Origin of the sequence: Bosea sp. BIWAKO-01 (assembly GCF_001748145.1) — a bacterium.
Classification (GTDB): domain Bacteria; phylum Pseudomonadota; class Alphaproteobacteria; order Rhizobiales; family Beijerinckiaceae; genus Allobosea.
Genome location: NZ_BCQA01000001.1, coordinates 1007572 through 1120835, shown reverse-complemented (window position 1 = coordinate 1120835; position 113264 = coordinate 1007572). Strand labels below are relative to the sequence as shown.

Annotated in this window: 99 protein-coding genes and 1 tRNA gene (2 of these 100 only partly in view); 58 read left to right on the top strand and 42 right to left on the bottom strand. The window is 65.4% G+C overall.

The window, feature by feature from the left end; all coding sequences use genetic code 11:
* A protein-coding gene (gene metW, locus BIWAKO_RS05130; protein ID WP_176733266.1) for a methionine biosynthesis protein MetW crosses the window boundary here: on the bottom strand, window positions 1-31 show its beginning. It extends 593 nt beyond the left edge of the window; the window shows 31 of its 624 coding nt (coding positions 1-31); the start codon lies at window positions 29-31; its stop codon lies off the left edge, out of view.
* A gap of 4 nt (window positions 32-35) precedes the next feature.
* Entirely contained in the window at window positions 36-1205 is a 1170-nt protein-coding gene (gene metX, locus BIWAKO_RS05125; protein ID WP_069877620.1) for a homoserine O-acetyltransferase MetX, read from the bottom strand.
* Window positions 1206-1384: 179 nt separating this feature from the next.
* Between metX and BIWAKO_RS05120 the strand changes: the two genes are divergently transcribed.
* From BIWAKO_RS05120 to BIWAKO_RS05105, 4 genes are all read left to right on the top strand, one after another.
* Window positions 1385-2218: a chorismate mutase gene (locus tag BIWAKO_RS05120; protein ID WP_069877619.1), complete on the top strand. Its 834-nt coding sequence runs from the start codon at window positions 1385-1387 to the stop codon at window positions 2216-2218.
* A gap of 35 nt (window positions 2219-2253) precedes the next feature.
* A complete protein-coding gene (locus BIWAKO_RS05115) occupies window positions 2254-3360 on the top strand; it encodes a pyridoxal phosphate-dependent aminotransferase (protein ID WP_069877618.1) in 1107 nt (368 codons plus the stop codon).
* Window positions 3360-4307, top strand: a complete 948-nt coding sequence (locus BIWAKO_RS05110) for a prephenate/arogenate dehydrogenase family protein (protein WP_069877617.1) — start codon at window positions 3360-3362, stop codon at window positions 4305-4307. The genes BIWAKO_RS05115 and BIWAKO_RS05110 overlap by 1 nt, the downstream gene beginning before the upstream one ends.
* Before the next feature lie 69 nt (window positions 4308-4376).
* A tRNA-Thr gene (locus tag BIWAKO_RS05105) sits at window positions 4377-4452 on the top strand.
* Between the two features lie 487 nt (window positions 4453-4939).
* Here BIWAKO_RS05105 and BIWAKO_RS36325 read toward each other — a convergent pair.
* Window positions 4940-5362, bottom strand: coding sequence for a hypothetical protein (locus BIWAKO_RS36325; RefSeq protein WP_074471510.1), 423 nt, complete (start codon window positions 5360-5362; stop codon window positions 4940-4942).
* 332 nt (window positions 5363-5694) lie between these two features.
* Here BIWAKO_RS36325 and BIWAKO_RS05100 point away from each other — a divergent pair, with 332 nt between their 5' ends.
* Window positions 5695-5979, top strand: coding sequence for a hypothetical protein (locus BIWAKO_RS05100; protein ID WP_069877616.1), 285 nt, complete (start codon window positions 5695-5697; stop codon window positions 5977-5979).
* Between the two features lie 102 nt (window positions 5980-6081).
* Here the strand turns inward: BIWAKO_RS05100 and BIWAKO_RS35245 are convergent, their stop codons facing one another.
* The gene (locus BIWAKO_RS35245) at window positions 6082-6294 is read right to left on the bottom strand and encodes a hypothetical protein (RefSeq protein ID WP_141739990.1); all 213 of its coding nucleotides are present in this window, start codon (window positions 6292-6294) and stop codon (window positions 6082-6084) included.
* Between the two features lie 299 nt (window positions 6295-6593).
* On the opposite strand from BIWAKO_RS35245, the gene BIWAKO_RS05090 reads away from it, so the two are divergent.
* Window positions 6594-6791, top strand: a complete 198-nt coding sequence (locus BIWAKO_RS05090; RefSeq protein ID WP_141739989.1) for a hypothetical protein — start codon at window positions 6594-6596, stop codon at window positions 6789-6791.
* A 296-nt stretch (window positions 6792-7087) separates the two neighbouring features.
* A complete protein-coding gene (locus tag BIWAKO_RS05085; protein ID WP_141739988.1) occupies window positions 7088-7501 on the top strand; it encodes a hypothetical protein in 414 nt (137 codons plus the stop codon).
* Window positions 7502-7577: 76 nt separating this feature from the next.
* Here BIWAKO_RS05085 and BIWAKO_RS05080 read toward each other — a convergent pair whose 3' ends face one another.
* The gene (locus tag BIWAKO_RS05080; protein ID WP_069882184.1) at window positions 7578-8828 is read right to left on the bottom strand and encodes an MgtC/SapB family protein; all 1251 of its coding nucleotides are present in this window, start codon (window positions 8826-8828) and stop codon (window positions 7578-7580) included.
* A 193-nt stretch (window positions 8829-9021) separates the two neighbouring features.
* Between BIWAKO_RS05080 and BIWAKO_RS35875 the strand changes: the two genes are divergently transcribed.
* The gene (locus tag BIWAKO_RS35875) at window positions 9022-9180 is read left to right on the top strand and encodes a hypothetical protein (protein ID WP_176733265.1); all 159 of its coding nucleotides are present in this window, start codon (window positions 9022-9024) and stop codon (window positions 9178-9180) included.
* Between the two features lie 195 nt (window positions 9181-9375).
* Complete coding sequence (locus BIWAKO_RS05070) at window positions 9376-10614, top strand: MFS transporter (protein WP_069877611.1); 1239 nt, start codon at window positions 9376-9378, stop codon at window positions 10612-10614.
* Between the two features lie 182 nt (window positions 10615-10796).
* On the opposite strand, the gene fabI is transcribed toward BIWAKO_RS05070, so the two are convergent.
* The 7 genes from fabI to BIWAKO_RS05035 all read right to left on the bottom strand — a co-directional run bounded on the left by fabI (window position 10797) and on the right by BIWAKO_RS05035 (window position 21112).
* The gene (fabI, locus tag BIWAKO_RS05065) at window positions 10797-11573 is read right to left on the bottom strand and encodes an enoyl-ACP reductase FabI (protein ID WP_069877610.1); all 777 of its coding nucleotides are present in this window, start codon (window positions 11571-11573) and stop codon (window positions 10797-10799) included.
* A gap of 4 nt (window positions 11574-11577) precedes the next feature.
* A complete protein-coding gene (locus BIWAKO_RS05060) occupies window positions 11578-12762 on the bottom strand; it encodes an ABC transporter permease (protein WP_069877609.1) in 1185 nt (394 codons plus the stop codon).
* A 1-nt stretch (window position 12763) separates the two neighbouring features.
* Window positions 12764-15502, bottom strand: a complete 2739-nt coding sequence (rbbA, locus tag BIWAKO_RS05055; protein ID WP_069877608.1) for a ribosome-associated ATPase/putative transporter RbbA — start codon at window positions 15500-15502, stop codon at window positions 12764-12766.
* Window positions 15502-16548, bottom strand: a complete 1047-nt coding sequence (locus BIWAKO_RS05050) for an HlyD family secretion protein (RefSeq protein ID WP_244523362.1) — start codon at window positions 16546-16548, stop codon at window positions 15502-15504. The genes rbbA and BIWAKO_RS05050 overlap by 1 nt, the downstream gene beginning before the upstream one ends.
* A gap of 62 nt (window positions 16549-16610) precedes the next feature.
* The gene (locus BIWAKO_RS05045) at window positions 16611-17825 is read right to left on the bottom strand and encodes an acetate/propionate family kinase (RefSeq protein ID WP_069877606.1); all 1215 of its coding nucleotides are present in this window, start codon (window positions 17823-17825) and stop codon (window positions 16611-16613) included.
* A 3-nt stretch (window positions 17826-17828) separates the two neighbouring features.
* Complete coding sequence (locus BIWAKO_RS05040) at window positions 17829-18803, bottom strand: phosphate acetyltransferase (RefSeq protein ID WP_069877605.1); 975 nt, start codon at window positions 18801-18803, stop codon at window positions 17829-17831.
* An 8-nt stretch (window positions 18804-18811) separates the two neighbouring features.
* Window positions 18812-21112, bottom strand: coding sequence for a DUF3141 domain-containing protein (locus tag BIWAKO_RS05035; protein WP_069877604.1), 2301 nt, complete (start codon window positions 21110-21112; stop codon window positions 18812-18814).
* Window positions 21113-21374: 262 nt separating this feature from the next.
* On the opposite strand from BIWAKO_RS05035, the gene BIWAKO_RS05030 reads away from it, so the two are divergent.
* Window positions 21375-21947 (top strand): hypothetical protein, encoded by a 573-nt coding sequence (locus tag BIWAKO_RS05030; protein ID WP_069877603.1) that lies wholly within the window; start codon window positions 21375-21377, stop codon window positions 21945-21947.
* A gap of 112 nt (window positions 21948-22059) precedes the next feature.
* On the opposite strand, the gene BIWAKO_RS05025 is transcribed toward BIWAKO_RS05030, so the two are convergent.
* Both BIWAKO_RS05025 and BIWAKO_RS05020 read right to left on the bottom strand, forming a co-directional pair.
* A complete protein-coding gene (locus BIWAKO_RS05025; RefSeq protein WP_069877602.1) occupies window positions 22060-24051 on the bottom strand; it encodes an acetyl/propionyl/methylcrotonyl-CoA carboxylase subunit alpha in 1992 nt (663 codons plus the stop codon).
* Window positions 24052-24058: 7 nt separating this feature from the next.
* Window positions 24059-25642, bottom strand: coding sequence for an acyl-CoA carboxylase subunit beta (locus BIWAKO_RS05020; protein WP_069877601.1), 1584 nt, complete (start codon window positions 25640-25642; stop codon window positions 24059-24061).
* 105 nt (window positions 25643-25747) lie between these two features.
* Here BIWAKO_RS05020 and BIWAKO_RS05015 point away from each other — a divergent pair, with 105 nt between their 5' ends.
* The 4 genes from BIWAKO_RS05015 to BIWAKO_RS05000 all read left to right on the top strand — a co-directional run bounded on the left by BIWAKO_RS05015 (window position 25748) and on the right by BIWAKO_RS05000 (window position 31094).
* A complete protein-coding gene (locus BIWAKO_RS05015; protein ID WP_084652151.1) occupies window positions 25748-26935 on the top strand; it encodes an acyl-CoA dehydrogenase family protein in 1188 nt (395 codons plus the stop codon).
* Window positions 26932-27555 (top strand): TetR/AcrR family transcriptional regulator, encoded by a 624-nt coding sequence (locus tag BIWAKO_RS05010; RefSeq protein WP_084651163.1) that lies wholly within the window; start codon window positions 26932-26934, stop codon window positions 27553-27555. The genes BIWAKO_RS05015 and BIWAKO_RS05010 overlap by 4 nt, the downstream gene beginning before the upstream one ends.
* A 145-nt stretch (window positions 27556-27700) precedes the next feature.
* Window positions 27701-29959, top strand: coding sequence for a putative bifunctional diguanylate cyclase/phosphodiesterase (locus BIWAKO_RS05005; protein WP_176733264.1), 2259 nt, complete (start codon window positions 27701-27703; stop codon window positions 29957-29959).
* A 91-nt stretch (window positions 29960-30050) separates the two neighbouring features.
* Complete coding sequence (locus BIWAKO_RS05000; protein ID WP_069877599.1) at window positions 30051-31094, top strand: histone deacetylase family protein; 1044 nt, start codon at window positions 30051-30053, stop codon at window positions 31092-31094.
* A gap of 106 nt (window positions 31095-31200) precedes the next feature.
* Here BIWAKO_RS05000 and BIWAKO_RS04995 read toward each other — a convergent pair whose 3' ends face one another.
* Window positions 31201-32757 carry an acetolactate synthase large subunit gene (locus tag BIWAKO_RS04995; protein ID WP_069877598.1) on the bottom strand — a complete coding sequence of 519 codons (1557 nt, stop codon included), beginning with the start codon at window positions 32755-32757 and terminating at the stop codon, window positions 31201-31203.
* Window positions 32758-32995: 238 nt separating this feature from the next.
* On the opposite strand from BIWAKO_RS04995, the gene BIWAKO_RS04990 reads away from it, so the two are divergent.
* From BIWAKO_RS04990 to BIWAKO_RS04975, 4 genes are read left to right on the top strand one after another with little or no spacing between them, the layout of a single operon-like run.
* Window positions 32996-33964: an ABC transporter substrate-binding protein gene (locus BIWAKO_RS04990; protein ID WP_141739987.1), complete on the top strand. Its 969-nt coding sequence runs from the start codon at window positions 32996-32998 to the stop codon at window positions 33962-33964.
* Window positions 33961-34467, top strand: coding sequence for a mismatch-specific DNA-glycosylase (locus BIWAKO_RS04985; RefSeq protein ID WP_069877597.1), 507 nt, complete (start codon window positions 33961-33963; stop codon window positions 34465-34467). Before BIWAKO_RS04990 ends, BIWAKO_RS04985 begins: the two co-directional genes overlap by 4 nt.
* A 2-nt stretch (window positions 34468-34469) precedes the next feature.
* Window positions 34470-35243: an ABC transporter permease gene (locus BIWAKO_RS04980; RefSeq protein WP_069877596.1), complete on the top strand. Its 774-nt coding sequence runs from the start codon at window positions 34470-34472 to the stop codon at window positions 35241-35243.
* Complete coding sequence (locus BIWAKO_RS04975; protein ID WP_069877595.1) at window positions 35240-36019, top strand: ABC transporter ATP-binding protein; 780 nt, start codon at window positions 35240-35242, stop codon at window positions 36017-36019. Before BIWAKO_RS04980 ends, BIWAKO_RS04975 begins: the two co-directional genes overlap by 4 nt.
* 49 nt (window positions 36020-36068) lie before the next feature.
* Here the strand turns inward: BIWAKO_RS04975 and BIWAKO_RS04970 are convergent, their stop codons facing one another.
* Window positions 36069-38447, bottom strand: a complete 2379-nt coding sequence (locus tag BIWAKO_RS04970) for a multicopper oxidase family protein (RefSeq protein WP_069877594.1) — start codon at window positions 38445-38447, stop codon at window positions 36069-36071.
* 351 nt (window positions 38448-38798) lie between these two features.
* On the opposite strand from BIWAKO_RS04970, the gene BIWAKO_RS04965 reads away from it, so the two are divergent.
* The 5 genes from BIWAKO_RS04965 to BIWAKO_RS04945 all read left to right on the top strand — a co-directional run bounded on the left by BIWAKO_RS04965 (window position 38799) and on the right by BIWAKO_RS04945 (window position 43961).
* Window positions 38799-39554, top strand: a complete 756-nt coding sequence (locus BIWAKO_RS04965; RefSeq protein WP_069877593.1) for a FadR/GntR family transcriptional regulator — start codon at window positions 38799-38801, stop codon at window positions 39552-39554.
* A 39-nt stretch (window positions 39555-39593) separates the two neighbouring features.
* Window positions 39594-40568: a sialic acid TRAP transporter substrate-binding protein SiaP gene (locus BIWAKO_RS04960; RefSeq protein ID WP_069877592.1), complete on the top strand. Its 975-nt coding sequence runs from the start codon at window positions 39594-39596 to the stop codon at window positions 40566-40568.
* 69 nt (window positions 40569-40637) lie between these two features.
* Window positions 40638-41222, top strand: coding sequence for a TRAP transporter small permease (locus BIWAKO_RS04955; RefSeq protein WP_069877591.1), 585 nt, complete (start codon window positions 40638-40640; stop codon window positions 41220-41222).
* A 3-nt stretch (window positions 41223-41225) separates the two neighbouring features.
* Window positions 41226-42632, top strand: a complete 1407-nt coding sequence (locus tag BIWAKO_RS04950) for a TRAP transporter large permease (RefSeq protein ID WP_069877590.1) — start codon at window positions 41226-41228, stop codon at window positions 42630-42632.
* Window positions 42633-42794: 162 nt separating this feature from the next.
* Complete coding sequence (locus BIWAKO_RS04945) at window positions 42795-43961, top strand: SAM-dependent methyltransferase (protein ID WP_084652149.1); 1167 nt, start codon at window positions 42795-42797, stop codon at window positions 43959-43961.
* Between the two features lie 19 nt (window positions 43962-43980).
* On the opposite strand, the gene BIWAKO_RS04940 is transcribed toward BIWAKO_RS04945, so the two are convergent.
* The 5 genes from BIWAKO_RS04940 to hutI all read right to left on the bottom strand — a co-directional run bounded on the left by BIWAKO_RS04940 (window position 43981) and on the right by hutI (window position 49865).
* Window positions 43981-44568, bottom strand: coding sequence for a HutD/Ves family protein (locus BIWAKO_RS04940; RefSeq protein ID WP_069877588.1), 588 nt, complete (start codon window positions 44566-44568; stop codon window positions 43981-43983).
* A 2-nt stretch (window positions 44569-44570) separates the two neighbouring features.
* Window positions 44571-46238 carry a urocanate hydratase gene (gene hutU, locus BIWAKO_RS04935; RefSeq protein ID WP_069877587.1) on the bottom strand — a complete coding sequence of 556 codons (1668 nt, stop codon included), beginning with the start codon at window positions 46236-46238 and terminating at the stop codon, window positions 44571-44573.
* A gap of 62 nt (window positions 46239-46300) precedes the next feature.
* On the bottom strand, window positions 46301-47110 hold the full coding sequence (gene hutG, locus BIWAKO_RS04930) for an N-formylglutamate deformylase (protein WP_069877586.1): 810 nt from the start codon (window positions 47108-47110) through the stop codon (window positions 46301-46303).
* Window positions 47110-48645 carry a histidine ammonia-lyase gene (gene hutH / locus BIWAKO_RS04925; protein ID WP_069877585.1) on the bottom strand — a complete coding sequence of 512 codons (1536 nt, stop codon included), beginning with the start codon at window positions 48643-48645 and terminating at the stop codon, window positions 47110-47112. Before hutH ends, hutG begins: the two co-directional genes overlap by 1 nt.
* Window positions 48642-49865: an imidazolonepropionase gene (gene hutI, locus BIWAKO_RS04920; protein ID WP_069877584.1), complete on the bottom strand. Its 1224-nt coding sequence runs from the start codon at window positions 49863-49865 to the stop codon at window positions 48642-48644. The genes hutH and hutI overlap by 4 nt, the downstream gene beginning before the upstream one ends.
* A gap of 100 nt (window positions 49866-49965) precedes the next feature.
* Between hutI and BIWAKO_RS04915 the strand changes: the two genes are divergently transcribed.
* Together BIWAKO_RS04915 and BIWAKO_RS04910 are read left to right on the top strand one after the other, a co-directional pair.
* Entirely contained in the window at window positions 49966-51333 is a 1368-nt protein-coding gene (locus BIWAKO_RS04915) for a formimidoylglutamate deiminase (RefSeq protein ID WP_244523361.1), read from the top strand.
* 17 nt (window positions 51334-51350) lie between these two features.
* Window positions 51351-52100, top strand: a complete 750-nt coding sequence (locus tag BIWAKO_RS04910) for a UTRA domain-containing protein (RefSeq protein WP_084651162.1) — start codon at window positions 51351-51353, stop codon at window positions 52098-52100.
* 59 nt (window positions 52101-52159) lie between these two features.
* Here BIWAKO_RS04910 and BIWAKO_RS04905 read toward each other — a convergent pair whose 3' ends face one another.
* Window positions 52160-52423, bottom strand: coding sequence for a glycine zipper domain-containing protein (locus BIWAKO_RS04905; RefSeq protein WP_069877583.1), 264 nt, complete (start codon window positions 52421-52423; stop codon window positions 52160-52162).
* Between the two features lie 312 nt (window positions 52424-52735).
* Here BIWAKO_RS04905 and BIWAKO_RS04900 point away from each other — a divergent pair, with 312 nt between their 5' ends.
* From BIWAKO_RS04900 to BIWAKO_RS04885, 4 genes are all read left to right on the top strand, one after another.
* Entirely contained in the window at window positions 52736-53107 is a 372-nt protein-coding gene (locus tag BIWAKO_RS04900) for a PRC-barrel domain-containing protein (RefSeq protein WP_069877582.1), read from the top strand.
* A gap of 233 nt (window positions 53108-53340) precedes the next feature.
* The gene (locus tag BIWAKO_RS04895; protein WP_069877581.1) at window positions 53341-54234 is read left to right on the top strand and encodes a transglutaminase-like domain-containing protein; all 894 of its coding nucleotides are present in this window, start codon (window positions 53341-53343) and stop codon (window positions 54232-54234) included.
* A gap of 50 nt (window positions 54235-54284) precedes the next feature.
* The gene (locus tag BIWAKO_RS04890) at window positions 54285-55196 is read left to right on the top strand and encodes a diacylglycerol/lipid kinase family protein (protein WP_069877580.1); all 912 of its coding nucleotides are present in this window, start codon (window positions 54285-54287) and stop codon (window positions 55194-55196) included.
* A 41-nt stretch (window positions 55197-55237) separates the two neighbouring features.
* Window positions 55238-55915, top strand: coding sequence for a phosphatase PAP2 family protein (locus BIWAKO_RS04885; RefSeq protein WP_069877579.1), 678 nt, complete (start codon window positions 55238-55240; stop codon window positions 55913-55915).
* A 9-nt stretch (window positions 55916-55924) separates the two neighbouring features.
* Here the strand turns inward: BIWAKO_RS04885 and BIWAKO_RS04880 are convergent, their stop codons facing one another.
* Window positions 55925-56413, bottom strand: a complete 489-nt coding sequence (locus tag BIWAKO_RS04880; protein WP_069877578.1) for a pyridoxamine 5'-phosphate oxidase family protein — start codon at window positions 56411-56413, stop codon at window positions 55925-55927.
* A 212-nt stretch (window positions 56414-56625) separates the two neighbouring features.
* Between BIWAKO_RS04880 and BIWAKO_RS35870 the strand changes: the two genes are divergently transcribed.
* Window positions 56626-56778 carry a hypothetical protein gene (locus tag BIWAKO_RS35870; protein WP_176733262.1) on the top strand — a complete coding sequence of 51 codons (153 nt, stop codon included), beginning with the start codon at window positions 56626-56628 and terminating at the stop codon, window positions 56776-56778.
* 191 nt (window positions 56779-56969) lie between these two features.
* On the top strand, window positions 56970-58415 hold the full coding sequence (locus BIWAKO_RS04870; protein ID WP_069877576.1) for an aldehyde dehydrogenase family protein: 1446 nt from the start codon (window positions 56970-56972) through the stop codon (window positions 58413-58415).
* A gap of 56 nt (window positions 58416-58471) precedes the next feature.
* On the opposite strand, the gene BIWAKO_RS04865 is transcribed toward BIWAKO_RS04870, so the two are convergent.
* Window positions 58472-59485 carry a zinc-binding alcohol dehydrogenase family protein gene (locus tag BIWAKO_RS04865; protein WP_069877575.1) on the bottom strand — a complete coding sequence of 338 codons (1014 nt, stop codon included), beginning with the start codon at window positions 59483-59485 and terminating at the stop codon, window positions 58472-58474.
* Window positions 59486-59583: 98 nt separating this feature from the next.
* Here BIWAKO_RS04865 and BIWAKO_RS04860 point away from each other — a divergent pair, with 98 nt between their 5' ends.
* On the top strand, window positions 59584-59943 hold the full coding sequence (locus BIWAKO_RS04860; protein ID WP_069877574.1) for a winged helix-turn-helix transcriptional regulator: 360 nt from the start codon (window positions 59584-59586) through the stop codon (window positions 59941-59943).
* 3 nt (window positions 59944-59946) lie between these two features.
* Here the strand turns inward: BIWAKO_RS04860 and pobA are convergent, their stop codons facing one another.
* From pobA to BIWAKO_RS04835, 5 genes are all read right to left on the bottom strand, one after another.
* Window positions 59947-61119, bottom strand: a complete 1173-nt coding sequence (gene pobA, locus BIWAKO_RS04855) for a 4-hydroxybenzoate 3-monooxygenase (protein WP_069882178.1) — start codon at window positions 61117-61119, stop codon at window positions 59947-59949.
* Between the two features lie 62 nt (window positions 61120-61181).
* Window positions 61182-61883 (bottom strand): HAD family hydrolase, encoded by a 702-nt coding sequence (locus BIWAKO_RS04850; RefSeq protein WP_069877573.1) that lies wholly within the window; start codon window positions 61881-61883, stop codon window positions 61182-61184.
* 2 nt (window positions 61884-61885) lie between these two features.
* Window positions 61886-62770: a transglutaminase family protein gene (locus tag BIWAKO_RS04845; RefSeq protein ID WP_069877572.1), complete on the bottom strand. Its 885-nt coding sequence runs from the start codon at window positions 62768-62770 to the stop codon at window positions 61886-61888.
* Window positions 62767-65226, bottom strand: a complete 2460-nt coding sequence (locus BIWAKO_RS04840) for a circularly permuted type 2 ATP-grasp protein (RefSeq protein WP_244523360.1) — start codon at window positions 65224-65226, stop codon at window positions 62767-62769. Before BIWAKO_RS04840 ends, BIWAKO_RS04845 begins: the two co-directional genes overlap by 4 nt.
* A gap of 68 nt (window positions 65227-65294) precedes the next feature.
* Window positions 65295-68672, bottom strand: a complete 3378-nt coding sequence (locus BIWAKO_RS04835) for a transglutaminase family protein (protein WP_069882177.1) — start codon at window positions 68670-68672, stop codon at window positions 65295-65297.
* Window positions 68673-68923: 251 nt separating this feature from the next.
* On the opposite strand from BIWAKO_RS04835, the gene BIWAKO_RS04830 reads away from it, so the two are divergent.
* From BIWAKO_RS04830 to eda, 8 genes are all read left to right on the top strand, one after another.
* Window positions 68924-70513, top strand: a complete 1590-nt coding sequence (locus tag BIWAKO_RS04830; RefSeq protein ID WP_069877570.1) for an ABC transporter substrate-binding protein — start codon at window positions 68924-68926, stop codon at window positions 70511-70513.
* A 155-nt stretch (window positions 70514-70668) separates the two neighbouring features.
* Complete coding sequence (locus BIWAKO_RS04825) at window positions 70669-71715, top strand: ABC transporter permease (protein WP_069877569.1); 1047 nt, start codon at window positions 70669-70671, stop codon at window positions 71713-71715.
* A 10-nt stretch (window positions 71716-71725) separates the two neighbouring features.
* Window positions 71726-72631: a nickel transporter permease gene (nikC, locus tag BIWAKO_RS04820; protein ID WP_069882176.1), complete on the top strand. Its 906-nt coding sequence runs from the start codon at window positions 71726-71728 to the stop codon at window positions 72629-72631.
* A gap of 1 nt (window position 72632) precedes the next feature.
* On the top strand, window positions 72633-73508 hold the full coding sequence (locus BIWAKO_RS04815) for an ABC transporter ATP-binding protein (protein WP_201788606.1): 876 nt from the start codon (window positions 72633-72635) through the stop codon (window positions 73506-73508).
* On the top strand, window positions 73505-74263 hold the full coding sequence (locus tag BIWAKO_RS04810; RefSeq protein WP_069882174.1) for an ABC transporter ATP-binding protein: 759 nt from the start codon (window positions 73505-73507) through the stop codon (window positions 74261-74263). Before BIWAKO_RS04815 ends, BIWAKO_RS04810 begins: the two co-directional genes overlap by 4 nt.
* A gap of 114 nt (window positions 74264-74377) precedes the next feature.
* A complete protein-coding gene (zwf, locus tag BIWAKO_RS04805) occupies window positions 74378-75886 on the top strand; it encodes a glucose-6-phosphate dehydrogenase (protein WP_069877568.1) in 1509 nt (502 codons plus the stop codon).
* Window positions 75883-76572 carry a 6-phosphogluconolactonase gene (gene pgl / locus BIWAKO_RS04800; RefSeq protein WP_069877567.1) on the top strand — a complete coding sequence of 230 codons (690 nt, stop codon included), beginning with the start codon at window positions 75883-75885 and terminating at the stop codon, window positions 76570-76572. Before zwf ends, pgl begins: the two co-directional genes overlap by 4 nt.
* Window positions 76573-76602: 30 nt before the next feature.
* Window positions 76603-77247 (top strand): bifunctional 4-hydroxy-2-oxoglutarate aldolase/2-dehydro-3-deoxy-phosphogluconate aldolase, encoded by a 645-nt coding sequence (gene eda / locus BIWAKO_RS04795; protein ID WP_069877566.1) that lies wholly within the window; start codon window positions 76603-76605, stop codon window positions 77245-77247.
* A gap of 58 nt (window positions 77248-77305) precedes the next feature.
* Here the strand turns inward: eda and BIWAKO_RS04790 are convergent, their stop codons facing one another.
* Together BIWAKO_RS04790 and BIWAKO_RS04785 are read right to left on the bottom strand one after the other, a co-directional pair.
* Window positions 77306-78412 (bottom strand): NAD(P)/FAD-dependent oxidoreductase, encoded by a 1107-nt coding sequence (locus tag BIWAKO_RS04790; protein WP_069877565.1) that lies wholly within the window; start codon window positions 78410-78412, stop codon window positions 77306-77308.
* 13 nt (window positions 78413-78425) lie between these two features.
* Window positions 78426-79601, bottom strand: a complete 1176-nt coding sequence (locus BIWAKO_RS04785) for a M20 aminoacylase family protein (protein WP_069882173.1) — start codon at window positions 79599-79601, stop codon at window positions 78426-78428.
* A gap of 255 nt (window positions 79602-79856) precedes the next feature.
* Between BIWAKO_RS04785 and BIWAKO_RS04780 the strand changes: the two genes are divergently transcribed.
* The 3 genes from BIWAKO_RS04780 to BIWAKO_RS04770 all read left to right on the top strand — a co-directional run bounded on the left by BIWAKO_RS04780 (window position 79857) and on the right by BIWAKO_RS04770 (window position 82717).
* Entirely contained in the window at window positions 79857-80651 is a 795-nt protein-coding gene (locus tag BIWAKO_RS04780) for a bestrophin-like domain (protein WP_069877564.1), read from the top strand.
* A 367-nt stretch (window positions 80652-81018) separates the two neighbouring features.
* On the top strand, window positions 81019-81717 hold the full coding sequence (locus BIWAKO_RS04775; RefSeq protein ID WP_069882172.1) for an acid phosphatase: 699 nt from the start codon (window positions 81019-81021) through the stop codon (window positions 81715-81717).
* A 262-nt stretch (window positions 81718-81979) separates the two neighbouring features.
* Window positions 81980-82717 (top strand): DUF2161 domain-containing phosphodiesterase, encoded by a 738-nt coding sequence (locus BIWAKO_RS04770; protein ID WP_084651159.1) that lies wholly within the window; start codon window positions 81980-81982, stop codon window positions 82715-82717.
* Between the two features lie 51 nt (window positions 82718-82768).
* Here BIWAKO_RS04770 and BIWAKO_RS04765 read toward each other — a convergent pair whose 3' ends face one another.
* Window positions 82769-83257, bottom strand: coding sequence for a GAF domain-containing protein (locus BIWAKO_RS04765; RefSeq protein WP_069877563.1), 489 nt, complete (start codon window positions 83255-83257; stop codon window positions 82769-82771).
* Between the two features lie 157 nt (window positions 83258-83414).
* Here BIWAKO_RS04765 and BIWAKO_RS04760 point away from each other — a divergent pair, with 157 nt between their 5' ends.
* Complete coding sequence (locus BIWAKO_RS04760; protein ID WP_371331821.1) at window positions 83415-84374, top strand: phosphoribosylaminoimidazolesuccinocarboxamide synthase; 960 nt, start codon at window positions 83415-83417, stop codon at window positions 84372-84374.
* Between the two features lie 2 nt (window positions 84375-84376).
* Here BIWAKO_RS04760 and BIWAKO_RS04755 read toward each other — a convergent pair whose 3' ends face one another.
* The 3 genes from BIWAKO_RS04755 to BIWAKO_RS04745 form a co-directional block, all read right to left on the bottom strand.
* Window positions 84377-85756 (bottom strand): FAD-containing oxidoreductase, encoded by a 1380-nt coding sequence (locus BIWAKO_RS04755; RefSeq protein ID WP_069877562.1) that lies wholly within the window; start codon window positions 85754-85756, stop codon window positions 84377-84379.
* Window positions 85753-86214, bottom strand: coding sequence for a DUF4126 domain-containing protein (locus BIWAKO_RS04750; RefSeq protein WP_069877561.1), 462 nt, complete (start codon window positions 86212-86214; stop codon window positions 85753-85755). The genes BIWAKO_RS04755 and BIWAKO_RS04750 overlap by 4 nt, the downstream gene beginning before the upstream one ends.
* Before the next feature lie 132 nt (window positions 86215-86346).
* The gene (locus BIWAKO_RS04745) at window positions 86347-87315 is read right to left on the bottom strand and encodes a threonine ammonia-lyase (RefSeq protein WP_069877560.1); all 969 of its coding nucleotides are present in this window, start codon (window positions 87313-87315) and stop codon (window positions 86347-86349) included.
* Window positions 87316-87482: 167 nt separating this feature from the next.
* Here BIWAKO_RS04745 and argE point away from each other — a divergent pair, with 167 nt between their 5' ends.
* From argE to BIWAKO_RS04715, 6 genes are all read left to right on the top strand, one after another.
* Window positions 87483-88634, top strand: coding sequence for an acetylornithine deacetylase (gene argE, locus BIWAKO_RS04740; RefSeq protein ID WP_244523359.1), 1152 nt, complete (start codon window positions 87483-87485; stop codon window positions 88632-88634).
* A 236-nt stretch (window positions 88635-88870) separates the two neighbouring features.
* Window positions 88871-90460, top strand: coding sequence for an ABC transporter substrate-binding protein (locus tag BIWAKO_RS04735; RefSeq protein WP_069877558.1), 1590 nt, complete (start codon window positions 88871-88873; stop codon window positions 90458-90460).
* Between the two features lie 195 nt (window positions 90461-90655).
* Window positions 90656-91636 carry an ABC transporter permease gene (locus BIWAKO_RS04730; protein ID WP_069882170.1) on the top strand — a complete coding sequence of 327 codons (981 nt, stop codon included), beginning with the start codon at window positions 90656-90658 and terminating at the stop codon, window positions 91634-91636.
* 20 nt (window positions 91637-91656) lie between these two features.
* Window positions 91657-92610, top strand: coding sequence for an ABC transporter permease (locus BIWAKO_RS04725; RefSeq protein WP_069877557.1), 954 nt, complete (start codon window positions 91657-91659; stop codon window positions 92608-92610).
* A gap of 4 nt (window positions 92611-92614) precedes the next feature.
* A complete protein-coding gene (locus BIWAKO_RS04720) occupies window positions 92615-93601 on the top strand; it encodes an ABC transporter ATP-binding protein (protein ID WP_069877556.1) in 987 nt (328 codons plus the stop codon).
* Window positions 93598-94608 (top strand): ABC transporter ATP-binding protein, encoded by a 1011-nt coding sequence (locus tag BIWAKO_RS04715; protein ID WP_069877555.1) that lies wholly within the window; start codon window positions 93598-93600, stop codon window positions 94606-94608. Before BIWAKO_RS04720 ends, BIWAKO_RS04715 begins: the two co-directional genes overlap by 4 nt.
* Before the next feature lie 22 nt (window positions 94609-94630).
* Here the strand turns inward: BIWAKO_RS04715 and BIWAKO_RS04710 are convergent, their stop codons facing one another.
* Window positions 94631-95875: a hypothetical protein gene (locus BIWAKO_RS04710; protein ID WP_069877554.1), complete on the bottom strand. Its 1245-nt coding sequence runs from the start codon at window positions 95873-95875 to the stop codon at window positions 94631-94633.
* Between the two features lie 198 nt (window positions 95876-96073).
* On the opposite strand from BIWAKO_RS04710, the gene BIWAKO_RS04705 reads away from it, so the two are divergent.
* Window positions 96074-96589, top strand: coding sequence for a DUF2478 domain-containing protein (locus BIWAKO_RS04705; protein WP_069877553.1), 516 nt, complete (start codon window positions 96074-96076; stop codon window positions 96587-96589).
* A 52-nt stretch (window positions 96590-96641) separates the two neighbouring features.
* The gene (gene mobA, locus BIWAKO_RS04700; RefSeq protein WP_069877552.1) at window positions 96642-97268 is read left to right on the top strand and encodes a molybdenum cofactor guanylyltransferase MobA; all 627 of its coding nucleotides are present in this window, start codon (window positions 96642-96644) and stop codon (window positions 97266-97268) included.
* A gap of 189 nt (window positions 97269-97457) precedes the next feature.
* On the opposite strand, the gene BIWAKO_RS04695 is transcribed toward mobA, so the two are convergent.
* The 3 genes from BIWAKO_RS04695 to BIWAKO_RS04680 form a co-directional block, all read right to left on the bottom strand.
* Complete coding sequence (locus BIWAKO_RS04695) at window positions 97458-97859, bottom strand: hypothetical protein (protein ID WP_069877551.1); 402 nt, start codon at window positions 97857-97859, stop codon at window positions 97458-97460.
* Window positions 97860-98338: 479 nt separating this feature from the next.
* On the bottom strand, window positions 98339-99472 hold the full coding sequence (locus BIWAKO_RS04685; protein WP_069877549.1) for an Mrp/NBP35 family ATP-binding protein: 1134 nt from the start codon (window positions 99470-99472) through the stop codon (window positions 98339-98341).
* A gap of 26 nt (window positions 99473-99498) precedes the next feature.
* On the bottom strand, window positions 99499-99729 hold the full coding sequence (locus tag BIWAKO_RS04680; RefSeq protein ID WP_069877548.1) for a sulfurtransferase TusA family protein: 231 nt from the start codon (window positions 99727-99729) through the stop codon (window positions 99499-99501).
* Window positions 99730-99969: 240 nt separating this feature from the next.
* Between BIWAKO_RS04680 and mobB the strand changes: the two genes are divergently transcribed.
* Window positions 99970-100500: a molybdopterin-guanine dinucleotide biosynthesis protein B gene (gene mobB, locus BIWAKO_RS04675; protein WP_069877547.1), complete on the top strand. Its 531-nt coding sequence runs from the start codon at window positions 99970-99972 to the stop codon at window positions 100498-100500.
* A gap of 7 nt (window positions 100501-100507) precedes the next feature.
* Window positions 100508-101764: a molybdopterin molybdotransferase MoeA gene (locus BIWAKO_RS04670; RefSeq protein ID WP_069877546.1), complete on the top strand. Its 1257-nt coding sequence runs from the start codon at window positions 100508-100510 to the stop codon at window positions 101762-101764.
* An 8-nt stretch (window positions 101765-101772) separates the two neighbouring features.
* Here BIWAKO_RS04670 and BIWAKO_RS04665 read toward each other — a convergent pair whose 3' ends face one another.
* The 3 genes from BIWAKO_RS04665 to BIWAKO_RS04655 form a co-directional block, all read right to left on the bottom strand.
* Window positions 101773-102546, bottom strand: coding sequence for a TIGR02186 family protein (locus BIWAKO_RS04665; RefSeq protein ID WP_069877545.1), 774 nt, complete (start codon window positions 102544-102546; stop codon window positions 101773-101775).
* On the bottom strand, window positions 102543-103472 hold the full coding sequence (locus BIWAKO_RS04660; RefSeq protein WP_069882169.1) for a sulfite exporter TauE/SafE family protein: 930 nt from the start codon (window positions 103470-103472) through the stop codon (window positions 102543-102545). Before BIWAKO_RS04660 ends, BIWAKO_RS04665 begins: the two co-directional genes overlap by 4 nt.
* A 195-nt stretch (window positions 103473-103667) precedes the next feature.
* Window positions 103668-107207: an SEL1-like repeat protein gene (locus BIWAKO_RS04655; RefSeq protein WP_069877544.1), complete on the bottom strand. Its 3540-nt coding sequence runs from the start codon at window positions 107205-107207 to the stop codon at window positions 103668-103670.
* Between the two features lie 362 nt (window positions 107208-107569).
* Between BIWAKO_RS04655 and BIWAKO_RS04650 the strand changes: the two genes are divergently transcribed.
* The 4 genes from BIWAKO_RS04650 to BIWAKO_RS04635 form a co-directional block, all read left to right on the top strand.
* Complete coding sequence (locus BIWAKO_RS04650; RefSeq protein WP_244523358.1) at window positions 107570-108037, top strand: MerR family transcriptional regulator; 468 nt, start codon at window positions 107570-107572, stop codon at window positions 108035-108037.
* Between the two features lie 231 nt (window positions 108038-108268).
* The gene (locus BIWAKO_RS04645; protein WP_069882168.1) at window positions 108269-110065 is read left to right on the top strand and encodes an acyl-CoA dehydrogenase C-terminal domain-containing protein; all 1797 of its coding nucleotides are present in this window, start codon (window positions 108269-108271) and stop codon (window positions 110063-110065) included.
* Window positions 110066-110205: 140 nt separating this feature from the next.
* Window positions 110206-111414, top strand: a complete 1209-nt coding sequence (locus BIWAKO_RS04640; RefSeq protein ID WP_069877542.1) for an acetyl-CoA C-acetyltransferase — start codon at window positions 110206-110208, stop codon at window positions 111412-111414.
* A 23-nt stretch (window positions 111415-111437) separates the two neighbouring features.
* Window positions 111438-113264: the 5' portion of a 3-hydroxyacyl-CoA dehydrogenase NAD-binding domain-containing protein gene (locus tag BIWAKO_RS04635; protein ID WP_069877541.1), read on the top strand. Its footprint extends 378 nt past the window's final position; only the first 1827 of its 2205 coding nucleotides appear in the window; its start codon is at window positions 111438-111440; its stop codon lies beyond the right edge, outside the window.

Sequence of the window (113264 nt, the reverse complement as noted above, 5' to 3'; positions counted from 1 at the left end):
TACGATTGGTATAGGTCTCGCTCAGCGCCATGGCCTCACAACCCTCTTGCCCGAGCTGCCGCATTGATGAAGCCGCGCGTGGTCGCGAACAGGTTCGGCTCCTCCAGCAGGAAGGCGTCATGGCCCTTGTCGCTTTCGAGTTCGACGAAGGAGACCGAGGCGCCGGCAGCATTGAGCGCATGAACGACGGCGCGCGAATCCGCGGTCGGGAACAACCAGTCCGAGGTGAAGGAGGCGACGCAGAAGCGCGTCTTCGTGCCCGTGAAAGCCTTGGCGAGCACGCCGTCATGATCGGCGGCGATGTCGAAATAATCCATCGCGCGCGTCACATAGAGATAGGAATTGGCGTCGAAGCGTTCGACGAAGCTCAGGCCCTGGTGCCGCAGGTAGCTTTCGACCTGGAAATCGGCATCGAAGGAGAAGGTCGGCGCCTCGCGATCCTGCAGTTTGCGACCGAATTTCCGGTGCAGAGCAGGTTCCGACAGATAGGTGATATGCGCACCCATGCGCGCCACCGAGAGGCCTTTGGACGGGCGCGTGCCTTCTTCGAGATAGCGCCCGCCGCGCCAGTCCGGATCGGCCATCACCGCCTGGCGGCCGACTTCGTGGAAGGCGATGTTCTGGGCCGAGTGCTTGGCGGAGGTCGCCAGCGGCAGCGCCGAGAAGACGCGCCCGGGATAGCTCGCCGCCCATTCCAGCACCTGCATGCCGCCCATCGAGCCGCCGGCGACGCAGAACAGCGACTCGATGCCGAGTGCATCGACCAGATGCGCCTGGGCCCTGACCATGTCGCGGATCGTTACCATAGGGAATCCGAGGCCCCAGGGCTTTCCGGTCTCCGGATTGGTCGAGGCCGGGCCCGTCGTGCCGGTGCAGCCGCCGACGACATTGGCGCAGATCACGAAGAAGCGGTCGGTATCGATCGGTTTGCCGGGGCCGATCATCGCCGTCCACCAGCCGCCCTTGCCGGTGATCGGGTTGCGGCTGGCGACATGCTGGTCACCTGTCAGGGCATGACAGACGAGGACGGCATTCGACTTGGCCGCATTGAGTTCGCCATAGGTCTGGTAGGCAATTTGCCAGCTGTCGAGCACCACACCGCAATCCATCACCAGCGGCGTGGCTGCATCGAACCGGACGACCGGGCTCGAGGGATCGTTCGCTTCCTTCAGCGGGTCTGCAAGGCTCAGGATTTCGTCGCGCATCGTCGTCCGCTTTGACAGGCTGATTTGTCTTGCCGGTCGGCTCGTTCGAAAGATCGAACTTACCGATGGCGTGCCGCAGGCGCGCTGTCAACGCGGCCTCGCGCGAAGCTGGCTTTGCTAAGCGCGGGCTTGAGGTCTAAGAGACGCGCGTCCGTCGCCTCACGCGCCAAGATCACGCCATGACCGAAATTGCTCCGACCACCCTTGCCGATCTGCGCGGTGAGATCGACCGCATCGACAGTGAGATGCATGCGCTCTTGATGGAGCGCTCGCAGATCATTGAGACGCTGATCGCCGTGAAGAAGACGCAGGTGTCGGGTTCGGCGTTCCGGCCCGGCCGCGAGGCCGACATGATGAAGCGGCTGGCGCTGCGTCATAAGGGCCTGCTGCCGCTCGACACCGTCGAGGGCATCTGGCGCATCATCATCGCGACCTTCACCTATGTTCAGGCGAATTACGCCGTCCATGCCGATGTCTCGGGCGGCGATGCGGCGATGCGCGATTCCGCGCGGTTCCATTTCGGCTTCACCGTGCCCTTCATCACTCATGAGCATGCGCGCGCGGTGATCGCCGCCGTTGCCGAGTCGGCTGGCGATCTCGGCATCTTCCGGATGGATCTCGGTGCCAGCGCCGGCGTCTGGTGGCGCGATCTCATCGGTCCTGAGCGGCCGAAGATCATCGCCCGCCTGCCCTTCATCGAGCGACCTGACCATCCCGCAGGCACGCCGGTCTACTGCATCGCCAAGCCGCTCGCGGATGCGGCCGTGCGCGAGATCGTGCTCTATGCCGCCAGGGTTGAGCGCTGGTCGGAGGCGTTGCGTGCCGGCCTCGCCCAGCATCTCGCCGAGGTCTCGGCCAGCGCCGCCGACGGTTCGCATCTTTCGCTGCTGGTCGCTGCTTCGGGAGAAGTCGAGCAGAGCGCGATCCGTGCCGCGCTTGAGCCAGCCGGCCTGAGCGAGTTCGCCGAAATCGGCAGCCACGCCGCCCGTTTTGCCGTCAAGCCAGCCCGCTGATTTCCATCTCATTCCCCTGACAAGGTCCACAAGCCATGGCCACGCCTGCTTCCCGCCCTGTTCCGCGTCCCGGCGTCCTCGATATCGAGGCCTATGTGCCTGGCAAGTCCACTGCTCCGGCGGGGGTGAAGCTGCATAAGCTCTCCTCGAATGAGACCCCGCTTGGCCCGAGCCCGAAGGCGATTGCCGCCTTTGACAGCCTCAAGGGCAAGCTCGAGCTCTATCCGGACGGCTCCGCCACCAAGCTGCGCGAGGCGATCGCGGCGCGCTATGGTCTCGATCCCGCGCGTCTGGTGTGCGGTTCGGGCTCCGACGAATTGCTGCAGCTCGTCACCAAGACCTATCTCGGCGACGACGACGAGGGCATCTTCACCGAGCACGGATTCCTCGTCTACCGCATCGCCATCCTGGCGGCCGGCGGCAAGCCCGTGGTCGTGCCCGAGGCCAATCTCACCGCCGATGTCGACGCGATCCTGAAGGCGGTGACGCCGAAGACGAAGATCGTCTTCCTCGCCAATCCCAACAACCCGACCGGCACCTATCTGCCCTTCGAGGAGGTCAAGCGCCTGCATGCCGGCCTGCCCTCCGATGTGCTGCTGGTGCTCGATGCCGCCTATGCCGAATATGTCCGCCGCAACGATTATGCGTCAGGGCTCGAACTGGTGGCGACCAACGAGAATGTCGTGATGGCGCGCACCTTCTCGAAGATCTACGGCCTCGCCAATCTGCGGCTCGGCTGGCTCTACGGGCCCGCCCATGTCATCGATGCGCTCAACCGCGTCCGCGGCCCGTTCAACGTCAACGGCGCGGCGATCGAGGCCGGCACCGCTGCGATTGCCGACGAGGCCCATGTCGCGGCCGCGCTCCAGCACAACGAGACCTGGCTCGCCTGGACGACGGCCGAGGTGGAAAAGCTCGGCCTGAGCGTCACGCCGTCGGTGGGCAATTTCATCCTGATCCATTTCCCAAAAGCCTCCGGCAAGACGGCGAAGGAGGCTGACGCCTTCCTGAGCCAGCGTGGGCTGATCCTGCGCAGCGTCGCCGCCTATGGCCTGCCGGACGCGCTGCGCATGACGATCGGCTCCGAGGAGGCCAACCGTCTCGTCGTCGCGGCGCTCGGCGACTTCCTGGCCGGCAAGTGATGACGGCGCCGACCGAGAGTTTCGCCCCGCGGCGCGAGGAGCCGATCTTCGGCCGCCTCGCGATCATCGGCATCGGGCTGATCGGCTCCTCGATCGCCCATGCGGCCAAGGATCTCAATCTCGCCGGGCGCATTGTCCTGAGCGACCGGGACGAGGGCGTGCGCGCCCGCGCCCGCGAGCTCGATCTCGGCCATGAGGTGGCGGAGACCGTGCAGGCTGCCGTGTCGGGCGCCGATCTGGTCATTCTGTGCGTGCCCGTCGGCGCCTGCGGCGCGGTCGCAGGCGAGATCGCTTCGGCCCTGAAGCCGGGCGCGATCGTCTCCGACGTCGGCTCGGTCAAGAACGCGGTTGTCGAGGCTGTCGCGCCGCATCTGCCAGTGGGCGTGCATTTCGTCCCGGCCCACCCGGTCGCGGGCACCGAGAATTCCGGCCCGGACGCCGGCTTTGCCAGCCTCTTCCTGAACCGCTGGTGCATCCTCACTCCGCCGGACGGCAGCGATGACGGCGCGGTTTCGCGCACTCGCCATTTCTGGGAGGGCACGGGCGCTCTCGTCGAGGAGATGAGCGCGCAGCATCATGATCTCGTGCTCGCCGTCACCAGCCATCTGCCACACCTCATCGCCTACAACATCGTCGGCACGGCAGAGGATCTCGAGGCGGTGACCCAGTCCGAGGTGATCAAGTTCTCGGCCGGCGGTTTTCGCGATTTCACCCGCATTGCGGCCTCCGACCCGACGATGTGGCGCGACGTCTTCCTGCACAACAAGGAAGCGGTTCTGGAGATGCTGGGGCGCTTCAGCGAGGATCTTTCGGTCCTGACCCGCGCCATTCGCTTCGGCGATGGCGAGACCCTGCACAAGCATTTCACCCGCACTCGTGCCATCCGCCGTGGCATCGTCGCGCTCGGCCAGGAAAAGCCGGAAACGGAAAAGCTGCGCAAAACGTGAGAAGACGGGGCATGTTCTGCTCCGTCCGTCTTGCCAAGATTGGGCCGGGCTGTTAGAGCCCCTCCCGTCGCCGCAATAGCTCAGCTGGTAGAGCACCTCATTCGTAATGAGGGGGTCGGGGGTTCGAATCCCTCTTGCGGCACCATCCAACCTGTTGAGGTTGTTGATTTTCCTCGCTAATTTCGAGCTGAAGCCGCCCCTTGGTACAAAAGGGCGTGGGTGGATGCCCCCGGTTTTGCAAGAGGATTCTTCTGACAGATCTTGCAGCCAGGCACTTCTGTCGGTCGTGTGTCAGGCGTTTGATCCTGGCCATCCGCCACGTGGCCGGTATGCAGTTCGAGGGATGGGGGCCACATCGGCGCGCGACACCCTGCGGTTGACTAAAACCGCCCCGCCTCGAGCCGTCGCGCAGACCTGGAAGTTACGCTTGGCGAGATCGATCGCCAAAACATGGACGTCGGACGTCGGCTCCTCCTTCGAACGCGCCTTGATGGCGCTCGCTGGCACCTTACGGTGCCGGCCGGAGGGCGCATCCACCCCAACAGTTCACGGTGCAGGTATCCGGCGCGCGAGGCCAAGAGCCCAGGGCTCCTAGGCTCGAACCAATTCTCTGCGGCCAATAAGTCAAGTAGTCACTTCTGGGGCACAACGGTTAGCGGTCGGCCATACGGATTCCCTGCCCCGTAGGGGTTGTTGATGCTGTCAGATGAGTACCGGCTGCCGTATCGTCCGTAAGGATTGCTCGTGCTGTCTGGATCATATGGATTCGCGCTGAGGCGACCTCGATAGTTACCGTTGTCGTCGTAGAGCTTCGGCGCGTTTGTTGCGTAAGGGTTCTTTGCTGACTCGTTGCTGTAGGGCGAGCCATAGCGGCCATAGGGGTTGTTCACGCTGTCCGGATCGTATGGGTTGCCGGCTCCGTACGGATTGTTGAGGCACCGGGAATCATAGGGGCAAGTTTGGGCGGTGGCTGTACCACTGATGCCAATGACGGCAACTGCCGCTAACAATGCCTGATTCATCGTGATCACCTGCCGCCGAGTCTCTTCCGTCATCCCGGCGCCAAGATAGCATTCGCGCCCATTTTTGCCAGACGTTAGGTAAGCGCCGTGAGGGGCGCCCTTCATGAGTTCCTGCGGGGGGCTGCATCTTCTTCTTTGGCTCCTCCATCGCCATAATGCGGAGCCAACTGAGGATGAGTGTCTAGCAATGCCCAGGCCGCCGACATCCAGTTGCTACATGCAGCCAATGATGCAGGAAGCGGTGCTTTTGCTGCTGACGCTTGCGTCCGCCGGCATGGGCGCGTCCTTCGGAGAAAATGGCCGCCTCGTCTAGATTTTCGTTGCAGAGGTGGCAGGTGGTCGCCGCACCTGCAGGAGTAGATTTCATGTCCTATGTCGACGAACTCGAGCCGCTCATTAAGCTGGAGCAGGAATTGCGGCAGACGATCGCGTTGAAGCTCGCGGAAGAGCGAGGCGAGCCACCCGCCGATGTCCCGACCGAGGAGCAAGTGCACGCCGCCGATGAGGCGATCGCGGCCTGGGTCGAGCAGGTCGATTTCGAGCAGGACATGCGGGCCTTCCGGCCCCAGACCCCACTGCAAAAGCTGCTCGCCGAGTATCTCGGGATATGCGAGCGCATTTTCGACATCCGCGACAGGCGGTTGTCCTGATCAGGATAAGCTCAATCCGAGCCAAGGCCGAGATGCTCCCGCTCGGGCCGTGAGGGCCCGAGCGGCCCGGCCATCGATCGGCCGCTCCCGTGCCTTGCAGATCTAGCTGCCAGCCGTCTCCTTGGCCGTCGCTCTGTCGAGAATCTCGACCACCTCTTCCAGGCTCTCCTTCACGCCGAGCATGAAGTCCTTGCGGAAGCCGATGATGGTATCCGGCGGGGTACCCTTGAACGTGTAGACCACGCTGACCTGCGCGGGATTGACGTAGACGGGCTTTCCGTCCGAGGGCGAAGTGAACTTGCAGAGTTTAGACATCATCTCTTCCGTCACTGGCGATTCGATGGGGAGAGCTATACGGCAAGGCGGCCTCTCAGCGAAAACGCCGAATAGTGCCGCCCGCTGCAGGTTGCGCGCCGCAAGCCATGCCCAATCAGCGGTGTCATAATCCGGCATGAGAGCCACGGCCGGGGACGGTGCAGCGTCATGTCAGCCTGCCGTCGTGAAGCCAGCCGCCTCATTTGGGAAACCCTGCGTCACCTTAAGTGACGTTTGTCACATATTCGGCCGCCCAGGGCGCGTAGCCTTTTACGCACTGACGAATGTCGGAGCGCGCCATGAGCCCCACCTATGACGAGAAGCTTGAACAGTTCCGGCACAGGGAGGTCGAGCGCGCGCGTAAGGCGGGCTTCTCAGCCTATATCCTGAACGAAGACGGCACGGTGATCCGCGTCTCCCCCGATGGCAGGCTCGATCTGATCGTCGTGCAGCTCGGCAGCCAGCAGGGAAAGGCTCGGGGAGCCCAACCGCGCTAGATTGCGGCCCGGCCAGGGTACGCAATGTTGCTTTCCCTGGTTCAATCCCCGATCTCTGACCTTGCTGTGTCTCGCGCGAGCCGCTTGATGACGTCATGCCGCGTCAGTCCGCTTGCCCACCGTAGCCACAGATCGCCTGTAGCCTCGGTCAATGACGAGCGGCGGTCGCCGGCGGCGGCCGCACTCGCGACTCGACTCGGGGCTGCAACAGGTGTGATCTCGGCTGGAGCGCGAGGGCTGTGGAGAAACAGTCCCTCCAGGCCGCGCAAATGCTGGTTGTTCCGGGAGGCCTCACCATGACGCGCAGGTTCACCGCAGCTTTGTCCTTCATGCTCTCCCTTGTTCTGGCAGCGCCGGCCGGGGCGCAGATCGGCACGCCAGGGAATGCGCCGCTCACACCCGGTGGCCCCAGGCAAGGTCTTGGGCCGCCCTCACTCAGCGACAGTGTGCCGGATATCCGATTGCATTCGAGCGGCGGCGGGATCCCGGGCGCGGGCCCCCCGATCGGCTATGGCGGCACACAGCCGCGGGGCAACGCCGGCACCGGGGCCGGATATGGTCTCGTCGATCGCCGCGCGGCCAGGGCAACAGGCCGGCACTGCCAGACATCGAGCCGGATCTGCGTGCTGAAGAGCGCGGCGTATGTCAGGTCCGGATGCTCATGCCGGTTGTCCAATGGCAAGCGTGCGCGGGGCCATGTCGTGCCGTGAGGCTGCCGAAGGGAGGCCGTTGAACCCGGCGGGAGCCCGAACGAACTGCGCGCCGCGCCCCGCTGGAAGGCGCGACCTATCGTAATGCCGCCAGGAGCCCTGCCGCGACGGCGGGGCCGCTTACGCAGCCGACTCGCAGGCCAAGGGCCATGCCGCCCGTCGACGCGGCGAGCCCGGCCTTGATCAACGTGTTGACGCCTGTCGCGAGCAGGATCGCACGGCCCGCGAGCGTCGGGTCGATGACGCCGAACGCCATGCGCGACATCGAGATCACGACGGCATCGACATCCGCAATGCCGGATAGAGCGGCCGTGGCAAGCACGCCCGCATCGCCGAAATGCTGCTGCAGCAGGCGTGCGGCGAGCATCACCACCGCGATGAACGCCGCCATCTTCAGAGCGGAGCCAAGTTCCAGCGGATTCGAGATCTTCAGCTCGGGGCGCTCGGAGGAGCCTCCAGTGTTGATCAGCATGAGGCCGGCGCCTGCCGCAAGGACACCGCCGGCGCAGGCGAGCGGCAGTGCAAGGAGCGGTATCAGGACCGGGTTCAGCACCATGGCGACCACGGCGACGCGCAGGACCATCACCACGCCAGCGACCAGGATGCCGGCACTGAGCAGGCGGCCGGAATCCGAGTGCTGGCGCGCGAGCCCGGCCAGGGTGAGCGTCGTCGCGGTCGAGGAGGCGAGGCCGCCGGCGATTGCTGCCATGATTACGCCGAGCCGGTCCCCGAAGACCCGGACCGCCACATAGCCGCCGAAGGACACGGCCGCGATCAGGATGGCGAGCAGCCAGATCGAATAGGGGTTGATCGATCCCCATGGGTCGATCGGCCGGTTCGGCAGGATCGGCAGCAGCAGGAAGGACATGGCGAGCAAGGTCAGGACCGAGCGGATTTCCTGCCAGCTCAGCGAGGCGACCCACCGGTGCAGCTGTTCGCGCAAGGCCAGCAGCACGGTCATCGCGACTGCGCCTGCAATCGCGGCATTGAGGTCGCCGACCACCGCGAGCGTGCCCAGCATGAAGGTCAGCATCCCGGCGATGACCGAGGTCGCACTGACATTCTGCTCGGCGCGGGCCTCCAGCCAGTGGAAGGCGCCGAAGGCCGCACTGTATCCGAGAAAGACCAGGCCGATCGCGATGCCGCCGAGCTGCTGGCCTATGGCCCCGGTCACGCCGCCGAGCAGCCCGGACAACGCGAAGGTGCGCAGGCCCGCGGCACGCTGATGGTCATCCTCGTCGCGCGAGCGCCAGCCACGTTCGAGACCGACCAGGAGCCCGATGGCGAGGGAAACGGCGAGGCGGCTCAGGAGGGCGTGTTCATCCATATCGGTCTGCGGCTTGGCTCGGGCGTGGCGATCGTTCGCTGAGCATATCGGAAGCGGCCGGTTCGGATAGCGCCCGGGGCGCATTCCGGGCGGAACCGGCGGTTGTCATCTGCAGGTCATGCAGGCGGTCTTTAGACCGGCCCATGTCGTCATCGCGGGCGGCCTGGCCCGTCTTATGCTTGGTGAGTTGGTCATGAAACGGCTGGTCATTATCTACTCGGAAGAGGATTACGCTTGCGCCTGCGAGCGCCTGGAGGAGTTGCGCACCAGGCCGGATTGCCGGGCGAAGGAAGAGGAACTCGACGCGATCCATGACGCCATGCTCGCCTGGGAGTTGAGGCAGGACGACTGATACCGGGCGACAGTCCTGCTGCTCGCCTGTCGTGAACCGGCAGGCGCCCGAGTTCGTGTTGCGACGCACTCAGCCCACATTCTCACGCTAGCCACCCCTGACCGCCCGAAGAATCTTCGGGGCGGATGTCGCGATCCTGCGGGGCGCGACACTCTGGCCGGCATCTCTCGGCCGCTAGCGAAAGGGCTCTGGCCGATGCTCGTGCAGATCGGAACTCTCATCGCCGCGACGAGCCTCGTTCAGCTCGCGAACGGCTTCTTCAACACCTTCCTGTCGCTGCGGCTGACGCTCGAGGATTTCGGCTCCACGCTGAACGGCATCGTGCTCAGCGCCTATTTCATCGGCTTCACCATCGGGGCGGTCGGGTCCGGGCAGGTGATCCAGCGCATCGGCCATATCCGCGCCTATGCCGCATTCGCGGGCATGGTGGTGGTCGCGACTGGCGTGATGCCGCTTCTTGTCTCGCCATGGGCCTGGATCGCCTGCCGCGCTGCCATCGGCATGGGCTGCGTCGGCCTGTTCATCACGACGGAAAGCTGGCTGAACGCCAAGGCGCAGACGGATCAGCGCGGCCGGGTGTTCTCGATCTACATGGTCGGCACGTTCCTGGCGCTGGCTCTCGGCCAGTTGCTGATCGGCAAACTCGCCATTCACTCCATGACGCCCTTCAACATCATCGCAGTGCTCTTTGCGCTTGCCTTGGTGATGGTCAGCACGACGCGCGCCGAGGCGCCGGGGATCGCACCGGAGGCGACGCTGCGCTATGGCGAGTTGACCCGGCAGGCGCCGGTGGCCGTCGTCGGCTGCGTCATCAGTGGCATGATCAGCAGTGCCTTTTACGCGCTCGTCCCGGCCTGGATGCTGAGCAATGGCGTGCCTCAGCAGACGATCGCGCTGTTCATGCTGGTCGCGGTGCTGGGCGGCCTCGCGCTTCAGGTTCCGGTCGGGCGCCTGTCGGATCGCGGCGATCGGCGGCTGGTTCTGGCCGGCCTTGCGCTCGGCTTCGCGGCGGCGGCCCTGCTGCTCGTCATGCTGCCCCCGAAGCTTACAGCGGTGCTGCCTGTCGCGGCGGTGCTCGGCGGCTTCATGTCGACGCTCTACCCGGTCTGCGTCGCCCATGCGCTCGATCGCATGCCCGCCGACCGCGTCGTTGCCGTCAGTGGCAGGCTGATCCTCGTCAGCGGCTTCGGCTCGGCGCTGGGGCCGATGCTCGGGGCCGCCGTCATGTCGCGCTTCGATATCGGCGGGTTGCTCTATTTCATGGCGGCCGCGACCATCCTGCTCGCCGCGGTCTCCGGCCTGCGCGTGCTGGTCAAGGCACCGCCTGTCCGGGTCGAGCGTCCCTTCGAGATCATCGACCCATTGACGGCCCCGATCTCGCAGGAGCCGGAAGCGACGGATCCGGACGGAACGCCGCGCGCCGTCCCCGCCTGAGGCGAACGGCAGGCCGCGCCAGGCATCGGCCCGAAAAGTGGATTGCGGTTTTCGGGAAAGCCGATGCAAACACAAAGAAACATCGGCCCGAAAAGCGGATTGCGGTTTTCGGAAAAGCCGATGCAAACACAAAGAATCATCGGCCCGAAAAGCGGATTGCGGCTTTCGGGAAAGCCGATGACCTAACCCATGATGTGATAGCCGGCATCGACATAGATCGTATTGCCGGTCATGCCGGTGGCGGCATCGCTGATCAGGAAAGCGGCAACCTGCCCGACCTCGTCGATGGTGACGACGCGCCCTTGTGGCGCCCGCGCCGCAGCCTGGGACAGAAGCTCGTCGAAGCCGGCGATGCCGCCGGCGGCGCGCGTCTTCAGCGGGCCGGGCGAAAGCGCATGCAAGCGGATGCCCTTCTGGCCGAGTTCATGGGCGAGATAGCGCGTGGTGCTCTCGAGTGCGGCCTTCACCGGTCCCATGATGTTGTAATTGTCGAGCACCTTCTCGGCGCCGTAATAGCTCATGGTCAGGATCGTGCCGCCCGAGTTCATCAGCGGCTCGGCGTTGCGGGCCATCTCGATCAGCGAATAGCAGGAGACGCGCATCGCCTGCTCGAAGCCGTCCCGCGTCACATCGACAACCCGGCCATGCAGGTCGTCGCGCGGCGCAAACGCGATCGAGTGGATGACGAAGTCGAGCTTGCCCCAGCGCCTGGTGATGTCCTCGAACACGGCGTCGAGCTGCCCGGGCATCTCGACATCGAGCGGCATGATGATCGGGCTGCCGAGTTCCTCCGCGAGCGGGCGCACCCATTTCTCGGCCTTGGCGTTCAGATAGGTTATGGCCAGTTCCGCGCCGAGCCGGTGCAGGACCCGACCGCAGCCGAAGGCGATGCTGTCCTCGTTGGCGATGCCGACGATCAGGCCCTTCTTGCCGCGGACGATGTCGTCGATCGTGCCCATCTGACTAGTCTCCGAAGATCACGCGGCGGAAACGGCTGAGCGCATAGGTGAAATACACGCTGCCGATGACGACGAGCGCGACGAGCTGCAGCCAGACCACGGAGAGGCCCGCGCCGCGATAGAGCACGGCCTGCGAGAACGCCACGAAATGCGGCGTCGGACTGATGATCTGCATCACATATTGCAGCCAGACGGGCATGCTCTCCATCGGCGTGCTCGAACCCGACAGGAGCTGCATGATCACCAGGATCGGAATGGCGAGCAGCCCGAACTGGCCCATCGAGGTCGCGAGCGTGCCGAGCATGATGCCGAGCGCTGCGACCGTGAAGGCGTAGAGCGCCGCACCCGCCAGGAAGAGCGTCAGCGAGCCGGCGATCGGCACCTGCAGCCACCATTGCACGACAACCGCGAGCGACAGCCCGGCCGCGACCAGGATGACCAGGCCGTTGGCGATGATCTTCGCCAGCATGATCTCGGCGGGCACGACCGGCATCACCAGCAGATGTTCGACCGTGCCCTGTTCGCGCTCGCGGATCAGCGCTGCGCCGGTCAGGATCACCGTCAACAGCGTGACATTGTTGATCACCTGCATCACCGAGGTGAACCAGGCCGAGTTCAAGTTCGGATTGAACTTGGAGCGGATGACGACATTGATGGGAGCGCTGGTCACGGTTTCCCGGCCGGCCAGGAAATTCGTCACCTCCTGCGCGATGATCGACTGGATATAGACCGAGCCGTTTCCGGCCTGGGTCATCGCGGTGGCATCGACATTGAGCTGCACGGATGCCCGCCGGCCGGAGAGAAGATCGGCTTGGAAGGAGGGCGGGATCTCCAGCACGAAGACCAGCCGGCCGTGATCCATCTCCTCGTCGATCTCGCGTGCGCTGATCGTCACTGCGCTCTTGAACAGCGGCGGGTTCAGCGCGTTCTGGATCTGACGCGAGAGGTCCGAGCGGTCCTCGTCGACGATGCCCACGGTCAGGTTCTTCGCTTCGGTCGAGGCGCCGGTCGCGACCGTGTAGACGGCGATGCTGAAGGCATAGACCACGAGGATCAGCATGACCGGGTCAGCCCGGATGCTGCGCAGTTCCTTGATGACGAGCTGGTAGATATTGGCCAGATGCAGCCGAAGGCCCGTTGGCCCTTGCTGCGCTGGTTCCGTCGTGGCGCTGGTTCTCTCCGGCGACATCTCAGAGCTCCTGTTTGCGCAGGAGAAGCTGCGAGACGACGAGGAAGAGGACTGCGAAGCCAGCGAGCATGACGAGGTTGAACGACAGGTCGTCGAAACCCAGCCCCTTTGTGAAGGCGCCGACGCTGACCGGCTGATACCAGGCCGTCGGGAAGCCGAGCCCGATCATCCGCGCCCCGCCGGAGAGCGAGGCGACCGGAACGAGCAGGCCCGAGAAATTCACCGCCGGTATGATCGACAGGATCGCCGTGGCGAAGACGGCGGAGACCTGCGTCCGGGTGAAAGTCGAAATCAGCTGGCCGAAGCCCGTCGTCGCGATCACATAGAGCAGGGTGCCCAGGACCAGCATCGCGATCGAACCCTTGATCGGCACGCCGAAAAGCAGGATCGCAAGCAGCACCAGCAGCACGAAGCTGATCATCGCGATCGCGATATAGGGCAGCTGCTTGCCGAACAGGAATTCGAACTTGGTGATCGGCGTCGACTGGAAATTGGCGATCGAGCCGGTTTCCTTCTCCCTCACCACCGCAATGGCCGACATGATGGCCGGGATCAGGATCAGCATCAGCATGATCACGCTCGGCACCATCGCATTGACGCTCTTGAAGGCCTGATTGTAGCGGAATCGGGTCTCGACATTGACGAGACTGGCCGCGCTCGTGCCGGCGTTGTTCTGGGCGAGCCACTCCTTGGCGTATTGCGCGGCGAGCCCGGTGACGTAGCCCTTGGTCGTCTCGGCGCGGAACGGCATGGCGCCATCGAGCCAGACCGCGACCTCCGGCTTCCTGCCCGATTGCAGGTCGCGCCCGAAGCCTGGCGGAATCTCGATGGCAAGCTGCAACTCGCCGCTTCGCAGTCGCTGGTCGAGTTCGCCGGCCGTCCTGATCGGTGCGCGCTCGTCGAAATAGCGCGAGCCGGAAAAGGCCTCGATCAACTGGCGGCTTTCGGGGGTATTGTCCTGGTCGAGCGCCGAGAAGCGCAGGTTTTCGACATCGAAGGAGATGCCGAAGCCGAACGCGATCATCAGGACGAGCGGGCCGAGGAAGGCGAAGGCGAGCCGGATCGGATCGCGCAGCAGTTCCATCGTCTCGCGCCGCGAATACGCCCAGAGTCGCTTCGGGTCGAAGCGGCGCGGCGGCCGGATGGGTTCCGGCGGCGGGAGTGCGGCGTTCGGATCAGGCGCCTCCGGTTTCGCTTCGCGGTCGATCCCTGCGGCTTCGGCGAGATAGTCGACGAAGGTGTCCTCCAGTGAGGAACTGCCGCGTTCCCTGACCAGTTCCTCCGGCGTGCCGACTGCGAGCACCTTGCCGGCATGCATCAGGGAGATGCGGTCGCAGCGCTCGGCCTCGTTCATGAAATGGGTCGAGAGGAAAATCGTCACGCCGTCATCGCGCGAGAGATCGATCAGCGTGCGCCAGAAGGCGTCGCGCGCAATCGGGTCGACGCCGGAGGTCGGCTCATCGAGAATGAGCATGGCTGGCCGATGGAGTACGGCGACCGCAAGCTGCAGGCGCTGCTTGATGCCGAGGGGCAGGCTGTCGGGCCGCGAGTCCACCACATCCCCGAGGTCGAAGCGCTCGAGCAGCTCCGCGATGCGACCTTCGATCTCATCGTTCGGCAGGTGATAGAGCTTTGCGTGGAGTTCGAGGTTCTGCCGGACCGTGAGCTCGGTATAGAGCGAGAAGGCTTGCGACATGTAGCCGACATTCCGGCGCGTCTCCATGTCGTTGGAGCCCATCGGCTTGCCGAACAGCTTGGCCCAGCCTTCGGTCGCCGGCAGCAGGCCGGTGAGCATCTTCATCGTCGTCGATTTGCCGCAGCCGTTCGAGCCGAGAAAGCCGAAGATTTCGCCGCGCTCGATCCGGAAACTGACATGGTCGACGGCCGTGAAATCGCCGAAGCGACGGGTCAGCCCTTCGGCCTCGATTGCCGGCACGGCGCTGTCGCTGGCCGGACGCGGGCGCACGATCACCTCCCGGTGCTGCGCCCGCTTCGCCTCCGGGAGCAGCGCGATGAAGGCGGCTTCGAGCGATGTCTGGCTAGTCTTCGCCAGGATTTCGGAGATCGGACCCGACGCGATCACCTTGCCGTCATCCATGGCGGCAAGCCAGTCGAAGCGTTCGGCCTCGTCCATATAGGCGGTGGCGACGATCACGCTCATTTGCGGCCGGCGGCTGCGGATCGTGTTGATCAGGTCCCAGAACTGGCCCCGCGACAGCGGATCGACGCCGGTTGTCGGCTCGTCGAGGATGAGGAGGTCCGGGTCATGGATCAGGGCGCAGCACAGGCTGAGCTTCTGCTTCATGCCGCCCGACAGCTTGCCCGCCGGGCGGTCTTCGAACGGATCGAGGCCCGTGGCCTTGAGCAATTCGTCGATCCGCCGCCTGCGCTCGGCTTCGCCCTGGCCGAAGAGCCGGCCATGGAAGTCGATATTCTCGAAGACGCTCAGCGTCGGGTAGAGATTGCGGCCGAGGCCCTGCGGCATATAGGCGATGCGGGCGCCCTGCCTCTCACGATGGGCCTTGTCGGCCATGTCGCCACCGAAGACCGTGACATGTCCGGTCTGGATTTCCCTGACGCCGGCAATCAGGGCGAGCAACGCGGATTTGCCGACGCCGTCGGGACCGATCACCCCCACCATGCGCCGGGAGGGGAACTCGATCGAGACATCGTCGAGCGCAACCGTTTTGCCATAACGGTGCGAGACATGCTCGACCTTGGCAATGACGCCGTCGTTCATCAGGGGAGCTTCACGGTCAGATCTTCGGGCCACTGGATCGACGGGCTGGTCCGGACGAAGCCCATGCCGCGCACTCCGGTCTTGGCCTGGCGGTGATATTTCTTCAGGACGCGCGGATCGATCTGCAGCTTGACGCGGAACATCAGTTTCTCCCGCTCAGCGGCCGTCTCGACGCTCTTCGGCGTGAACTGGGCGTCCGCCGCGACGAAGCCGACATTGGCCGGGATGACATATTGGGGCAGCGGATCGACGGTGATCCGGGCTTCGTCGCCAAGGGCGAGCAGCCCGGCCTGTGCGGCCGGGAGATAGATCGTCATGTAGACATCGCTGAGATCGAGCAGCGTCAGGATGCGCGCGCCTGCGCCGACGACCTCGCCCGCGCGTGCGAGCTGGTACTGAACCCGTCCGCTGCGGGGCGCGACGAGCGTCATGTCGACGAGAACGGCCTCGATCCGGTCGACCTCGGCTTCGGCGCTCTTGATCGCGAACTGCGCCTGGTCGCGCTGGGCCTCGGCCGCAACGAGCGCGGCCTTGGCGGTATCCGCCTTGGCGACGCGCTGGTCGAAAGTCTGCCGGGTCAGATAGCCCTTGTCGACGAGCTGCTGTCCGCGCTCGAGCTCGGCCTGGCTGAGCGTGATCTCGCTTTTGCGCTGGACGATCAGCGCATTGGCTTCCGCAAGCCCATGCTTGGCCTTGAGAACCTGTGATTGGGCGCCGCGAAGCTGGGCTTCATATTCCGGTGACGAAATGCGCGCGACCACCTGCCCGGCAGTGACGTCGTCGCCCTCGTTGACGAGCACCTGCGACAGGCGGCCCGCATATTTTGCGGAGATATCGATCTGCGTCGCCTCGATCCGGCCGTTCGATTTGGCGATCCCGCTGGGCAGCGAGCCGCTTCGCAAACGCTGCAGGAACGCCTGGATCTTCGACTGGGCCTGGGCCGGCGCCGTGATAGAGACGTCGCGCGAGACCGGGGCGAGCACGCTGCCGAAGGTCAGGAGCGCCACCGCCAGGGCTGTCGCTGCGGGTAGACGGACCACTATCATCATCATTCTCCGAGCTCGGCGGTTGCGCTTGCGGCGAGAACCGGCTGCTGCCTGATCCTGCGTTATGACCGGGCGGGCTCTCGCCCAGCCACTCCGGAGGTTCGGAGCAGCCGCAGCGTGTGCCGCGCGATCATGCGTTCTTCGTCTGTCGCGACGACGAAAATTGGCGTCCGGCTGCGTTCGGCATCGATACGCACGTCGTTGCGCCGGTTGGCCTCGGCCTTGAGCGACTGTCCTGCCCAGTGCAGGCGATCCACCACGTTCTGTCTGACCTGCCAGGCGTTCTCGCCGACGCCGGCCGTGAAGACGATGCCGTCGATGCCACCGAGCGTGACGGACAGGCTGGCGATGGCTTGCGCGACACGCAGGCTAAAGAAGTCGATCGCCATTGCCGCCTCAGGCCTCTCGCTGTCGAGCAACTCGCGCACATCGTTGCTGATGCCGGACAGGCCGAGCAGGCCACTTTCCTGATAGAGCATATGGCCGACTGCGGCCGGGCTCATGCCCTTCTGCTCGATCAGATGCAGGACGACACCGGGATCGAGCGAGCCCGAGCGCGTTCCCATTGGCAGTCCGTCGAGCGCGGTGAAGCCCATCGTCGTCTCGATGCTGCGGCCGCCCTGCAAGGCGCAGACGGAAGACCCGGAGCCGAGATGGGCGATGATCACCCGCTTGTCCGCAATTTCCGGTGCGATGCCGTATAGTGCCTGAGAAACATATTCATAGGACAGGCCATGGAAGCCGTAGCGCCGGACGCCCTCGTCATAGAGCGCACGCGGCAGGGCGAAGCGGTCTGAGAGTTCGGGATGGCCGCGATGGAAGGCCGTGTCGAAGCAGGCGACCTGCGGCAGGTCGGGCCGGCGTTGGCGCAGCACGCGGATCGGGTCGAGATTGCTGAGCTGGTGCAGTGGTGCGAGCGGGATGAAGGTTTCGAGCGTCTTCATGACCGCGTCGTCGACCAGCACCGGCGCCGAATAGACCGGGCCGCCGTGGACGACGCGATGGCCGATGCCGATGATCACCATGTCCCGGATCTCGCCGGTGACCCAGTCGGCAACGACCTGCTGCGCTTGCGCCGAGTTCGCAACCTCCGCGACAGTGAAGCTGCGCTCGATCAGCAGCGTGCCGTCATGGCCTTTTGCCTTGAGCCGTGGACGGGTTCCGATTCCGTCCACGGCGCCGCCGATCATCAACTCGATATCATCGCCGGCGACGCGATAGAGCTTGAACTTGATGCTCGAGCTGCCGGCATTGACGACGAACAGGACCTCGTTCACCGGCTAGGCTCCGATTGGCTTGGCCTGCAGCAACGCATGGGCATAGAGCCCGGCAACGGCGCAGGAGGCGAGGCGGGTCCGGACATTGTCGGCGCGGCTGGTCAGGATGATCGGCACGCGCGCGCCGAGCACGATCCCGGCGGCATCGGCCCCGGACAGGAAGGTCAGGTTCTTCGCCAGCATGTTGCCGGCTTCGAGGTCGGGCACCACCAGGATCTGCGCGCGGCCTGCGACCGGCGAGACGATGCCCTTGATGCTGGCTGCCTCCGGGCTGATCGCATTGTCCAGCGCCAGCGGACCATCGAGCAGGCCTCCGGTGATCTGGCCGCGATCGGCCATCTTGCAGAGCGCTGCCGCCTCGATCGTACTCGGGATCTTGGTGGTCACGGTCTCCACCGCCGAGAGGATGGCGACCCTCGGCGCCCCCAGGCCGAGCCCGACATGCAGATCGATGGCGTTCTGGATGATGTCGCGCTTGGCGTCGAGATCGGGAAAGATGTTCACGGCCGCGTCGGTGATGAAGAGCGGCTCGGCATAGGACGGCACATCCATGATGAAGACATGGCTGACCCGCCGGCCCGTACGCAGGCCGGTCTCCTTGTTCGTGACCTCGGCCAGCAATTCGTCGCTGTGCAGGCTGCCCTTCATCAGCAAGGCCGCCTTGCCTGAATGCACGAGTTCGACCGCCTTGGCGGCGGACGCATGGCTATGGGGCGTATCGACGATCTCGAAACCCGCGATGTCGAGCCCATTCTCCTTTGCGGTCGCGATGATCCGCGCGGTCGGACCGACCAGGATGGGTTTGATCAGGCCCAGCGCCGAGGCGTCGAGGGCGCCTTTCAGGGAAGACTCGTCACAGGGATGGGCGACGGCCGTCGCGACCGGCGGAAGCGCCCGCGCCGTGGCGATCAGGCGCTCGTATTTGCCGCGCGCATCGCCTGACTTGGGGTCTGAGGCGGATTGGGAAGGCTGAACCATTCTGCGCCTCACTTCCTCGGTGATGATCTGCGGCGGGGCGCTGCCTTCGACGGGGTGTCGAGGACTGCTCGCTCTTGCACGGCCGTCTGGCTTGGCAGGCGGTGCAGATTGCTCGCGGTCTCGTGCAGCTCACGTGCCGGCGACGGGGCGGGAAACATCCTGCCGATCCGCTCGAAACGGGCAAGCGCTTCGCCTTCGAGAGGCCCTGCAGCGGTCAGAATGTCGTGAAATTCCTCGAGCGAAATATGGGGGGGCTCGGTTTGCAACACTGTGGCGATCGCTGCGACCGCCGCTTCGCCGTCGAAGCGCAGCATGAAGAACTGTTCGCGGACGTTGAGCTTGAACTGCTGGAGCGTCATGCCGTCGAGCTTTTGATGCTTGCCGTGCAGGCGACGCAGGACGGCAAAGATCCGTTCGTCGATGCCGCCGCGCGCCGCCAGGACGTACATCACCGCCCGCAGGATCGCGATCTTGGCGCTGACGCGGCCGACGCGTTGAGCCAGGTCGGAACGGCCTGCTTCGAGCGCTGCGACGCCGCGCTCGCGATCGGCCGGTTGAGGGCGCGCCGTCTCGTCGGTGACGCCGAGCCCCGCTTGCAAGCCAGGCGCGCCGTAGATCTGTTTGAAGACGAGTTCGGTCGTGGAATCCCGGATGTCGCGGAACAGGTCGAGCGAGGCGACGATGTTCTGCGAGATGATCTCCTGCCAGGCCAGGAATGGATTGTCCGGGGCCGCGGGCCGGCGGTGTTCCCGTACGAGTTCCGCCCAGCCGCTGACGCCGCGCATGAACGGGTTGTTGTGCGAAAAGATCTCGAACTGTGAGCGGAGCGGGTTGAGCCGGCGTTCCAGCTCTGCAGCGGGCGCCGTGGCAGCAGCCTGCACGAATGGGCGCAACCAGGTCTTGTAGAAACTCGCATTGATCTCGGAGACCTTGGCGACTGTCGCGAACCGGCGGTCATCCTCCGCCGTGTTCAGCCCCAGGGCGCGAATGTCATCGAGGCTGCGCGCCTCGAAGCGCAGGATATTGTTGCCGGTCACCAGATCCGCGTAGTCCTGGCCGGGCTCGCGCGGTGTGATAACCGCTTGCCAGAGCCCCGGCGGCAGGATGTCGATCAGATCCATGTTCTCGGTGAGCTCGGTATGCTCCTTCTTCGCCACGGAACTTGAAACGAAGACGCCGAGATGTCCGGCCTGCGGGTGGATGGAGTAGACGATCGTCTGCTCGGCTGCGATCAGCGCGAGGTCGCTTCCATAAAGATCTGTGATCCAGCCGAGCGCCTGCTGCGGCGGCGTGATGTTGTCGCCCCAGGAACAGAACACGACGATCGGCGAGGTGACTTCGCGCAGGTCGATCCGCTTGCCGGAAGAGAGCGTCACGTCCCCCTTGGTCAGCTTGTTGCCGACGAAGAGCTGTTCGACGATGAACTCGATCTCCTCGCGGTTGAGCAGCACGTGTCCGCCCCACCATTTCTCGAAGGAGAGAAAGCGGTCGGCCTCGGTATCGACCTTCGACCAGACATCGTAGAGCTTGCTCCACCACGTGTTGGCCGGGTTCAGGTTCTCGAAATTCTGAACGAGATAAGCGCCGTCGAAGATACCGGCGCCAAGGTCGCCGGTCAGCGAGGTAAGCCAGGAGCCACCGAGCATGCCGCCGGAATAGCGCATCGGGTTGAGGCCGTCCTTGCCGTTCCAATAAGCCAGCGGCGCGCCTGCGGCCATGATCGGCCCCATCAGCTCGGGCCGGGCGGCGGCGAGCCCGAGCACGGCCCAGCCGGCCTGGCAGTTGCCGATGACGCAAGGCTTGCCGGAATAGCCGGGATGACGCCTGGTGACGGCCTCGATGAAGGCGGCCTCGGCGCAGCCGACATCCTCGATCGTCTGGCCTCTCACCGGATCGGGCAGGAAGCCGATGAAATAGCAGGGATGTCCGGCAGCGAGCGCTGCGCCGATCTCGCTGTCGGGTTTCATGCCGCCAATGCCCGGCCCATGGCCGGCACGCGGATCGACGACGATGAAGGGGCGCGAGGACTCGTCCGTGACGACGCCTTCGGGCGCAATGATCCGGACCAGGCCGTAATTGACCGGGCGGGGCAGGCTACGGCCGCTCATGACGATCTCGAAGTCAAATCCGAGGACATTGGGAGCCGCCATCGCCAGATGGTCGAGGTAATTGTCGCCCCGCCGGCGCAACACATCGAGCATCAGCACGTTGCGCTGGGCGGCGTCGACCAGATACGCGGCGAGATCGGAGCCGGAATGGGCCGTCGCAGCCGCAGCGCCGGGCGACGTCGCGGAATATGCGCTCACCATATCGTTGTCCTCATATGGCCGGGGGCCGATACGTCAGAAACTTCACGATGATCTTTTGCACTGCAATATCACCAGACTGAGACGCCCGCGCAACCTATGCAAGAGGTGCTTGTCATATGCGGTATTCGCCGGTGCGGGGAATTGACTTCAATCAAGCCGGCTCGTCGGCAGGATATTCAGGGCAGGATGCGATAACTTCGGCCGGTATTCGACATGCGGTTCGGCGGAGGTGTTGGGGCGATCATGGGAATGGCGGTGACTGATGGCTGACAATGCAGTTCGGGGCTTGCACAACGCGAGCACGATCGAACTGAGCCTGATCGATGGCGCGCAGTTGTTCAACACGCTCGATCCGTTTCCCTTCCGCCAGCGCGACCTGTCGGCGGATGCCGAGCAGTACATCGTCGAATGGGCCGAGGAGCTACCGAAGGATCGCGCCATTGAAATCGTCATCGACATCGCAGCGGACGGCGGGGCTGCGCCCGATCTAGGCGCGGCCATCGGCAATTGGTTCGACGGACGCGCGCGATCTGAGACAAAGGCGATGCGGCAGCTGTTCCGGGACGGTCGCTTGGCCTTCCTGATCGGCCTCATCGTCCTGAGCGCCTGTCTCTTCATCGGCTGGTGGCTGTCGGAGCGTATCGAAGGGCCGTTCGCGCGCGTGCTTCAGGAGAGCTTCGTGATCATCGGCTGGGTCGTGATCTGGAGGCCGGCCGAGATGTTCCTCTACGACTGGTTGCCCATGCTTCGCCGGCGGACGCTTTATCGGCGCCTTGCCGCGGCGCGGGTCACGGTGAGGAAGACGCCCGCACCGACGAAGGCGGCGGGCACCTAGACCATCGCACTGCATCTCCCGTCCGATTCGAAGACCTGACTTTCTGTGTTTGCATCGGCCTTCCCGAGGGCTGCAATCCACTGTTCGGGCCGATACGCGAGGCGGCTTGCGCTCAGACCGGTTCGATAGCGACCAGAATGTCGCCGGCTGCCACCGTCGATCCGGCCCGCGGTCCGATCCGTTGAACCGTTCCGCCGGCGGGGCTCTTCAACTCCATGAAGAGCTTCATCGATTCCAGCACGGCCACGATCTGCCCGGCCTCGACGGTGTCGCCGGCGCCGACATGCAACGCCGCAAGTGTTCCTGGCATCGGTGCCCGCACGGTGTTGCCGGAATCGCCGCCCGCATCGCGGCGCGCTGCCGCTGCCTCGATCGCAAGCGCGATTTCGATCCGGCCTTCGAAGCCGCCGAGGCGCAGGAGCAGACCCTGGGTGTCGCAGACGGCGTATGCCATCTGGCTCGCCCCGCTCATGGCTACCACCCACTCGGCGTCCGAGCCACCGCGGCGGAGCGCGATATCATGTTGGCCACCTGCTGACGCGACACGCAGGAAGCCATCATGGGTTTCGATGGCGAGCCGCGCCGCGCCTGCACCGGCTCCGATGGCCAGATGCGTCGTCGCTGGCCTTCCGGCAGGCGCGAGCAGGCGAAAGCCCTTGAGCGCACGCCATGGCGTGCCGTCCGGCTCGGCCCCGCGCGCCGTGAGCCAGAGGGCTGCGGCCACGGCATTGAGCAGGTCTTGCGGTACGGCTTGCGGCTTCCAGCCTCCCGGAAAATTCTCGCTCAGGAACAGGGTCGTGGCCTCGCCCTTCGTGAAGCTCGGTGTCCTCAGGGCATCCGCCAGGAACGCGCGGGTGGTCGCCGGCCCGAGCACCACCATCCCATCCAGCCCTCTGGCGAGCCGCTGGGCCGCGCTCGTGCGATCGGGCGCATGGGCGATGACCTTGGCGAGCAGGGAATCGTAATGCGGCGTAACCTCGCTGCCGGCTGCAATGCCGCTGTCGACGCGCGCCGCCAGCGGTTCCCGCCACAGCCTGATCACGCCCGTATCGGGCCGGAAGCCCTGGTCCGCGCGCTCGGCCGTCAGCCTGGCTTCGATGGCGTGGCCTGAGCAGCGGATCTCACCCTGGGCCAGCGGCAGGGGCTCGCCTGCTGCGATGCGGATCTGCCATTCCACCAGATCGAGCCCGGTGATCGCTTCGGTGACCGGGTGCTCGACCTGCAGGCGCGTGTTCATCTCAAGGAAGAACACCTCCTGCGTCACGGCATCGACGAGGAATTCGACGGTCCCGAGATTGTCGTAGGAAATCGCGCGCGACAATCTCAAGGCGTAGTAATGCAGGGCTGCGCGTGTCTCATCCCGCAGGTTCGGGGCTGGCGCTTCCTCGATCAGTTTCTGGTTGGAGCGCTGCACCGAGCAATCTCGCTCGAAGAGATGGACGATGGCGCCGTGCCTGTCGCCGGCGACCTGGACCTCGACATGGCGCGGGCGCGTCACGAATTTCTCGATCAGCAGGCGCCCGTCTCCGAATGCGGCCTGTGCCTCGCTGCCCGCTGCGGAGATGGCCGCATCGAGATCCTCCTCCCGTTCGACCTTGCGGATGCCTTTGCCGCCGCCACCGGCAGAGGCCTTGACCATGACGGGCAGGCCGATGCGCAATGCTTCCCGCTTCAGCACGTCGCGGGACTGGTCGGCCCCGTCATATCCGGGCACGCCCGGCACGCCGGCCTCGCGCGCGATCTGCTTGGAGCGGATCTTGTCGCCCATGGCGTCGATGGCGGCGGCCGAAGGGCCGATGAAGGTGACGCCTGCCTTTTCGCAGGCTGCGATCAGGTCGAGCCGTTCCGAGAGAAAGCCATAGCCGGGATGGATCGCCTGGGCGCCCGTCGCCAGCGCAGCCTCGATGATCCGCTCGGCTCTCAGATAGCTGTCGCGGGCGGGGGCCGGGCCGATGGCGATGGCCTCGTCTGCGAGGCGCACATGCAGCGCGTCGCGGTCCGCGTCCGAATGGACCGCAATGGCGCGGATGCCGAGACGGCGGCAGGTCTTGATGATGCGGCAGGCGATCTCGCCGCGATTGGCGATCAGGATGCTCTCGAACATGGCGCGGTCACATCCGGTAGACGGGGCGAGGGGAGGTGTCGCGCGCTTCGCCAGCGGCAAGCGAGAGGCACAGGCCGAGCACGTCGCGCGTCTGGGCCGGCTCGATGATCCCGTCATCCCAGAGCCGTGCAGTCGCATAATACGGGTCGCTCTGCTCCTCGAACTGGGCCCGTGTCTTGCGATCGAGTTCAGCGATCGCTGCCTCGTCGGCAGCGCCCTTCAGGCTCTGGCGGCGCAGTTCCGTGACGACGGTGGCTGCAACCTCGGGGCTCATCGTGGCGATGCGGGCATTCGGCCAGGAGAACAGGAAACGTGGCCGGAAGCCGCGCCCACACATGCCGTAATTACCGGCGCCATAGGAGCCGCCGATCAGCACGGTGTATTTGGGAACGCGCGCATTCGAGACGGCATAGACCAGCTTGGCCGAATGCTTGGCGATGCCCTCGCGTTCGGCTGCGGTGCCGACCATGAAGCCGGTGATGTTCTGCAGGAAGATCAGGGGGATCTGTCGCTGGTCGCAGAGCTCGATGAAATGGGCGCCCTTCAGCGCCGATTCTGAGAAGAGCACGCCATTATTGGCGATGATGCCGACGGGGTGGCCGTGGATGCGGGCGAAGCCGGTGACGAGTGTTGCGCCATAGTCGGGCTTGAAGGCGTTGAAGCTGCTGTCATCGACAATGCGGGCGATCACCTCACGCACATCATAGGGTCTGCGCAGGTCGGTCGGGACGATCTGCTCGAGCTCGGCCGCATCGAACTTCGGCGGCACGGGCGGGTAGGGTGCTGCGCCGAGCTTGCCGATCTCGCCGAGCGAGCCGACGATCTCGCGGAGCTTGGCGAGGCCCTCCATTTCCGTTGCGACCAGATGGTCGCTGACCCCAGAGACCTGGGTGTGCATCTCGGCCCCGCCCAGGGTCTCGCCATCGACGATCTCGTGGATGGCCGCCTTCACGATCGGTGGGCCGCCGAGATGGATACGCCCGGTACCCCTGACCATGATCACTTCGTCGGACAGCGCCGGAATATAAGCGCCGCCAGCGGTGCAGCCGCCGAAGACGAGCGAAATCTGGGAAATGCCGGCCGCCGACATCCGGCATTGGTTGTAGAAGGAGCCGCCGAAATGGTCGCGGTCCGGGAAGACCCGGTCCTGTTCCGGCAGGAAGGCTCCGCCGCAATCGACCAGGTAGAGGCAGGGCAGGCGATGCTCCTCGGCGATTTCCTGCGCCCTGAGATGCTTGCGCACGGTCTCGGCGAAGAACGAGCCGCCCTTCACCGTCGCGTCATTGGCGATCAGCATGCAGGCGCGGCCGGAGACGGTGCCGATGCCGGTAACGATGCCGGCGCCGGGCACCTCGTTGCCGTAGAGCCCCCAGGCCGCCAGCGGCGAGAGTTCGAGGAAGGGTGACTGGGCGTCGAGCAGCAGGTCGATGCGCTCGCGCACCATGATTTTGCCGCGCGTTTCGTGCCGCTCGCGCATTCGGGGACCGCCGCCATTGGCGACGAGGGCATGGCGCTCGCGCAGGGTGGCGAGCATCTCGGTGAGAGGCGGGGGCACGTTTGCGCGCGCTTCGCTCGTGGAGCCTGCAGACATGGTTCCTCCCGCCTCGGCGCTCGCCCTTGATCTCGTCGATCAAGTCACCTACCGTCCGTTAGGTAGGCGAATATGCGCCAAGAGGTCAAGCAGCGGGAGAGTGCAATGACGGCGGTGGACAGACCGGGGCCCGCGGCCGACGAAGAGCTGCGCCGCTCGCCCTATTTCACCGAGGAGCACGAGGCGCTGCGCGATCAACTGCGCCGCTTTGTCGATACCGAGATCAAGCCGCATGCGCTGGCCTGGGAGGAGGCTGGTTTCGTGCCGCGGGAGGTGCTGCGCCGCATGGGCGAACTCGGCTTCTTCGGCATCCGCTACCCCGCCGAATTCGGCGGCTCGGAAATGGATACGCTGGCGACCGTGATCCTTGCCGAGGAGCTCGGCCGCTCCACTTTCTCCGGCGTCGCCATCACCGCACTCGTCCATACCGACATGGCTTCTGTCCATGTATTCAATGCGGGCAGCAAGGCGCAGCACGCCCGCTACATGCCGGACATCATTGCCGGCAAGACGATCTGCGCGGTGGCGGTGACAGAGCCTGACGCGGGTTCGGATGTGAAGGGTATCCGCACCACGGCGCGGCGCGAGGGCGAAACCTACGTCCTGAACGGCGCCAAGATGTTCATCACCAACGGCGTCCATGCGGATCTCTACTGCGTCGCCGCCAAGACCGATCTCTCGGCCAGGCCCTCGCAATCGGTCTCGATCTTCCTGGTCGAGAAGGGAACGCCCGGTTTCCGGGTCTCGCGCGCGCTCGACAAGCACGGCTGGCGCTCTTCCGATACCGCCGAACTCGTCTTCGAGGAGTGCCGCATCCCGGCCGCGAACCTGCTCGGCCAGGAGGGGCGAGGCTTCTACGCGATCATGCGCAACTTCCAGAATGAGCGCACGGTCATCGGCGCGATGGCGATGGGCGAGGCACAGGCCGCGCTCGATCTCACGCTGGATTATGTCCGCACTCGAAAGGCCTTCGGGGCTCCGCTCTGGGAAAAGCAGGCCATCCGCCAGAAGCTCGCCATGCTCTCCGCCAAGGTCGAGGCGGGGCGCCAGCTCGTCTATCATGCCGCCTGGCTCGACGCCCGGGGCGCTGAGGCCACGCGCGAGGTCTCGATGGTCAAGGCGTATTGCGGCGAACTGGTCAACGAGGTGATGTATGCCTGCCTGCAGTTCCATGGCGGCATGGGGTTCATGCGCGAAAGCGCCATTGAACGCCTGACGCGGGATGCGCGGGTCCAGTCGATTGGCGGCGGGGCCACCGAGGTCATGCTGGAAGAGGTGGCGAAACGGTTGTGAGCATTCAGACGACCAAGGCGGAGCGCGGTGCCGTAGAAGGGGGAGCGCGCCGGCTGATCCTCGACACGGCTGCGCGCCTGCTGCGCCAGGGCGGATATCACCAGACCACCCTGCGCGAGATCGCCGAGGCGGTCGGTATCCGCAAGGCCAGCCTCTATTATCACTTCGCGTCGAAGGAGGAGATCGTCGAGGCCGTCGTCAATGACGGGGTTCGCTTCGTTCAGGAGGCGGTGGTTGCCGCTTTGCAGGAAACCGAGGGGGCCGAGCCGCGTGCCCGGTTGGAATGCGCGATTCGCGCGCATCTGACGGCGCTGCATGGCCATGGCGATTACACCTCGGCGAGCATCAAGGCCTTTGCCTTCGGCGCGATGTCGGTGCCGGACAGCGTGCGCAGGGTTCGCCGCGCCTATGAGGACGTCTGGCGCTTCCTGATCGCGGAGCTTCAGGGCGCCGATGTGATCGCCGCAGAGCGTTCGCCGGAGGCGCTGCGCCTCTTCCTGCTCGGCGCCCTCAATGGCTCCACAGACTGGTACCGCCCCGGGCGCTTCGACATCCCAGAACTGGCACGCGAATTTGCTGCCTTGATTGCGCCGCGGGGCGGCCTGGTCGGGCCGGGTTGACCGTTGCACTGCAGCAATTTCCGGCCGCTTTAACGCGGTTTTGACCTTCGTCGCGTAACCCCCCGGTATGCAACGCGACAGTTTGTTCCGATTTGGCGGAGAATTCCGCGATTTTGGCCGTGAGGAGACCTTCCAGGCGGCCCGGTTGCCGGAGACCCTCCGGCAGTGCCGGCTGATCTTCCTGATTTCGGCGCTGCTCAACACCTTCTTCCTCGTCAGCGACTGGCGCTTCTTCGGGACGCCACATTTCCTGGTCGCCGTGTCCGCACGCTTCGCCGTCGTGGCGGTGTCGATTCTCTGTGCGCTCCTGATCCGCAGGGCGACCCGCTTCAAGCAGGCCGAAGCGGTGACCGCCCTGTGGGAGGTCGGTTGCGCCGTGGCGGTTGCCTTCCTGGTCAGCTCTCGCAGCGATCTGGCGCTGTTCGTCGTGCTGTTGCTGCCCTCCATCTTCTATCTGGTGGCGCCGATATCCTTCCGCTGGACGTTCATCCTCGGTTTCTGCACCAGCGTGCTCATGCTGGTTGGCTATCTCGGGGTGGGCCCGTATCCGAGCACCTTCGTCGGGTTGGTGCTCGTGTTGGCGATGTTGAACTTCGCGTTGGGCCTGGTCGTGATCCACGCCAACCGCCTGAGGCGGCTGGAATGGACTGCGACCCAATCCGAGCGTGCTGCAAAGGAGGAGCTCGACGAGAGCCGCGCGATGATCGAGCGCCTCTTCATGGCCGTGCCGATCCCGCTTGTCGTCACGTCGGTGGCGGATGGGCGCTTCGTCCGGGCCAATGATGCGGCGCTGCGCTTCTTCGGCAAGGGGACCGGAGGCGATCTGCGCGAGGTGGCCGTGCCGGATGTCTTCGTCGATGCGAAAAGCCGGCGCAGCTTGACCCGGCAATTGCTTCGCGGCGAGCATGTCGGCGAGTTCGAGGTTGCGATCCGCGACGGATCCGGCACGAGCCGTGACGCGTTGATCACCGCGACCTCCTTGTCGATGGGCCAGTCCTCGACGATCGTCGCCGGCATTGTCGACATCACCGAGCGCAAGGCCGCCGAAGCGCGTGTCCGTTGGCAAGCGACGCATGACGCGCTGACGGGCCTGCCGAACCGGTTGCTCTTCCATGAGCGTCTGCAGGAGGCTCTTGCCGATCTCGGCGATGGCGCGACCGTGAGCCTGTTCCTGGTCGATCTCGACGATTTCAAGTCGGTCAACGACACGCTTGGGCACGATGCCGGAGATGCCTTGCTGAACGAGGCAGCCGCGCGCCTCCTGCGCCACACTGCCCCCGGAGATCTCGTCGCGCGCCTGGGCGGTGACGAATTCGTGGTGCTCTCGACCGAGACGATGGACGTGCCCGAGGCTCAGGCCAAGGCGGAGCGGCTGCTGACGGCGCTGCGTGCCCCGCTCAGCCATCTCGGGCACGCCATTTCCTCGCGCGCCAGCCTCGGCATCGCGCTGGCGCCACAGCATGATCGCGTGCCGATCGAGCTGATGAAGGATGCCGATCTCGCGCTCTATCGCGCCAAGGCCCTGGGCCGGAACATGGCCGTCGTCTATGACAGTGGCATGCGCGAGGCGATGAACGCGCGCGTCGCCATTTGCCGTGAGTTGGCCGAGGCGCTGACGCAGGACCGCATCCTGCCCTTCTATCAACCGCAGATTTCACTGGTCACTGGTGCCATCGATGGCCTTGAAGCGCTGGCACGGTGGCGCCATCCCGAACGCGGGATCGTGCCGGCTGCCGCGTTCGTCCATGGGTTGGACGATCCGGAAACGGCTTCTGCGATCGGCGATGTCATCCTGCGCAAGGCGATTGCCGACCTGAGCAACTGGCTCGCAACGGGGATTGCGGTCCCGCGCGTCTGGGTCAATCTCGCGCCGGCGGTGTTCCGCGATCCGCAGTTTTCGCAGAAGCTGCTTGCCCAGCTGGCGGCGGCGGGCGTGCCGACATCCTGCTTCGGCGTCGAGGTCACCGAGACCGTGCTCCTCGCCCGCACCGCCGGCGATGCGGAACGCGCGCTGAAGACGCTTCGCGAGAACGGTGTCTGCGTTGCGCTGGACGATTTCGGCACCGGCTATGCGTCGCTCACCCATCTCAGGCGCTTCCCCGTCGATGTGATCAAGATCGACCGCGGATTTGTCCGCCATCTCGATGAGGGCGGGGAGGATGCTGCGATCGTGCGCGCGATCATCAACCTCGCGGCCGACCTGAAGCTGGATCTCATCGCGGAGGGGGTCGAGACACGACAGCAGGAGGCCTTCCTGCGCCAGTGCGGCTGCAACTTCGCGCAAGGCTATCGCTACTCCCGCCCGGTTCCGGCGAACAGGGTGCCATGGCTGAGCCAGCAGTCTGGCCTGCAGCCGGTTGAACCCGCCATGGATGCAGACCGGGGCGGCGTGGCTGCGGCCTGACCACGCGCCCGGCGCTTGCTAAGCATGTCGTTGCAAGCTCGCGCACCATCGAGGGGATGGTGCAGATCAACAATCCGAGGACCGTTTCCGCATGCGCGCCTTCTATCACCCGGACCAGTCGCTCCACGATCCGCAGCAATACATGCGCTTCGGCCGCGTTGTCGCGCCGAAGGACCTGCCGGAACGCACGGAGCAATTGCTGGGCGCGCTCGCCCGCCATGGCATCACGCCAGAGCGCCCCGGCGCTCACGGCGTCGACCCGATCCTGGCCGTGCACAGCGAGGAATTCGTCCGCTTCCTCGAGACGCTGTGGGAGCGCTGGGTCCAACTGCCCGAGCGTGGTCCCGAGGCATGGCCCAACACCTTCCCCTATTGGAGCGGCAGGGTCGATGAGGACATGCGTCCGCCTTGTCGGCCGACGGGCCTGATGGGCCAGCTCGGCTGGTTCCTCGGCGATCTGTCCGTGCCGGTCGGCGAGCACTGCTGGACCTCGACATTGCGCTCGGCCGAGACCGCTGTCTCAGGTGCCGACGCCGTCCTGGCCGGCGAGCGCGCGGTCTATGCGCTTTGCCGCCCGTCCGGCCACCATGCCCGCGCGGACCGCGCCACCGGCTTCTGCTACATCAACAATACGGCGGTTGCGGCCCAGCGCCTGCGCTCCAAGTTCGGCAAGGTCGCGATCCTTGATGTCGATGCGCATCATGGCGACGGCACGCAGCAGATCTTCTACCGCCGCTCGGACGTGCTGACGATCTCGGTCCATGCAGATCCGGTGAACTACTATCCCTTCTTCACCGGCTATGCGGACGAGCGCGGAAACGGTGCGGGCGAGGGCTTCAATATCAACCTGCCGCTCGCCCATGGCGCGGGGGGCGCCGAGATGGAGGCCACCGTCGATCGTGCCGGCGAGGCCATCCGGGACTTCGGCGCCGAGGCACTGGTCATTGCGCTCGGCTATGACGCGCACAAGGACGACCCGATCGGCGTGCTCAAGCTCGAGGCTTCAGATTTCGGCACGATCGGCCGGCAGGTGAAGGCCATGGGATTGCCGACCCTGGTGGTGCAGGAAGGCGGCTATGCGATCGAGGCGATCGGCGGCTGCCTCGACAGCTTCCTGACCGGCTTTGGCGCCTGAAAACGGCGCCCGCGTGTTTGTCCGGCCCAGGGCCGGGCAGCTGGCCTTGAAGTCACTATCGGTCAACAAGGACGCGGAGGCCGGGCAAGCCCGGCCTCCGCGAAGTTCAGATCACCGCTTCGATCAGGAACGGCCCCTTCCGGGACAACGCGCCCTGGAACAGCTTGGTGAACTCCTCGGCGGTGGTCGCACGGCCTGCTTCGACGCCCATGCCGCGCGCCATCGAGACCCAGTCGAGCGCCGGCTCGTCGAGGTTGAGCATCAGCTTGGCGTTGCGGCCGAAATCATTGACGCCAACGGCGCGCATCTCGCCATGCAGGATCTGATAGGTCCGGTTGGCGAAGACCACCGTGACAACGTCGAGATTCTCGCGCGCCTGCGTCCACAGGCCCTGAACCGTATACATGCCGGAGCCATCGGCCTGCATGCCGATGACCTTGCGGTCCGGGCAGGCCACCGCTGCGCCGATCGCGAGCGGAATGCCCTCGCCGATCGCGCCGCCGGTGAGCTGGATATAATCGTGCTGCGGGGCGTTGTGGCACTGCTGGTAGAAGACGCGGCCCGATGAGACCGACTCGTCGCAGATGATGCTGTTCTCGGGCAGGAGCGTCGCCACGATCGTGCAGACCTTGTCGGCGTCGAGTGCGCCGGTCGGCAGGGCGGTGGCCTCTTTGCGAGGCTCCGCGACATAGACTGGTTGGCTCTGGCGCGCGCCGAGCTCATCGGCCAGCGCCTCGATCGCGAGCGGCAGGTCGTCGCCGATCTCGGCGAGCGTCACCACCGCGCAGCTGTCCTGGATCAGGCGGCCGGGCTTGCCGGGATAGGCAAAGAAGCCGACCGGCACCTTGGCGCCGACCAGAATCAGCAAGTCGATATCCTTGAGCGCTTCGAGCGCGATATCGACCGGGTAGGGCACCTTCGGCAGGGCGACACGGCCTACGCCGCGCTCGATGCGGCCATTCGACATCTGGCCGAAGACGCGCGCGCCGGTGACGGCGCAGATCCGCGCCGCCATCGCCATCGGGCCTTCGCGCAAGGCCATGTTGGTCATCATCAGGGCAGCGCGCTTGCCGTGCTTGCGCAGGGCGGCCGCGGCCTCCTTCACAGCCGTCATATCGACCGGTTTCAGCTTCGGCACGGCGACCGGGGCAAGCTTGGCCGGCTCGACGCTGCCCCAGGCGCAATCGGCCGGAAGGATCACGGTGGTCACGCCCGGCAGCGACATCGCGGCGGCATAGGATTCGCCGATCGCCGGGCCGACATCCTCGGGCGTCGTGATGCGACGGACGAAATGCGACATCGGCTGGGCCAGGCTTTCGATATCGCTGGTCAGCGGCGCGTCATGGACGAGGTGATAGGTCGCGTGATCACCGACCACGTTGATCATCGGCGTCCAGGCCCGCCTTGCATTGTGCATGTTGGCAAGGGCGTTCGCCATGCCGGGGCCGCAATGCAGCAGCGTCGCGGCCGGCTTGTCGGCCATGCGCGCATAGCCGTCGGCCGCGCCTGTCACCACGCCCTCGAACAGGCCAAGCACGCAGCGCATCTCCGGCTTGCGGTCGAGCGCCGCGACGAAGTGCATTTCGGAGGTGCCGGGATTGGCAAAGCAGACATCAACGTCATTGACGAGGAGGGTGTCGCAAAGGCGGTCGGCGCCGTTCATTCTGGAAGACCTCTTGGGAAATGCGCGGCGCGCAGGGCCGTGCGAAGGGAACGGAACCCTCGCCCGGTGTCAAACAAGAGAAATTTATCAGCTTCGTTCAGGAAACTGATCGCCGCCTTGACGGATTTGCATATGCATTTAACCTGCTTTGGAACGAAGGTTGCATCCCGCGTCGGATGAGGCGATGGGCTAGGGCCTCACCGGCGCGAAAGACATCAACCAGGGGAAGGGTTTCGTCATGACAGGTTTGAAGCGTATCGGAGCTGCGGCCGGACTTGGCTTCGCGGCGCTGCTGGCTGCCTCGGGCGCGCAGGCGCAGACCAAGGTTTCGATCGGCATTTCCGGCTGGACCGGTTTCGCGCCGCTGGTACTGGCCAAGGAAGCCGGCATCTTCGCCAAGAACGGCCTCGACGTGACGATCAAGAAGATCCCGCAGAAGGACCGTCACCTCGCCATCGCCTCGGGCGATATCCAGTGCGCCGCCACGACCGTCGAGACCTGGATCGTCTGGGACGCCGCCGGGATCAAGACCAAGCAGCTCTTCCAGCTCGACAAGAGCTATGGTGCAGACGGCATGGCGGTGCGCAGCGCGACCGGTTCGATCAAGGATCTGAAGGGCAAGACGGTAGCGGCCTCCGCGCCCGGCACGTCGCCCTATTTCGCGCTTGCCTGGTTCCTCAAGGAAAACGGCATGTCGGTGAAGGACGTGACCGTCGTCAACATGGAGCCCGGCCCGGCAGCCCAGGCCTTCATCGCGGGCCAGAATGACGCGGCCATGACCTATGAGCCCTATCTCTCGGCAGTGCGCGACAAGCCGGATGCCGGCAAGATCATCGCGACCACGCTCGATTATCCGATGGTGATGGACACCTTTGGCTGCACGCCGGCCTTCATCGCGGGCAACGAGGCTGCCGTGAAGGGGCTGACCAAGAGCTATTTCGAGGCGCTCGAACTGATCAAGGCCGATCAGGCCAAGGCCTATGGCATCATGGGAGCCGACGTGAAGCAGTCCGGCGAGCAGTTCGGCAAATCCGCGGGTTACCTGCGCTGGTCGGATGCCGAGGGCAACAAGAAGTTCTTCTCCGGCGAGTGGCAGGCCTTCACCACCAAGGCGGCCGATCTGCTGCTCGAGATCGGCCTGATCAAGTCGAAGCCCGATATCACCACGCTGGTCGATACACGCTTCGTCTCGGGCGGTGCGATGTGACGATCCTGCCGGACGTGCTTGCGCCACGTCTGGGAATCGTCTTTTGCGGCACTCAGGCCGGGCGCGCCTCAGCCTTGCGGCGCGCCTATTATGCCGGACCGGGAAACAAGTTCTGGTGGGTGCTTCACGCCATCGGCCTTCTTCCCCGGCAATTCAGGCCTGAGGATTTTCCTCATTTGCTCGACCATGGGTTTGGTCTCACCGACGTCGCGAAAGCGACCTCCGGACCGGATGCCGCGCTCGTTCGTGCTCATTTCGATGTTGAAGGGTTCTTGATGAAGATGCGTGCGACGGCTCCGGCCTTCATCGCCTTCAACGGCAAGCGGGCGGCCGAGGCCGTGCTGGGTCAATCCAGTGCCGCCATCGGCTATGGCCGCCAGCCGGTCGATGTCGCGGGTTGCGCAACTTTCGTGCTGCCATCGACCTCCGGCGCGGCCTCGGGCTTCTGGTCGGTCGAGCCCTGGCAGGAACTGGCCACGGCCTGGCGTTCGCGGGCGATTTGACGATGAAGCCGCTTCAGCCCGTTTCCGTCCCGTCCCGCGTCGCGCTGGGGCTCGGCTTCTTCGTACTCTTCGTTGCGCTCTGGTCGGTCGCAACCTTCGGCGGCTATGTCCAGCGCCTCTTCCTGGCCGATCCGCTGACCATGGTCGGGGAGGGCTACAAGCTGCTCGTCGAATACGGCTTCGCGTTCGATATCGGCATGACGATCTGGCGTGTCCTCGGCGGCTTCATCCTCGCGGTCATCGTCGCGCTGCCGCTCGGCATCTTGATGGGCGCCTACAAGCCGATCGAGGCCTTCTTCGAGCCCTTCGTCTCCTTCGCGCGCTACCTGCCGGCCTCGGCCTTCATCCCGTTGCTGATCCTCTGGGCCGGCATCGGCGAGACGCAGAAGCTGCTCGTCATCTTCATCGGCTCGGTCTTCCAGATCATCCTGATGATCGCCGTCGCGGTGGGCTCGATCCGGCGCGATCTCGTCGATGCAGCCTACACGCTGGGCGCCAGCGACCGTTCCGTGGTGATGCGCGTGCTGCTGCCCAATGCTGCGCCCGAGATCGCCGAGATCCTGCGCATGGTGCTGGGCTGGGCCTGGACCTATGTCATCGTCGCCGAGCTGATCGGCTCCTCCTCCGGCATCGGCCACATGATCACCGACAGCCAGGCGCTGCTGAACACCGGGCAGATCATCTTCGGTATCATCGTCATTGGCCTGATCGGGCTGATCTCGGATTTCCTGTTCAAGGCGGTCAATCAGCGCCTCTTCCCCTGGGCCGCGAAATGAGCAAGCTCATCATCGACAACGTCGGAAAAGCCTTCCCTGCGCGTCATGGCGGGCAGGCGACGCGGGCCTTGATGCCGACCTCGCTCAGCGTCTCCGACAACGACTTCATCACTATTCTCGGTCCCTCCGGCTGCGGCAAGTCGACCTTGTTGCGCATGATCGGCGGGCTGGAGACGCCGACGGAAGGGCGTATCCTGCTCGATGGCGAGACGGTGACAGGGCCCGGTGCGGATCGCGGTTTCGTCTTTCAGAGCTATACCCTCTTTCCCTGGCTGACCGTGGCGCAGAACATCGCCTTCGGCCTGCGCGAGAAGGGCGTGCCGGAGGCCGAGCGGCTGCGGATCGCCGCCGACTGGGCTGGACGCATCGGTCTCAAGGGCTTCGAGAGCCACTTCCCCAAGCAGCTGTCGGGCGGCATGCAGCAGCGCACCGCGATCGCGCGTGCCCTCGCCAATGATCCAAAGATCCTGTTGCTGGACGAGCCCTTCGGCGCGCTCGACAACCAGACACGCGCCCTGATGCAGGAAATGCTGCTCGGCATCTGGGAGCGCGAGCAGAAGACCGTGCTCTTCGTCACCCATGACGTCGAGGAGGCGATCTTCATGGCCTCGCGCGTCGTGGTGATCAGCGCCCGGCCGGGACGCGTCAAGGCGGACATCCCGGTCGACCTCCCGCATCCGCGGCCCTACACGATCAAGACGAGCCCGGAATTCGTCGCGCTCAAGGAGCGGCTGGTCGAGGAGATCCGGGCAGAGGTGATGGCGAGCGCGGCTTAACCCGCGCTGCGACTGTGCAAGCCCGCGTGGTGGCTCGCACTGGCAGGGGTCAGGATCGAGCGACTTTGGGCGTCCGTGGATCCCCTTCAGGCAGGATTTCGGGCTGCTTGAAGGTAACGCCGTTCGGCGTCGGTATCGGCGTCTGTGTCACCACATATTGCGGCTGGCCCTTGAAACCGGGATCTCCGGGGGGAGGTGTCAGGAGTTGGAGCCGCAGCAGCATCGCTGAGTCCTCATGGGTCGTATTGTGGCAATGGGTCACATAGGCCCCGCCGAACTCGCCGAAGCGCACCTGGAACTTCACCTTGCCCGAGGGCCGCAGGCGCCAGACGTCCTTGCGCACCAGCCGTTCCGTCGCAGGAATGGCAGCGCCGCCGCGGTCGATGGTGACGCCCTCCTCGAAATGGAGGTGGATCGGATGATCCCAGCCGCCACCGCCATTGACGAGGGTCCAGTGTTCGACTTCGCCGGGCTTCGGGATCAGGAGGGAGATGCGGTTGGCGTTGAGCGAGTGCGCCGCCTGGCCGTTGACCTTGATGGTCCAGGGAAAGGAATCGGCATTGCCGCAATCGGGAATGCACTGCCCGGGGTCCCCACCCCCTGATCTGCCGAATTCCAGGGTCCGCTCGCGCACCGGCGCCACGATCGGGATCTGGCTGGTCAGGGTCTTGGCTCCGGACCGCCATTCGGGGTCGGTGAAATTGACGCTGCGATCCTTGTCGAGCGGATTGTTGGAATTGTAGATCTTGCCGGGATTGTCGGTGCTTTGCAGCGAATTCACGACCCGGAACTCAAGGAAGGGACCGACGCAAGGGTCATCATTGCCGCCCTTGAGCGCCCTATCGATCGAGACAGCGCCGTCTGGCCTGCGCCCGTCGGTCTGCTGCAACAGGTTCACCAGATAGATGCTGTCGCCCGGGGCGAAGGCAGAAAAATCGACGACGATGTCGTAGCGCTCCGCAACGCCTTGCTCGTCCAGCTCGGTCAGGGCGATCGGACTGACAACCAGGTTCCCGTCATTGGCAATGAAGTAGATCGGAACTTTGGTGGCTTGCGCGAAGCGAGCGCTCTTGTTGACACCGAGGGCAAGTTTGACGAACCGCGCGACGGAGACATTCAGGAGGCGGAAACGGTAGCGTCGCGGCAGCACCTCGAAAAACGGGTAGTAGGTGCCGTTGACCAGCAGGATATCGCCCAGGAAGCCATCGGTATCGAAGATGTCGAACCGAAGTTGCCCGTTCGCGTCGAAGGCCGGGTTCGTGATCGCGAGGTTGATGTCGAAATCGACATTGCCCCATGTGAGCTGCGAACCGCTCGGCAGGCGCAGGTTGATGCCGTCATCGAGGTCTTCTCTGCCGCGATCTGGTCCACTGTACACGTTGAAGACAGCAAACATGCCCTTGTACACGTTGTCCGCGGTGAAGAAGAAGCGGTGATCGTGGAACCAGAGGCTGCCCTGGATTTCCCGGAAGTCCCCCGGGACCTGGACGAGCCCGTCACCGTCATTGGGACCGGAACTCTTTCGCGCAAAATCGCGGTCGCCCGTCGGCCAGACGCTCGGCAAATCGCGCCGCGCCATGGCCATGGCCCAGTGGTAGTCGTAGAACGTCCCCGGAAAATGGAAGGCATTGCAGGCACCGTCGCTCTCGGCGCCGTTATGAGCGTTGTGGAGATGGACCGAACTCTCGTTCCGCCCGAAGCCGCCATTGGTTGCCCTGTCTACTGGCAGATCATTGTAGATCCGCGTCAGGATCGGCTCGCCATAGCGCGCCTTGATCAGAACGGGTCTCCCTATCCCAGTACGCAGGCCGGAAACACTCCCTGACTGCCCGGGTTGCCGTGGACCGAAGGACCACACCGAGTTCGCGTTCTGGTCCGGCAGCCCCTGGCCAAATGAGACGCCCGGACGCGCTTGTCCGAGTGACAGGAGATAACCCTGCTTCGGATAGAGTTCTTCCCAGCGCTGATGCGCGAAGAACTCCCCAGGCGGGCGTCCTTCGAGCGGCCCGACGCCGGTCACCGGGTTGCGAAAGGCCGTGCCTCCGGAGTTAGTGAAGTCGGTGTGATACGAGAAGTTCCTGGCGGCCAGTTCCGTGCCGCCTCCACCCGTCTGCCAGGCCGCATCGCTATTCGGCAGGCGCAGCAGGGGGATCGGCCTCTGAAGCTCGGCCCGCGGCATCGGCGTCTGGAACTTGATCGCGCCGAAAGTCGGGCTGCGCGGCAGGCTGTCGGCATAGGCGCTCCCGACGAAGCGGCTAAGCCCGTTCTTCGCGATCAGAAGCCCGCCGGTAGCGAAATATCCCCAGCGCAGCAGATCGCGTTTGGTGATCTGGCCCAAGGCGAGAGCCTTGTTGATCTCGAGCCGGCTCTTCAGAGCGCGCTCTGCGTCCTTCAACCGGAAGCCAGTGGTCGTGCGTGGAAGATACATGCCTGCCTCCCCGCAATCGAAAGGCCGAACGGATAGACTCCCCCTGCATGATTATACCGATGAGGTCGGACACCGTGGAGAGACGAAGGTCGGACAAATTGGCAAACTAAAGTCTGCGACCTTGGTCGCGCCCAGCCATCTCGGCTGGATTGGGCCAGGACCTCCTTCGAGGCCGCTTTGCCAGTGCGAGCGTGACGCTGGGGGCATGACACCGCCCAGCGGGGAGATTTGCCTGCAACTGCATATTGACAGGCCCGACAGTATGGTGGTTCGTTCCCCATAATTGGCCTGACCACATGGCCAAATTGACCTCGGTGCTGCCGAGGCAGGGGATGGACCGGGGAGTGACACGTGCCGCTCGAAGCCGTCGAGTCGCCGCGCCTTTATCGCCAGATCGCCGATCAGCTGCGTCATCTCATTGACCGGCAGGAGTTCCCCGTTGGCGCACGCCTGCCACCTGAGCGGGAACTCGCGGAAAAGCTCGGCGTCTCTCGTCCTTCAGTGCGCGAGGCGCTGATCGCGCTCGAGGTCGAGGGGCGGGTGCGTATCCGCATGGGCTCCGGCGTCTACGTGATCGATCCGCCCCGTCCGGTTCCCAGCGCCATCCTTGTCTCCGATGATGCGCCCGAGGGGCCTTTCGAGGTCCTGAAGGCCCGCGAGCTGGTGGAGAGCGCGATCTGCGCCGAGGCGGGAGGGCAGGCAACGGGCGAGGATCTCGCCCGCCTCGATGAAATCCTGCGCGGAATGGAGGCTCCCGGATTGCCGAGCGACGAACTCGTCGCGCTCGATCGCGCCTTCCATGTCGCTATCGCGGGAATCCTGGGGAACTCCGTTCTGGCCCGCCTTGTTGGTACGTTGTTCGACCAGCGCATCAATCCGTATTTCCAGCAACTCGCGAGCTATTTCGAGAACGAAACGTCCTGGCGCGCCGCCGTCTCCGAGCATCGGGTCATCCGTGATGCGCTGGCCGCTGGATCGGGAGAGGCGGCGAGCACGGCGATGCGCCGGCACCTGCGCTGCTCGCAGGAGCGGTTCTCGCAGAGTTTCGGCGAAGGGGGTTCAAGCGGGCAGGAGAGCGTCAACTCCTGCCTGGCCAGCAAGAACTGACGCCAAGCAACGATCTTCGAGTCCATGGGAGGACACCTGATGAAGAGCTATTTGACACTGGCTGCAGCCTTTGCCGCCGGCCTCGTTCTTGCCGGGGCGCCGGCCCAGGCCCAGACCAAGCTGAAATGGGCGCATGTCTACGAGACGTCCGAGCCGTTCCACACCGAGTCGGTCTGGGCTGCGGACGAGATCAAGAAGCGCAGCAACGGAAAATACGAGATCACGGTCTACCCGGCCTCGCAGCTCGGCAAGGAAACCGACATCAACCAGGGCCTGACGCTGGGCACCGTCGATATGATCATCTCGGGCTCGAGCTTCGCCGCCCGTGCCTTTGCGCCGATCGGCGTGACCTATTACCCCTTCATCTTCCGCGGCCCGGACCACCTCCTCGCCTATGTGAAGAGCGACGTCTTCAAGGAGATGGCGAAGGGCTACCAGGAGAAGAGCGGGCACCAGATCCTGGCCGTCACCTATTACGGCACGCGCCACACCACCTCGAACAAGCCGATCAAGACCTGCGCAGACATGAAGGGGCTGAAGATTCGCGTGCCGGACGTGCCGGCCTACCTCGCCATGCCGCGCGCCTGCGGCGCCAACACGACACCGATCGCCTTCGCCGAGGTCTATCTCGCGCTCCAGAACGGTACGGTCGAGGCACAGGAGAATCCGCTCAACACGATCGAAGCGAAGAAGTTCTACGAGGTGCAGAAGCATATCGTCCTGACCGGACATATCGTCGACCACCTCAACACGGTCGTTTCCAAGCAGCTCTGGGACAAGCTCTCGCCGGAAGACCGCAAGATCTTCACCGACGTCGCGCAGGAGGCTGCCGAGCGTGCGACCAAGAAGATCCAGTCCGACGAGGTCAAGCTCGTGCAGGTCTTCAAGGACAAGGGCCTGTCGGTCACCGAGATCGACAAGGCCGACTTCCTCGCCGCCGTACAGAAGAATGTCAGCTTCGAGCAGTTCGGCTACCGCAAGGCCGACTGGGAGCGCATCCAGGCGATCAAGTGATCTGATCCGTCGCATCGGGCCGGTCTTTGACCGGCCCTTTTTTGTCCTCACGCCGAGCCGAGGCCGTTGATGTCGAGCGAGACCCCGCAGGAGATCCACATCCCCGTCACCAGCGAGGAGATCGCGCATGTCTTCGACGAGGCGCCGCCGCCTGCCGATCTGAGCGGCTATGGCGTCGAGGACTGGGTGACGCTCGCCGCCTTCTGGCTGATGGTCGGTTGCGTCGTGCTGCAGTTCTTCACGCGCTATGTCCTGAACGATTCCTACGCCTGGACCGAAGAGATCGCGATCTACGCGCTGATTGTCGTCGTCTTCCTCGGCGCCTCGATGTGCGTGCGGGCCTCGCGCCATATCCAGGTCGATTTCATCTACCGCTACCTGTCGCCCGGCATGGGGCGGATCCTGTCGACGGGCGTCGATCTCTTGCGGATCGCCTTCTTCGGCTATGCTACCTGGCTCATGTACAAATATGCGTCGCTCATCCCTGATGAGATGATGACGACGATCCAGTTTCCGAAGTCGATCGTCTTCAATGCCGTCGTCATTGCCTTCGCGCTGATGACGCTGCGCTCGATCCAGGTCGCCTGGCAGAATGCACGACGTGGCTATTCCGTACTGGAACGGCCTTCGGCGTTCGACGGCTCGGAGGCCTGAGGCATGCTCATCCTGCTCGGAACCTTCCTCGGCCTGATGATTCTCGGCGTGCCGGTGGCCATCTCCATGGCCGTCGCCTCGCTCGCCTTCATCATCATTTCCGGCACCGTGCCCGACGTCATCATGGCGCAGCGGATGATTGCCGGCGTCGAGAGCTTCCCGCTGCTGGCGGTGCCGTTTTTCATCCTTGCAGGCAATCTGATGAACATTGCCGGCGTCACCGGCCGCATCTATGCCTTCGCGGTCGCGCTTGTCGGCTGGATGCGCGGCGGCCTCGCCCAGGTCAACATCATCGGCTCGGTGATCTTCTCGGGCATGTCGGGCACGGCGATCGCGGATGCCGCCGGCATCGGCACGATCGAGATCAAGGCCATGAAGGACCATGGCTATCCGATGGATGTTGCCGTCGGCGTGACGGCAGCCTCGGCGACGCTCGGGCCGATCATTCCGCCTTCACTGCCCTTCGTCATCTACGGCATGATGTCGAACACCTCGATCGGGGCACTCTTCCTTGGCGGTGTCATTCCCGGCGTGGTGATGACGCTGTTCATGATGGGCACGGTCGCGGTTTTCGCCCGCATGCGCGGCTGGGGGTCCGACGCCAAATTCTCGCTGCGCCAGATCGGCTCGGCCGGGATCGAGGTTCTGGTCGTGCTTGGCTTCCCGGTCCTGGCCTATCTGCTCGTCTGGGCAGGCCTGTCGGAGAATGTCGCGATCGGGCTCGCGCTCGTCGCCCTGCTGGCGCTCGACTACTACTTCGACTTCTCGGCGGTGATGGCACTGATGACGCCGGTCATCCTGATCGGCGGCATGACGCTGGGCTGGTTCACGCCGACGGAGGCCGCTGCTGCAGCGGTGATCTGGTCGCTCTTCCTCGGCCTTGTCCGCTATCGCTCCATGACGCTGCGCGCGCTGACCAAGGCGACCTTCGACACGATCGAGACGACCGCGTCCGTCCTCTTCATCGTCACGGCCGCCTCGATCTTCGCCTGGCTGCTGACGGTCTCGAACACGGCGCAGATCCTGTCGGACCTGATCCTTGGTCTGACCCAGAACAAATGGGTCTTCCTGATCCTGGTGAACCTGCTGCTGCTCTTCATCGGCTGTTTCCTCGACACCATCGCGGCGATCACCATCGTGGTGCCGATCCTGCTGCCGATCGCCCTCAAGCTCGGCGTCGACCCGATCCATTTCGGGTTGATCATGACGCTGAACCTGATGATCGGCTTGCTGCATCCGCCGCTCGGCATGGTGCTCTTTGTGCTCTCGCGGGTGGCGAAACTCTCTGTCGAGCAGACCACCATGGCGATCCTGCCCTGGCTGGTCCCGCTCTTCCTGGCGCTCTTTGCCATCACCTTCATTCCCGAGTTGACGCTGTGGCTGCCGCGAACGATGGGGATGTTGCGGTAGTCGGTGGCGGCAGAGCCAAGCCTCCGCCGCCATGCACTAAGGTCAGGCCCCCATTGCACTTCCAGGTTGAGGGTGTTGCACTGCAGGGGCTCCGTTGCCATTTTTTTGGTGAAGGGGAGTTCGCTGACGGGAGTGACGTCCTTGCGCGCGCTCATTGAATCGATGTTGTCCCGGCTGGTGGGAAAATCCCGGCTCGATATTGTGTTCGCCGATGGATCTCAACGCTCTGTCGGCGCCGGAAATCATCCGGGGCTGACGATGCGGATTCTCGACCGGCCGACCGAGTTGAAGCTGGCGCTCAATCCCGAGCTTGCCCTTGGCGAGGCGGTGATGGACGGGCGTGTCGTCGTCGAGCGTGGCAGCCTCTACGACCTTCTCGACATGCTGATCGCCGGGGCATCGCGGCAGGAACTGACCGCCTGGACGCGGCCGCTGACGCGTTTCCGCACCGCGATCAGGCGCATCACCCAGAACAACAATCCGGCCTGGGCGAGACGCAACGTCGCCCATCACTACGACTTGAGGACCGAGTTCTTTCGGCTCTTCCTCGACGACGACCTGCAGTATTCCTGCGCCTTCTTCCCGAGCCCCGATATCTCGCTCGCGGACGCGCAGGCGGCCAAGAAGCATCGCATCATCTCCAAGCTGGCGATCGCGCCGGGCCAGCGTGTCCTCGATATCGGCTCAGGCTGGGGCGGTCTGGGCCTGAGCATCGCACGCGAGACCGGTGCCTCGGTGAAGGGCATCACCCTCTCACGGGAGCAGCTCGCGGTCGCGCAGGAGCGTGCAGCTGCCGAGGGACTACCGGTCGATTTCCAGTTCCAGGATTACCGCACGCTCAGGGAACCTTTCGACCGCATCGTCTCGGTCGGCATGTTCGAGCATGTCGGCGTGGGCTTTTACCGCACCTATTTCCGCAAGGTTGCGCAACTGCTCACAGCGAACGGCGCCGCACTCATCCATACGATCGGCCGCACCACACCGCCGGGCTCGACGAATCCCTTCATCGCCAAATACATCTTCCCCGGGGGGTATATTCCGGCCTTGTCGGAGATCACGGCCGCAGTCGAGCGCGAGGGCCTGATCATCACCGATGTCGAGGTGCTTCGCCTTCACTATGCCGAGACCCTGAAGGCCTGGCGCGAGCGCTTCCTCGCCCGGCGCAAGGAGGCGGTGGCCATGTATGACGAGCGCTTCGCACGGATGTGGGAGTTCTATCTCGCCGCATCCGAAGCGAGTTTCCGCCATGACGATCTCGTCGTCTTCCAGCTCCAGCTCGCCAAGCGGCTCGACACCTTGCCGATGACGCGCGGCTATATGGAGACTTGAACGGAGCGTCGGCCGCGTTTCAGCTTTGCGGAGCGGCCGACAGCGCGATTGCAAAGATCTCGGCGCCCTCGTGAGGATTTGTCAGGACGACGCCTTCGACCGATTCGAGCAGGGCACTGTCGCCGGTGGCGAGCATCTCCCGGTGATCTTGCGACGCAATCATCCAGCCATCTGTGCAGGCAACGAGCACCAGGAGCGTTCCGGCCATCTCGAGCCGGATCGGGCCGGTGCCGCTGAAGCGCGTCACCTTGTGCAGCCAGCGACCGCGCCGGGTCATCACATTGAGGTCGTCGATCGGCCCGTCCACCAGTTGCCCTTCGACGGGCCTGTCGGCCGCGAACGGATAGGGCTCGGTGGACCGCTCGAGGCGCTTGCTCTCGCCATCGCCGAAGGCGAGGACGATGCCTTCGCCCGTCAGCACCGACAAGGTCCTGTCGATGCCGGAGAAGACGGAGAAGGGGCCGTCCGCCCCGACATGGGCCTTGGAGATCCGCCAGTCGAAGCCGTCCAGCGAGGCGCCGGGCGGATGCGCTGCGATCTCCGTCGTGGTGCCGCCGCCGTTCTTCCACGGCATGGTGCGGCACGCGCTGGCGCGGATGATGCGCATGATCAGCCGAGGATGCCCGGCAGCTTCAGGCCCTTCGCCTTGGCGCAGTCGATCGCGATTTCATAGCCGGCATCGGCATGACGCATCACGCCGGTCGCCGGGTCGTTCCACAGCACGCGCTCCAGCCGCTTTGCCGCCTCCGGGGTGCCGTCGGCGACGATGACGACGCCCGAATGCTGCGAATAGCCCATACCGACGCCGCCGCCATGGTGAAGCGAGACCCAGGTCGCACCGCCGGCGGTGTTGAGCAGCGCGTTAAGCAGCGGCCAGTCGGAGACGGCGTCCGAACCGTCCTTCATCGCTTCCGTCTCGCGATTCGGCGAAGCGACCGAGCCGGAATCGAGATGGTCGCGGCCGATCACCACCGGCGCCTTGAGCTCGCCCTTGGCCACCATCTCGTTGAAGGCCAGGCCGAGCCGGTGCCGGTCGCCGAGGCCGACCCAGCAGATCCGTGCCGGCAGGCCCTGGAACTTGATGCGTTCGCGCGCCATGTCGAGCCAGTTATGCAGGTGGTGATCGTCCGGCATCAGCTCCTTCACGCGCTGGTCCGTCCGATAGATGTCCTCCGGATCGCCGGAGAGCGCAGCCCAGCGGAACGGGCCCACGCCGCGGCAGAACAGCGGGCGGATATAGGCCGGGACGAAGCCGGGGAAATCGAAGGCGTTGTCGACGCCCATATCCTTCGCCATCTGGCGGATATTATTGCCGTAATCGAGCGTCGGCACGCCCATTTGCTGGAAATCCAGCATGGCGCGGACATGCACGGCCATCGACTTCTTGGCGGCCTCGATCGTACCGGCAGGATCGCGCTCCTTGCGCTCTTCCCACTGCTCGAGTGTCCAGCCTGCCGGCAGATAGCCGTTCAGCGGGTCATGGGCCGAGGTCTGGTCGGTGACGACATCCGGACGGATGCCGCGCCTGACCATGTCGGGGAAGATTTCCGCTGCATTGCCGAGCACGCCGACTGAGACGGCCTTGCCGGCCGCATGGGCGCGATTGATGATCTCCAGCGCCTCGTCGACGCTGTCGGCCTTCTCGTCGAGATAGCCGGTGCGCAGCCTGAACTCGATGCTGGAGGGCTTGCACTCGATGGCGATCATCGAGGCCCCGGCCATCGTCGCGGCGAGCGGCTGGGCTCCGCCCATGCCGCCGAGACCGCCGGTCAGGATCCACTTGCCCTTGAGGCTGCCGCCATAATGCTGGCGGCCGACCTCGACGAAGGTCTCGTAAGTGCCCTGAACGATGCCCTGCGTGCCGATATAGATCCAGGACCCCGCGGTCATCTGGCCGTACATCATCAGCCCGGCCTTATCGAGCTCGTGGAAATGCTCCCAGTTCGCGTAGGCCGGCACGAGGTTCGAATTGGCGATCAGCACGCGCGGCGCATCCGCATGGGTGCGGAACACGCCGACGGGCTTGCCGGACTGCACCAGCAGCGTTTCGTCGGTCTCGAGCGAGCGCAGCGCGCCGACGATCCGGTCGAAATCTTCCCAGGTCCGGGCAGCGCGGCCGATGCCGCCATAGACCACGAGCTCGCCGGGCTTCTCGGCGACGTCGGGGTCGAGATTATTCATCAGCATGCGCAGCGGCGCTTCGGTCAGCCAGCTCTTGGCGGAGAGCTCGCTGCCCCTGGGGCTGCGGATGACGCGGCTATTGTCGATGCGGGTCATGAATGGCTCCGTTCAAACCGTGATCGGGAAATGCGGAATGCGTTGTTTCCGTCCGATCAGGGTCAGGGTTTCAGCTTTCTGGCCGCATCGAGCGCGGCTTCGATGATGGCGGAGAGGGCGGTTTGCAGTCGGGCGGCCTTGGGCGTGTCGAAGTGCCAGGGCGGCGTCTCCTCGGTGAGATAGCCGCTCAGCGAGATTTCCATCTGGATCGCGTGCACATCCCGCGCCGGCTGGCCGTAGTGGCGGGTGATCCAGCCGCCCTTGAAGCGGCCATTGCTGACATGGCTGAAGCCCGAGCCGGCAAGTGCTGCATCGGCCGCGTGCTGGACCGAAGATGCGCAGCTCGCGCCGGAATTGGTGCCGAGATTGAGCATCGGCAGCGTGCCCGGGAACAGGCGTGGAATGACCGACTTGATGGAGTGGCAGTCCCAGAGCAGGCAGAAACCATGCACGGCCTTGGCTCGTTCGATCTCGGCTGCGAGTGCGTCGTGATAGGGCTGGAAATAGGCGGCGCGACGGCGCGCGATCTCGGCCCCGTCGGGCGCCTTTGCCCAGATCGGCTCGCCGTCGAAGGTCGTGGTCGGCACCAGCTCCGTCGTCGCCTGTCCGGGGTAGAGCGATACGCCGGACGGATCGCGGTTGAGGTCGATGACATAGCGCGACAGCCCGGCCTCGACGATCGTCGGTGCGAAGCGCTCGGCGAACGCATAGAGCTGGCGCATATGCCAGTCGGTGTCGGGCACGGAACGACCCGTCTCGTTCAGCGCCGCCTTCACCTCCTCCGGCAAGCCAGTGCCGGGATGCGGCATCGACAGGACCAGCGGACCGGCGCCTTGCGTGACGCTGACGATCTCGGAAGGGTTCACGTTCATCACGCCGAGAACTCCGCGAAGCTGTCGAGCCCGGCGGCATCGCTGATCGCGCCGCTGAGCACCAGCTCGGTCGCCGCCGCCAGGTCGGGGGCAAGGTAGCGGTCCGCATCGAGGGGCGCGATACGCTCCCGGACCAGGGCCAGCACCGGCTCCAGCCGCGGGCTCGTCTTCATCGGGCGATGATGCTCGATCGCTTCCGCCGCGGCCATCAGCTCGACGCCGATGATGCTGGCTGCGTTGCGGGCCATGTCGAGCAGGCGATAGGCGCCATGCGTCGCCATCGAGACATGGTCTTCCTGGTTGGCCGAGGTCGGGATCGTGTCGACCGAGGCGGGATAGGCCTTCTGCTTGTTCTCCGATGCCAGCGCAGCTGCCGTGACCTGCGCAATCATGAAGCCGGAGTTCAGCCCGGCATCGCGGGCCAGGAACGGAGGCAGGCCGCTCATCACGGGGTCGACCAGCAGTGCCATGCGCCGCTCCGACAGGTTGCCGATCTCGCACAGCCCCATGGCGAGGATGTCGGCGGCGAAGGCGACGGGCTCGGCGTGGAAGTTGCCGCCCGAGACGATTTCGCCCGGCCCCAGCACCAGTGGGTTATCGGTGACCGCGTTGGCCTCGATCGCAAGCGTCGCGGCGGCATTGGCGAGGAGGTCCCGCACGGCCCCCATCACCTGCGGCTGGCAGCGCAGCGAGTAAGGATCCTGGACCTTGGAATCGCCGAAGCGATGGCTGTCGCGGATTTCACTCTTCGCGATCAGCGCGAGCAATGTTTGCGCGACCCGGATCTGGCCGGGCTGGCCGCGCAGCGCCTGGATGCGCGGGTCGAACGGCGTGTCGGAGCCCTTCAGCGCATCCACGGAGAGTGCGCCAGTGACCAGCGCGGCATCGAACACGCGGGCGATGTCGCTGAGCGCCGTCAGCGCGATCGCGGTCGAGACCTGCGTCCCGTTGATCAGCGCTAGACCTTCCTTGGCCCCAAGTTCGAGCGGCTTCTGGCCGATCCGGGCCAAGGCATCCCCTGCGGGAAGGGTCTCGCCCTTCAACCTGATCTCGCCGACGCCCATCAGCGCCGCGGTGAGATGGGCAAGCGGCGCAAGATCGCCGGAAGCGCCGACCGAACCCTTGGCGGGAACGACCGGGAGCGCGTCGGCTGCGAGCGCGCCGACCAGAGACTCGACCACGACGGGGCGTACACCGGAGGCCCCGCGCGCCAGGCTCGCGGCCTTCATGGCGAGGATCAGGCGCACGATCCGGTCCGGCAGGGCAGGCCCGGTGCCGACGGCGTGGGAGAGGATCAGGTTGCGCTGCAGGGTGGCCAGGTCGGCATCGGCGATGCGCACGCTCGCAAGCTTGCCGAAGCCGGTATTGACGCCATAGGTCACGGTTCCGGCGGCGACGATGTCGTCGACGATCGCTTGCGCAGCGGCGATCGATGCGGCGCTTGCGCCATCCAGCTTGGCTGCGGCGCCGTCAATCACGGCGCGCCATTGTTTGAGGGCGGCGTCGCCCGGCCTCAGGGAGAATGTCGTGGTCATTGGCCGTTCCAGATGCGGGAGTGAAGCGGGTTGAAACCGATGCGGTAGGCGAGTTCAGCAGGGCGCTCGATCTCCCAGATGGCGAGATCGCAGCGCTTGCCGGCCTCGAGCGTGCCGATCTTGTCCTGCAGGCCGAGCGCCTTGGCGGCATGGCGCGTCAGCCCGGCCAGCGCCTCTTCGGGTGTCAGCCGGAAGAGCGTGCAGGCCATGTTGAGGACCAGCAGCGGCGAGGTCAGCGGCGAGGAGCCGGGATTGGCATCCGTCGCGAGCGCGATCGCAACGCCATGCTTGCGCAGCAGCTCGATCGGCGGCTTCTGCGTCTCGCGCAGGAAGTAGAAGGCGCCCGGCAGGATGACGGCGACCGTCCCAGACCGGGCCATGGCGATCACGCCCGCTTCGTCGAGATATTCGAGATGGTCGGCCGACAATGCGCCATGCCCGGCCGCGAGCGCGGCGCCGCCCAGGTTGGAGAGCTGTTCGGCATGGATCTTGACCGGCAGCCCCTTGGCCCTGGCTGCGGCAAAGACCCGCGCCGTCTCGCTCGGTGAGAAGGCAATGCCCTCGCAGAACACGTCGACGGCATCGGCAAGATCCTGCGCGGCCACCGCATCGAGCATTGGCCCGGTGATCTGGTCGACATAGTCGCCGGAGCGGCCAGTGAACTCCGGCGGAACGGCATGGGCGGCAAGGAAGGTGGTGCGGACGGTGACAGGCCGTTCGCGACCAAGCTGCCGTGCGACCGCAAGCTGCTTCAGCTCGGTCTGCTGTTCGAGCCCGTAGCCCGACTTGATTTCGACGGTCGTGATGCCTTCAGCGATCAAGGCGCCCAGGCGCCGGTCGGCGCTGGCGAAGAGCTCGGCCTCGCTGGCAGCGCGCGTCGCCTTGACGGTGGAGAGGATGCCGCCGCCGGCGCGTGCGATTTCCTCATAGCTCGCGCCCTGCAGCCTGAGCTCGAACTCATGTGCCCGGTCTCCGCCATAGACGAGATGGGTATGGCAATCGATCAGGCCCGGCGTGATCCAACGTCCGCCGCAGTCGAGCGTTTCACGCGCATTCAGGGTTGGTGCCTCGCTGCGCGGGCCGGCAAAGATGATGCGGCCGTCGCGGGCCGCAACGACCCCGTCCTCGACTGCGCCATAGGGCTGGCCGGCGTCGGGCGCCATGGTTGCGAGGCGGGCATTCACCCAGATCCTGTCGCAGTGGGAAGGTTCCGCGGCCATCCGCATCCTCTCGACTTCGTTTGCGATCTGACTATGCTAGACAATTGCATATGCAATTAGCAAGTGTCATTTGCATATGCAAATCGAGTGAGGAGCCAGCGTGACACCAACCCCGACCCTGCATCTCGCCCAGGCACTCCTACCGGAGGGCTTCGCCGACAACGTGACGCTCACGATCGCGGAGGGGGCAATCGCCTCCGTGAGCGTGGGTAAAGCTGCACCGGCCGGTGCCCTGCGCCTGGCCGGGCTGACGCTCCCGGGCATGCCGAACCTCCATAGCCATCTGTTCCAGCGCGGCATGGCGGGCCTGTCTGAGCGGCGCGGCGCCACGGCGGATTCGTTCTGGACCTGGCGCGAGGTGATGTACCGATTTCTCGATCGGCTTGACCCCGACGACGTCCAGGCAATCGCGGCGCAGGCGATGGTCGAAATGCTGGAGGGCGGCTTCACCGCGCTCGCCGAGTTCCACTATCTGCACCATGACAAGGACGGCCAAGCGCATGCCGATATCGCGGCGATGGCGCAGGCGGTTGCGGCCGCAACCGAGGAAACCGGCATCGGCCTGACCCTGCTGCCGGTGTTCTATCGTTTCGGTAATTTCGGCGGCGCGGCGCCGAGCCATGGCCAGCGCCGTTTCATCAATGGTCGCGACAGTTTTGCACGGCTCATGGAGGCGAGCGCCGTGGCGATCAGCGCTCTGCCGGATTCGCGGCTCGGCGTCGCGCCGCATTCGCTGCGCGCTGTCTCGCCTGAGGATCTGGAGTGGCTGCTTGGCCTGAGGCCTGATGGACCGATCCACATCCATGTCGCCGAACAGATGCGCGAGATCGAGGACAGCCTGACGATCACCGGCCGTCGCCCGGTCGAATTCCTGACGGACAACGTCGCGCTGGACCGGCGCTGGTGCCTGATCCACGCAACCCATCTGACCGATGCGGAGCGCGACGCCATCGCGCGCAGCGGCGCTGTCGCGGGACTGTGCCCGATCACCGAGTCGAGCCTGGGCGACGGTATCTTCGAGGGCGTGCGCTACGCGGCCGCTGGCGGGGCCTTCGGGGTTGGCAGCGATTCCAACATCCAGATCGATGCCGGCGCCGAGCTGCGCCAACTCGAATACTCCCAGCGCCTGCGCGATCGCGGGCGCGCCTTGCTGGCAGATGCTCAGGCGTCCACCGGACATGCACTCTGGGCAAAGGCCTGTGCCGGCGGCGCGCAAGCCTGCGGCCGTGCCATTGGAAGCCTTGCGGTGGGACAGCGCGCCGATCTCGTCTCGCTCGATCTCGATCATCCCGCCCTGGTCGGGAAGCGCGGCGAGGCGGCGCTCGACAGCGCGATTTTCGCAGCCAACGCCCTCCCGTTGCGCGATGTCCTGGTTGGCGGCCGGCAGGTTGTCAGCGAAGGTCGCCATGTCGCACGCGCCGCTGTCGCGAGCCGATTCGCCGCGACGATGCGTCGGCTGCTTGCCTGAGTCCTTGAAGGATCGTCATGTCGGATAACGGGATCGAGGCTGTAAAGCTGGATGGCACGGGCCCGGTCTATGACCAGATCCGCCGTGCCATCCGGGATCTCGTGCTGAATGGGGCCTGGCCTCCGGGAACGGCGGTGCCGCCGGAGCACGCCTTGATGGAGCGGCTCGGCGCTTCGCGCATGACCGTGCATCGCGCGTTGGTACAGCTGGCGCGCGAAGGGTTGATCACGCGTCGCCGGCGGTCCGGCACCATCGTGGCGAACCCGCCGGCAAGCCATGCCATGCTCGACATCCTGTCGATACCCGACGAGGTAAGGCAGCTCGGGCAGGACTATTCCTTCCAGATTCTGTCGCGGCGGGACGCACGGCCTTCGCCTGAAGTCGCTGCGCGCTTCGAACTGAAGCGCTCGGAACAGGTGGCCCATCTCGTGACCCTGCATCGCAGTGGCGGGCAGCCGCATGTGCTGGAAGAGCGGGTGATTCATCTCGCGACCGTGCCCGCAGCCGCGGCCGAACGATTCGAGACGACGCCTCCCGGCGACTGGTTGCTGCAGCACAGTCTCTGGTCGCAGGCCGAACACGCGATCAGCGCGGTGGCGGCGGGCGAGCGGGAGTCGGGGTTGCTGGAGATCGAGCAGGGCGAGCCGTGCCTGCTCGTCGAGCGCCGCACTTGGAATCAGAACCAGCCGGTGACGGCCGTTCGTCTGCTCTATCCTGGCGGGCGCCACCGCTTCATTGGTCGCTTTGGCCCTTACGGCGCGGTTTGAGCCGCGCATGAAAAAGGCCCGCGAATGCGGGCCTTTCCCAATTTCAGCTGCTGATCGGTTCAGCAGGCATAGCGAACGCGGCGACCCCATTCGTCGCGACCGTAGCAGACACGGTCAGGCGTCGTGGCCGAGCCGATGATGGCGCCGCCAGCGCCGCCGATTGCTGCGCCCGCGAGCGCGCCACCAGCGCGGCCGGTGGCCAGGCCACCAATCAGTGCACCCGTGCCAGCGCCGATCAGGGCGCCCGTTCCGGTGTTCTGCTCGCGCTGCGTGCAGGCGCCGAGCGAGGCCGCGACCGCGACGAGGATGAGAAGCTTCTTCATTGTCTTGACTCCCAGGATGCAATCGACAGGCCTAATGCACAGTCCGAACCGCTCCGTTCGATATGGAAACGCGCCCGGAAGGATCGACACGCGATCCGTAACGGGCGACGCAATCACATCGCGCGACATAGCAACCATGACAAAGGATTAATGTTCCATTTATGGCTTCGCCACGTGGAGCGGAGATACCCAGGGTTGTCTTCCACAGGGAGTGGAGTGGTTCGGCTTTTGCCCGGAACCTTCCGAATTCCCCGGCGTTGATCTGGCAGACTGCGGTGCGAGCCACCGCGTAGCCGTTCAATGGAGGCTCCAATGACCGCAACAGCTACCACGGGAAATCCGCTCATCGCCGGAGCACGTGTCGCCGGGACCAGCGTCTATAATGCGGCGGGCGATCATCTCGGCGAGATCTATGACGTGATGCTCGACAAGCAGACCGGCAAGGTCGCCTACGCCATCATGTCCTTCGGCGGCTTTCTCGGCTTGGGTGAGAAATACCATCCCATTCCCTGGAGTGTGCTCGACTACGACACCAATCGCGGCGGCTATGTCGTGCCTCTTACCAAGGAGAAGCTCGAGGCGGCGCCGATGTATGACAGCGAAGGCGAGCCCGACTGGGACGACAGGAATTACGGCAAGCGCGTGCATGATTACTACGGCACGATGCCCTACTGGATGATGTAGGCGCCGCCGGCTGCAGGTCGCGGCGGTTGCTATCCCCCCAGCCGAACCGTCGTGACGGCGGGATGCGGGCCGAAAGGCCCGCATCTTCCGTTTGGAGGCCCGACTCCTTCCCTTTTTCGGGAACCAATCCGCGCATTGCGCGTCATCCTGACAGCGCCTTTCCGTCATCGCCGGCACGTGCGGGACTGCCCGTCGGCTCGTTGAGGCGGTCCAATTCCTGCCAGGAGCCCCTCATGCAGATCCGTTACGGCTATCGCATCGAACTCGTCTCTCAGCAGGAATTGCCGCTGTTGACGATGCTCGATGTGCATCCTTCCCGTCAGCACGATGTCATCCGCCAAGACGATATGACCGCGGTCTCCCTGGTCGATCCCCGTCGCCATGTTCCGGTCGAGCGATATCGCGACCCGTTCGGCAATATCTGCCGCCGGCTTGTCGCCCCGGTGGGCGGGGTCCGGCTGAGTTCGGCAGGGCTCCTCCATGATTCCGGCGAGCCCGACCCTTTCAATCCGGCGGCGCGGCAGGCGCAACCGTCCGAACTGCCCGACGAGGTGCTGATCTATCTGCTCGGCAGCCGGTACTGCGAAACCGACAAGCTTGGGGATCGCGCCTGGCAGCTCTTCGGCCAGGTCCCTCCGGGCTGGCAGCGTGTCCAGGCCGTCGTCGATTTCGTCCATAATCACCTGACCTTCGGCTATGCCTATGCGCGCAACACGCGCACTGCGGCGGAGGCCTTCGAGGAACGGATCGGCGTCTGCCGCGACTTCGCCCACCTTGCCGTGACCCTCTGCCGCTGCCTCAATATCCCGGCCCGCTATTGCAACGGCTATCTCGGCGATATCGGCGTGCCGAAGGATCCGGCCCCAATGGATTTCAACGCCTGGTTCGAGGTCTTCCTCAGTGGTCGCTGGTACACCTTCGATGCGCGTCACAATGCTCGCCGGATCGGCCGGATCGTGATCGCCCGGGGGCGTGACGCGACCGACGTCGCGATGCTCAATTCTTTCGGAGCCCATTCGCTTCAGCATTTCGAGGTCACGACCGAAGAGGTCGAAGACACGGCCACTGCCATGATTGTGACGAAAGGCCGTGTTGAGTGGCGCGCGGAGCGGGCCGCTGCAGTGTGAAATGCCGATTGGCCTGGGCTCCGGCATGGATGGGATGATATCAGGGCGTCATGCGCCATATCGTGATCGTCAATGCGCGGGCGGGCACCGTGCTGGCCGCAGGGCCCGAGGCATTCGCGGCCAGGATCGAGGCCGCGTTCCATGCCCATGATTGCAAGGCGGAGGTCCGGCTCGTGCCGCCGCGCGAGTTGCATCATGCGCTTTCGACGGCGATCGCCGATGCTGCGGCAACCCCCGTCATTGCGGGGGGGGACGGCACAATCAACGGCGTGCTTCCGGTCCTGCTGCAGGCCGGACGGCCAGTAGGGGTTCTCCCGCTGGGGACGGTGAATATCCTTGGGCGGGATCTCGGCCTCATCGGGACGCTGGAGGGCCAGATCGAGGCGCTCTGCACGGGCGTGCCGGTGACGATGGACATCGGCCGCGTCAACGACCGGCTGTTCCACTCGATCTCGGGAATGGGCTTCTTCAGCCTGATGGCGCGCGAACGTGAATATGCGCGCAGGCGCTTCCCCTTCAGCCGCGCGGTCGCCTTTGCGGTCGCTGCGACGCGCTCCATTCTGTTCACCCGGGCGATTACCGTCGACATCCGGATCGGCCAGGAGCGCCGCCAGGTCGAGGCCGATGCCGTGCTTGTCACCATCAATAGTTTCGATGGGCCCGAATGGCGTCGCAGCAAGCTCGATGGCGGCGTCTTCGAGGTCCATATCCTCAATGCGGGTGGCCTTCTCTCGCGCGCCAAGGCAGCGCTGTCGGTCGCATCCGGGCACTGGCGCTCGTCCCAGAACCTGACCTCCTATACCGGTGACGAAGTCACGCTGACGCGTCGCGACAAGAAGCGCGGCCACATCACCTTCGACGGTGAGGTCGAGCGCAAGGCCGGCGAGCTCCGCTATCGCCTTCTGCCAAAGGCGGTGCGCATCATCGCCTGCCGGGTGCCCCCGGGCCGGGCGCACGGCTAGAGACACGTTCCTCCGGTCAATTGCCATCATTCAGGATTTCGATGCCGCTTCATCCCCGCATTCTTGTCCCGCTGGCGGCCGCCTTCGCCTTTCTCGGCCTGACGCTGTTCATCATGTCCGGTCGGACCTTCGCCTTCGATCCCGGCTTGATCCTGCTGTTCCGGCAAGCTGGAGACCCGGCCACGCCGATCGGGCCGCAATGGTTGACCGAGATGATGCGGGACATCAGCGGGCTCGGCAGTTTCGTCGGGCTTGGTTTCATGACCCTCGCGGCGACGCTCGCTCTCTGGCTTGCCGGCTATCGCCGCCTCGCCATCGCACTCGTCGTCAATGTCGTGCTGGCAACGCTGGTCAGCACGCTGCTGAAGATCGGGATCGGCCGCGCGCGCCCCGACGTCGTCGAGCCGAGTGCAATCGTCTTCACTGCGAGCTTTCCGAGCGGTCATGCCTTTCTGTCGGCGGTTGTTCTGCTCGGCATCGCCGGTTTCATCGGGCTGGCATCCCGGCATCGGGATATCACACGGCTGAGCATCGGGCTGGCCTGGGTCCTGATGCTGCTGATTGGCGTGAGCCGGATCTATCTGGGCGTCCATTGGCCAAGCGACGTGCTGGCCGGCTGGTGCCTCGGCATCGCGTGGTCGAGCCTTTCGCTCGCACTTGCCGGACAGGGAATGGCAAGGGCGGAGCCCGCCAGTGCCGGCACTCCTTCCGCCGGCTGATCCGCCGGCTCAGCGCATATCGATCGTGGTGTTGACGCCGAGATCCGGCGCCCGCCCGAGGATCTTGGCCGTGGCAAGCTTGAAGGCGATCACGACAGCACTCGATGGACCGTCCCAGATCTCGGCCGAGACTGGCGTCAGGGCCAGCAAGGTCACATCCGGATCGTCGGGGCCGTTAGGGAACCAGGCTCCGACCAAGGGGCTCCAGATTCTCTTGAGCAACTGGATGTCATCAAGCCGCTCGGCACGGCATTCGATCGTCGCATAGAAATTGTGGTTCTCGTCGCTCAAGGCGATCGAGGCGGTTTGCGAGGCATCGAGCTCTTCGACCGGACCGGTATGGCTGTGCGTGACGAACAGGATGCGGTGCTCTTCACGATCGACATGCCCCGACATCGGCCGGGTCCTGATCCGACCGCGGACGATGGTCGACACCATGCAGATCGTGTGATCGGTGAGGGCGGTCCAAATTCGTTGCTGGAGCGGTGTCTCGACCATTGTCGCCTGTCCTTCCATGCACGCCGCCGGCCTCGTCATGGAGGAACGCGCCTTCCAGGCGTCCGTTCCTCGATGCCGGGGCTCCGGGGACTCTTCACGCCTTTCCGCCGCGAGGCAATGCCGATCACGGAATGATGAGGCGGAACCGCAGGCGCTCGCGAAACGTTGACCGGCTGCCGCCCCGTCGCGGTGTCTGGATCACAGGATCGCTGATGTTCACCTCCCGCAATACGCTTCTGCTGCTCGTCGCCGTCCTGGTCGCTGGCCTCGCCGTGACCGGTTATGCCCTTTACGAGGAGAAGAAGCAGCCGGATGGTGTCCAGATCTCGGTCGGAAAGAACGGGCTGTCGATCAAGGAGAAGTGAGCCGTCCCGCCGCGATTGGGCTGCCCGGCCCTCTCGCACAGCCTTGGCGCGTCGATCGTCTCGACAGAAACTCTCTGCATACTGTATGCGGATTGGCGCGCCGGTGAGCCATGACCGGGACGAATGGCGTTCGCCTGACAAAGGCGTTAACACCAGCTCCGAGAATTTTCCCGACTGGTCGAGAGGCTGCGATGACTGAGATTTTCAAGAACCTGATCGCCGGTGAACGGGTGGGCGGCTCGAACGCCTCGCGCAACATCAACCCCTCCAACACCAATGACGTTGTCGGCGAATATGCGCAGGGTTCGGTCGAGGACCTGAACAACGCCGTCGCGGCTGCCAAGGCTGCGTTTCCGGCCTGGAGCCGCACGACCCCGCAGGAGCGCTACGAGATCCTGAAGAAGGCGTCGGACGAGATCCTCGCCCGCAAGGAGGAGCTTGGCCGCCTGCTTTCGCGGGAAGAGGGCAAGACGCTGCCGGAGGGCATTGGCGAGGCGACCCGTGCCGGCCAGATCTTCGCTTTCTTCGCCGGCGAATGCTTGCGCCTTGCCGGTGAGGCGATCCCTTCCATTCGCCCTGGCGTCGGCGTCGAGGTCACGCGCGAGCCGGTCGGCATCATCGGCATGATCACGCCCTGGAACTTCCCGATTGCAATCCCGGGCTGGAAGATCGCCCCTGCGCTCGCCTACGGAAACTGCGTCGTGATCAAGCCGGCCGATCTCGTTCCGGGCTCGGCCTGGGCGCTGGTCGACATCATCCAGCGCGCCGGCCTGCCCAAGGGCGTGCTGAACCTCGTCATGGGCCGCGGTTCGGTGGTCGGGCAGGCGCTGCTCGAGCACAAGGATGTGCATGCGATCAGCTTCACCGGCTCGGTCTCGACTGGCCGCAAGGTTGCTGCGGCCTGCATCGCCTCCAACCCGATGAAGAAGGTTCAGCTCGAGATGGGCGGCAAGAACCCGCTCGTCGTGCTGGACGATGCCGATCTCAAGCTCGCGGTCGAGACCGCGGTCAACGGCGCCTTCTTCTCGACTGGCCAGCGTTGCACGGCTTCCTCGCGCCTGATCGTCACCGAAGGCATCCATGATCGCTTCGTCGAGGCTGCGATCGAGCGCATGAAGGGCCTCGTCGTCGACGACGCCCTGAAGGCCGGCACCCATATCGGCCCGGTCGTCGATCAGAGCCAGCTCGACCAGGACCTGAAATACGTCGCCATTGCCAAGGACGAGGGGGCCAAGCTCGCCTGGGGCGGCGAAGTGCTGAAGCGCGAAACCCCCGGTTTCTACATGCAGCCGGCTTTGTTCACCGAGGCGAGCAATGCCATGCGCATCTCCCGCGAAGAGGTTTTCGGTCCGGTTGCCAGCGTGATCCGCGCCAAGAATTATGAAGAGGCGCTGGCCATCGCCAATGACACCGAGTTCGGCCTTGCCGCCGGCATCTGCACGACCTCGCTGAAGCATGCGACGCATTTCAAGCGCAACAGCGAAGCCGGCTTGGTGATGGTCAACCTGCCGACCGCCGGCGTCGACTATCACGTGCCGTTCGGCGGGCGTAAGGGATCGAGCTATGGCCCGCGCGAGCAGGGCGCCTATGCCCGGGAATTCTACACCACTGTGAAGACGGCCTACACGCTCGCCTGATCGCCCTTGATGTCCGACAGAAGGGCCGCGCCGGCAAGGCGCGGCCCTTCTTCGTTTCAGAAGCCTTCCAGCACGATCTTGCCCTTGGCGCGGTGGCTCTCGATCAGGGCATGCGCCCGTTTCAGATTGGCGGCGTTGATCGTCCCGAAAGTTTCGCTCAGCGTGGTCCGGACCTTGCCGGCATCGACAAGCCGCGAAACTTCCGCCAGTAGGTCGCCCTGCGCCTGCATGTCCGCCGTCTGGTACAGCGAGCGCGCAAACATCATCTCCCAGTGCAGTGACAGGCTCTTGCTCTTTAGCGGCATGGCGTCGAGCGTCTTTGGATCGTCGATCAGTGCGATCCGCCCCTGCGGTGCGATCAGTTCGAGGATCGCCGGCATATGCGTGTCGGTATGGGTCGTCGAGAACACCAGCCCTGGCGCGCCGATCCCCAGTGCCGCGACCTGCGCGGCGAGCGGTCGCGTATGGTCGACGACGTGATGGGCCCCGAGTTCCAGCGCCCAGGCCTGCGTCTCGGGCCGCGAGGCGGTCGCGACCACAGTCAGATCGGTCAGCTGACGCGCGAGCTGAATCGCAATCGAGCCGACACCGCCGGCTCCGCCGATGATCAGGATCGCCTTGGCCGCGCCGGGCACCGGATCCTTGACCTTGAGCCGGTCGAACAGTGTCTCCCAGGCGGTGATTGCGGTCAGCGGCAGCGCGGCGGCCTCGGCGAAGCCGAGCGTCGCGGGCTTGCGCCCGACGATGCGCTCATCGACGAGATGGAACTCGGCATTGCTGCCAGGGCGATCGATCGCGCCGGCATAGAACACCGCATCGCCCGGTTTGAAGCCCGTCACCTCGGGCCCCACCGCCTTGACGATGCCCGCCGCGTCCCAGCCGAGAACCTTGGTATCGCCAGGCTTCGGCTCGCTGCGCATGCGCACCTTGGTGTCGACCGGGTTCACCGAGACGGCTTTCACCGCGACGAGAAGGTCTCGTCCGGTTGCCACAGGTTCGGGCAGATCGAGATCGAGCAAGGCCTCGGCCGATGAAATGGCGAGGGATTTACGATAGCCGATGGCGCGCATGGCGGGCTCCTTGATTGCGGGAGCTCTGAGATGAGAGATACACTCATTCATCGCAAGAACGCACAATTTCCGCATATAGTATCGAAAAGGATACCGTCATGCGCCGGGCGCGCCACAAGACCCTGAACTGCCTGCCGGGCTGTCCGGTCGAGAGCACGCTCGCCCTGATCGACGGCAAGTGGAAGGGCATCATTCTGTATTTCCTGATGGACGGGACGATGCGCTTCAACGCGATCCGCAAGCGCATGCCGCAGGTGACCCAGCGCATGCTTACCAATCAGCTGCGCGAACTGGAGGCCGACGGCCTGATCATTCGCGTCGTCTACCCCGAAGTGCCGCCTCGGGTGGAATACAGCCTTTCCGCGCGGGGGCGGAGCCTCGAGCCGATCATCCTGGCGCTCAAGGCCTGGGGCGAAGCCAATCTGCGGAATGTGCCGCCGGTCGAAGAGGCTGCCTGAACTTCAATAGGGCAGCCCGACATAGTTCTCGGCCAGTGCCGCCATGGCGTGGTCCGACGAGACGAGATAGTCGAGCTCCGCCCGCTGCATCCGCCGTGCGAAGGCGCCGTTCTCCGGGAAATGGTGCAGCAGCGAGGTCATCCACCAGGAGAAGCGCTCGGCTTTCCAGACACGCGCCAGGGCCCTGGCCGAATAGGCGTCGATCCCGGCCGATGAGCTCTCCGTGAAACGCTCGATCAGCGCCTGCGACAGGTAATGCACGTCGCTGGCCGCGAGATTGAGCCCCTTTGCGCCGGTCGGCGGCACGATATGGGCGGCATCGCCGGCGAGGAAGAGGCGTCCGAACCGCATCGGCTCGGCGACGAAGGAGCGCAGCGGCGCGATCGATTTCTCGATCGACGGGCCGGTGACGAGCGCCTCGGCCGTTGCCGGATCGAGGCGCCGACGCAATTCGTCCCAGAAGCGCTGATCCGACCAGTTCCCGATATCGTCGTCGAGCGAGCACTGCACGTAGTAGCGGCTGCGGTGGGGCGAGCGCATCGAGCAGAGCGCGAAGCCGCGCTCGTCGCCGGCATAGATCAGTTCATGCGAGACGGGTGGCACCTCGGCGAGGATGCCGAGCCAGCCGAAGGGATAGACCCGCTCGAAGCTCTGGAGCGCAGCCTCGGGAATGCTGGCACGCGAAACGCCGTGATACCCGTCGCAGCCAGCAATGAACTCGCAATCGAGGCGTTGCGCCTGACCATCCCTGACGAAGGTGACGGAGGGCTTGTCGCGGTCAATATCGTGCAGGGCGACGTTATCAGCCTCGAAGACGGTCGCGGCACCGGACGCCTCGCGCAGGTCCATCAGGTCGCGCGTGGCTTCGGTCTGGCCGTAGATGGTGACGTGCTGGCCGCCGGTCAGTCGGGCGAGGTCGACGTGGTGGCGCGTTCCGCCGAAGAGCAGGTCGAAGCCATCATGCCTGAGGCCCTCGGCATGCAGCCGGCCCGCGGCGCCGACCTCCTCGAGCAGACGCACCATGCCTTGCTCGAGCACGCCGGCACGAATGCGTGAAAGCACATAGTCGCGGCTCTTGCGCTCGATGATGACGGTGTCGATGCCGGCCTTGTGCAGCAACTGGCCGAGCAGAAGCCCGGCCGGCCCCGAGCCGATGATGGCGACCTGCGTGCGCACGAGCGTTCCCTGCAACCCTCGCTCTCAGCCGGCGAGCCGCAATTAAGTTGCCATAGCAACGATCACGGGAAAAGCGCGATCTCCAGTTCTGCGATGCTGCCGAGGCAGAGATCGCTGATCGGCTCCAGCGTCGCGCGGGTTCCGGTTCCCGTCAGCACGCCGATGCGCAGAGCGGCAGCGGCCGCGCGGCCCATCTCCATGTCATGGGCATTGTCGCCGATCACGGCGACTTCGTCAGGCGCCAGCCCGCAGGTCGCGCAAAAGGCCTGCACCATGCCGGGGCCGGGTTTGGCGCCATAGCCGGAATCATAGCCCGCGATGAAGGAAAGATGCGGCGCGATGCCGAAATGCGTGGCTGTGGCCGAGACCGCTGCGGCGCTGTCGCTGGAAGCGATCCCGAGCGCGAGGTCGCGGGCGCGCAGGCGATCGAACAGCGCGGATAGCTCGCAGACCGGAACCATCCGACCGACCGCAGCCTGAAAGAGAGCATCCAGACGCTCGACCAGGGGGGCAATGCCGAGCGGGCTTCCCGCTTCATGCCAGGCTTGCGCGAGCTCCTCGGTATTCCCGGCCGCAAGCAGACTGTCAGCCAGAGCCTGACCGGTCTCCGGATCGGCTCCCGCGCGCCGCAGCAGGTTGGCGGCCAGCATCGCGTCGCCATCGGCCGCCAGCAGCCCGGCCTCGCGGTTGATCGGCGGCCAGCTCGCTCCATAGTCAAGCAGAGTGCCGTCCTTGTCGAAGAGCAGTCCACGCAGCGGCTGCATCCTCAGGGTTCCTGCACCGGAATGACGTCGACGGCGACGCCGACTTTCTGCGTGCCCGGACCGACGATCACGCCATCGAGCGGCGAGACATCGGCATAGTCGCGGCCGATCGCGGTGACGATATGATCGTCGGCGACGAGGAGGTCATTCGTCGGGTCGAGGCCGATCCAGCCCGTCTCGGGCCCGCACCAGAGATGCACCCAGGCATGGCTGGCATCGGCCCCTTCGAGGCGCTTCTCGCCTGGCGGCGGAATGGTGCGGATATAGCCGCTGACATAGGCCGCCGGCAGGCCGAGCCCCCGCAGGCCGGCGATCATGATATGCGCGAAATCCTGGCAGACGCCGTGGCGCTGCCGGAAGGCTTCCGCCAGCGGGGTCGAGACTTCGGTTGCCTCGGGATCATAGACGAAATCGGTGCGGATGCGGCGCATCAGCTCGCTCGCCGCTTCCAGCACGGGGCGCTGTGGCGCAAAGCTGGAGCGCGCATAGTCGACCACCTCGGCGACGGGCGGCACCAGCCGACTGGGAAAAAGCTGATGCGCCGGGGAATTCGGCGCGAGACTGCTGGACGCCAGCGCCAGTGCGCCGACCTCTTCCCAGCCGCGCGTCAGGCCGGGAAAGGGCGCCGCCGGCCGGTTCACCTCGACCCGCGCCCGCATGTCGAGCTTCAGCTCGCGATGCGGCTTGGTGATGGTCAAGGTCGTCATGTGGTTGCCGAAGAAGCAGATCCCGTCATTGCGCTCGCTGGTGCGCGGCGTCACGCTCAGGCTGCTCTTGCGCACGCTCTGGCCGACGCCGTCGCGGGGCAGGAGCCGCAGGATGCAGCGTGCAAAGGGCACAGGCCGACCATAGGCATAGGTCGTGACGTGACGGACGTCGTAGATCACGCGATGCCTGTCATCCGCGAGCCTTCGGGTTCGCTGTTCTGCAGGAAGTAGCGGTCCGCCACGGCGCTGGCCAACCCCATCAGCAACTGCTCGAACAGCAGGATGCTGGTGCGATCGAGGCGGCTTGCCTCGGCGGTCCGGCATTCGGCAGCGAGCTTGAGCGCGAGCCGGCGCGGCGCTTCCAGCATGCCGTCTTCGCTCAGCGTCGGCAGTACGGCGATCTCGACATCGAGGCGGTCGATCTGAAAGGCGACCGAGCGCGGATTATAGGGGTCGAGCATCACGAGATCGAGCACGGGCGCGAGCGCTGGGCCGAGCAGATAGCGGGAGCGGTATGTGATCTGCGAATCGGTCAGGTCGAGGAGGGCGTCGAGACAGTCGCCCGGCGCAGACGAGTCGGCAAAATGGCGGGCAAAACGGCATGTCGCGATGCCGCGCTCCAGCCGCCGCCCGATGTCGAGGAAGCGCCAGCCCGCACCCCGCACCATGTTCTCCTGGCTCAGGCCCGAGAAGGCGGCGAGCGTCTTCAGGGCGGTGTCGGCCGTTTCATAGGCATCGCCCTCGCTCGGGTTGTTGCCGTTGCGCGTCAGTTGTCGCTGCAGGTCGCCGAAGAGGCGCCAGGCGTCGATCGACAGGCGTTCGCGAATGACCGAGGCCGTGCGCCGCGCTTCGCGGACGGAGGAAAGGGCAGAGCCATATTGGTCGGGGCTGTGCAGCGCGTCGGAAGCCTGGGAGGCGGTGGAATGCTCCTTGCCCGTCGGGGCGGCGCCCCAGGCGATCAGCAGGTTGGCGAGGCGGCGCAGCGTCTCCGCCCGCTCGGGCGTGGCATCGTCGGCATCGATCAGTCGGCCGAGCAATGCGCGCACCAGCCGCAAGGTCGCCTCGGTCCGCTCGAGATAGCGTCCGAGCCAGAACAGGTTGTCGGCCGCGCGGCTCGGCATGGTGCCGATGACACGGCGGATGCTGATGCTGTCGGCGCTTGGCAGCAGGGTCACCTGCTCGACAGGTTTGTCGGAGGTGATCCAGACATCGCTGGAGCGCACGCCGTTGCCAAGCGTGACGGCGCGCGCGTCCACGTCCTCGGAGATGCGGCAGAAGCCGCCCGGCATCACCTTCCAGCCATCGGGAGTCGCAGCTGCGAACACGCGCAACGTCATCGGGTGCGGCTGAAGCTGGCCGCCCTGGAAGACCGGCATGGTCGAGAGGCGCACGATCTCCTGCCCGACATAGTCGAGCCCGCGTGCCTCGATCCGGGCCTGCAACGCCGAGCGCGCTTCCGGCGAAAGCTCGCCGGGCAGGATCGTGTTGCCATTGAGGCCACCGACCGAGGCGCGGAAGGCCGACGAGATGCTCATCTCGTCAAGCCGGTCGATCACCTCGGATCGTGCACGCTGCTGCCCGCACCACCAGGTCGCGATATGCGGCAGGATCAGATCGTCACCGAGGACGTGTTGAGCGAGGGCCGGGAGGAAGCCCATGAGCGCTCGCGCTTCGACAACGCCCGAGCCGAGCCCGTTGGCGATCTGGACATTGCCTTGCCGTACCGCCTGCACGAGACCGGCGACGCCGAGTGCCGAGGCCGAGTTGAGTTCGAGCGGGTCGGAGAAATCGCCGTCGATCCGACGCCAGATCACGTCGGCGCGCTTCAAGCCGGCGATGGTGCGGACATGAACGCGCCCGTCGCGCATCAGCAGGTCGCCGCCCTCGACCAGCAGGAAGCCGAGATAGCGTGCGAGATAGGCGTGTTCGAAATAGCTTTCGTTGAGCGCGCCGGGTGTCAGCAGGCAGATCCGCGGCTCGACCCGGCGCGAGCTTGCAGCAAGGCCGGCCCGGAAACCCTGGAAGAACGAGGCCAGCCGCTCGACATTCATGGTCCGGAACAGATCCGGGAAGGCACGGCCCAGCGCCAGCCGGTTCTCCAGCGCGTAGCCCGCTCCGGAGGGTGCCTGGGTACGGTCGCCGAGCACCCACCAGCGCCCGTCCGGCCCGCGTCCGAGATCCGCCGCATAGAGCTGGAGCGTGCCGCCATTGGCCGTGCCCTGCAGCGGGCGCAGATAGTCCGGGCTGCCGGTCACGACCGCCGCGGGCAGCAGGCCCTTGGCGATCATCTCGCCTTGCCCATAGATGTCGCCAAGCAGGGAGGAGAGCAGCGTCGCACGCTGCGCCACGCCGGCAGCGATGGTCTGCCATTCCGCGCCGGGGATGATGAGCGGGACATGGTTCAGCGGCCAGGAGCGCTCCCCGGCCAGCGGGTCGCTCGCATCCAGATCGCCATGCACGCGATAGGACACGCCGGTGTCGCGGACATGGCGATCCGCGAGCCCGAAACGATGGCCGAGTTCATCCTGGGAGAGTCTGCTCCACTCGGCGAGAAACGGTTCCCAATGCGGGCGTACACTGCCATCGGGCGCCATGAACTCGTCATAGGCTCCGGGCAAGGGGCGGTAATCGGCCAACAGCGCATTGCGCCGCTCCGCTCGGAGACGTGTCGACGGCGATCGGCCCTGCAAAGCCATGGCCTTGGTTAGAGTCCTGTTGGACGGCGCAGATCGAGGGTCATCGGAAATTCCGGGCTGCGCTCTTCCACCGGAATCACCAGCGCGCCGGGACTATGACCGATGGATTCGAAACGGGCGAGGCGGCGTGCCTCGGCCTCGTAGGAATTCACCGGCGGTGTCTCATAATTGCGCCCACCGGGATGGGCGACATGGTAGACGCAGCCGCCGAGCGATCGGCCGACCCAGCTGTCGACGATGTCGAAGGTGAGCGGCGCATGCACGGGAATTGTCGGGTGCAGCCCTGAAGCCGGCTGCCAGGCCTTGAAGCGCAGGCCTGCAATCGCCTCGCTGGAGCCCGCGACCGGGGTCATCGGCAGGCGCCGTCCGTTGCAGGTGATGATGTGGCGACCGGGAACGAGCCCGCTTGCCTTGACCTGCAGCCGTTCCACCGAGGAATCGACATAGCGCACGGTGCCGCCGATCGCTCCCTGCTCGCCCATGACGTGCCAAGGCTCGAGGGCCTGGCGCAGCTCGAGCTCGACCCCGCCATGGTTGACCTTGCCGTAGAACGGGAAGCGGAACTCCTGCTGCGCTTCGAACCAGACCGGGTCGAACGGATAGCCGGCCTGCGTGAGATCGGCGAGCACCTCGCGGAAATCCTGCCAGATCATCTCCGGCAGCATGAAGCGGTCATGCAGGCTCGTGCCCCAGCGCACCAGCTTGCCCTGCTGCGGCTCGCGCCAGAACCAGGCGATCAGCGCGCGCACCAGAAGCTGTTGCGCCAGTGACATGCGCGCATCCGGCGGCATCTCGAAGGAGCGGAACTCGATCAGGCCCAGCCGGCCGGTCGGCCCGTCCGGAGAATAGAGCTTGTCGATGCAGATCTCGGTGCGGTGGGTGTTCCCGGAAACATCGACCAGCAAGTTGCGGAACAGCCGGTCGACGAGCCAGAGCGGAATCGGCTTCTCACCGGGCTTCGGCACCGCCGCAAGGGCGATTTCGAGCTCGTAGAGTTGGTCGTGCCGCGCTTCGTCGATGCGTGGCGCCTGGCTGGTCGGCCCGATGAACAGGCCGGAGAACAGGAAGGAGAGGGAGGGGTGGCGCTGCCAGTAGAGGATGATGCTCTTCAGCAGATCGGGGCGGCGCAGGAAGGGGCTGTCGGAGGGCGTGACGCCGCCGAGCACGACATGGTTGCCACCGCCCGTTCCGGTATGGCGGCCGTCCACCATGAATTTCTCGGCGCAGAGCCGGGCCTGACGAGCCTCCTCATAGACGCCGCGCGTGATCTCGACCGCGTCGCGCCAGCTCTTTGCAGGATGAATATTGACCTCGATCACGCCGGGGTCGGGCGTCACCTTGATGACGTTGAGGCGCGGGTCGGAGGGGGGAGCATAGCCCTCGATATGGACGGCGATTCCGGTCTGCTCGGCCACGGCCTCGACGCTGGCGATGAGGTCGAGATAATCCTCCAGCCGCTCGACGGGGGGCAGAAACACACAGAGCACATTGTCCCTGACCTCGAGACTGAGCGCGGTGCGCACATGCTCGCGCCCGATCTCCTGTTCGACGCGATCCTGGGCCGCGGCACTTGCGGGGGCCTCGCCTGGGATCGAGAATTGGGCGTGCCGGTGCACCGTGAGCGTGGGCTCTGCCGCGAGTGCCGCAGGCGCGCTGTCGGGCAAGGGCAGGGGGCCGCGCACCTCCATCGGATCCTGCGGGTGGATATGGGGATATTCCGCCTCCGGCACGGCTGGCAGCGAGCCGAGCGGCAGACGATAGCCGACCGGTGAATCGCCCGGCACCAGGAAGAGCTTGCCGCGTCTCAGCGTCCATTTCTCGGAGCGCCAGCGCCGGTCGCCTGCCCGGCTCTGCCAGCGCTGCACCGGGATGACATAGCCGCGCGGATTGCCCAGGCCGAGCTGGAAGACACGGGCCATGCGGGCGCGTTCCTCCGGGTCGGCGAGGCGCGGGTCGAGCGGGTCGACATTGTCTGGAAGCTGCGCCTCCTTGAGCAACCAGTGGCCGGTATCCTCATAGGCGGGCAGGACATGGTCGGCCCCGACGCCCAGTTTCTCAGCAAGGCCCGATGCGAGCGCCTCGGCATCGCGGGTCGAGGTCGCCGCTTCCAGTTCACGGTCACCGCCGGTTGCGGCGCCGGGCTCGCGCGCGATCAGTGCGGCATTGCGCCAGATCGCTTCGCCGTCCTCGCGCCAATAGAGCGCGAAGGCCCAGCGCGGCAGGCTTTCGCCCGGATACCACTTGCCCTGACCGTAATGCAGCATGCCGCCCGGCGCGAAGCGGCTGCGCAGCCGGCGGATCAGTTCGTCAGCGCGCCGGCGCTTGGTCGGGCCGACCGCGGCGGTGTTCCACTCCGCACCCTCCTGATCATCGGTCGCGACGAAGGTCGGCTCGCCGCCCATCGTCAGGCGCACATCCTGCGCTGCGAGATCGCCGTCGACCCTCTCTCCCAGCGCATCGAGGCGCTGCCACGACTGGTCGGAGAAGGGCAGGGTGATGCGCGGCACTTCATGCACGCGCTCGACGCTCATCGCGAAGTCGAAGGTCGTCTCGGCATAGCTGGCAACGCCGCTCACTGGCGCGGCCGAACGAAAATGCGGTGTCGCCGCGAGCGGCAGATGGCCTTCGCCGGTCAGCAGCCCCGATGTCGGATCAAGCCCGATCCAGCCCGCGCCGGGAATATAGACCTCGGCCCAGGCGTGGAGATCGGTAAAATCCTTATCGGTGCCGCGCGGTCCCTCGAGCGGGTCGATATCCGCCTTCATCTGGATCAGGTAGCCGGAGACGAAGCGGGCGGCGAGCCCGAGCTGGCGCAGGATCTGGACCAGCAGCCAGCTTGTGTCGCGGCACGAACCCGATTTGACCTGGAGCGTGTGCTCGGGCTCCTGCACACCGGGTTCCATCCGGATGCCATAGGCGATCATGCCCTGCAGCCGGGCATTGAGATCGACGACGAAGTTCACGGTGTTGACCGGCTCGCGCGGAATCCTGGTGAGCAGATCAATCAGCAGCGGCCCGGCCGGCTCCGTGACGAGATAGGGAGCGAGTTCCGCCTGGAGCTCCTCGGGATAGACGAAGGGGAAGATCTCCGCATTGGTTTCGACGAAGAAGTCGAAGGGATTGATCACCGAAAGCTCGGTGACGAGATCGACTTCGATGCGGAATTCGCTCACCGGTTCGGGAAAGACATAGCGGGCGAGCCAGTTGCCGCTCGGATCCTGCTGCCAGTTTACGAAATGCTGCGCTGGCGAAATTTTGAGCGCGTAGCTCTTGATCGCTGCGCGGCAATGCGGAGCGGGCCTCAGCCGGATGATTTGCGGGCCGAGCACGACAGGGCGATCGTAGCGGTAATGGGTGACGTGGTTCAGCGCGGCGATGATGGCCAAGGGCAACACCTGCTCGGTCGGGCGTGCCCGCGGCACGGCTCGTCCTGAGGATAGCCCTAGCTTCGATTGCTCGCAAAGCTGTCGCTGCGCAAGAATGCGTCGGTCTATCAATTCGTTGCGCAAGAAGAGTGCAGGCTTGTGAGCCGTGCGCTGTGCAACCTGCGACCCGCTGGACATCAGGCCCGATCTGGCCACACATAGCGCCCAAGCGGCGGCGAAACGGCCGCCGGTGGAACCAATGGGGATAGTCCATGCGTCACGTTGCGAAATTGATGGTTGCCTCCGCCTTTACGGCGTTGATGGCGACGACAGCCATGGCCCAGACGCCGAAGGATACGGTGGTCATGGCCAAGCAGATCGACGACATCATTACGCTCGATCCGGCCGAAGCCTTCGAGTTCTCGGGCGTCGAAGTCGGTGCCAATGTCTATGACAAGCTGATCGGCGTCGATCTCGCCAAGAACAACGACCTCGTCGGCGAGCTTGCCGAGAAATGGACTGTCAGCGAGGACAATCTCACCTATACCTTCAAGCTCCGTCCGGGCGTGAAGTTCCATTCGGGCAACGCGCTGACTGCGGCCGACGTGGTCTATTCCTTCCAGCGCGCCGTCACGCTCAACAAATCGCCGGGCTTCATCCTCACCCAGTTCGGCCTCACCAAGGAGAACGTCCTCGAGAAGGTGAAGGCCACCGATGACAACACCGTCGTCGTCACCGTTTCCAAGCCCTTCGCTCCGACCTTCTTCCTGAACTGCCTGACCTCCGGCGTTGCGTCGATCGTCGATTCCAAGCTGGTCAAGGCGAACGAGAAGGACGGCGATTTCGGCAATGCCTGGCTCAAGCTGAACTCGGCCGGTTCCGGCGCGTACAAGGTCCGCGCCTATCGTCCCAACGAGCAATATGCGCTCGATGCCAACGAGACGTGGTACAAGGGCGCGCCGAAGAACAAGCGCGTGATTGTACGCCATGTCGCCGAGCCGGCCTCGCAGCGCCTGCTGCTGGAGAAGGGCGACATCGACATGGCCCGTAACCTCTCCAAGGACCAGCTCGCCGCTGTGAAGGAGAAGTCCGACATCCAGATCGTACAGGGTGACAAGGGCTATATTCTCTATCTCGGCCTGAACCAGAAGAACGCGAACTTGAACAAGCCTGAGGTCCGCGAAGCGCTGAAATGGCTGGTCGATTACCAGTCGATCGAGCGCAACATCGTCGAAGGCACCTACAAGCACCACGAATCCTTCCTGCCGAAGGGCTTCCTGGGGGCCATTGACGAGAAGCCCTACAAGTTCGATCCCGCCAAGGCCAAGGAACTGCTCGCCAAGGCCGGCCTGCCGAACGGCTTCACCGTCACCATGGACGTTCGCTCGGTCGCTCCGATCACCGATATCGCGCAGGCGATCCAGTCGAGCTGGGGCCAGGCCGGCATCAAGCTCGAGCTGATCCCGGGCGACGGCAAGCAGACGCTGACTAAATATCGCGCCCGCACCCACGACATCTATATCGGCCAGTGGGGCCCGGATTATCTCGATCCGCACACCAATGCCGAAACCTTCGCCATCAACGAGAACAACGGCGAAGATGCGAAGTCGAAGACGCTGGCCTGGCGCAATGCCTGGGATATCCCGGACATGACGAAGGTCGCCCAGGCCGCCGTGCTCGAGACCGATGCTGCCAAGCGCAAGACGACCTATGAAGGCCTGCAGCGCGAGCACCAGAAGGTTTCGCCTTTCGTGATCATGTACCAGCAGGTCGAGGTCACGGCCGAGCGCAAGAACGTCAAGGGTTGGGTGATCGGACCGAGCTCCGACACCAACTTCTACTGGCCGATCTCGAAGAACTGAGACGCATCTTCTGACAAAACCCGCCGCGGCTAAAAGGCCGTGGCGGGCTTATTTCTATTCTTTTCTGTTGAATACCACGTGCGAGGGATTGCATTCCCGCGCGCGATGGCTTCCGGAAGCGCCCTTCTTCGGGCTTTTGCACAGTGGTTGGTTGCATGGCGTCATCGCGCGATACATGGGCGGGCAAATCGGGCCGCTGGGGCAAGATTGCCGGGCGAGAGCTCAGTACGGTCGCCATCACGATGTTCGGGCTCCTGCTCGTCACCTTCCTGATCGCGCGCGTGATGCCGATCGACCCGGTGCTCGCCGTGGTCGGTGACCGGGCTCCAGCCGATGTCTACGACAAGGCGCGGCTCGACCTCGGCCTCGACAAGCCGCTCTGGCAGCAATTCGCGATTTATATCGGCAAGGTCTTCACCGGCGATCTCGGACGCTCCGTATTGACCTCGAATACCGTGGTCGACGACATCAAGACCGTCTTCCCGGCGACCCTTGAACTGGCGACGCTGGGCACGCTGATCGGCATCATGCTGGGCGTGCCGCTTGGCATCGTCGCCGCCGTACACCAGGGGCGCTGGCCCGACCAGATCGCCCGCGTCATCGGGTTGATCGGCTATTCGATCCCGGTCTTCTGGCTTGGCCTCATGGGTCTTCTGCTGTTCTACGCCAAGCTCGGATGGGTCGCCGGACCCGGGCGTATTTCGGTGGCGTATCAGGATTTCGTGACGCCGATCACCGGTGTGATCATGCTTGATGCCGCCATGCAAGGTGAGTGGGATGCGTTCTGGGACGCCTTCTCCCATCTGATCCTGCCGGCCTCCGTCCTGGGCCTGCTCAGTGTCGCCTATATCAGCCGCATGACGCGCAGCTTCATGATCAACGAGCTGCAGCAGCAATACGTCATCGCCGCCCGGGTCAAGGGCGTGTCGGAGTGGCAGGTCATCTGGGGCCATGCTCTGCGCAATGCCGTCGTGCCGCTCGTGACGGTGATCGCACTCTCCTACATGCATCTGCTCGAAGGTTCGGTGCTGACCGAGACCATCTTCGCCTGGCCTGGCCTCGGCCGCTACATCACCAATTCCCTGCTCAATGCCGATATGAACGCCGTGCTCGGCGGCACTCTGGTGGTCGGCGCGGTCTTCATCGGGGTCAATCTGTTCTCCGACATCATTGGCCGGCTGGCCGATCCGCGGGCGCGCTGAGGATATGGCCATGACCGAACAGACTTCGTCCGGCTGGACTGCCTGGCTCATCACCGATTCCCCCGCATCGCGCCGTCAGGCACGGCTCGGCCAGTATTATCGGCAATGGCTCGCGTTCCGGCGCAACCCCGCAGCCGTCATCGGGCTGACCATCGTCGTGCTGCTGCTGCTCGCAGCCGCCTTCGCGCCACTGCTCGCGCCCTATGATCCGCTGGCGCAGGCTCTCGATAAGCGCCTGCTGCCGCCATCGGCAACGAACTGGTTCGGCACGGATTCGCTCGGTCGGGATATCTTCAGCCGGGTCGTCTACGGCTCGCGCGTCACGCTCGTCATCGTGCTGCTCGTCGTCATCACCGTGGGGCCGATCGGCCTCCTGATCGGCGCTGCCGCGGGCTATCTCGGCGGCTGGGTCGATCGTGTCCTGATGCGCATCACCGACGTCTTCCTGGCTTTCCCGCGCCTGGTGCTCGCGCTCGCTTTCGTCGCGGCCCTCGGACCCGGACTTGAAAATGCGGTCATCGCCATCGCGTTCACGGCCTGGCCGCCCTATGCGCGCGTCGCCCGCGCCGAGACCCTGATCATCCGCAACCAGGACTACATCTCCGCGGTCCGGCTGCAGGGGGCTTCGCAATGGCGGATCGTACTCAGGCATGTCGTGCCGATGTGCCTGCCGTCCCTGATCGTGCGGTCCACGCTCGACATGGCCGGCATCATCCTGACGGCTGCCGGGCTCGGCTTCCTGGGCCTCGGCGCGCAGCCGCCGATCCCGGAATGGGGCGCGATGATCTCGGCCGGCCGCGAGCAGATTTTCGACCAGTGGTGGGTCGCGACCTTCCCCGGTCTTGCCATCTGCGTTGTCGCGCTCGGCTTCAACCTGCTGGGCGACGGCCTGCGCGACGTCATGGATGCGAGGTGAGATGATGCGCGCACCAGATAGCCCGATTGAACAGCCGCTGCTCGAACTCGACAATCTGCGGGTCAATTTCCACACCGCGACCGGCATTGTCCGCGCCGTGCGCGGGCTGTCCTTCACGCTCGGTCGCGAACGGCTCGGCATCGTCGGCGAGTCCGGCTCCGGCAAGTCGATGACCGGCCGCGCCATTCTCGACCTCATCCCCCATCCCGGCGAGGTTCAGGCCGACAAGCTCGTCTATCGCGGGCAGAACCTGCTGACGATGGACAAGGGCACGCGCCGCAAGCTGCGCGGCCGCCATATCTCGATGGTGATGCAGGATCCGAAATTCTCGCTCAATCCGGTGAAGACGGTGGGCGAGCAGATCGCGGAAGCCTATCGCGTCCATCACAAGGCGAGTTCGCGCGAGGCCAAGGAGCGCAGCCTCACCATGCTGGAAGCGGTGCAGATCCGCGAGCCGGGACGCGTCTATGATCTCTACCCGCACGAAGTCTCGGGCGGCATGGGGCAGCGCGTGATGATCGCAATGATGCTGATCGCCGAGCCCGACATCCTGATCGCCGACGAGCCAACGTCGGCCCTCGACGTCACCGTGCAATTGCAGGTGCTGAAGATCCTTGATGACCTCGTCACCAGCCGCGGCATGGGACTGATCTTCATCAGCCATGACCTGCATCTCGTGCAGTCCTTCTGCGACCGCGTCATCGTCATGTATGGCGGCAAGGCGATGGAGACGCTGCCGGCCGCCGAACTCGCCGACGAGAGCGCACGCGCCCATCGCCATCCCTATACGCTGGGCCTGCTCGACTGCCTGCCGGATCTCGACCATCCCAAGGCCAAGCTCGCCACCCTGAAACGTGACCCGGCATGGCTGGCATGAACACGAACCCCGCCATCATTGTCGAGAAGCTGAACGTTTCCTTCGGCGACTCCCATGTCGTGAAGGACCTCTCCTTCTCGGTTGCATCAGGCGAGAGCTACGGCATTGTCGGTGAATCCGGCTCGGGCAAGTCGACCGTGCTGCGCGTTCTCGCCGGCCTGAACCGCGAATGGAGCGGCGACGTCACGATCCTGGGCAGCAAGCAGCCCAAGGTTCGCGACAAGGCCTTCTATCGCGCCGTGCAGATGGTCTTCCAGGACCCTTATGGCAGCCTTCATCCGAAGAAGACGGTCGACGATACGCTGGCCGAGCCGCTGGCCATTCACGGCATCGGCGACGCCGAGGCGCGCATCGAACGCGCCATGAAGGATGTCGGGCTGCCGAATTCGTTCCGCTTCCGCTTCCCGCATCAGCTCTCCGGTGGCCAGCGCCAGCGCGTGGCGATCGCGCGGGCGCTGGTGCTGGAACCGAAGATCCTGCTGCTCGACGAGCCGACGTCGGCGCTCGACGTCTCGATTCAGGCCGAAGTGCTGAACCTGCTCCAGGCGCTGCGCAAGGAGCGCAATCTGACCTACATCCTGGTCAGCCACGATCTCGCGGTGGTCGCCCATATGTGCGAGCGGCTGCTGGTCATGCAATTCGGCCGTGGTGTTGAGGAGATGACGGCCGAAACGCTGGCCGCGCGTTCGCCGCAGACGGCTTATGCCCAGCAATTGCTGGTCGCGAGCGAAGGCTTCCGCCGCCAGACCGCCTGAGCGGCAGGTCGGTTGCGCGTCCTGCCTGCTTGGGCGGCGCGCCAAAACCGTCTAACTCTCGTCGCAGCGATCGGCTAGCTTGGCCGTATTCGCTGCTGCGGAGTGTGTACGCCCATGGATGCCGTCGCCGATCATGTCGTGAAGCTCGAAGCTGCGCCGGAGCGCACGCCGGTCCCGCCCTTCGATCTCGTGATCTTCGGTGCCAGCGGCGATCTGGCCCTGCGCAAGCTCTTTCCGGCCCTGGCCCAACGCAATCAGGAGGGCGTGCTGCCGGAGGAAAGTCGCATCCTGGCGATGGTGCGCAAGAGCGAGGATGTCGCCGGACTGCCCGGCGAGATCAGCCGGAAGCTCACCGAGGAGGGGCTTTCCGCCGCCCGGATCGAGACGTTCCTGCGCAGGCTCTCCGTGGTGCAGGTCGATGCCCTGAAGCCTGAGACCTATGCCGGCCTGCGGCAGGAACTCGGCGATTCGGAGCGCGTGCGCTCCTTCTATCTCTCGACGCCGCCCGATCTTTTCATCCCCATCTGCGAGAACCTCGCCAGCGCCGGCATCCTGACGCCGACCTCGCGCGTCATTCTCGAAAAGCCCTTGGGACGGGATCTCGCCTCCGCCCGCGAGATCAACGACGCAGTGGCAAGGATCCTTCCGGAAAGCCGCACGTACCGGATCGATCATTATCTCGGCAAGGAGACGGTCCAGAACCTTCTGGTGCTGCGCTTTGCCAACACCCTGTTCGAGCGCTCCTGGTCGAGCCGCGACATCGACAATGTCCAGATCACGGTTGCCGAGACGGTCGGCCTCGAGTCACGTGCCGGCTATTACGACAAGGCCGGGCACTTGCGTGACATGGTGCAGAACCACGTGCTGCAACTGCTCTGCCTGTTCGCGATCGAGCCGCCGAATCTGCTCGAAGCCGATGCCGTCCGCGACGAGAAGGTCAGGGTGCTGAAGGCTCTCAAGCCGATCGTCGGCCCCGATGTGCTGCGGGCGACCGTGCGCGGACAATATGGTCAGGGCGTCAGCGGCGGCGCGCGCGTCCATGGCTATGCCGAGGAGCTCGGCCACGCCAGCAACACCGAAACCTTCGTCGCGATCCGCTGCGAACTCGAGACCTGGCGCTGGGCCGGCGTCCCGATCTATCTGCGCACCGGCAAGCGCATGGCGCAGCGCTATTCCGAGATCGCCGTTACCTTCAAGCCGGTGCCGCATTCGATCTTCGGGAGTGCTGGCGATTGCGGGCGGCTCGACGCCAATCGCCTGATCATCCGCCTGCAGCCCAATGACGGCGTGCAGATGCAGCTGATGATGAAGGTGCCAGGCTCCGGCAAGCTGAAGATTGTCCCCCGCCAGCTCGATCTGCGCTACGACACCGCCTTCGGCGTGCGCTCACCCGATGCCTATGAGCGGCTGCTGACGGATGTGATCCGCGGCGACCAGACCCTGTTCATGCGCCGCGACGAGGTCGAGCAGGCCTGGGCCTGGATCGATCCGATCATTGCCGGTTGGCAGGAGTACTATCCGCAGCCGCATCGCTATGCCGCCGGCTCCTGGGGGCCGTCTCAGGCGATCGGTCTGATCGAGCGCGAAGGGCGATCCTGGGCCGACCCGGAGCTGATGGAGTGAGCGCGGTGGGCCCGCTCGCCTGGCATCGTTTCGAGACGCTGGCCGGCGCATCCGAAGCGCTGGCCGAGGCTGTCGCAGTGCGCCTGCGTGCCGCCATATCCGCCCGCGGGGACGCGTTGCTCGCGGTCCCTGGCGGTACGACGCCGGCACGTTTTCTTGCGGCACTCGGCGCGCATGACCTCGCCTGGGACAAGGTGACCCTGATGCCGACCGACGAGCGCTTCGTCGCGCCGGACGATGCCGCCTCGAACGAGCGCATGATCCGGGACGCCTTCTCCCCCTTGCGTGACGAACGGGCCAGCTTCGTGTCCTTCCACAATGCCGGCGACGATCTCGCAGCGGCAGCGCGCAGCCTCGATGCCGTGCTCTCGCGCCTGCCTGCGATCGACATCCTGGTCAGTGGCATGGGTGCCGATGGGCACATCGCCTCGCTCTTTCCCGGCGACGCCGCAGCTACGCGCAGCGACGACGCGATCCACGCCGTCGCAGCCCGTCCGCCCGGCCTCCCACCTCGCATCTCACTCTCGGCCGCGCGAATCGCGAAGGCAGGTTGGGCAACCCTGCTCATTGCCGGCAAGGAGAAGGAAACGACGCTGGCGACGGCTCAGGCCCTCCCGGCGGCCTATCCGGTCGGCATCCTGCTGCGACGGCCGCAGGGGCTCGACGTTTACTGGGCCAAGGCTTAAGCGAAGGCGCTAAGCGAGGAGATCGAGCCGATGTCAGGCGAACCCGAAATTGCACGCCTCAAGGCCTGTGGCGTTGTCCCGGTCGTCGTGATCGAGGAGGCCGAGGTCGCGGTCCCGCTGGCCCGCGCGCTGCTTGCGGGTGGCATCGACGTGATCGAGGTCACCCTGCGTCGCCCTGCTGCACTGGCCGCACTCGAGAGGATCGCCCACGAGGTGCCGGAAATCCTTTCGGTTGCCGGTACGGTCGTGACGCCCTTGCAGGTCGCAGAGGTCAAGCGGGTGGGCGCGCAGGCTGTGGTCAGCCCAGGCTTCAGCGAGGCGGTGGACGAGGCGATGCGCGCGGCGGGGCTGCCCTGGTTGCCTGGCGTGGCGACGGCGTCCGACTGCATGCGCGCGGTCTCGGCCGGACGGATCACCTGCAAGTTCTTCCCGGCAGAGCAGGCGGGCGGCACGCCGGCGCTGAAGGCGTTGTCCGGGCCCTTCCCGCAGCTGAAATTCTGCCCGACCGGCGGCGTCAGCCTCGCCAATCTCGCCGACTACCTTGCCCTGCCGCAGGTGATCTGCGTCGGAGGATCCTGGCTCGTGCCGGCGGATGCGGTTGCGAAACGCGACTGGGCGCGCGTGACTGAGCTTGCGAGGGAAGCGCGCGACGCCGTGAAGGCGATCCGCGGTTAAGCGTCCGCTCTCAAGCCGACGATCGTGACAGGGCTGACGGAGCGCCAAGCGCCCTCCGTCACGCCTGCAGCCTTTCGATCACCAGCTCCGCGATCGCGAGCGAGGAGGTCAGCCCCGGGCTCTCGATCCCGAGCAGGTTGACCAGCCCCGGCACGCCATGGACCGCCGGTCCGTCGATGCGGAAATCCGGCATCGGCTCGGTCGGCCCATGCAGCTTCGGCCGGATACCGGCAAAATCCGCGACCAACGCGCCGTCCTGCAGACCCGGCCAGTAGGTCCTGATCGCTGCATAGAACTTTTCGGCCCGGGTCGGGTCGACGACCAGGTCCTGATCGTCATTCACCCATTCGACATCCGGGCCGAACTTGACGCGCCCGGCCATGTCGATCGTGGCATGGATGCCGAGCCCGGCTGCTTCGGGGATCGGGTAGACCAGATGCGAGAAGGGCTGCTTCCCCAGCAGTGCGAAGTAGTTGCCCTTGGCGAAAGACTGCTTCGGCACATGGGCGGCAGGAAAACCGTCGAGCCTGCCGAGCAGGCGCGGCGCGCCATGTCCCGCAGAATTGACGATGCTGCGGACCGAATAGGTTGCCGGATCGTCGCCGCCGAAATCGACGCTGAACGTCTCGCCCTCGCGGCGCCAGCCGGTGATTGGCGTATTCAGGGCCAGCGAGCCGCCGGCCGCTTCACATTCTCCAAGCAGCGAGAGCATGAAGGCGTGGCTGTCGACCACGCCGGTCTCTGGCGAGAACAGCGCGATCTCGCAGGCGACCTCGGGCTCGTGCGCCCGCGCCTCGGCGGTGTCGAGATAGCGCAGCGAATCCACGCCCGAGGCTTTCGCACGCGCCGCGATCGTTTCCAGTGCCGGGCGCTGGCCCGAAGATGTCGCGACGATCAGCTTGCCGCAGGCTTTGTGCGGCAGGCCGCGCTCACCGAGATAGCGATAAAGCTGCTTGCGGCCCTCGACGCAGACCTGCGCCTTGAGCGAGCCGGGTGGGTAGTAGATCCCGGCATGGATGACCTCGCTGTTGCGGGCGGAGGTCTGAGTGCCGATGCCGTCGGCGGCTTCTGCGATCACGACCTCGCGTCCGGCGAGCGCAAGGGCGCGCGCCGTTGCGAGGCCGACAACGCCGGCCCCGATGACGAGGCAATCGATATCGGCCATCGTGATCCTGCGATCAGGCTGCGCGCTGCGGCATGGCGATCTCGACGAGGCTCGCCCAATAGGTCACGCCGACCGGGATCGCCGCATCGTTGAACTCATAGGCCGGGTGGTGCAGGCCAGCCGAGTCACCATTGCCCATGAAGATATAGGCGCCGGGGCGCTCCTCGAGCATGAAGGAGAAATCCTCCGACCCCATGACCGGCGGGATCTCGGTGTCGATCGCGTCCTTGCCGAAGACGTTCCGCGTGGCGCTGGTCACGAAATCCGTCTGCCCGGCGTGATTGAAGGTCACTGGGTAGCCGCGGTCGTAGTCGACTTCGCATTTGAGATCGAACGCCTTCGCCAGCCCGTCGGCGATCTCGAGGATGCGCTTCTGGGCGAGGTCGCGCATGGCAGGCGTCAACGTCCGGACCGAGCCCTTGATCTCGACGGTCTGCGGAATGACGTTGAACGCCTCGCCGGCATTGATCGCTGTCGCCGAGACGACGACCGAATCGAGCGGGTCGGCATTGCGCGAGGCGACGGTCTGCAGCGCGGTCACGAGCTGGCAGGCGGCAACCACCGGATCCTTGGTGTCGTGCGGCGCGGCGGCATGGCCGCCCTTGCCCTCGATCTTGATCAGGAAGCGATCGGCAGCGGCCATCAGCGGGCCCTTGCGGATGCAGAATTGACCGATCGCCATGCCAGGCTTGTTGTGCAGCCCGTAGACCTCCTGCACGCCGAAGCGCTCCATCAGGCCTTCATCGCACATCACCTTCGCGCCGCCGCCGCCTTCTTCGGCCGGCTGGAAGATCACGACTGCGGTACCGTCGAAATCGCGGGTCTCGGCGAGATACTTCGCAGCGCCGAGCAGCATGGTGGTGTGGCCGTCATGACCGCAGGCATGCATCTTGCCGGGCACGGTCGAGCGATGCTCGAGATTGGTTTCCTCGTGGATCGGCAACGCATCCATGTCGGCACGCAGGCCGATGACCTTGCCGGAGCCCTGGCGCTTGCCCTTGATCACGCCGACGACGCCGGTCTGGCCAATGCCGGTCACCACTTCGTCGACGCCCCAGGCCTTGAGCTTCTCGGCGACGATGCCCGCCGTGCGATGCACGTCGAAGAGCAGTTCGGGATGGCGGTGAAAATCGCGACGGATCGCGGTGAGCTCGGGCGTCAGCGCCGCGATGAGTTCGGACTTCGGCATCATGTCCTCGGGCAAAGAGGGAAGGTTGGCAGAAATCGGGTTGCCAAGTCCTGCAAACTAGCGCGGTCCGACCGGGTCTGTCCAAGCCGATTGCGGCATGAGGGGGCGGAAGCGGAGGAATGGCGTCGCGACCGCGTATGGTTGCAATCCTCGCATCATTCTGGATCGATGGCTGGTGTCGGCGGCAGATCGTCCTCGCGGTCGAAATGAGTGCATGTGTCCGTGTTGCGGGCTTCCCGGAGAGCAGGATCTGTCATGGTGGAGTGGCTTTCAGCCTTCACGTTCTGCTCGCTGCTCAGCGCGGCGGCGGTGTTCGGCCTCCTGCTGCGGAGCCGGTTGCCCGAGGAGCATCTGACTGAAAAGAACATGGAGGCGCTGCGGCTGATCACGAGCCTCCTCGTTACATTTGCGGCGCTTGTCCTCAGCCTGCAGCTGTCGAGCGTGAAGAGCGCGTTCGACATGGCGTACCGGGACAGGAACGCGGATGCCGGGCAACTGGCCCAGCTCGATCAGTGCCTCCGCAATTTCGGCCCGGGGGCCGCGCAGGCCCGCGCGAATCTCCGAAGCTATACCGCCGCGGTGATCGCGAGCACCTGGCCCGACGAGGAAAGGCCGACCGGCATTGCCTATCCTGACCCCAGCACCATGGGACGCCACGGGGAAAGCCCGACTCTCAGCGTGCTGGTCAATCAGATCGGCCTCGAGATCAATGCCCTGGCCCCGGTCGACGTGTTGCATGCGAACCTTGCTACGGAATGCCGTGCGAATTTCATGAGCCTTCAGCAACGTCGCTGGGCGGTGATTGAAGATGCGCGGGACCCGGCGTCGCGGCTGTTCACGAACGTCCTGACGTTCTGGCTGATGCTGGTCTTCGTCAGCTTCGGCCTGCAGGTCCCTCGCAAGCTGCTGGCCGCCATCGTCCTGGCGATTGGGGTGGTTTCGATATCGAGCGTGATGTTCGTGATCGTTGATCTGAACTCGCCCTATGGCGGCCTCTTCGGCATCCCAAGCACATCGATGCGCAATGTGTTCGAGGCCATGAGCCGGTAGGCAACTCACCTTCATCTCGTGCGAGTGTTGTCGTCGATGCCTTCGCCCAGGGGCGAGGCGACGAATGACGTGGGGCCCGATTGCTGTCCTTCTGCCGGGAGTGCCGGCGCCTCATGCTGCCGGCTGCATCAGTGGCTGCGCTGCAAGGAGGTATCTTCGGTGACCCATGCTCGCGACCGATGTTACGGGCTTTACTCATCGTTCACTGGCGCTGCCCGTGCCGCTCGGCGCCGAAATCGTGACAACTCCCTGATTTCATTGCGGTCATGCCGTGCGGGTGTCGCTGGCGTGTTTCTTGATCAGCATCGGGCGCTGTGCGGACTTGCCTCCGGCAGCAGGGAAGAAACGCATATCGGGAGACAACAAGATGAAAAGACTCGCGAGCCTGACTCTCGGACTGACGCTTCTTGCGATTGGCTATGCCGGCGCGGACGTCCAGAGCAGCAAATTCTATGTATCGCCGGAGCAACTCGACACGACCCGGTTCATGGCGCCGCCGCCATCCGCGGACACGACCCGGCGGGAGCTCGAGATCATGCTGAGCCTGCAGGATAAGCGGACAGCCGAGCAGGCCGAGCGGTCGGTCGCGGATCTCGAGCAGAGCGTCTTTCGCTTTGCCGACGTGATGGGCCCCGAATTCACGGCCGAGAAACTGCCGAAAGCGGCGGCGTTCTTCACGAAGGTCTACAAGACGGAGAGCGCCTTCAACAAGCAGGGCAAGGAGAAGTGGGAGCGCCAGCGGCCTCCGGTTGTTGACGCGCGCCTCAAGCCGGTCGCCAAATATTCGAACAGCGGCTCTTATCCGAGCGGTCACGCTGCGTTTTCATACCTCACCGCGATCGTGTTGGCCGATATCGTGCCGGAGAAGGGCGAGGCGATCTTCGCGCGCGCCGTCGAATTCGGCGAGAACCGGGTGATCGGCGGCGTGCACTATCCAAGCGACATCCAGGCGGGCCGGGAGATGGCCGCGATGATCGCGGTTCTCGCCTACCGGAACCCCGATTTCCAAAGGGATCTCGAAGGAACGAAGTCCGAAATCCGCGGCGCCTTGCGACTGGCGCAGTGATCTAGCCGTCATGGCAGGTCGGTCCCGTTGCGGCATCGACGCGGTGACGATCTCCCAAGGGGTGGCCGCCTGGACAGGGGGCTGCCCCTTGCGTTGCCATCGGCCTATTGGGTTGGCGGCGGCCAGAGCGCCTGGCCGTCGATCTCTTCCGGCTTGCCTCCCGTTTGCCATTCCGAAACGACCGCCGCTGCACCTTGGTGTAGCGGTCAGCGTTACGGACTTGCCGGAACGGTCCGGCATCGGAATGCACTGGAGATTTCGCGTGGAAACGTCCCTCTATCTACCGGTCAAGCACTTCCTCGAAGGCCTGGGCTATTCCGTGAAGGGTGAGGTCGGGCGCTGCGACCTTGTCGGTCTCAAGGGCGATGATCCAGCCGTCGTCGTGGTGGGAGAGTTGAAGCTGACCTTCAATCTCGAACTCATCCTGCAGGGCGTGGACCGGATGAAGCTCGGTGACGAGATCTGGCTTGCAGCCCGGTTGTCGGCGCGGGGGAAGGGACGCGAGAGCGATTCCCGCTATCGCAATCTGTGCCGGCATCTCGGTTTCGGCCTTCTCGGGGTCGCTTTGTGCGGTCGCGTCGATATCCTCGTTTCCCCGGCCGCGCCGACGCCGCGCAAGGATGCCAAGCGACGCTCGAGGCTCGTGGAGGAGCACAAGCGGCGTCAGGGAGACCCTGTGGCAGGCGGCGGTTCGCGCACACCGATCATGACGGCCTACCGGCAGCAGGCGCTCGCCTGCGCGGCAGCCATGATGGCAGGCCCGCAGCGGCCGCGCGATCTCAAACAGTCATGCCCGGACGCACAGAAGATCCTGCACCGCAACGTCTATGGCTGGTTCGAGCGAGCCGATCGCGGCGTCTACGCCTTGACCGACGCCGGCCGCATGGCTCTGGCAAGATGGGTGGCAACGCCGGTTCCGGACCCACTCGCGCCTGGGCAGCACGGAGCCGCGCCTCCGGTGCCGGACACCACTGAGGGCCCCTCCGTTGCTGCCTGCTGATCGGTTGATCTCGCGGCCGGCGACACGCAAGGCCGTCGAAGGGGGCTCGATCTAGCGGGCGCTCGCAGCGAGATAGATCTCGGCGATCTGTTCGATTCCGGCCTGGTCGGCGCTGTCGAAACGGGAAGGGTGTGGGCTGTCGAGATCGATCACGCCGATGACCTCACCGTCGCGGATCAGCGGCACGACCAGTTCCGAGCGCGAGGCCGCATCGCAGGCGATATGGCCGGGAAACGCATGGACGTCTTCCACCAGCATGGATTGCCGGCGGGCGACCGCCGCTCCGCAGACGCCGCGCCCGACGGGAATGCGGACACAGGCGGGCTTGCCCTGAAACGGCCCGAGCACGAGCTCGCCGTCCCGCATGATGTAGAATCCGGCCCAGTTCAGATCCGGCATCATCTGGAACAGCAGTGCCGAGGTATTGGCAGCGTTGGCGATCGGGTCGCTCTCTCCTGCCAGCAGGCCCTGAAGCTGCGAGGTCAGCTCGCGATAGAACCTGGCCTTGTCGCTGCTCGCGATTGCTTGTGCCTGAAACATGGCTGCTCACCTCCGGCGCTCGCCCTTCGTCATGGCGCTCCCTAGCATCGCGCAGGGGCGACAGCGAGAGCGCAATGGTGCGGGTCGATCCACTTGGCTACAAGGAACGCAGCGCCGGGGTTTCTCTCCCTGCATGATTCCTCGCCTTGATGAAGTGATGTCCACCATGTCCGAGATCCAGCCCATTCGCGAAGCGGTCATCCCGGAGCTGCCGAACTATTATCGGGGCAAGGTCCGCGAGAATTACGATCTGCCGGACGGGCGCCGGATTCTGATCGCCACGGACCGCCTCAGCGCCTTCGATCGCGCCATCGCCTGCATCCCGTTCAAAGGGCAGGTGCTGACCCAGACGGCCCGGTTCTGGTTCGAGAAGACTGCGGATATCTGCCCCAACCATGTGCTGGAATATCCGGACCCCAATGTGGTCGTCGGGCAGAAACTCGATATCCTTCCCGTCGAGATCGTGGTGCGCGGCTATCTCGCCGGCACGACCAGTACGTCCGTGCTGACCATGTACAAGCAGGGCAGGCGGGATCTCTACGGTATCCGCTTCCCGGATGGCCTGCGCGACAACGAAGCGCTTCCTCACGCCGTCCTCACGCCGACCAGCAAGGCCTTCGACGGCGGCCATGACGAGCCGCTTTCCCCGGACGAGATCGTCGGCAGCAAGCTCCTGACGCAGGAACAGTGGGATACGGTGTCCGGCTATGCGCTGGCGCTGTTCGCCCGAGGGCAGGAGATCGCGCGCGAGCGCGGGCTCATCCTTGCCGATACCAAATACGAGTTCGGCACCGATCGGCAGGGCCGGATCATGCTGGCCGATGAGATCCATACCCCCGACAGCAGCCGCTACTGGTTCGCCGAGAGCTACCCGGCGCGCTTTGCAGCGGGAGAGCGGCCGGAGAGCTTTGACAAGGATTTCGTGCGCAACTGGGTCGCCGCACGCTGCGACCCCTACAAGGAGCCGATCCCCGAAATCCCGGACGAGCTCATCGCGCAGACCTCTCAGGTCTATATCCGCGCCTTCGAGACCATTACGGGTCAGGCCTTCGAGGCCCCTGCGGACCAGGAGCCGCCGGTCGACAGGATCCGCCGGAACTTGGCGCGCTATTTCTGAGGTCAGTTCGGGGCGCGCATTTCTCCGAGCATCGTCGGGATGAGCTCCGATACCGTCGGATGGATCGGCACCGCGCGCAGCAGCCTGTCATAGGGTGCGCCCGCGTTCATCATGTCGAGGATGCCATGGATCGCCTCGTCGCCGCTCGTCCCGAGGATCGCGGCGCCGAGGATGCGACGCGTCTCGGCATCGGCGATGACGCTCATGAAGCCGAGCGTCTCACCTTTCTCGACGGCGCGGCCGACGCGCGTCATCGGCCGGCGGCCAACCAGCAGCGGCCGGCCGCTGGCGCGCGCCTGGGCAAGCGTCATGCCGACCCGCCCGAGCGGCGGATCGATGAAGAGCCCATAGGCCGGGATGCGGTCGCTGACCTTGCGCGTCTCTCCATCGAGCAGATTGGCGGCGACGATCTCGAAATCATTATAGGCCGTGTGCGTGAAGGCGCCGCGGCCATTGCAGTCGCCGATCGCCCAGATGCCGGGGACATTGGTCGCCAGGCTGTCGTCGACTTCGATATAGCCTCGCGCATCCGTTGCGACCCCGGCCTTGTCGAGACCGAGATCGTCGGTGTTCGGGCGGCGCCCGACGGCAAGCAGGACATGCGACCCGATGATCTCGGGTGCCCCGGCAGTGCAGTCCACGCCGACCGCGATGCCCTCGGGTTGGGGGGCGAAGCGAATGCACTCCGCGCCTGTCCGGATCTCGATCCCTTCGGCAACAAGGATATCGCGGATCGCCTCCGAAACCTCCTCGTCCTCGCGGGACACGAGATGCGGCCCCTTCTCGACAACAGTGACGGCTGCACCGAAGCGGCGGTGCATCTGAGCGAATTCGAGGCCGATATAGCTGCCGCCGATGACGACGAGATGCTTTGGCACCGTGTCGAGAGCAAGGATCGAGGTGTTGGTCAGGTAGGAGATGTCACCGATCCCGGGCATGTCCGGCACGACGGCGCGCCCGCCGACATTCAGGAAAATGCGGGGTGCGCTGATCATATCGTCGCCCACCCGCATCCGGTCGGCGCTCTCGAAGCGGGCATGCCCGGTGAGGACGGTGCAGCCCTTCATCCCGCGCAGCCAGGTCTCGATATTGCGGCGCGAATTGGCGGAGACGAGGGCGGCTCGCTCCTTGACCTTCGGCATATCTATCCGGGGCGGCGCGTCCAGGACGACGCCGTATTCGGCACCTCGCCGTGCCAGATGCGCGGCATAGGCACTGGCGACGAGCGTCTTGGTCGGCATGCAGCCGGTGTTGACGCAGGTGCCGCCAAAGAGGTGGCGCTCGACGATCGCAACCGACATGCCGGCATCGGTCATCCGTCCGGCCAACGAAGGCCCGGCCTGGCCGGCCCCGATGACGATGGCGTCGAAGGTCCTGCTCATCGCGCGGCCCCCACGATCAGCCAGGCGGCGAGGATCGCCACCACGTCCTCGATCAGTGCGGCGGGCCAGTCGCGGCCGAATGCTCTGGCGAGCCCGGCGCGGACGGTGGCCCCGCCAAGCGTGCCGGCGACGGCGCCGGCCGCGCCCGCGATCGCGCCAAGCGCGAGCGATCCGGCAGCAGCGCCGATGGCCGCTCCGGACAGGGCGCCTGTCACGATGCGGCCGCCGAACTGCGTCGGAACCTTGCGGCTGGGTGTCGACGGCAACTGGTCGGTGATCAGTTCGCCGATGGCCAGCGCGGTGAGTATCCAGGGCGTCCAGGCATAGCCGAGAAAGGCCAGAGGGCTGGCGTCGAGGTTGATCCAGCCGAGATGGGCGGCCCAGCTGACCGCGGCGGGCGCCATCATGGTGCGGAGCCCGGCCACCACCCCGATCAGCGCTGCGAGCAAGACGGCCATGGCCTTCCCTCGGACGGCAGGGTGCCGCTTGCCAAGACAACGCTAGTGCATCGCGCAGGTCAACTCGCCGACCATCGAAGTCGCCCGCTGCGTAAGGGCCTTGGCGTCAAGACCGATCCTGTGAAGGCTGCCTTACACCCCGTATTCCTTGCGCCACGCCGCGAAATCGTCGAGCGAGACATTGGAGCCGCAGAGGATCAGGCCGACGCGCTCTCCGGGCTTGAACATTTCCTTGCGCGCCACGGCCGCGGCAACCACGCAGCCTGCCGCGGGCTCCAGCAGCACCCTTCCGTTCTGCAGCACCCAGGCCATTTCGCGCACGGCCTCGGCATCGGGCACCGTGACGATTTCCTCCAGATACTGGCGCGCCGCCGCCATGGTGCGTTCGGTCGCGAAGGGGGCGCCGAGAGCACGGGCGATCGAGGTCGGCCGGATCGGCACCGGCTTGCCGGCTTCCAGCGCCTGGGTCATCGTCGTTGCGCCCTCGGTCTCGACGCCGTGAATGCGCACGGCCGGGTCGAGCCCCTTGAGAGCCGTGCCGACGCCGGCCGCGAAGCCGCCGCCGCCGATCGAGATGAAGACGTGGTCGAGGCGCCCGCCGGCATCATTCGCCAGTTCGAGGCCGAGCGAGCCATGGCCGGCGATGATCGTCGGGTCGTCGTAGGAATGGACATTGGTCATGCCCTTTGCCGCGTACGCGTCGGCCTTGGCAAAGGCCTCGATCGCGTCCTCGCAGAGTTCGACCTCGCCGCCGGCCTGCCGGGTGAGCTCGACATTGAAGGGCGCGACATTCTTCGCCATCAGCACGAGCGCTCGGGCGCCCATCGATTTGGCGACCATCGAAACGGCGATCGCGTGGTTGCCGCCGGAAACGGTGACGATGCCGCGCTTGAGCTCGTCCTCGCTGAGCGACATCAGCTTGTTGAAGCAGCCGCGCACCTTGAACGAGCCGCCGAGCTGCAGGCTCTCCACCTTCACCACGGTCTCGACGCCGAGCCGCGCCGAGAGGCCGGCGCTATGGAAGGTCGGAGTGCGCCGCACCTTGCCTGAGATGCGGGTGGCGGCAGCCTGGATATCGGCGAGCGTGACGTCGAAATTCATGGGACTGGACTTCTCTCATGGCCCGGCGGCGCCGGCGTCTCGGCGCGCACATCAACGCGTCCGGCGCAGGCCGGTCAAGCCACTGCTGACGATTGACCTGGCTGTCAGGCTGCCTAGCGTGTCGGCATGAAACCTGCCTTCCCGTCTGCCTTTGGAGACCCGACCCCGTGAAATACACCCCCAAGGAAATGCTGGCGAAGCTGGTTTCGTTCAATACGGAATCACAGCGCAGCAATCTCGAGCTCATCCATTTCTGCCGTGATTACCTCGCCAGCCTCGGTGTCGAGAGCACGATCGTTCCGAGCCCTGACGGCCAGAAGGCCAATCTCTATGCGACGGTCGGACCGGCGGTTGCCGGCGGCGTCGTGCTCTCCGGGCACACCGACGTCGTTCCCGTCGCGGGGCAGGACTGGACCTCCGATCCCTGGACGCTGACCGAGCGCGACGGCAAGCTCTACGGCCGCGGAGCCTGCGATATGAAGGGCTTCGACGCGACCGCGCTGGCTCTGGTGCCGGAGATGATCGAGGCCGGGTTGAAGCGACCGATCCATATTGCACTCTCCTATGACGAGGAGGTCGGCTGTCTCGGCGCGCGGATCATGATTGACGCCATGGTCGCTGCTGGCCTCACGCCGTCGGCGGTGATCGTCGGCGAGCCCTCGATGATGCAGGTCGTCACCGGCCACAAGGGCGGCACGCGGATGAAGACGACGGTGCGCGGCCATGCGGTGCATTCGAGCCGCGTCGACATCGGCGTCCCGGCTGTCATGATCGCCGGCAAGCTGATCGCCTGGCACGACGAGGTCATGGCGGAAAACAAGGCCCGGACCCCGAACGATAACGGCTTCGAACCGCCCTACACGACGCTGCATGTCGGCGTGGTTCACGGCGGTACGGCCGTCAACATCACGGCCGAACATTGCAGCTTCACTCATGAGGTGCGCGTCATTCCCGGCGAGCGCGACGACGCCTATGTCGAGCGCTACCGCACCCGCATCGCCGAACTCGAGGCCGGGATGAAGGCGATCGCGCCCGAGACGGGCATCGAGATGGAGGTCACCTCCTTCACACCCGCGCTCGGCCCGGAGCAGCATGGCGAGGCGGAGGCCCTGTCACGCCGGCTGACCGGCGACAATGGCAGCCATGTCGTCGCCTATGGCACCGAGGGCGGTCTCTTCCAGGCGGCCGGCTGGTCGACGGTGGTTTGCGGCCCTGGCGATATCGCCCAGGCTCACCAGCCCGACGAGTTCATTACGGTAGCTCAGCTCGATGCCGGCGCGCGCTTTATCCGTGGCGTCATCTCCGAATTGGCACGCTGAGAGATATCCGACGCCATGAACTTCCGTTCCTGGCGTCGATTTTGCTGGTTGCGTGTGAGTCTCGGGTCCAGTGCGCAAGAAAATGCAATCTGGAGCGTTTCTCATCAGCCGTACTGGACGCCGCTCGCGAAGCGTCATTAATCTGCCACCTTCTTTCGCCGGGCGCTTGGGAGGCGCCGGGCGGGAGCCGCTCCCGGGAGGAGTGGGTAGCAAAAACGATTGGGAGCGATCGAATTATGTCATTCAAGACGAACTGCCTCGCCGCGGTTGCGGCTCTGGCGCTGATGTGCGGCGCCGCGCAGGCACAGACACTGCGCTATGCCAACCAAGGCGAGCTCAAGTCGCTCGATCCCTATACCGTCAACGAAACCACCACCAACGCCCATCTCGGTCACCCCTACGAGGGCCTGACGGCGCGCGGCAAGGACCTCAAAATCGAGCCCGCCCTCGCTGAGAAGTGGGAAGTCTCCGATGACGGCCTGAAATGGCGCTTCTTTCTGCGCAAGGGCGTGAAGTTCCACAATGGCGAGGATTTCACCGCCGACGACGTGATCTTCTCGGCCGAGCGCGTTCGCGCGCCGGGCTCGAACTTCACCACGCGCATTCCGACCGACGCCAAGTTCACCAAGGTCGATGATTACACCATCGACGTGACGCTGAGCTCGCCGAACCCGATCCTGAATGCCCAGTGGGACACCTGGTACATCATGTCGAAGAAGTGGGCGGAGGCGAATAATGCCGTCGCTCCGACCCCGGCGGCGGCGACCACGCCGAGCCATGCCTCGCTCAATGCCAACGGCACCGGCCCGTTCAAGATCGAGAGCCATCAGCCCGGCGTGAAGACCGTGTTCAAGGTCAACGAGAACTGGTGGAACAAGAAGGTCGAGCACAATCTCAAGGAGATCGTGTTCACGCCGATCGCCTCGGACGCGACCCGCGTCGCGGCCCTGCTTTCGGGCGAGGTCGATGTGATCGAGCCGGTTCCGATCCAGGACATCCAGCGCGTCAACAGCGCCGGCAATGTGCAGGTCATGACCGGACCGGAACTGCGCACGATCTTCCTCGGCATGGACCAGACCCGCGACGAACTGCTCGAATCCAACGTCAAGGGCAAGAACCCCTTCAAGGATCCGAAGGTCCGTCAGGCTTTCTACCAGGCGATCGACATCGAGACGATCAAGAGCCGCGTCATGCGGGGTCTGTCGACGCCGTCGCCGCTGATGATCGCGCCGGAACTCTTCCCGCACGCCGGGTTCACGCGCGCCAAGTTCGACACCGAGGCCGCCAAGAAGCTCCTGGCCGAGGCCGGCTATCCCAACGGCTTCGAGGTCGGCATGGACTGCCCCAACGACCGCTACGTCAATGACGGCCAGATCTGCCAGGCCGTGGTCGGCATGCTGGCTCGCGCCGGCATCAAGGTGAACCTGAACGCCCAGCCGAAGGGCCAGTACTTCGCCAAGGTCCTGAAGTCGGGTGGCTACAAGACCTCGTTCTACCTGCTCGGCTGGACCCCCGGGACCTTCGACAGCCACAATGTGCTCAACGACATCCTGGGTTGCCGCGATGTCGCAGGCTCGTCGCGCGGGGAGTCGAACCTCGGCGGCTACTGCAACAAGAAGGTCGACGCGCTGACCGACAAGATCCTGGTCGAGCCCGATACCGCCAAGCGCGACGCCATGATCAAGGAAGCCTTCAAGATCACGGTGGACGAGTTCGCCTATATCCCGCTGCACCAGCAGGCACTCGCCTGGGGTGTCTCGAAGAAGGTCAAGCTGACCCAGCGCGCCGACAACTCGGTGCTGCTCTACTACGCCACCAAGGAGTGACGTGAGAGGCGCGCGGAGCGATCCGCGCGCCTTCTTTCATCCTCATCGTCATCCCGGACAGTTGGTGCAGCCGCGCCGGACCCAGGATTCGTTGCAGCGCATGGCGCTCCTGCTGGATTCCGGATCTCCGCGTCCCCTGGCTTGGGATGGCCGCGCGTTTTTTCGACCTCGGCAAACCGGGGATTCAAGGCGGCCATGTTAGCTTTCATTCTGCGTCGGCTGTTTCAGTCGCTTCTCGTCATGCTGAGCGTGGCGCTGATCGCCTTCGCGATGTTCCGTTTCGTCGGTGATCCGGTGAACCAGCTCGTCAGCCTCGACACGCCACAGGCGCAGGTCGAGCAGATCCGGCGCTCGCTCGGCCTCGACGACCCCGTCATCGTCCAGTTCTTCCGCTATATCTACAACGCCGCCCGGCTCGAATTCGGCGTGTCCTACCAGTTCCGGCTTCCGGTGATTTCGCTGCTGGGTGACCGCGCGCCGGCGACACTTGAGCTCGCCTTCATGTCGGCCCTGTTCTCGCTCCTCGTCGGCATTCCGATGGGTGTCTACACCGCGCTGAAGCGCGACAGCTGGCTCGCCAAGATCTTCCAGGCGGTGTCGCTGATCGGTATCAGCCTGCCGACCTTTCTGATCGGCATCCTCCTGATCTACCTGTTCTCGGTCACGCTCGGCTTGCTGCCCTCCTTCGGGCGCGGCGAGGTCGTGAAGATCGGCAGCTGGTGGACGACAGGCCTGTTGACCGTGTCCGGCCTCAAGGCGCTGATCCTGCCCTCGATCACGCTCGGCCTGTTCCAGATGACGCTGATCATGCGCCTCGTCCGCGCCGAGATGCTCGAAGTGCTGCGAGCCGACTACATCAAGTTCGCCCGGGCGCGCGGGTTGCGCACCCGGACGGTCAATTTCGGCCATGCGCTCAAGAACACGCTGGTTCCGGTCATCACCATCGCCGGACTGCAGCTCGGCTCGATCATCGCCTTCGCCATCATCACCGAGACGGTGTTCCAGTGGCCGGGCATGGGCCTGCTCTTCCTGCGGGCCGTCCAGAACGTCGATATCCCGATCATGGCTGCCTATCTGATGCTGATCTCCTTCCTGTTCGTCAGCATCAACCTGGTCGTCGACCTGCTTTATGCCGCCGTCGATCCGCGCCTGCGCGCGACGATCGGCGCACACTGAGCCGGTGGAGAGTTGAAACCATGAGCATGACCACTCAGCCGCCCGCTTCGCCCGAGAAGATCCCGACCCGCTGGGAACGCTTCCTCGACAGCGACATTCTCGCCAGCTTCCTGCGCTCCAAGGTGACGATGGTCGCTGCCTTCGTCGTGCTGCTGCTGTTCATCGGCGCGGCCTTCTCGCCTTGGATCGCACCGACCAATCCCTTCGACCCGGCCTCCGTCTTCCTCGCCGACGCCAACATCCCGCCGGCCTGGCAGCAGGGCGGGGAGGCCCGCTTCATCTTCGGCACCGACGACCAGGGGCGGGATCTCTATTCGGCCATTCTCTACGGCCTGCGCGTCTCGCTGGTGGTGGGCGGTCTCGGAGTGATCCTCGCCGCCTCGATCGGCATCACGCTCGGCCTGCTCGCGGGCTATCTCGGCGGACGTGTCGATTCGCTGATCATGCGCATCGCCGATGTCCAGCTCACCTTCCCGGCGATCCTGATCGCGCTCCTGATCGATGGTGTCGTCCGGGGCATCTTCAAGAGCGCCTCGCGCGAGGACACGGCGATCTATGTTCTGGTCATCTCGATCGGCCTGTCCTTCTGGGTGCAATATGCCCGCACCGTGCGTGGCTCGACGCTGGTCGAACGCAACAAGGACTATGTCCAGGCGGCACGCCTCGTCGGGCTGCCGGCGCCGCTGATCATGCTGCGCCACGTCCTGCCCAACGTGATCGGCCCGGTTCTCGTCATCCTGACGATCAATCTGGCGCTCGCCGTCATCACCGAGGCGACGTTATCCTTCCTGGGTGTCGGCCTGCCGCCGACGCAGCCCTCGCTCGGCACTCTGATCAGCATCGGCAACCGCTACCTGTTTTCCGGCGACTGGTGGATCGTCGCCTTTCCCGGCGTGACCCTGGCGATCCTGGTGCTGGCGGTGAACCTGCTCGGCGACTGGCTGCGCGATGCGCTCAATCCGCGGCTGAGGTGACCAGATGACCGTCCCCGTTCTTTCCGTCCGTGACCTGACCGTCGAATTCGTGACGCGGCGCGGCTCCTTGCGCGCGCTCGACAAGATCTCCTTCGATATCGCACGCGGCGAAGTGCTCGGTGTCGTCGGCGAATCCGGCGCGGGCAAGTCAGTCACCGGTTCCGCGATCATCGGCCTGATCGATCCGCCGGGGCGCATCGCCGGTGGCGAGGTCTTGCTGTCGGGCGAACGCGTCGACAACCTGCCGCCCGAGGCGATGCGCAGGATCCGCGGCAAGCGGATCGGCATGATCTTCCAGGACCCGCTGACCAGCCTGAACCCGCTCTACCGGGTCGGCGAACAGTTGATCGAGACCATCCGGACCCATACGAGCCTGAGCGCGGCGGATGCCCGTGCGCGCGCCATCGCCCTGCTCGACGAGGTCGGCATCCCGGCGCCGGAGCGGCGGATCGATGGTTATCCGCACGAGTTCTCCGGCGGTATGCGCCAGCGTGTCGTGATCGCGCTCGCGCTCTGCGCCGAGCCCGAGTTCATCATCGCCGACGAGCCGACGACGGCGCTTGACGTCTCGGTCCAGGCCCAGATCATCGCGCTGATCAAACGCCTCTGCAGCGAGCGCGGAACCTCGGTGATGCTGGTGACCCACGATATGGGCGTCATCGCCGAAACGGCCGACCGGGTCGCGGTCATGTATGCCGGCCGGGTCGCCGAGATCGGCCCAGTCCGCGATGTCGTCAAGGACCCGCTCCATCCCTATGCGAAGGGGCTGATGGGCGCGATCCCGTCGATCGAGGGTGATGCCGACCGCCTCGTGCAGATTCCTGGCGCGATGCCGCGGCTCTCGGCCATTCCGCGGGGATGTGCCTTCAATCCGCGCTGCGCTCATGCCTTCGCCCGCTGCCATGTCGAGCGGCCCGAGCTGACCAGGGTCGGCGACCGGCAGGTCGCCTGCCATCTCTACGACCAGCCCAATGCGGAGATCGCAGCGTGAGCCAGCTCCCTCCGCCCGACGCCCCCTTCGTTCAGGTCCGCGACCTGAAGCGCGTCTTCGACGTATCGAAACCCTGGCTCAATCGCGTGCTCGAACATGCGCCGAAGCAGTATCTAAAGGCCGTCGACGGGGTCTCCTTCGATATCCGCAAGGGCGAGACCTTCGCGCTCGTCGGTGAATCCGGCTCGGGCAAGTCCACCGTCGCGCGCATGGTGGTCGGCCTGCTGCCGCCCTCGGGCGGTACCGTCAGCATCGCCGGCATCTCGATGAACGACGTTGCGGTCGCGCAGGAGCGCCAGCGGATGCGTCGGCGCATCCAGATGATCTTCCAGGATCCCTATGCCAGCCTGAACCCGCGCTGGCGTGTCGGCCGGATCATCGCCGAGCCGATCCGTGCCTTCGACATCATCGAGGGCGAAGGCGACATCAATGCCCGCATCGGCGAATTGCTGACGCTGGTCGGCCTGCATCCCGATGACGCCAAGAAATTCCCGCACGAGTTCTCCGGGGGGCAGCGCCAGCGCATCGCGATCGCGCGCGCGCTCGCCTCGAATGCCGAGTTCATCGTCTGCGACGAGCCGACATCGGCGCTCGATGTCTCGGTGCAGGCGCAGATCCTCAACCTGATGCGCGATCTGCAGCAGAAATTCGGGCTGACCTATCTCTTCATCTCGCACAACCTCGCCGTGGTCCGGCATATGGCGACGCGCATCGGCGTGATGTATCTCGGCCGGCTTGTGGAGGTGTCGGAGGGCAAACAGCTCTTCTCGGCCCCGCGCCATCCCTATACCCGGATGCTGCTCGATGCGGTTCCGGATCTCGCCATGGTCGGCAAGGCGCGCGAGGGCGTGAAGGGGGAAATCCCGAACCCGATCAATCCACCTTCGGGCTGCACCTTCCATCCGCGTTGTCCGCTGGCGTTCGACCGCTGCAAGATCGAAAATCCGCCGGTGATCGACGGTGTCGCCTGTCACGCCGTGAATGGCGACCGGGCGGCAGCGGCCTGAGCCGCGCCACCCAGGGGATCGCTCAGGAGGACGCCGGCCCGCCGGCCTTTGGCCTGCTCTTCACGGCAGGCTGCGGCATCAAGGGCGCGAGCGGCCGCTCGGTCCGGTATTGCCCACGGGCGATCGCCGTGAACATCAGGGCGACCGAAGCGAGCGTCATCAGCCACCAGGTCTGGAAGGTGGCGAAGCCCAGAACCGCGAGTGCGAAGGCCGTGACATAGGCGGCGGCGACGCCGGCGGCGAGCGCTCCGGCCATCTGACCTGCGGCCTTGATTGCAAAGTACAGGCAGAGCGCGGCTGATGCCGCTCCGACGAGGCCGAGTTCATACCAGAATTCGAACAGAATGGTCGTTGGCGTGTCCCGCGGCAGGCTGTCCGTCAGGCGGCCGCGCAGCACGGTGTCGAGGCCATGCCCGGTGATCAGCTGAATTGGTTCGCGACTGACGATGTCGGCCCAGATGCCGAGGGTGAGCGCGAGATCGTCGGGCAGGCGCGAGGCGATCGGCATCAGCAGGAAGGGCAGGAGCGGCGCCAGCAACATCAGCCCGGCAACGATGATGGCGATGGCGCGAGCGGCCACCACGCGATTGGCGCTGATCGCTCCGAAGGCCACCGTGCCGCAGATCATCGCCACCGCCTCGCCATCCTCGAAGCGGGTCATGGCAAGGAGGCCAACGGCGAGTGCGAGACCCAGCGCGCTCAGGCCGCGGGCACGCGAGAGAAGCCAGGCGAAGGCGGGCCACGACATGATCAGCACGACGCTGACGCCGCGCTCAACGCCCGGAGACACGCCAGCGGCGCTCATGTTCCCGGCGACCAGCAGCGCGAGGGCAAACAGCGCGGCGATGCCGGTGCCGAGCGGAACGAGGTTGAGATTCGAGGCGCGCATGCGTTCCGGGAGCGCCGCGGCACCGCAAAAGCCGAGTGCGACCGCAAGAACCAGATTGGTGGCCTTCTCGGTCGCCGAAAGCGTGTAGGGGCTCCAGACCAGCGAGAGCAGGGCCCAGGCCACGAGGCCCATCAGGATCATGCCCGGCCGGCTCAGCAGGGAATCCCTCAGATTCCTGCCGAACTGGCCACGCTCCTCGATCAGCGAGGAAATGATGAGCAACGCAACCCCGATCGGCGCAAGCACGACGGCTGCGCGACGCGACACCAGCGAAGCTATCGGTAGCGCCAGCGCAAGCGTGGCGAAGCCGATGCGACGCAGCAGCAAGGCCGCGTCCGCGGCGGGGTCAATCGGGGCATTGGCATTGTGGCGGATCATGGACGGCAACCGAACAAACGGCTTTGACCGGAGAACACGCCGGACATCAGCCCCGCAGCACCCTAGCTTGTGGCAGCCCGCGCGACTGTAGGTGCGCTGCAACAGTGGGCCGGCATCTGACGCAGGGCCATGACGGCATCATAGCACCTTGCGGTCGCGGTTCTGGCTGCGGATGATGTTTCGTGGGATGGAGGGACGATGAACACGCTTGCCGCAATCGTCTACTCGTCCGGTTTTGAGATCGATGCGTTCATGGCTGGCCTTGCCAGCCAGATGAAGCGGCAGGGGCTGAAGCTCGGTGGTGTCGTCCAGCACAACGGCGATGATTGCGGGGATGGCTGTCACTCCATGGCGTTGGAGGACCTCGCGAATGGCCGGCGCTTTCCGATCAGCGAGGACCGCGGCGCAGGCGCGTCGGGCTGCCGGCTCGACGTCGCCGGCCTTGCAGCTGCGGCAGGAGCGGTCGCGGCTGCTCTGACGGGCAACATCGATCTCGTGATCGTCAACAAGTTCGGGCGGCAGGAGCAGCTTGGTCAGGGCCTGCGCCAGGAGATCACGGCAGCGGTCCTGTCTGGCCTGCCACTGCTGATCGCCGTCCGCGAGGATTTCGTTTCGGCCTGGCGAGAATTTGCCGGCGATGACTGGACCCCATTGCCGCCTGAGGGCCGAGCCGTGGAGAACTGGGCTGCGGATCGACTCGGTGTGCCGGCGTGAGGCCGGGGGCCGCCAACTGCGAACGCGAGATGCGGCGCTTGCAGGCCATGGCATGACCATCCCTCCAACGCTTGGCCTCCTCCTCGCCGGTGGGCTCGCGCGCCGCATGGGTGGTGGCGACAAGCCGCTTCGGCTGATCGCCGGGCGCAGCATTCTCGCCCATGTCGTCGATCGCCTGGGGCCGCAATGCGACGGACTTCTGATCAATGCCAATGGCGACCTGTCCCGCTTTGCTGATTTCGGCCTGCCGATGGTCGCCGACGGCGTGCCCGGTTTCGCTGGGCCGCTGGCCGGCATCCTGGCCGGGCTCGACTGGATGGCCGCGCACCGCCCCGGCCATGCCTGGATGGTCAGCGTTGCGGCAGACACCCCCTTCATCCCGCGTGATCTCGTGCATCGGCTCCATGCGGCGCGTGAAGCGGGCAATGTTCCGCTGGCCTGCGCTGCATCGGGCGGCTGGGACCATCCGGTGATCGGGCTATGGCCAGTCGCGCTGCGTGACGACTTGCGGCATGCACTCACGGTCGAGGATGAGCGCAAGATCGGCCGCTGGACGGCGCGTCATGGTGTTGCGGCTGCGGAGTGGCCGGTCGATCCGGTCGACCCCTTCTTCAATGCCAATCACCCTGATGACCTCGTCGAGGCCGAGCAGCTTCATGCGCGGCTGCGCGATGCGTGATGGCGGCTGGGGCGCTCGCTGTTCCGGCTTGCAACGGAACCCGGCTCCGAAGGCGCGTGCCGGCTTCTCGACGGAAGCGCGAACGTGCATCGGAAACGATCGGGCCGTGTCAATCAGGCGGGCCCAGGCATGGATTTCGGGTTTTCTCCGCGCGCCTGCGATGGCGTCGGCATGGGCCAATCGCTCTCGTCAGCCTTCCAGCAGCGCTTTGAGACGCCTCAGATCGCTTGCGACCCAGTCGGCATCGCGGGCGAAATCGTCGTCGCTCATCTCCGCCCGCTTGTAGAGAGTGAAGATCACCTCGCTGCCATCGCCATTGGCGAGCGCGCGCATCGGGTTGTGCATCGGCTCCCCGTGATCGGGGATCACGGCATGGTCGAGTACACCGTAGGGATTGGGTTCGCTGAACAGGATGCGCATCAGGCCCATTGGAGTTTCGGCAGCCCAGGTCATGCCTTCGATATGCCTGAAGCTATGGCCCAGCCCTTCGGCCCATTTCGGGAAGTTCCTGGGCTCTGCCAGAAAGCCGTAGACCTGCTCGATCGGCTTGCCGATCGAGATGCTGATATGGCGCGCGGGCTGAACGGGCATGGAAGAACCTCCTTTTGAACAATTTAGAACAAAAGAAGAACATTGGCAAATTCCTTAGCTTCGCCGGTATCAGGCCGAGGGCGCTTGGGCACCGGTGCGGAAGGTCGATGGATTACGCCCATCCGGGGTGGGCATGCGATCCGGGCCCGCACCTCGGGTGAGGCGAGGCAGGTGGCGACGGCTTCGTAGCCGGGAGCGCCGGGATAGGGGGCGAGACGGACCGGCGGGCTGCGATTGGCGGGGCAGAGGATGATCGCCTCGTCGGACCCCGCGGCTGCCAGATCCAGAATCGCGCGGGAGCGCGTGAGCATGAAGTGCGGTCGTCCATGCGGCCCGCGGCCGCGCAGATGGGCGATCAAGGCTCAGGCACGCCAGTTCTCCGACCGCCGGTGCCGTGGCCGCCTCCACGCTCGCGCATGAGGCCGGAGGCGAGTGTCGGCTCGCCGTCGAGTTCAGATTTCGGGCCCGGGGCAGCGCCTCTATTCGATGATGATGCGGGGTGCGGCCCGGGTCTTGCCGCTCAGGCCCGCCTGAACCTGCCGTGCAATGGCCAGATAGGCCTTGGCATGGGCGCTGTCGGGGTCGCTCGCCACGATCGGCCGGCCGGCGTCCGAGGTCTCGCGGATCGGCATGGCAAGCGGGATCTCGCCAAGGAAGGGCACGCCCAGCCGCTCTGCCTCGTGCCGCGCCCCGCCATGGGCGAAGATGTCGGAGCGGTGGCCGCATTCCGGGCAGACGAAATAGCTCATGTTCTCGACGATACCGAGGATCGGCACCTCGACGCGCTTGAACATGGCGACGCCGCGACGGGCATCGAGCAGAGCCAGATCCTGAGGCGTCGAGACGATCACTGCGCCCGCGAGAGGAGTCTGCTGCGCCATGGTCAGCTGCGCGTCACCCGTGCCGGGCGGCATGTCGACAACGAGCACGTCGAGTTCGCCCCAGGCGACCTCGCGCAACATCTGGGTGATGGCCGAGATCACCATCGGCCCACGCCAGATCATCGGCGTCTCCTCGTCGATCAAGAAGCCGATCGACATGATCTTGAGCCCATAGGCCTCCATCGGTGCCAGCGTCCGGCCGGAGACCAGGCGCGGCTTGCCGGTGATGCCGAAGATCTTGGGCACGGAGGGACCGTAGATATCGGCGTCGAGCACGCCGACCTTGAGGCCGAGCATCGCGAGCGCGACCGCGAGATTGGCCGTGGTCGTCGACTTGCCGACGCCGCCCTTGCCGCTGGCCACCGCGATTATCTGCTTCACGCCGGGCACGCCGGCGGCCTTTGGCATCGGCCGGCCGGGACCCGGCTGGCCATGCGCCTGCTGGCGTGGCTGCGCGGCGGCAGAGGGCGCCGGTCGCGACGGCGCCTTGTCTGCCGTGAGCCCGACCAGAACCTGGGTGACGCCCGGAATACCGCCGACCGCGCTTTCTGCGGCCCTTCGCACTGGTTCCATCGCCTCAGCCTCGGTCGGGTCGATGCCGATCGCAAAGATGACCTTGCCGCCGTCGATCAGGATATCGGCGATACGGCCGGAAGCGCGCAGCGATTGGCCGCTCGCGGGCAGTTTCACCAGCTCGAGCGCGCGCAGGATGTCGGATTCGGTCAGGGCCACGAAGGCGTACTCCGGCTGGCGCGGCGTCAGGCCGCAGCTTTGCGAATGTGGAAGACGAGAAGTTCGCCCTCGGAGCGGCTGAGCTCGATTGCGTCGCCCGTCTCGCGCATCAGATTGGGAATGTCGATCGCCGCCATGGGATCGGTGCACTCGACGACAAACAAGGCTCCGGCGTCGGCACCCCTCAATGCCTTGCGCACGCGCAGCGTCGGCAAGGGGCATTTCAAGCCGCGCAGATTGAGGGGGATAGAGGTCATGGGCCGAGCCTGTCGAATACGCAGTGCTTCATATGATGGCTACTTGCGCAGGAGCAACCACCGGCCCCTTGCCGCAGCGAAGCGCGAGAGGCCTTGCTGCCCAGCCGGCACGGCATGGGCGCAATGATCGCGGGCAGGAGCCGTGGCGGCCCAATCCTCCTGGCTTGACCGGGGAGGGGACGTGCCAGATGACAACAGGGTGCCCTTTGTGCCCGATCGTGTTTTGGGGGATTTGCTTTGATGCGTGTGATCGGCCTGGCCGGTTGGAGCGGTGCCGGCAAGACGACTTTGCTGACGCGCCTGATCCCGGAACTTACACGCCGCGGTGTCTCGGTCTCCACCGTCAAGCACGCGCACCATGGCTTTGACCTCGATAAGCCAGGCAAGGATTCCTACGAACACCGTCAGGCGGGCGCGCATGAGGTGCTGATCTCGTCCGAGCGCCGCTGGGCGCTGATGCATGAACTGCGTGGCGAGCCGGAAGCGCAGCTGCCGGATCTGCTCCTGCGACTATCCCCGGTTGATCTGGTGATCATCGAGGGGTTCAAGCGCGAGCCGCATCTCAAGATCGAGGTGCATCGCGCAGCCAACGGCAAGCCGCCGCTGCACCCGGGCGACCCCATGATCGTCGCAATCGCCTGCGATAGCGCATTTCCCGAGGCGGGCTGCCCTGTCGTGGATCTCGACGACATCGCCGCAATCGCAGAGATTGTGCTTTCTTGCGCCGAGCCGCTCACCGCCATTCTGGCTCGCGTGCAGCAACAGGGTTGAGGGCAGAATGGCGCAACTTAGCGAGGATACCTTCGCCTTCGGTGGCCCCTTGATGAGCATCGAGCAGGCGGCTGACCTTGCTGGCCAGCGGATTCGGCCGGTGGAGGGCACGGAGCAGGTCGCCTTGGCCGACGCCGATGGTCGGGTTCTGGCCAGCGATGTCGTGGCCGGCCTCGATCTCCCGCCCTTCGCCAATTCTGCCGTGGATGGCTACGCGGTCCGCTTCGTCGATCTGGCGTCGGCAGGAGAAACCCGCCTCGCGCTCTCAGGCCGGCTCGCCGCCGGCGCCGATGCGGCGGGCATTGCAACTGCAGGCGTGGCCGTCCGGGTCTTTACGGGCGCGCCGATACCGGAAGGAGCCGATACCATCTTCATGCAGGAGGATGTGACGGCGGAAGAAGGCTTCGTCCGTCTGCCCGCGGGCCTCAAACACGGTGCCAACGCCCGACCGGCCGGCGAGGATATCGCGCACGGAGAGACCGCCCTGTCGGCAGGCCGGCGCCTGCGGCCGCAGGACCTGGCGCTGCTGGCTGCGCTTGGTCATGCCTCGGTGGACGTTCGCCGCCGGCCGCGTGTCGCGATCTTTTCAACGGGCGATGAGCTGGCGGAGCCGGGCCTGCCCCTGCCGCCGGCCGCGATCTACGACGCCAACCGCGCTGCGTTGCGTGCCATGGTGGCGCGGGCGGGGGCGGATGTGGTTGATCTCGGCATCCTGCGTGACGAACCGGGCAGTCTGGCCGGGCGTCTGCGCGAGGCGGCCCGGGGCTGCGACCTGATCCTGACCTCCGGCGGCGTCTCGACCGGTGAGGAGGACCACGTCAAGGCGGCGGTCGAACGGGTCGGCGCGCTGGTCTTCTGGCGCATCGGCATCAAGCCAGGCCGGCCGGTGGCCATGGGGGTGATCGAAGGCGTACCGTTCATTGGCCTGCCGGGAAATCCGGTGGCCGTGTTCGTCACCTTCGCCTTTGTCGCGCGCCCGGTCGTGGCGCGGCTTGCCGGCGCTGCCCATGTTGCCCCGGTGCCGCTGCCGGTAAGGCTGGGCTTTCCCTATCTGAAGAAGCCGGGACGCCGCGAATATGTCGGTGTTTCGCTCACTCCGGCAGCAGACGGTGTCATGATCGCGTCCAAGCATGCACAAGACGGGGCCGGCGTCATGACCTCGCTGACGCGCACGGAGGGCCTGGTGGAGCTCGCTGAGGAGCTGACACGCATCGAGGCCGGAACGCTTGTGCCGTTCCTAGCCTATGACCTCCTGATGGCGTAGCGAGGCGCTCAGTCGCGCCGGAATATGACGCTGGAGAGCCAGCCCAGAAGCAGCGCCATGGTCGCCGTGGCGAGCCCGTAGAGGAAGGGGCGATCATGCGCGCCGGTTGCCAGGCGCTGCTCGATGCCGGTCTTGATCACCTCGAAATTTGTGGTCTGGCGCGCCAGCATGGCGCCGCCCGAATAGAGCGCGATCTCGATCTCGTAGGAGCCGGTCGGTGCCGTGGCGGGCACTTCGATCGGCGCGCTGAACAGTGTTTCCGACAGGAAGGTGACGCCGCGCTCGTCCTGGGCATAGAGACCCTTGTCTTCGAGGATGCGGATCAGTGCCTGACGAAAGCGGACGGTGCTCTCCTCATAATAGAGCTCGGGCGGCAAGTTGCGCTGGGTGTTGGCCAACCCGATCCTGTCGCGCCGCGCCGCATCCTCGTTGACGATCTCGTTCAGGGGGCGGTTGCTCGACACCATCAGGAACATCGGGCGATCGACGAAGCGCCGCTGCGTCCGGTTGATCCAGATCGGCCCGAGCCGTTCCTTCTCGCGGACGATCAGCATGCGCTGTGGCCCGCGCACGGTCACTACGATGTCGTATGGGTCGCCGCGTGCCACTGTCCGCCCGCCGCGTTCGACCAGGCCGAAGACCGTCAGCTGGTCGCCGGTATAGTTCGAGGAGATCTGGATCTGATGGCTCGATACGGATGCGATCAGCGTTTCCGCACGCGGTGCAGTTGCTGCGATGGAGGTCAGCAGCAACGCAGCGGCCAGGGACCGGAAGCCCTTCATCGCGCGCTCTCCGGCAGGACGACCGAGAACGGGTCGCTGGGCGGGATGAACAGCTCGATTGCGAAGCGCAGGCCCACCGACAGGATCAGCAGCGCAAGCAGCAGACGGAAGGAGTCGACGTTCAGGTTGCGCGCCGCCCGGCCGCCGAACTGGGCCCCGATCACGCCGCCGACCAGGAGCAGTGCTGCCAGGATCAGGTCGACCGACTGGTTCGTGAGGGCGTGCAGCATGGTTGCGCCCGTCATCGTCACCAGGATCTGGAACAACGAGGTGCCGACGACGACCGCCGGCGGGATGCGGAAGAAATAGATCAGCGCCGGCACCAGGATGAAGCCGCCGCCGACACCGAGCACGGCGCCGATGAAGCCGATCACGATGGCGAGCGCGGCGATCGGGATGACGCTGGCGTAGAGCTGGGAACTATGGAAACGCATCCGCCAGGGCAGCTTCATCCATTGCGGATGTGTGCCGGCCCGACGACGCAGGCGTGCCGGCTTGCCCGCCTTGGCGCGCAGCGCCGCGCGCAGCGCGTCATAGAGCATCAATCCGCCGATGATCGTGAACAGCGTCACATAGGACAGGGTGATGACCAGATCGAGCTGGCCGAGCCGGCGCATCGAGTTGAAGAACAGAACGCCGAAAATGGTGCCGATGATACCGCCACCGACCAGGACGCTGCCGAGCTTGAGGTCGAGCGCCTTGCGGCGCCAGTAGGCCAGGACGCCGGTCATTGACGAGCCGGCGACCTGGGCGGCCACGGTTGCGACGGCAACCGCCGGAGGGATATCGAGGAAGATCAGCAGAGGGGTCAGCAGGAAGCCGCCGCCGACCCCGAACAGGCCGGAGATGAAGCCGACGGCACCGCTCAGGCCCAGCACCATCAGGATGCTGATCGGCAGTTCCGCGATCGGGAGATAAATCTGCACCTTTGCCCTCGTGTGCCGGCGCGGCATGAGATTCGGCGCCGGATCGTCCCAGATTGCACCAATCCGGTTAGGCAAATCCTTATCGTGGACGAAGAAGGTGTTGCGGCCGGATCGGCTGAAGTCGCGATCAACCTCTGATGGCTGCGTAACGCGTCGAAACCATGACAGACAGGCCAGGGGCCTGCCTTTCATGCATTAGCTGCGAGCCGGCTTTGCCGGCTTCCTGACGGCTGCGCTTGTGTTGTCTTCCCAACCCTGTGCCGGTGCCGCAACCTCGTTGGCGCCAGGCTCGAGCACCTTTGCCTTCCAGGAATCGACAGCGAGCTTCGCCGCTGCCAGGTCGTTGGGGTTGAGGCGTCCGGCGACCTCGTCACGCTTGCGGGCCGCATCGTCGTCGCCCTGCTTGGCGGCGATGGCGAACCAGAGATAGGACTGGCCGAGATCGGCCGGTACGCCAAGGCCGCGGCCGAGCAGAACCGCGAGATTGTACTGGCTGTCGCGCACGCCTGCGTCCGCGGCGCGGCGGAACCATTCCGTCGCCGTCGCATAGTCCGCCTTGCCGTCGACGCCCTCGGCATAGAGCACGGCGAGATTGTGCATGGCTTTGGCATTGCCGCGCTCTGCGGCACGGGAGTACCAGACCCGCGCCAGTGCGATGTCGCGCTGGGTGCCCACACCCTTCTCGAACATGTTGGCCAGTCGGAACTGCGCTGGCGCCAGCCCGGCGACCGCGGCGCGTTCGAACAGGCGCAAGGCCAGCTTCGGATCGCGTGTCGCGTTGCTGCCATCAGCTGCGCGGCTGGCGAGCTCGTAGACGGCACGGGCATCACCTGCCTGGGCCGCCTTGCGCAGGCCCGGCGTTCCAAATCCGGCGGGCAGGTCGCCGAGCCCGGTGACGGCCTGAACCGGGTCGGGCGCGGTCGCTGGCGGCAGCGCGGCGGTTGCTGTCGGTTGGGTGGTCGAGCTGGTGGTTTCGGGAGAGCCGAGAATCGGGGCTGCCGGTCCCGCGAATGCGGCGGCCGGGCCGAGTTCGACCGGCGAAAGCACCGAGCTCTGATCCTTCGCGGGCTTCGCTGGAGCTTCCGGTGCGGCGGGTTCCGGGGCAGCGAGGGCGGGAGCGGAGGCAGGAGACTGAACGGTTTCGTTGCCGGCGGCCTTCGTCTTCGGGCTTTGCAGCGCGCCGGTGACGACATGGGCGGTGCCCATGGCAAGAACGACGGCGGCCAGGCCGAGCAGAAGCGGACGGCGACGCTTCTCCATGATCTCCTTGAGCTTGCCGCCCCTGGAGGTGCTGGTGCCACCGCGCTCGGCTTCCGCTGCGGGCGCGGAGGCTGCGGCTTCGGAGGCAGCCTTTGCCGAACGCCGTGCCGCGGCGATCAGGTTCTGGCGGACCGATTGCGGATCCTGGGCCGTCGCGGCCGGAGCGGCCGGTGTGTCCGGGCGCGGCCGGCCCGAGCCCGGTTCGAGCGGCAGATCATGGGATCTGGCAGCAGGCCCGTCTGCTGCGCGTTCCGCCGGCCTGGTCGTCTCCAGCCGGGCGCCAAAGCGATCCTCGATCGCGGCGCTCATGCTGGCAGGAAGCGCAAGGCCGCGCGCCGACGGCATGGCCGAGGGGCGCGCCGCGGCCACCGGGGTCGGCGCGGGCGGGACCTCCCTCCGCTCGAGGCCGAGCTCGGCTTCGAGGCTGGCGAGGCGCGAGATGATCGTCTCGAGGGTCTGATGGACGGCGCCGATGGCGTCCTGCGTCTCTCGGCCGGAGGCGGCGTTGCTCTCGCGCAGTCCGGAAACCAGGGTGCTCAGCTCGGCAAAGCCTCCCGCCTGAGCGGGGGTCTTGCTCGCCATATCGGCCATGGCGGTGCGTGCGGCACGTTCGGCCGCGGCTGCGGTATCCTCGCGCACGGTCTGGAGATGACGCACGAGGTCCTGCAGCGTGCGCTCGATCCCGGTCTCGGCCGAACGCGTCGCGACGGCCTCGTCGAGCCGGCTGGCGAGGCCGGCGATCTGCTGTTCGAGTGCATCGAAGGAATCGGATTCGGCGCCGGGGCGGCCCGCCTCGTCGATCTTCTCGGCGAGGCTGCGCAACATGTCCTCAACCGGGCGCATGTCGACGCGCGCGACCTGGACGTTGCCGCCGTCATGGACCATCTGGGTCAGATTGCTGGAGGCTGCGAGACTCTCGATCCGGGCAGCCAACCCTTCGATCTGCTTCGTGACTGCTGCCGGGCCGTGATCCGCCAGCGTCTCGATCTGGTGCTGCAGGCTGTCGATCCGGTCCGCGAGCAGGTTGGGCTGCCGATCGGAGACATCCTCGAGCTTGATGATGAGGGCCTCAATCCGGCGCGACAGCTCGTTCGATGCCGGAGAGCCGGAAGCGCCGATCTCGTTGAGGCGTGCGAAGAGTTGCTCGGTCTGGGACGTGATCACCTCGGGGCGCATCACGGGCAGCGAATCGACCTTGTCAGCCAGTGCCTCGACCTGCCGCGACAGCGAAAGCAGCGGGGCGGGGTCGCCGAAGCGGTCGGTGAGCAGAGCGTCGCGCACGTCCTCGATCGCCTGGGACAGGCCACGCATCGAGAGTGCATCAGGCTGCCCGTCGCGCAGCCGGGCGACTTCGCCCGCCAGAGCCGAAACCTGTTGCGAAAGATCGCCGAGGCGGTTGTCGCCGGTCGTCGTGGCAAGCAGATCGCGCAATTCCGCGATGTCGCGAAGCACCGGGGTCAGTGCAGCGCGGTCGCTGCCGCGCGCCGCGAGTGCGTCGACCTTGGCGGCGAGATGCGCGATCTCCAGCTCGAAACGGGCATAGCTCTCGCCGGAGTTTTCGCGGGCGAGGCGGGCGACTTCGGTTTCGATCCGCGCCAGCGGCCTCAGTATCGGCTCGATACGGTCGTTCCGGTCCAGCCGCTCCAGCTTCGAACCGAGCTCGGCAATCAGCCTTTCCAGTGCGGGCGTTTCGACCTGGCGTGACGCTGCAGCCGGGGAGAGCCGCTCGGACATGAGAGAGGGATGGTCGCTTGTGGCGCCCACTCTCTCGCTCAAGGAACGGAGATCCTGCCTCAAGGCTGCGACCCGGCTTTCGCTCAGGCCTGTCCGGCCCGAGGCGGCGGATTCGGGGGCGGTATCCAGCATGCGCTGGCGCGTACGGATATCCGTCACCGCTGCGGCCAGACCGTCGCGGTTCAGTGCCGGGCGGGCGGTGGCGGCCTTATTCTGGGCATCAACCGCCTTGCGCTCGATCTCGGCTATGCGCTCGCCCATGGTCTTGATCGCGTCGGCGATGACGTTGGTGGCGCGTTCCTGACGTTCGGCGATGCTGCGCTCGCCGCTGACCAGACGGTTCTCGGTCTTCTCGATCCAGCGCGCGATCGAATCCAGGGCGCCGGCCGTCTTGACGCTCGATTCCCGGGTCATGCGCTCTGCGAGGGCGGCCTGCGAAAGCGCGGCCTCGATCTGGCCCCGCGACATCTCGGGGGCAAATTGCGGTGCCGCAGCGCTTGCTGCGGCCTGCGAGGAGGTTTCCATCTGCCCTTGGGAGAGCTTGGCGAGACGCTCGGACAGCGCTGCGATGTCGAGCTGCTCCAGCGGAGCGGCTGTCGGTTCGCTCTCTTCGGCCTCGACGCGAATCTTGTGGTCCAGCCATTCACCCAGGGTCATTCCGGCGCGCCGCGCCGCCGCCTTTGCGGCATCGCGGGTGCGCGGATCAACGCCCTTGACGCTCCAGGGCAAGCTATTGGCCATGATCTCGCTCGCCTAAGGGGACCGGTCTTCAGTCGGGATGCGCAGCCCCCTGGCGCCGCAGCTTCCCCGCGCGAAACAGGCGATCGTGAAGATTCAGTTGCCGCTGACGACGGCCTGGCTCGCAGACCCGACTTTTGGCCGTCACGGTAAACGGACGGTTAATATCCGGCGGCCGGCCGTTAATTTTTTGCAAACGCCCGGACAGGGGCGGCACGAATGGCGGGCTCGTAACCGTAATTTACCCCCAATTGGCCGATATTACCTGACGCAAGGAGATGGGGCGAGCTATTCCCCCTACCCTACGGAACTTCGTCGCCACCGATGCCGGCGGTTCCCTGCGTCCAAACTTTTTAAGGAACTCCATGTCGCGCCACAGCAATGCTATGGCGGCCGGCTCTTCAGATACCGGCCGCACATCGTCGACGCCTACTTCCAGTGAAGCCGACTCGGCTGGTGGTTTCACCATCAGCGACCTTGCCCGCGATTTCGCGGTGACGCTGCGCACGCTTCGCTTCTATGAATCGCGCGGTCTCCTTGCGCCGGCCCGTTCGGGCATGACGCGCATCTATTCCGGCCGCGATCGCTCGCGGCTTGCGCTGATCCTCAAGGGCAAGCAGCTCGGTTTCACGCTGGTCGAAATCCGCGCGATGCTCGCCAATGAGGAAAAGAAGGGCGAGGCCGGCGGAGAGAAGTCGGCTTCGGTCGGCGGGCTGCAGCTCACCCGCGGCCAGATTGCCGAGCAGCTCGAATTGCTGCGCTCGCAGCAGGTCGAGATCGAAGGCGCGATCGCCGAGCTCGAAGCGACGCTTGCGGGCCTCGACAAGGCCTGAGCGCCTCACGGCACGGATTACCGATCATTTGATCTGGATTGACGGCTCCGGACTTGTGTCCGGGGCCGTTTTGTCATGCGCTGAGCCCGGGATGCGCGACAGGGTGCGGCAACAAATTGGCCGAGCCCCCTTCACAAGCCGTCTATAGATTGTTTATATATAAACTATCTGATGAGCGGCTGCCCCGGATCGCATTCGATAGCGGCCGCGCTGCGCGAGAGGGAGGACACCATGCCGGTTTACAAGGCGCCCGTCGAAGACACCCTGTTCCTGCTCAACGACGTCTTCAACATCGAACGCTACAACAACCTGCCGGGTTTCGCGGATGCGACGCCCGATGTGGTGGAGGCGGTCCTGGGCGAGGGTGCCAAGCTCTGCGAGGAAGTGCTCCAGCCATTGAACCATTCCGGCGACCAGGAGGGCTGCAAGCGCAATCCTGATGGATCCGTGACGACGCCAAAGGGCTTCAAGCAGGCGCACAGGGCCTATGCCGAGGGCGGCTGGATCGGACTTGCCATGGATCCCGAATATGGCGGCCAGGGCCTGCCCTATACGCTCGGCGCCGTGATGAACGAATATGCCTCGGCGGCGAACATGGCTTTCTCGATGTATCCCGGCCTGACCATGGGCGCGATCGCCGCACTCTATGTGCACGGTACCGAGGAGCAGAAGCGCACTTATATCCCGAAGATGGTCGAGGGTGTCTGGTCGGGCACCATGAACCTGACCGAACCGCATTGCGGCACCGATCTCGGCCTGATCAAGACCAAGGCCGTGCCGAATGGCGATGGTTCCTATGCGATCTCCGGCACCAAGATCTTCATCTCGGCCGGTGAGCAGGACATCACCGAGAACATCATCCATCTCGTGCTCGCCCGCATCGAGGGGGCTCCGGCGGGCGTCAAGGGCATCTCGCTTTTCGTGGTGCCGCGCAACGTCGTCGGCGCCGATGGCGCGGTCGGCGAGCGCAACGGTGTCTCCTGCGGCTCGATCGAGCACAAGATGGGCATCCACGGCAATTCGACCTGCGTCATGAACTATGACGGCGCCACGGGCTGGCTCATCGGCACCGAGAACAAGGGCCTCAACGCCATGTTCGTGATGATGAACGAGGCCCGCCTCGGCGTCGCGATCCAGGGGCTCGCCCAGTCCGAGGTCGCCTATCAGAACGCTGTTGCCTATGCCAAGGACCGCCTGCAGGGGCGGGCGCTGACCGGCGCCAAGGACCCGGACAAGGCTGCCGATCCGATCATCGTCCATCCCGATGTCCGCCGCACGCTGATGTCGATCAAGGCCTTCAACGAGGCCGCGCGCGCCTTCGTGTTGTGGAACGCGCTGAAATCCGATGTCGCCCATCGCTCAGTCGATGCCGCCGAACGCCAGGCCGCCGACGATCAGCTTGGACTGATGACCCCCGTGCTCAAGGGTGTCCTGACCGATGTCGGTTTCGACAACGCGGTAAAGGCCCAGCAGATGTATGGTGGCCATGGCTACATCGCCGAATGGGGCATGGAGCAGTTCGTGCGCGACGCGCGCATCGCCATGATCTACGAGGGCGCCAATGGCGTGCAGGCCATGGACCTGATCGGCCGCAAGCTCGGCCGAGACGGCGGCCGCGCCATCATGGCCTTCTTCAACGAGGTCGGCGGCTTCATCAAGGAACATGGCGAGGACGAGGGGCTGAAGCCGCTGCTCGCTCCGCTGCTGGCCTCGCTCGGTCATCTCCAGCAGGCGACGATGTGGTTCATGAACAACGCCCTCGCCAAGCCTGACAATGCCGGCGCCGGCGCGACAGACTACATGCACCTGCTCGGCCTCGTCTCGCTCGGCTATATGTGGGTGAAGATCGCCAAGGCTGCGCAGGACAAGCTCAAGGCCGGCGCCAATGGCGCGACCGAGCGGATGAACACCAAGCTCGTCACCGCGCGCTTCTTCATGGAGCGCACCCTGCCGGAGACGGCCGCGCATCTGGCACGGATCACGGCTGGCGCCGATTCCACCATGGCGCTCTCGGCAGAGCAGTTCTGAGCCGACCAAAGGTCATGCCCGGGCTTGACCCGGGCATCGCTTGCAGATTGCCTTCGCTTCCAGACGGCTGGGACATGCCCGGCCATGTTGGCGAAGTCCCAACAACGAGCCGCCATTGCGGCGAGCCCCGGGAGGCCTTGATGGCTGACGCATTCATCTACGATCACGTTCGGACGGCGCGCGGCAAGGGCAAGGCCGACGGCTCCCTGCACGAGGTCACGGCGATTGAACTCGGCACGCAGGTGCTGCGTGCGATCAAGGAGCGCAACAAGCTCGAGCCCAAGCTCGTCGAGGATGTCGTCTTTGGCTGCGTCGATCCGGTCGGCGAGGCTGGCGCCGATATCGCGCGGACCGTCGCGCTCAAGGCGGGGTACGGCAAGGAAGTGCCGGGCGTGCAGATCAACCGCTTCTGCGCCTCGGGCCTCGACGCGGTGAACCTTGCCGCGGCGCAGGTCATGGCCGGCCAGAAGGAGATGGCGATCGGTGGCGGCGTCGAGAGCATGAGCCGCGTCGGCATGGGCGCCTCGGGCTTCGGCATCGCGGTCGATCCGTCCGTCGCGATCGACACCTATTTCATGCCGCAAGGCGTCTCGGCCGATCTGATCGCCACGAAATACGGCTTCTCGCGTGACGATGTCGACGCCTTTGCCGTGCGCTCGCACAAGAAGGCCGCCGCCGCCTGGGCCGAAGGCCGCTTCAGGAATTCGGTCATTCCGGTCACCGACGTCAACGGCCTGATCCTCCTCGACCGCGACGAGACCATTCGTCCCAATACCGACATGCAGGCCCTGGCGGCGCTCAAGGCATCCTTCGTCCAGATGGGCGAGATGGGTGGTTTCGATGCCGTCGCGACGGCGGCTCACCCCGATGTGGAGTTCGTCAATCACGTGCATCACGCCGGCAATTCCTCCGGCATCGTCGATGGTGCGGCTGCCGTGCTCGTCGGCTCGAAGAAGGGCGGCAAGGCGGCCGGCCTGAAGCCGCGCGCCCGCATCCGGGCCTTCGCCACCGTCGGTTCCGATCTGGCGCTGATGCTGACCGGGCCGGTCGACGTCACGGAACTGGTTCTGAAAAAGGCCGGCATGACCACAGGGGATATCGACCTGTTCGAGCTGAACGAGGCCTTCTCCTCGGTGGTGCTGCGCTATCAGCAGGCCTTCGACATCGACGACGCCATCCTCAACGTCAATGGCGGCGCCATTGCGATGGGCCATCCGCTCGGCGCCACGGGCGCGATGATCCTCGGCACGGTGCTCGACGAACTTGAGCGCACGAACAAGCAGACCGCACTCGTGACGCTTTGCGTCGCCGCCGGCATGGGCGTCGCGACCATCATCGAACGCGTCTGATCGGCACGAAGGGGAGAGAACCGATGAACCTCACCAATTTCCGCTTCGAGACCGACGCCGACGGCATTGCGACCCTGATCTGGGACATGCCCGGCCGTTCGATGAACGTCATCACGCCCGAGGTCATGGCCGAGTTGAACCAGGTCATCGACCATGTCGTCTCGAGCGAGGCGATCAAGGGCTGCGTCATTACCTCCGGCAAGGAAGCCTTCTCGGGTGGTGCCGACCTGACCATGCTCCAGGGGCTGCGCGACCTCTATGTCGGGCTTGCCCGGGAGAAGGGCGAAGCGGCTGCGATGCAGACCTTCTTCGACGAGAGCCGCAAGCTCTCGCTGCTCTATCGCAAGCTCGAAACCTGCGGGAAGCCGTTCGCAGCCGCCATCCATGGCGTCTGCCTTGGTGGCGCCTTCGAACTTGCGCTCGCCTGTCAGTACCGCGTCGCCTCGGACGATGCCTCGACCCGCGTCGGCCTGCCCGAGATCAAGGTCGGACTCTTCCCCGGCGCCGGCGGCACGCAGCGTGTCTCGCGCCTGATGCAGACCGGCGACGCGCTGCAGATGATGTTCAAGGGCGAGCAGATCAAGGCGCTGCCGGCCCGCAACAGCGGCCTCGTCCATGCCGCCGTGCCGCGTGATCAGATGCTTCAGAATGCCCGGGAGTGGCTGAAGGCCAATCCGCAGGCCAAGGCGCCCTGGGACGATCCCAAGTTCAAGCTGCCGTCCAACAAGGTCTATTCGCCCGCCGGCATGCAGATCTGGCCACCGGCCAACGCGATCTATCGCCGCGAGACCAATGACAACTACCCGGCCGCACGCGCCATCCTGAGCGCGGTCTATGAGGGCCTGCAGTTGCCGATCGATCTCGGCCTCAGGGTCGAGAGCCGCTATTTCGCAAAAATTCTGCGAACGAAGGAGGCGGCCTCGATGATCCGCACGCTCTTCGTCTCGATGCAGGAGTTGAACAAGGGGGCTCGCCGCCCGGCCGATGTCCCGGCGAGCAGGCTGAAGAAGGTCGGCGTTGTCGGCGCAGGCTTCATGGGCGCGGGCATCGCCTATGTCACGGCCCAGGCAGGCCTGGACGTCATCCTGATCGACCGCGACATCGAGGCGGCCGAGAAGGGCAAGGCCTATTCGCATAAGCTGGTTTCCGACCAGATCATGAAAGGGCGCGCCAAGACGGCCGACCGCGACGCGCTGCTCGGCCGGATCACCGCCTCGGCGGACTATGCCGATCTCAAGGGCTGCGATCTCGTCATCGAAGCCGTATTCGAAGACCCGAAGGTCAAGGCCGAGGTCATCGCCAAGGTCGAGGCCGTGGTCGGACCCAGGACGATCTTCGGCTCCAATACATCGACGCTTCCGATCACCGGGCTCGCCGAACACTCGCAGCGCCCGAAGAATTTCATCGGCGTGCATTTCTTCTCGCCGGTCGAGAAGATGCTGCTGGTCGAGGTCATCATGGCCAAGAAGACCGGCAAGAAGGCGCTCGCCATGGCGCTCGACTTCGTCCGCGCCATCAAGAAGACGCCGATCGTCGTCAACGACACGCGCGGCTTCTATGCCAACCGCTGTGTCGGCAACTACATCCGCGAAGGCCATCTGATGCTGATGGAGGGCGTGCCCCCGGCGATGATCGAGGCCGCCGGCAAGCAGGCCGGCATGCCGGTCGGTCCGCTGTCCCTGAATGACGAGGTTGCGGTCGATCTCGCCTACAAGGTGCTGAAGGCGACCAAGGCCCAGCTCGGCGAACATGCGGTCGACCCCGGGCAGGAAAGACTGCTCACCGAGATGGTCGAGACGCATGGCCGCCTCGGCCGCAAGAACAGGAAGGGCTTCTACGACTATCCGGAA

What these genes read in the sequence shown, in the direction of transcription:
- metX (WP_069877620.1), bottom strand. Translation starts at nt 1,205, where the DNA reads ATGCGCGACGAAATCCTGAGCCTTGCAGACCCGCTGAAGGAAGCGAAC.
- BIWAKO_RS05120 (WP_069877619.1), top strand. Translation starts at nt 1,385, where the DNA reads ATGACCGAAATTGCTCCGACCACCCTTGCCGATCTGCGCGGTGAGATC.
- BIWAKO_RS05115 (WP_069877618.1), top strand. Translation starts at nt 2,254, where the DNA reads ATGGCCACGCCTGCTTCCCGCCCTGTTCCGCGTCCCGGCGTCCTCGAT.
- BIWAKO_RS05110 (WP_069877617.1), top strand. Translation starts at nt 3,360, where the DNA reads ATGACGGCGCCGACCGAGAGTTTCGCCCCGCGGCGCGAGGAGCCGATC.
- BIWAKO_RS36325 (WP_074471510.1), bottom strand. Translation starts at nt 5,362, where the DNA reads ATGACGGAAGAGACTCGGCGGCAGGTGATCACGATGAATCAGGCATTG.
- BIWAKO_RS05100 (WP_069877616.1), top strand. Translation starts at nt 5,695, where the DNA reads ATGTCCTATGTCGACGAACTCGAGCCGCTCATTAAGCTGGAGCAGGAA.
- BIWAKO_RS35245 (WP_141739990.1), bottom strand. Translation starts at nt 6,294, where the DNA reads ATGTCTAAACTCTGCAAGTTCACTTCGCCCTCGGACGGAAAGCCCGTC.
- BIWAKO_RS05090 (WP_141739989.1), top strand. Translation starts at nt 6,594, where the DNA reads ATGAGCCCCACCTATGACGAGAAGCTTGAACAGTTCCGGCACAGGGAG.
- BIWAKO_RS05085 (WP_141739988.1), top strand. Translation starts at nt 7,088, where the DNA reads ATGACGCGCAGGTTCACCGCAGCTTTGTCCTTCATGCTCTCCCTTGTT.
- BIWAKO_RS05080 (WP_069882184.1), bottom strand. Translation starts at nt 8,828, where the DNA reads ATGGATGAACACGCCCTCCTGAGCCGCCTCGCCGTTTCCCTCGCCATC.
- BIWAKO_RS35875 (WP_176733265.1), top strand. Translation starts at nt 9,022, where the DNA reads ATGAAACGGCTGGTCATTATCTACTCGGAAGAGGATTACGCTTGCGCC.
- BIWAKO_RS05070 (WP_069877611.1), top strand. Translation starts at nt 9,376, where the DNA reads ATGCTCGTGCAGATCGGAACTCTCATCGCCGCGACGAGCCTCGTTCAG.
- fabI (WP_069877610.1), bottom strand. Translation starts at nt 11,573, where the DNA reads ATGGGCACGATCGACGACATCGTCCGCGGCAAGAAGGGCCTGATCGTC.
- BIWAKO_RS05060 (WP_069877609.1), bottom strand. Translation starts at nt 12,762, where the DNA reads ATGTCGCCGGAGAGAACCAGCGCCACGACGGAACCAGCGCAGCAAGGG.
- rbbA (WP_069877608.1), bottom strand. Translation starts at nt 15,502, where the DNA reads ATGAACGACGGCGTCATTGCCAAGGTCGAGCATGTCTCGCACCGTTAT.
- BIWAKO_RS05050 (WP_244523362.1), bottom strand. Translation starts at nt 16,548, where the DNA reads ATGATAGTGGTCCGTCTACCCGCAGCGACAGCCCTGGCGGTGGCGCTC.
- BIWAKO_RS05040 (WP_069877605.1), bottom strand. Translation starts at nt 18,803, where the DNA reads ATGGTTCAGCCTTCCCAATCCGCCTCAGACCCCAAGTCAGGCGATGCG.
- BIWAKO_RS05035 (WP_069877604.1), bottom strand. Translation starts at nt 21,112, where the DNA reads ATGGTGAGCGCATATTCCGCGACGTCGCCCGGCGCTGCGGCTGCGACG.
- BIWAKO_RS05030 (WP_069877603.1), top strand. Translation starts at nt 21,375, where the DNA reads ATGGCTGACAATGCAGTTCGGGGCTTGCACAACGCGAGCACGATCGAA.
- BIWAKO_RS05025 (WP_069877602.1), bottom strand. Translation starts at nt 24,051, where the DNA reads ATGTTCGAGAGCATCCTGATCGCCAATCGCGGCGAGATCGCCTGCCGC.
- BIWAKO_RS05020 (WP_069877601.1), bottom strand. Translation starts at nt 25,642, where the DNA reads ATGTCTGCAGGCTCCACGAGCGAAGCGCGCGCAAACGTGCCCCCGCCT.
- BIWAKO_RS05015 (WP_084652151.1), top strand. Translation starts at nt 25,748, where the DNA reads ATGACGGCGGTGGACAGACCGGGGCCCGCGGCCGACGAAGAGCTGCGC.
- BIWAKO_RS05000 (WP_069877599.1), top strand. Translation starts at nt 30,051, where the DNA reads ATGCGCGCCTTCTATCACCCGGACCAGTCGCTCCACGATCCGCAGCAA.
- BIWAKO_RS04995 (WP_069877598.1), bottom strand. Translation starts at nt 32,757, where the DNA reads ATGAACGGCGCCGACCGCCTTTGCGACACCCTCCTCGTCAATGACGTT.
- BIWAKO_RS04990 (WP_141739987.1), top strand. Translation starts at nt 32,996, where the DNA reads ATGACAGGTTTGAAGCGTATCGGAGCTGCGGCCGGACTTGGCTTCGCG.
- BIWAKO_RS04980 (WP_069877596.1), top strand. Translation starts at nt 34,470, where the DNA reads ATGAAGCCGCTTCAGCCCGTTTCCGTCCCGTCCCGCGTCGCGCTGGGG.
- BIWAKO_RS04975 (WP_069877595.1), top strand. Translation starts at nt 35,240, where the DNA reads ATGAGCAAGCTCATCATCGACAACGTCGGAAAAGCCTTCCCTGCGCGT.
- BIWAKO_RS04970 (WP_069877594.1), bottom strand. Translation starts at nt 38,447, where the DNA reads ATGTATCTTCCACGCACGACCACTGGCTTCCGGTTGAAGGACGCAGAG.
- BIWAKO_RS04960 (WP_069877592.1), top strand. Translation starts at nt 39,594, where the DNA reads ATGAAGAGCTATTTGACACTGGCTGCAGCCTTTGCCGCCGGCCTCGTT.
- BIWAKO_RS04955 (WP_069877591.1), top strand. Translation starts at nt 40,638, where the DNA reads ATGTCGAGCGAGACCCCGCAGGAGATCCACATCCCCGTCACCAGCGAG.
- BIWAKO_RS04950 (WP_069877590.1), top strand. Translation starts at nt 41,226, where the DNA reads ATGCTCATCCTGCTCGGAACCTTCCTCGGCCTGATGATTCTCGGCGTG.
- BIWAKO_RS04945 (WP_084652149.1), top strand. Translation starts at nt 42,795, where the DNA reads ATGTTGTCCCGGCTGGTGGGAAAATCCCGGCTCGATATTGTGTTCGCC.
- BIWAKO_RS04940 (WP_069877588.1), bottom strand. Translation starts at nt 44,568, where the DNA reads ATGCGCATCATCCGCGCCAGCGCGTGCCGCACCATGCCGTGGAAGAAC.
- hutU (WP_069877587.1), bottom strand. Translation starts at nt 46,238, where the DNA reads ATGACCCGCATCGACAATAGCCGCGTCATCCGCAGCCCCAGGGGCAGC.
- hutG (WP_069877586.1), bottom strand. Translation starts at nt 47,110, where the DNA reads ATGAACGTGAACCCTTCCGAGATCGTCAGCGTCACGCAAGGCGCCGGT.
- hutH (WP_069877585.1), bottom strand. Translation starts at nt 48,645, where the DNA reads ATGACCACGACATTCTCCCTGAGGCCGGGCGACGCCGCCCTCAAACAA.
- hutI (WP_069877584.1), bottom strand. Translation starts at nt 49,865, where the DNA reads ATGGCCGCGGAACCTTCCCACTGCGACAGGATCTGGGTGAATGCCCGC.
- BIWAKO_RS04910 (WP_084651162.1), top strand. Translation starts at nt 51,351, where the DNA reads ATGTCGGATAACGGGATCGAGGCTGTAAAGCTGGATGGCACGGGCCCG.
- BIWAKO_RS04905 (WP_069877583.1), bottom strand. Translation starts at nt 52,423, where the DNA reads ATGAAGAAGCTTCTCATCCTCGTCGCGGTCGCGGCCTCGCTCGGCGCC.
- BIWAKO_RS04900 (WP_069877582.1), top strand. Translation starts at nt 52,736, where the DNA reads ATGACCGCAACAGCTACCACGGGAAATCCGCTCATCGCCGGAGCACGT.
- BIWAKO_RS04895 (WP_069877581.1), top strand. Translation starts at nt 53,341, where the DNA reads ATGCAGATCCGTTACGGCTATCGCATCGAACTCGTCTCTCAGCAGGAA.
- BIWAKO_RS04890 (WP_069877580.1), top strand. Translation starts at nt 54,285, where the DNA reads ATGCGCCATATCGTGATCGTCAATGCGCGGGCGGGCACCGTGCTGGCC.
- BIWAKO_RS04885 (WP_069877579.1), top strand. Translation starts at nt 55,238, where the DNA reads ATGCCGCTTCATCCCCGCATTCTTGTCCCGCTGGCGGCCGCCTTCGCC.
- BIWAKO_RS04880 (WP_069877578.1), bottom strand. Translation starts at nt 56,413, where the DNA reads ATGGTCGAGACACCGCTCCAGCAACGAATTTGGACCGCCCTCACCGAT.
- BIWAKO_RS35870 (WP_176733262.1), top strand. Translation starts at nt 56,626, where the DNA reads ATGTTCACCTCCCGCAATACGCTTCTGCTGCTCGTCGCCGTCCTGGTC.
- BIWAKO_RS04870 (WP_069877576.1), top strand. Translation starts at nt 56,970, where the DNA reads ATGACTGAGATTTTCAAGAACCTGATCGCCGGTGAACGGGTGGGCGGC.
- BIWAKO_RS04865 (WP_069877575.1), bottom strand. Translation starts at nt 59,485, where the DNA reads ATGCGCGCCATCGGCTATCGTAAATCCCTCGCCATTTCATCGGCCGAG.
- BIWAKO_RS04860 (WP_069877574.1), top strand. Translation starts at nt 59,584, where the DNA reads ATGCGCCGGGCGCGCCACAAGACCCTGAACTGCCTGCCGGGCTGTCCG.
- BIWAKO_RS04850 (WP_069877573.1), bottom strand. Translation starts at nt 61,883, where the DNA reads ATGCAGCCGCTGCGTGGACTGCTCTTCGACAAGGACGGCACTCTGCTT.
- BIWAKO_RS04830 (WP_069877570.1), top strand. Translation starts at nt 68,924, where the DNA reads ATGCGTCACGTTGCGAAATTGATGGTTGCCTCCGCCTTTACGGCGTTG.
- BIWAKO_RS04825 (WP_069877569.1), top strand. Translation starts at nt 70,669, where the DNA reads ATGGCGTCATCGCGCGATACATGGGCGGGCAAATCGGGCCGCTGGGGC.
- nikC (WP_069882176.1), top strand. Translation starts at nt 71,726, where the DNA reads ATGACCGAACAGACTTCGTCCGGCTGGACTGCCTGGCTCATCACCGAT.
- BIWAKO_RS04815 (WP_201788606.1), top strand. Translation starts at nt 72,633, where the DNA reads ATGATGCGCGCACCAGATAGCCCGATTGAACAGCCGCTGCTCGAACTC.
- BIWAKO_RS04810 (WP_069882174.1), top strand. Translation starts at nt 73,505, where the DNA reads ATGAACACGAACCCCGCCATCATTGTCGAGAAGCTGAACGTTTCCTTC.
- zwf (WP_069877568.1), top strand. Translation starts at nt 74,378, where the DNA reads ATGGATGCCGTCGCCGATCATGTCGTGAAGCTCGAAGCTGCGCCGGAG.
- eda (WP_069877566.1), top strand. Translation starts at nt 76,603, where the DNA reads ATGTCAGGCGAACCCGAAATTGCACGCCTCAAGGCCTGTGGCGTTGTC.
- BIWAKO_RS04790 (WP_069877565.1), bottom strand. Translation starts at nt 78,412, where the DNA reads ATGGCCGATATCGATTGCCTCGTCATCGGGGCCGGCGTTGTCGGCCTC.
- BIWAKO_RS04785 (WP_069882173.1), bottom strand. Translation starts at nt 79,601, where the DNA reads ATGCCGAAGTCCGAACTCATCGCGGCGCTGACGCCCGAGCTCACCGCG.
- BIWAKO_RS04780 (WP_069877564.1), top strand. Translation starts at nt 79,857, where the DNA reads ATGGTGGAGTGGCTTTCAGCCTTCACGTTCTGCTCGCTGCTCAGCGCG.
- BIWAKO_RS04775 (WP_069882172.1), top strand. Translation starts at nt 81,019, where the DNA reads ATGAAAAGACTCGCGAGCCTGACTCTCGGACTGACGCTTCTTGCGATT.
- BIWAKO_RS04765 (WP_069877563.1), bottom strand. Translation starts at nt 83,257, where the DNA reads ATGTTTCAGGCACAAGCAATCGCGAGCAGCGACAAGGCCAGGTTCTAT.
- BIWAKO_RS04760 (WP_371331821.1), top strand. Translation starts at nt 83,415, where the DNA reads ATGTCCACCATGTCCGAGATCCAGCCCATTCGCGAAGCGGTCATCCCG.
- BIWAKO_RS04755 (WP_069877562.1), bottom strand. Translation starts at nt 85,756, where the DNA reads ATGAGCAGGACCTTCGACGCCATCGTCATCGGGGCCGGCCAGGCCGGG.
- BIWAKO_RS04750 (WP_069877561.1), bottom strand. Translation starts at nt 86,214, where the DNA reads ATGGCCGTCTTGCTCGCAGCGCTGATCGGGGTGGTGGCCGGGCTCCGC.
- BIWAKO_RS04745 (WP_069877560.1), bottom strand. Translation starts at nt 87,315, where the DNA reads ATGAATTTCGACGTCACGCTCGCCGATATCCAGGCTGCCGCCACCCGC.
- BIWAKO_RS04735 (WP_069877558.1), top strand. Translation starts at nt 88,871, where the DNA reads ATGTCATTCAAGACGAACTGCCTCGCCGCGGTTGCGGCTCTGGCGCTG.
- BIWAKO_RS04730 (WP_069882170.1), top strand. Translation starts at nt 90,656, where the DNA reads ATGTTAGCTTTCATTCTGCGTCGGCTGTTTCAGTCGCTTCTCGTCATG.
- BIWAKO_RS04725 (WP_069877557.1), top strand. Translation starts at nt 91,657, where the DNA reads ATGAGCATGACCACTCAGCCGCCCGCTTCGCCCGAGAAGATCCCGACC.
- BIWAKO_RS04720 (WP_069877556.1), top strand. Translation starts at nt 92,615, where the DNA reads ATGACCGTCCCCGTTCTTTCCGTCCGTGACCTGACCGTCGAATTCGTG.
- BIWAKO_RS04710 (WP_069877554.1), bottom strand. Translation starts at nt 95,875, where the DNA reads ATGATCCGCCACAATGCCAATGCCCCGATTGACCCCGCCGCGGACGCG.
- BIWAKO_RS04705 (WP_069877553.1), top strand. Translation starts at nt 96,074, where the DNA reads ATGAACACGCTTGCCGCAATCGTCTACTCGTCCGGTTTTGAGATCGAT.
- mobA (WP_069877552.1), top strand. Translation starts at nt 96,642, where the DNA reads ATGACCATCCCTCCAACGCTTGGCCTCCTCCTCGCCGGTGGGCTCGCG.
- BIWAKO_RS04695 (WP_069877551.1), bottom strand. Translation starts at nt 97,859, where the DNA reads ATGCCCGTTCAGCCCGCGCGCCATATCAGCATCTCGATCGGCAAGCCG.
- BIWAKO_RS04680 (WP_069877548.1), bottom strand. Translation starts at nt 99,729, where the DNA reads ATGACCTCTATCCCCCTCAATCTGCGCGGCTTGAAATGCCCCTTGCCG.
- mobB (WP_069877547.1), top strand. Translation starts at nt 99,970, where the DNA reads ATGCGTGTGATCGGCCTGGCCGGTTGGAGCGGTGCCGGCAAGACGACT.
- BIWAKO_RS04670 (WP_069877546.1), top strand. Translation starts at nt 100,508, where the DNA reads ATGGCGCAACTTAGCGAGGATACCTTCGCCTTCGGTGGCCCCTTGATG.
- BIWAKO_RS04665 (WP_069877545.1), bottom strand. Translation starts at nt 102,546, where the DNA reads ATGAAGGGCTTCCGGTCCCTGGCCGCTGCGTTGCTGCTGACCTCCATC.
- BIWAKO_RS04655 (WP_069877544.1), bottom strand. Translation starts at nt 107,207, where the DNA reads ATGGCCAATAGCTTGCCCTGGAGCGTCAAGGGCGTTGATCCGCGCACC.
- BIWAKO_RS04650 (WP_244523358.1), top strand. Translation starts at nt 107,570, where the DNA reads ATGTCGCGCCACAGCAATGCTATGGCGGCCGGCTCTTCAGATACCGGC.
- BIWAKO_RS04645 (WP_069882168.1), top strand. Translation starts at nt 108,269, where the DNA reads ATGCCGGTTTACAAGGCGCCCGTCGAAGACACCCTGTTCCTGCTCAAC.
- BIWAKO_RS04640 (WP_069877542.1), top strand. Translation starts at nt 110,206, where the DNA reads ATGGCTGACGCATTCATCTACGATCACGTTCGGACGGCGCGCGGCAAG.